The sequence below is a fragment of the Rhodococcus jostii NBRC 16295 genome (assembly GCF_001894825.1).
In the GTDB taxonomy this organism is placed as follows: Bacteria; Actinomycetota; Actinomycetes; order Mycobacteriales; family Mycobacteriaceae; genus Rhodococcus_F; species Rhodococcus_F jostii.
Map to the genome: position 1 here is coordinate 1 of NZ_BCWY01000025.1, position 115,343 is coordinate 115,343.

The following is a 115,343-nucleotide window of genomic DNA, read 5'->3' on the forward strand; positions in this document are numbered from 1 at the left end:
TCACCTGCGGTCGAGGATCTCGGCGATCACGACCGTCGCGGGTCCGGACGTGCCGACCGACCCCTGCTCGACGAGGAGGCAGTCGCCGGCGTCGACCGGTCCGAGGTCGGTCGTCAGTCGTCCGTCCAGGACCAGTACGAGGACGGCGACCCGACCGTCGGCGGCCACCTCGTGGACGGGCCCGAAGTCGACGACGTCCACCGAGGCGGCGGTCGTGGACCGGTGGACCATGACGTTGAACGCCTCGGTCGGCCCTGCCGCCGCACAGACGGGACCGCGTTCACCGGCGAACGGCGTCGGACGGAGGCGCCGAATCTCGGTCGGGGCACCGCCGAAGTCGAGGGACACCGGGTGGTCGCCGATCACCGTGAAGATGCGGTCCACCTCGGGGAACGGCGAGAACGTCGAACTCCCGTCGAGCGTCGCGACGCTGAACCGCCACCGGGACGCGGCACCGGTGGCGATCTCCGCGGTCGTCCCCGCACCGTTCGCCCACGGGGTGTTCCGGCGATCCGCGCGACGGATGATGCGGGCCTCGCGCACTGCGGTCACAGATTCTCCTCATCAAGATGGTCCACTGTCACGATACTTTGTTTATCAACGAACGGGTACATCAATCCTTTACGCATTCGTCACGCGGCGTACTATTTTCGCAATCTCCACTTTGGTTCACTGACGATAGACATTGATTCCCAACGGCGGACGCTACATGTGTCCTGCCATCCTCGATCAAGGTGGACGACTATGAACGAAGCAGTCGCTGCGGCCGATACCGCCTGGATTCTGGCGGCCTTCACGGCAGTGAGCCTCATGGTGCCGGGCCTGGCCATGTTCTACGGCGGGATGGTCAGCGTGCGCAACACGCTCAACATGGCCATGATGACGTTCGGCGCGTTCGCCGTCGTCGGCGTGCTGTGGATCGTGTTCGGCTACTCGGCCGTTCTCGGAAATTCCCTCGGCGGTCTCGGCATCCTGGGCGACCCGCTCGAATTCTTCGGCTCCAGCTCACTGCTGGAGGCGCCGGCCGAACCCGGACTCCCGCCCGCGCTGATCTCCGGATTCCAGCTCCTGTTCGCCGGCATCACCGTGGCACTCATCTCGGGAGCGCTGGCCGACCGGATGAAGTTCGGTGCGTGGATGCTGTTCGCCGGACTGTGGGCCACGTTCGTCTACTTCCCCGTCGCCCACTGGGTGTTCGCGTTCGACTCCGAGGACGGATCGGTGATCGGCGGATGGATCGCCAATACACTCGGCGCCGTCGACTTCGCCGGCGGCACGGCAGTGCACATCAACGCGGGCGTTGCCGCTCTCGCCGTCGTCCTGGTTCTCGGGGCCCGCAAGACGTTCCCCGTCTCGCCGCGCCCGCACAGCCTTCCCCTGACCATGCTCGGAGCCGGCATCCTGTTCTTCGGTTGGTTCGGGTTCAACGGCGGCTCGGCGCTGTCCGCCGGCAACAGCGCGTCCGTCGTCATCCTCAACACCGTCGCCGCGTCGTGCGCAGGCATCTGCGCGTGGCTGGTCGTCGAGAAGATGCGAGAAGGCCGGGCCACCTCACTCGGTGCCGCGTCCGGACTGATCGCCGCCCTGGTCGCCATCACGCCCGCCTGCGGCGCGGTCTCCCCCCTCGGCGCGTTGGTGGTCGGAGCCGCGGCCGGCGCCGTCTGCTGCTTCGCGGTCTCCTGGAAGTACCGACTCGGCTACGACGACGCACTCGACGTCGTCGGCGTGCACCTGGTCGGCGGCATCCTCGGCACCGTTCTGATCGGATTCCTCGCAGATCCGGCCGCCCCCAGCGGCGCAGCGGGACTCTTCTACGGCGGCGGATTCGACGTTCTGTGGCGCCAATGTGTCGCCGTGGCAGCCGTTCTCGTCTACAGCTTCGTGATCACGCTGGTGATCGCCCTGGCACTGAAGAAGTTCATGGGCATCCGGGCCGACCAGGAAAGCGAGTACGACGGCCTCGACGTGGCCGTTCACGGCGAGACCGCATACGTGCTCGACGCCGTCGGACTCACCGGCGCCTCGAAGCACGGCGCCGACGCGGTGCTCGGCGCAGAAGCGATCACCACCAGGGCGGTGGACCCGGCCAAGGCCTGATCCAGCGTCCGGCACAGACGGTGGCCCCACCCCGCAGCATTCCGCGGGGCAGGGCCACTGCCTGTGTTCCAGCTAGGTCAACCTCTGCGCCAGATTCCGAAGCCTCGCGCTGTAGTTGTTCGGCTGAGCGGAAAGGAACTGGCTCAGCACGATCAGGTCGAATTCCTCCATTGCGGCCGAATCGGCAGTAATGGAGGCATGATTCGCCACTTCGTGCTCCAGAAGTTCGACTGCCTCCCGCCACCCACGGACAGGGGGGCTTTCCAGTTCCATCTGAGTCTCGAACCGCAGGGGTTCGCTCAGTGGAGTCCCGAGAATCTCCTGCAAGTGCTCCTCGAGGTTTCGGCGCGCCAGTCGGATGATCAGCTGGGTCTGCCCTTCGTGCCACTGCATGGTTGCCGGGCGGCCCGGCTGCAGAATCGACGCGACCGACATCGTCGAATCGAACTCCTCTGCGCCAGAGGTGATTCGGGCCGTACCCGACAGAGGAATCTGAACGACGTAGAAATCGCCGGGATCGTTCGGGTTCATCCGCGCATCGGTCCCGTAGTCGAAATAGTAGAGGCCGATCGCGCCCGCGGTGGCCAGGTGAACCGGCTCGAGGCGGTCGAAGGGCAGCGCAGCCTTGCCGTCGGACGCTATCTGAACTGTCGTTATCACGGGAACCACGACCTTTCGAACCATCCGCCACTCTACGCGCCGGCGCGGGGGTGAAGAAAGGTCGAAATCCCGATTTTGCCGTCGTCAGTCCTCGTGATGGTCCGGGTACGCCGTGACCGCGAGGAACCGGATGGGCAACCGCACGAGGTCGTTGGGACCGTGCAGACCTTCGCCGTCGAGGAGCAGTGAATCACCCGGCCGCAGTGTGTACTCGGCTTCGCCGTGCCCGTAAACCATGACGCCCTCGAGCATGTAGAGCAGTTCGGTGCCTGCGTGCTGGAAGAGCGGAAACGTCTCGCTGGAGTCGGTGAGCGTGACCAGTACCGGTTCGAGTCGCTTGTGCTGCCCGCGCAGGGCGCCGAGAAGTTCGTAGTGATGCCCCACCCGGGTGCCCCGCCCGACGATGACCGCTCCGTGGCCTGCCTCGACGTACACGGCGTCGCGTGCAGTGTCGGCACCCCGGAACAGGGAGGTCACGGGCACGTCGAGCCCGGCCGCGAGACGCGCCAGCGTCGACAGGCTGCACGAGGTCTGTGAGTTCTCGATCTTCGACAGCATGGCCTTCGAGATACCGACCTTGGCCGCCATGTCGCCGACGGACAGTCCACTGGCCTTGCGGAGCGACCGGACCTGCCTGGCGATCACCTTCTCGAGATCGGGGCCGGTCGGCGTGTCGGACGGCACCTCTCGCTCGACGGGCGCTGGGTCTCCCGTGTCGCGGTGAATCCCGGTCTCTGGTCGAGTCGTCACTTCCGCATCGTAACAGCGCTGTTTACTGTCAGGAAACCGCGACTCACCGCCCGGGCGAAGAATCGGTGCGCATACGAGCAACAAGCGTGCGCGCTCGTGCAAGACGACGCCACGATCCCGCGCGCATCCTTGTGACAGCCATCACAACACCACCGGGAGAGTTGACGCCATGACCGCAGTACACGAGAACGTCAGTGCCACAGGACTTCCTGATGGAACCGCGACCGAGTTGTTCATCGGCGGGCAGTGGCGCGCGGCGTCGGGCGGCGGAACGTTCACGGATCTGAACCCGGCCACCGGTCGCCCCCTCGCCCAGATCGCGTCCGGCACCGCCCAGGACATCGACGACGCCGTCCGGGCCGCCCGCTCGCAACTGAACGGTGAATGGGGTTCACTGCCCGGCGCCGCCCGCGGACGAATCCTGAACAAGATCGCCGACCTGATCGAACGCGACGGCGAACTCCTCGCCCGGCTCGAGGCCCTCGACGTCGGCAAGCCCGTCGGCCAGCCCACCATGCTCGACATCCCGATGGCCGCGGGCACGTTCCGCCACTTCGCCGGCTGGGCCGACAAGATCACCGGCCAGTCCATCCCGACCGCCGGCTACTTCGGCCAGCCCACCCACTCGTACACCGTCCGCGAACCGGTCGGCGTGATCGGCGCGATCGTCCCGTGGAACACCCCGCTGATGATCTCGGCGTGGAAGATCGCCCCCGCGCTCGCCGCCGGGAACACCCTGGTGGTGAAGCCGCCGGAGGACGCACCGCTGTCGATCCTGCACCTCGCGAACCTCCTGGTGGAAGCCGGACTTCCCGCGGGCACCGTCAACATCGTGCCCGGACTGGGCGAGGTCGCCGGCGACGCGCTCGCGGCCCACCCCGGTATCGACAAGATCAGCTTCACCGGCAGCCCCCGCGTCGGCCGGATCATCGCCAAGCGCGCCGCCGACACGTTCAAGCGGACCACCCTCGAACTCGGCGGCAAGTCCCCACAGATCATCCTTCCCGACGCCGATCTCGAGGCTGCTCTGAACGGCACCGCGATGGGGCTGTTCTTCAACCAGGGCGAGGTCTGCGCCGCGGGCACCCGCATCCTGGTGCACCGGTCGCTGTACTCGCAGGTGGTCGACGGTCTCGCCGCCGCCGCGTCCGCCCAGGTCCTCGGCGACCCGTTCGATCCGGCCACCACCATGGGTGCCCTGGTCAACGCCAAGCAGCGCGACGCCGTCCTCGGTTACATCGAGGCCGGACGCAGCGAGGGCGCCCGCGTCGTCGCCGGCGGTGGCCGCCCCGACCTGGACGGGTTCTTCGTCCAGCCGACCATCTTCGCCGACGCGAACAACGACATGAAGATCGCGAAGGAAGAGATCTTCGGCCCCGTCGGCACCGTCATCCCGTTCGACACCACCGACGAGGCGATCGCGATCGCCAACGCCACCGACTACGGCCTGGCCGCGACCATCTGGACGCGCGACGTGTCGCACGCCCACACCCTCGCCGGCAAGGTCCGTGCCGGAGCGGTCGGGGTGAACGGGTGGGCTCCCATCGACCCCGCCCTGCCGTGGGGCGGCATGAAGACCAGCGGCACCGGCCGCGAACTCGGCTGGGCCGGAATCGAAGCCAACACCGAGGAGAAGGTTGTCACGATCGTCCTCTGAGCGCCCGCAGGATCGACGTCACCGGACAGGAGCAGACGCGATGAAGACTCAGGCCGCAGTGTTGTGGGAGCCCGGTCAGCCCTGGCAGATCGAAGAACTGGAACTCGACCCACCGAAGCACGGAGAGGTGCTGCTGCAGTTGGCGGCGTCGGGGATGTGTCATTCGGACGAGCATGTCCGGGACGGCAGCCTGCCACTCGAGTACTACCCGTTCATCGGCGGCCACGAGGGCGCCGGCGTCGTGCTCGAGGTCGGACCGGGCGTCACCAGCGTCGAGAAGGGCGATCACGTCGCTCTCGGATTCATCCCGGCGTGTGGCCGGTGCCGGCAGTGCGCGACGGGGCAGTCCAGCATCTGCGATCTGGGCGCCCACCTGCTCGAAGGGTGGCAGATCTCGGACGGCACGGCGCGGCATCACGTGCATGGGAAGGACGCCGCGATCCAGTGCCTGATCGGGACGTTCTCGCCGTACACGGTGGTCAACGAGGCGTCGTGCGTCAAGATCACCAAGGACATTCCGCTCGACAAAGCCGCCCTGGTCGGCTGCGGTGTCACCACCGGCTGGGGGTCGTCGGTGTATGCCGCCGGCGTCCAGGCCGGTGAGACGGTCGTGGTGATCGGCATGGGCGGCGTCGGGTGCGGGGCGGTTCAGGGCGCCGCGCTCGCCGGGGCCCGGCACGTCGTGGTCGTCGACCCGTCGGAGTTCAAGCGGGAGCAGGCCAAGATCTTCGGCGCGACCCATACGGCGGCGAGCATCGACGAGGCGCTGCCGCTCCTCCAGGATCTGACGTGGGGCCAACTGGCCGACAAGGTGCTCATCACCGTCGCGAACGCGAGTGGCCGCATCATCGCGCCGGCGATGAGCCTGGTGGCCAAGGGCGGCACCTGCGTCCACGTGTCGGTCGGCGACGTCACACAGAACGACGTCGATCTGAACCTGTTCGATCTGACGGCGATGCGCAAGACTCTCAAGGGCGCGTGGTTCGGCAACGCGAACATCCGGTTCGACATCCCTCATCTGCTACGCCTGTACATGGAGGGTCAGCTGAAGCTCGACGAGATGATCACGAGGACATACACACTCGATCACATCAACGACGGCTACGAGGCCATGCGGAGGGCCGAGAACGTCCGCGGCGTCATCATGTACTCGTAGATCGGCACAGTCGGGAGCGGTGGGGCGCTGCACGCTCCGCCGCTCCCGCCATGGTTCCCTGTCCCCATGCCGTACGTGTTCCTGCTTGCCGCGATCGCCGCCGAGGTCTTCGGAACGAGTCTGCTGAAGTCCACCGAGGGCTTCACCCGGCTCTGGCCGACGGTCGGGTGCCTCACCGGCTACATTGTCGCGTTCGTGTTCCTGTCGCAGGCGGTCAAGACGGTGCCGGTCGGGATCGCCTACGCCATGTGGTCGGGGCTCGGGACGGCGGCGATCGTCGCGATCGGCGCCGCATTCCTCGGTGAGCCGCTGACCGCGACGAAGATCTTCGGCCTGGGTCTCGTCGTCTCGGGAGTGGTCGTTCTCAATCTCGGCGGGGCTCATTGATACCGTGGTCGCATGATCGCTGGTGGGGCAGGTACGCGTCGTGCCTAAGCTCGTGGATCACGACGAACGTCGGCGAAGCATCACCGCCGCTGCCTGGCGGCTGATCGCCGCCCGCGGCATCGACGCGGCCAACATGCGTGACATCGCAACGGAGGCCGGGTACACCAACGGCGCCCTGAGCCATTATTTCGCCGGCAAGGACGAAATCCTCCGGACGTCGTACGAGCACATCTCGGAGGCCACCGATCGCCGGATCACGGAGGCGCTCGGCGACGCGACCGGGCTGGACGCCCTGCGCATCCTCTGCCGCGAAGTGATGCCGATCAACGAGGAGCAACTCCTCGAAGCCCGGATCGCCGCGTCGCTGTGGCCTCGGGCCATGTACGACGAGCAGATGGCCGCCACCAACCGCCGGACGATGGACAACTGGCGTGAGCAGATGGCCGTCTTCCTGGAGCAGGCACGCGCGGAGGGCACCGTCGGCGACATCGACGTCAGCATCGTGGTGGAGCAACTCCTGAACATGATGATGGGCATGCAGATTCTCGGTGTCCTCACACCGGGCGAGACGTCGGCGGCACGCCAGCTGGAGATGCTCGAGCAGTTCGTCGCCTCACTCTGAGGCGGCGGCTCCACCAAAATCGTTGTCCCGGAATCCGATAGAGTCCGATTTTTGACCGAACGGTCAGTATGTTCGGGGCGGAAACTCACTGTTTACACGAGGGCACCGCGGCTGTAACGTACGTCACTAAGCTTTTTATTCAACACCCGTAGAACCAAAGGATCGCGACATGCCCACCCTTTCCCCCGCGCGTATCGACCACCCGCTGTCGCTGCCGACCGTCGAAGAGATCGCATCCCTCCGCGAAATCCTCGAGGCCGCCGACGCGCTGACCGAGCAGACGCGATTCGTCTACGTCGGCCTCGAGGAACCGGACAAGTCCACGCTGTACACGGCCGAGGCACTCGAGACCGATCGGCGATTCCGCGTTCTGCTGCACGACATCTCGTCACCGAACGCGGTGGACGTCGTGGTGTCCGTGACGCAGCGGTCGGTGATCAGCTCGGTGGTGCTCGACGCCACCCGTGACGGTCAGATGCCGGTTCTGGACGAGGAGTTCGAACTCGTCGAGCAGGTCCTGTCCGGCGACGACCGCTGGCTGGCCGCGCTCGCCGCCCGCGGCCTCGACGTCGCCGACGTCCGGGTCGCTCCCCTCTCGGCCGGCGTGTTCGACTACGAGGGCGAAGAGGGCAAGCGGATCCTGCGCGGCCTCGCGTTCCGCCAGGACCACCCGAAGGACCATGCCTGGGCCCACCCGATCGACGGGCTCGTCGGATTCGTCGACGTCATGAACCGGACCGTCACCGACGTTCTGGACCTCGGCGCCGTCCCGATTCCCGAGGAGTCCGGCAACTTCGACGACCTCGCCGTCACCGGCCCGCTGCGCACCACGCAGAAGCCCATCGAGATCACCCAGCCCGAGGGCCCCAGCTTCGTCGTCGACGGCAACCGCGTCGACTGGGAGAAGTGGTCGTTCCGCGTCGGTTTCGACGCCCGCGAAGGCCTCGTCCTCCATCAGCTCGGATTCGCCGACGGCGACCGGGTCCGCCCGATCATCCACCGCGCGTCCATCGCCGAGATGGTGGTGCCCTACGGCGACCCCTCCCCGGTGCGGTCGTGGCAGAACTACTTCGACACCGGCGAATACATGGTGGGCCGCTACGCGAACGCCCTCGAACTCGGTTGCGACTGCGTCGGCGACATCACGTACTTCGACGCCGTCATCGCCGACGAGTTCGGCGGCCCCAAGACGCTGAAGAACGCGGTGTGCATGCACGAGGAGGACTTCGGTGTGCTGTGGAAGCACACCGACCTGTGGGCCGGCTCCGCCGAGACCCGCCGCCAGCGCCGTCTCGTCATCTCCTTCTTCACCACGATCGGCAACTACGACTACGGCTTCTTCTGGTACCTGTACCTCGACGGCACCATCGAGTTCGAGGTCAAGGCCACCGGCGTCGTCTTCACGTCGGGTCACCCGGGCGGCGACTACCCGTACGCCTCGGAGATCGCACCGGGCCTCGGCGCCCCGTACCACCAGCACCTGTTCAGCGCCCGCCTCGACATGATGATCGACGGCGACCGCAACTCCGTCGAGGAGGTGCAGACAAAGCGGGTGAAGATGGGTCCCGGCAACCTGCACGGGAACGCCTTCACCCTCGAGCGCACCCCGCTGACGAAGGAGTCGGAGGCGCAGCGCCTCGCGGACAACAGCGTCGGACGCGTGTGGCACATCAGCAACCCGAACAAGCTGAACCGGCTGGGCAAGCCGGTGGCGTACGCACTCCACCCGGAGGGCCAGCCGATCCTGCTGGCCGACGACGACTCGTCGATCGCGGCGCGGGCGACGTTCGCCACCAAGCACCTGTGGGTCACCCAGTTCGACGAGAAGGAGCGGTACGCGGCAGGCGATTTCGTGAACCAGCACGCGGGCGGCGCCGGTCTGCCGAGCTTCGTCGCCGGCGACCGCGAACTCGAGAACGAGGACGTCGTCGTGTGGCACACGTTCGGGCTCACCCACTTCCCGCGCCCGGAGGACTGGCCGATCATGCCCGTCGACTACACCGGATTCACGTTGAAGCCCAACGGCTTCTTCGACCGCAACCCCGCCCTCGACGTCCCCCGCACCGCGTCGAAGCACTGCTCGACCGGGGGCAGCAGCTGCCACTCCGACGGAGGATCCGATGTCTGACACCACCACCACGACCGGAGGGGCCGGCAAGTTACGCGGATCCATCGGCGTCGTCGGAATCGTCTTCCTCGTCATCGCAGCCGCCGCGCCGCTGACCGCGATCGGCGGCGCGCTGCCCGTCATGATCGCGATCGGCAACGGCGCGGGCGCCCCGAGCGCCTATCTCATCGCGGCGCTCGTCCTGCTCGTCTTCAGCGTCGGGTACGCGGCGATGAGCAGCCACATGGTCGACACCGGCGCCTTCTACGCCTACGTTGCCAAGGGCCTGGGCGAATCCTGCGGGCTCGGTGCCGCCGGCCTCGCCCTGCTGACCTACACGGCAATCCAGGCCGCCGTCTACGGGCTGGCCGCCGCCACCATCCAGGGCCTGGTCGTCCAGTACGGCGGACCCGACCTGCCGTGGTGGATGTGGGCGCTGGTTCTCATCGCCCTCGTGGCCGTGCTCGGCTACCGCAGCATCGACCTGGGCGCGAAGGTCCTCGGGGTTCTCCTCGTGCTCGAGATCGGCATCATCCTCGCGTTGTCGTTCGGCGTGCTGGTGAAGGGCGGTGCCGCCGGCATCGACTTCGCGTCGTTCACCCCGACGTCGTTCTTCAGCGGATCCCCCGGTGTCGCGTTGATGTTCGCGATCGCGTCGTTCATCGGTTTCGAGGCCACCGCGATCTACGGCGAGGAGGCGCGCAACCCGCGCCGCACCATTCCCATCGCCACGTACGCGGCCGTCATCGTCATCGGACTGGTCTACGCACTGGCGAGCTGGGCCGTGGTGCTCGCGTTCGGCAGCGACAACGTGGCCGCGGCCGCCGCCGACGACCCGGCCGGGCTGACGTTCGCCGCAGCCGCGCACTTCCTGGGCGGTCCCGCCGCCGATGTGATGGCGATCATGCTGGTCACGAGCCTTTTCGCCGCGCTCCTGGCCTTCCACAACGCCATCTCCCGGTACGTGTTCGCCCTGGCCCGCAAGGGCGCCGCTCCGCGGGCACTGTCGCGCACCCACGCCAAGCACGGTTCCCCGCACATCGGCTCGGTCGCCCAGACGATCTCCGCGACGGTGGTCGTGGGGGTGTTCGCCCTCGTCGGCGCGGACCCGGTGCTGGAACTGTTCACCTGGATGGCGGGTCTGGCCACCGTGAGCATCCTGGTGCTGATGGTCCTCACCAGCGTCGCGATCATCGCGTTCTTCGCCCGCACCCGGCTGGACACCCGGATCTGGCACACCCGCATCGCTCCCGTCCTAGGCTGCGGGGGTCTGGTGGCGGTCACCGGATTGGTGCTCGACAACTTCACCACGCTGATCGGCGGGTCGGCACTGCTCGCCGACATCCTGCTGGCCGTCATCGCACTGTTCTTCGTCGCCGGACTGGTCGTCGCCCGGGTCACCAGACAGAACCGGGCCGGCGTCGAGCGTGACCGCGAACTCACACCCACGATCTGAGTCCGACGATGTTCGAGATCCCGGCCGTGCACGCGGCGATGGTCGTCGGAGCCGTCGGCGCCGTAATGCCGATGTGGCGGGCGCACGGCCCGGACTGCAGGGTCCGGATCGCGCACGGCGCGATGGCGGTGTCCATGGTGGCCATGATGATTCCCGGTGCGCCGGCATGGATTCATCTGCTGGAGGGTGGTGTCCTCATCGCCCTCGCTCTGTTCGTCACCTGCGAGACGATGCACCGCCGGACCGCCGTCCCCTGCGCGGTGGACCTCACGGCCATGGGAGTGCTGTTACTGCTCGCTCCGACGGCGGCACCGATGCCGGCGGCGTCGGCATCGGTGCCGCCGGGCCACCATCACGGCGGCGCCGGAATCTCGACGGGCTGGCTGCCCGTGGCCGTACTCGTGTGCTGGGCCCTGTTGGCACTGCACCTCTTTCGATCCACCCCACCCCGCGAACGCCGGTCCGGCGTCAGGACCGCGGCGGCGGGATCCGCACTGATGATCCTCGGCATGGCGCCGATGGCCGTCTGACCGCTCTGCCCGACAGCAACCTGGAGGAACCGATGAGTTACGCCGATGCCGTCTACACCCACGGCAAGGTCTTCACCGTCGACGAGAACTTCACGATCACCACGGCCCTGGCGGTGCGTGACGGACTCGTCCAGGCGGTGGGCAGTGACACCGAGATCGAGGCGTTGATCGGGCCGGACACCGTGGTCACCGACCTGGGCGGGAAGACCGTCCTCCCGGGAATCAACGATTCACACCTGCACGCCATCGCGTACGGTCTGGACACACCGCCGCTCTCGCTCGACGTGTCGTTCCCGACGGTCCGGTCGATCGCCGACGTCCGCGAACTCGTGCGTGAGGCCGCCGCAGCGGCCGAGGACGGTGCGTGGATCATCGGAACCGGATGGGACGACGGCTATCTCGACGAGTGCCTCGCCGAATCCGGACGTACGCCGACCCGCTGGGACCTCGACGAGGTGTCCCCGAACAACCCGGTGTTCCTGCAGGACTTCTCCCGGCACACGTCGTGGGTGAACAGCGCGGCGCTCGTTCTCGCCGGCGTCGACGAGACGACCCCGCTGCCGCCCGGCAGCCTCATGCCGGTCGGTGCCGACGGACTGCTGACCGGCATCGTCATGGAGGGTGCGCAGGCCCTCGTGCAGCGAGTTCTTCCCACCCTCACCCGGGAGCGCCGCGAGGAGGCACTCCGCTCCGCGATCTCGATCCTGCAGAGCGAAGGCATCACCAGCTTCACCGATCCTGCGATCGGTCCCGGCGGCGAAGCCCTCGCCGGTGGCGCGATGGGGGCGGAGGGCCTCGAGGTGTACGCCGACCTGGCCCGCCGCGGAGAACTGGGTGCCCGCGTCAACCTGCTCCTCCTGCCCACCGGAATGTCGGGTTCTGCCGAGGATTTCGGGCAGAACCTCGTGGGGATCGGCGTTCCGGAGACCACCGATCCGCGGATGTTCCGGGTGCTCGGGGTGAAGGTGTTCGCCGACGGCATCCCGCCCAGCAAGACCGCGTGGATGCACGAGGAGTATGTCGGCGGCGGCTGCGGTTCGCTCTGCGTCGGCGGCGACACCGACGAACGTCAGGTGTACGAGGTGACCGAGATGATCCGCATCGGCCACGAGGCCGGCCATCAGATCGGTGTGCACGTCACCGGCGACCGCGCCATCGACACCGTCGCCGACGCGATCATCGCCGCGCAGAATGCGCACCCCCGCGAGGATGCCCGGCACTACCTCATTCACGGCGACTTCATCAGCGAGGCCACCCTGAAGCGTCTCGCCGAGAACGGCATCGGAGTCAACATGAATCCGACGATCAAGTGGACCATCGCCGACCTCGAGGTCGGGGTGGTCGGGGCCGAACGCGCCGCCTACGAATGGCCGTACCGCAGCGCCGTCGAATCCGGGGTCCACCTGATGAGCAGTTCGGATGCTCCTGTCACCCCGCCTGATTGGCGGCAGGGCATCTCGACGATGGTCCTGCGCGAGAGCAAGGCCAGCGGCGTGGTCAGCGGACCCGATCAGTGCATCGGACTCGCGGACGCCGTCCGCACCTACACCATCAACGCGGCCTGGCAGGACTTCGCCGAGGACTGGAAGGGGTCCCTCGAACCCGGCAAGGTGGCCGACCTGTGCATCCTCGACGGCGACCTCGAGACCGCCGACCCGCACGACATCCCGGAAATGCAGGTCGTCACCACCGTGCTGGGCGGGAAGGTCGTGTTCCAGCGCGTGCTCGAGAGCGTCCGGTAAGCTCTCTTCCAGTATTCGAAAGCCGGTCCGCCTCTTGTCGGCGGACCGGCTTTCGGCGTTCTATTCGATCCACCGGTTCACTGAGCCCACGCCGCCTCGGCGATCCAGTGTTCACTGCCGTCGGCGCTGATTCCGCGTTGCCAGTCGGTGGTCCGCCGCAGGTTCGGCTCCACGCGGGCAGTGGCCGCGTCGGCGCCGTCCGGTCCGTCTTCGCGGGTCTGCCAATGGACCCAGTTCACTTCGTTGCCGTCCTCGTCGTGCACGAAGAGGTCGACGTGGTGCCACCCGTACCGGTGCGTGTCGGCGTAACAGGTCAGGAATGTCCGATGATGATGTGAATAGTCCACGAGATACCTCCGGGGCCGCGGCGATCTTTCGCCCTACGCTAGAAGCGGTTCGAGCCCGGCGGAAGCCGAGAAACCTTTACCTGCGTGGGGGTCACCCGGTCAGTGGTTCGTGCCGGCCGGCAACGTGAACGTGAAGACGGCCCCGTGCGGATCGTTCTCCCGCGCACCGAGCGTGCCGCCCTGCCGGGTGATGATGCGATGGCTCAGCGCCAGCCCGATTCCGTGTCCCGTGGACTTCGACGTGAACGCGCCGTCGAAGATTCGCCCGTCCGGGATGTGGGAGAGGCCCTTGCCGTGGTCCTCGACGCTGACGACGCCCTCCGATTCCCTGACCTCGGTGCGGACCGTCACGACACGCTCGGCAGGCGGCCAGTCCGCCATTTCGTCGATCGCGTTGAAGCACAGGTTCAGGACGACCTGCCCGGTGAGCACGCGCTCGCACACGACGGACACGTCCGTGTTCGCACGGAGGTATTCGACGCGAACCCCCTTCTGCCGCGCCCGAATATCGATGAAGTACGCGCATTCGTCGACGATGTCGTTCAGATCGACGATCTGCTGCGACTCCTCGAGTTGCGTCACGTATTCGCGGAGGCTCCGCACGATCTGATTGGCCCGGTCGAGTTGTTTGCGCGCTTCCCGGAGGCCCCAACTCACCTCGTCGCGGCGGCTCTCACCGTCGTCGAGGCGGCTCTGGGTTCCCGCGATGAAGTTGGTGGCGGCCGCGAGAGGCTGGGCGAGCTCGTGAGCGATCGCCATCGCCATGTCGCCCATCGCGTTGTAGCGGGCGAGGTAGTTGAGGTACTGCGAATCCCGTTCGTGCTCTTGTTCGGTGTGGACGTGTTCGGTCACGTCGTGAAAGAGCAGCAGGTGGCCGCTCAGGTCGTTCTCGATGGCGATGTGCTGGCAGCTACCCGCATGCCAACGGCGCTGCGCGGACGGCAGTTCGACTTCGTAGCGCAGGCCTTGCGAGCCGCCGTCCGCGGTCGTCAGCTCGAGGGCGCGTCGCACACTCTCCCGCGACTGTCCGGCCCGGCAGAACTCCGTGAAACGCTCGCCGACAAGCGATGCCACCGGAACCTCGAGGAGCGACGACGCCGCCTCGCTCGCGTACGTGATCCGGCTGTCGTCGTCGAGCACCAGAATTCCCTCGGCCATGTTCCGCAGAAAGGCCGCCAGCCGGGCTTCGGTCCGGGTGAGATCCGCCTCGGTGCGGGTGAGGTCGCGGCGCATCGAGGCTTCCTGCTCGATGTCGCGGAACTGAACCATCACCACGGTCCTCGTGTTCAGTTCGACCCGCACCGCGATCGCTTCGGTCAGGACCTCTCTCCCGCTCTTCGCGCGATACGCCCACTCGGTGACAGCGACTCCCCGATCGACCGCCTCCTGAAGCCATCGTCGCCCCACCGATCGCCGGTAACGCTTCGCACGCGAACTCATGTCCGGCGCCTTGAGCGGTTTGAGCTCCTCGACCGTGAACTCGAGCAGTTCCGATGCGGCCCTGTTCGCCCAGAGGATGTCCTTCGTCGCCGCATCATGGACCAGGACGCAGTAACGGAGGGACTCGACGAGTCGTTCGTAGTCGGACGGCGCGAGATCGGACACTGCAGCCTCCTTCGGCTCGATTCGAGTCTACTGAGCGGACGGACGCCGAACGCGATAGGGAATTCCTTCAGTCCGGGGCGACATCTCTGCACGCACGCGGGGGGAAGCACCGATTGAGTGAGGCCGGCCGGCTCAATAGCGTGAATGTCACACGAACCACGCCACACCCCTTCTACTTCGCGTCGATCGGAGTATTCGATGACCAACGCACCGACCCTGGACATTACGGACACCACTGCGAGCACACGGCTGTCGTTCGAGGACGTCCTCGAACACGTCGCTGTGCGGCGGGAGGAGTTCGCTCGCCAGAAGTTCGTGCCCCGCGACATGATCGACGAGTTCAAGGAGATCGGCATCTATCGCGCGGCGACGCCCCGCCAGTTCGGTGGCGACGCACTACCGCCGAGCGAGTTTCTGCGGATGATCGAACGCATCTCCGCGGTGGATGCCTCCTCGGGCTGGGTCGCGAGCTTCGGCTCCGCCCTCGTCTATCTGGCGGCACTGCCACTCGCCACGCAGGCGGAGCTGTACAAGGACAGCCCGGACCTCGTCTTCGCAGGCGGATTGTTCCCGGTCCAGCCCGCCGAACAGGTGCCGGGCGGTGTGAAGATCACCGGGCAGTGGAAGTTCGCCAGCGGCTGCAAGGGCGCCGACATTCTCGGTGTCGGAATCCGCGGCGGAGAGTCCACCGCCGGAAAACCGCGCACCGCGCTGCTGTGGCCGAAGGACGTCGAGATCGTCGAGAACTGGGACGTCGTCGGTCTGTCCGGAACCGGGAGCCACGAACTGAAGGTCGACGGGGTCGTCGTGCCCGAGGATTGGACCTTCATCCGAGGCGGAACCCCGACCGTCGACGAACCCCTCTACCGCTATCCCTCCATCGCCTACGCCGCTCAGGTTCTCGCCGTCGTCAATCTCGGCGTGGGACGTGCGGCCCTCGACTATGCGATCAAGGTCGGTGCGGGACGAACGGGCATCACCGGGGCGCCCAAGCTCGCCGATCGGGCGTACTACCGCATCGACCTCGCGAAGGCCGAGGCAACGCTGCGGTCGGCTCGCGCCTTCTTCTACGAGGTCACCGACGAGGCGTACGCCACGGTTGTCGCCGGCGATCCGGTCCCGGACCGGCTTGCGGCGCTTCTCCGGCTGTCCTCGACACACGTGGCCAAGGCGGGAGCCTCCGCCGTCCACACCGCGTTCCAGTTGTCGGGCACGGGCGCGATCTACGACGGCAACGCGATGCAGCGCTACATGCGCGAGGCCCTGGTCCCACCGCAGCACGCGTTCCTCGGGGACGGCATCTACGACAGCGCCGGGGCAGTACTCATGGACATTCCGCCCTTCCCCGGCTTCATCTGAGCATCGACCGAACTCTCCCGCCACTCACCTCTTCAGGAGCACAGCCATGACCGCACCACTGCGAGTGTTGTTCTGCATCGGCATCAACCAGAACTTCTTCGACCTCCCGACCGGCCAAGGCGGGCTGGTGTGGAAGGCGTTCTCCGGAATGATGGACGCGGTGGCCGACACGCCCGGCGTTCGGGTGATCGGGGATATCGACGATGACAGCCACATGGTCGGGCCGTCGGACGGCTGGCCCTGGACCTGCTACATCCTCGCCGACGTCGACACCCAGGAGACGGTCAAGGCCGTCTGCAACCTCTTCCGCACCACCCAGGTGGGCGAGTACACGCTGTGGCGGTACGCGAAGATCGAGGCCCGCATCGGTCGTGCGCTCACCGTCCGTGAAGACGTCGATCTCGGCGTGTGATGGGAATGCAGTCGGCGGCCCTGACCGAGTGCATCGAGAGACGCGAGGCCGTTCACCGCGTGATGTGCCGCTACATGGAGTTGTGCGACGTTCCGTCCGTGAACTTTTCGCTCGACGAGCTCGCGTCGCTCTTCACTCACGACGCGGTCTGGGAGGGAATCGGCAGCGCCTACTCCGGCAAGTTCGGTAAGCGGGTGGGCCGCCGCGCCGTGATCGGGATGCTCGCCGAGTATCTGCCCCCGAGCACGCATTTCCGCAGAAACGTGCACCTCCTCGGAAGTGCGCAGATCGACGTCGACGGCACCCCGGCGCGGGGGCGGTGGATCATGCAACAGCTGTCCACCTACGAGGACGGATCGTCCGAACTGCTCGTCGCGCGTGTCACCGCCGAGTGTGAGGTTCAGGGCGGTACCGCCCGAATCAAGCACTTCACGACCGAGAAGCTGTTCGTGACTCGCCTCGACGAGCCGACACGACTGTTCGAATCGAATTGAGAGAGAACGTGATGACCACTTCACTGGATCCCACCGCCACCGGCACCCACTTCGCGGACCTCGCCGCCGACGACCGGGTTGCCGGGTCGCTGTACACCGACCCCGACATGTTCGAGGCCGAGTTGGAGAAGATCTTCTACCGCACCTGGGTGTGGGTTGCCCATGAGAGCGAGATCCCCGAGGCCGGTAGCTACAAGATGGCGACCATCGGCCGGCAACCGGTGATCGTCAACCGGGACCGCAAGGGAAACTTCAACGTCCTGCTGAACCGGTGCCGCCACCGCGGGGCGAGCGTGTGTGAGGTGCCCAAGGGCAAGGCCAACGGCTTCACCTGCCCGTACCACAGCTGGTCGTACGCCCTCGACGGCCGTCTCCGCGGGATCCCCTACCCCGACGGCTACGACGAGGACCTCGACAAGAAGGACCTGCCCCTGCAGAGCCTGCGGGTCGAGTCGTACGCCGGGATGATCTTCGCGAGCTTCAATCCCGACGTCGAACCCCTCGACGACTTCCTCGGTGACGCGAAGGTGTGGATCGACCTGTTCATGAAGCAGGGTGCCGGCTACCCGATCAAGACCCAGGGCGAGCACTGCTTCCGGTTCCGCGGGAACTGGAAGATCCAGCTGGAGAACACCACCGACGGCTACCACTTCCCGATCGTGCACCGCTCCTGGATGTCGTCCGTGGACGCCGAGACGGCGGACATGCTCTCCTTCATGACCGACGACAACGCCGTGACGCACGCGCTCGGAAACGGCCACAGCGTCGCGATCATGGTCCCCGAACACGTCGACCTGGACCACGACGACGGCAGCGAGAAGATTCAGGCGCGTTTCGACCACATCGTCGAGGAACTGTCGAAGACGATGCCCGCCGACAAGGTTCGCCGCATCGTCCGCTCGATGCACGGAGCCGGGTTCAATCTCAACATCTTCCCCAACGTCGCGATGTCGATGTCGTTCTTCCGCGTGCTGCGCCCCATTTCGGTCGACGAGACCGAGATCCGGCACATCGCCCTCGGCATGGACGGCGGACCGGAGATCGTCAACCGGGAACGTCTCCGGATCCACGAACACTTCCAGGGCCCGTTCGGCTTCGGCAGTCCCGACGATTCCGAGGCGTGGGACCGGGTTCAGCGCGGATCCCGCGGTGCCCCCGGAATGCCGATCATGGTGAACCGCGGCCTGGGTCGGGAGGGGCTCGACAGCAACGGACACCGCACCTCGCACGTCACCGACGAGACCGGAATGCGCGAGGCGTACGCAATGTGGAAGAAGATGATGAACGATGAGCACTGACCTCATGACCGCCCAGCTGTCCGACACCCGGGTGCTGCAGGCGATCGAACTCGTCTGGCACGAAGCGGCCCTCCTCGACGCCAAGGACTACCAGAGCTGGGACGCCCTCTGGACCGACAGCGGCCGGTACGTCATTCCCATCGACCCGGACACCGACGACTTCGACGGTTCGCTGAACATGGTCAACGACGACACCCGGATGCGGCGCATGCGCATCGAACGGTTGACGTCCGGCTACTCCATGTCCGCGCTGGCCGCAGCCCGGACGGTCCGCACGGTGTCCCGCTTCACGGTCGAGGAGCGAACCGACGACTCGATCACGCTGCGGTCCGCGCAGATCCTCGTCGGATTCAAGCGCGACGAACAGCAGACTCTCGCCGCCGACGTCACGCACCGCGTCCGCTACACCGACACCGGGCCGCGGCTGGACCTGAAGGTCATCCGGCTCGTCAACTCGCAGGCTGCGGTCAACGCGTCCGGCTACCTTCTCTGAGCTTCTCCCTCTTCCCAGCCGACAAGGAGTTCGACATGGATCATGTCGCAGTAGTCACGGGCGCCGGACACGGACTCGGCGCCGCCATCGCCCGTCAGCTGCACGACCGCGGATATCGGGTCATGGTCGCGGACATCGACGAGGCCGCAGCGAAAGAGACCGCGGCGGAACTGGATGCCTCCGGGAACAGCGCCGTCGCCGCGCCCCTCGACGTCCGGAAGAAGACCGACTTCGAGTCCCTGCGCGACCAGGTCGTCGACCTCTGGGGTGGGGCGGACGTGCTCGTCAACAATGCCGGCCGATCCCAGACCGGCTCGTTGATGGACATTGCGCCGGAGGAGTTCTCGGACATCGTCGAGATCAACCTCAATGGTGCGTTCCTCGGCTGCCAGGTGTTCGGACGTTACTTCGCGCAGCGCGGCTACGGGCGCATTGTCAACATCGCCTCCCTGGCCGGCCAGAACGGCGGCACGGCGACCGGGGCCCACTATGCAGCCGCGAAGGGCGGCGTCGGCACGCTGACCAAGGTCTTCGCCCGGGAGCTCGCGGCGTCGGGTGTCACCGTCAACGCGGTGTCCCCGGGACCGCTCGATCTCCCGGTGGTGCGCGAGACGGTGCCCGCGGACAAGCTGGCGGCCATTCTCACCACCATCCCGGTGGGCACACTGGGGTCGCCCGACTTCATCGCCGAGACGGTGGCCCTCCTCGCGTCTCCGGCGGCCGCGTCGGTCACCGGAGCGTGCTGGGACATCAACGGCGGCCTGTACATGCGGTAATCCGTCCGCGCGACGAGAAGGATCATCATGAGTTTGTTCACGGTCACAGTGGCGGAGATAGTCGAGGAAACGCCGGACATCAAGTCCTTCCGGCTCGTTCGGACGGACGGCTCCCCGTTCGACCCGTACCCTGCCGGCGCCCACATCGACATTCTCGGGCCCACGGAGGTCCTCACCCAGTACTCGCTGTGCAGCCCGCCGCACGAGTCCGACTCCTACGTCGTTGCGATCAAGCGGGAGAACGGACCGCGCGGCGGCTCGGCCGCACTGCACGATCGGGTGACGCTCGGCAGCGAGTTGCAGATCAGCCGGCCGCGCACTCTGCTCGCCGTGGCCGAGGAGGCCGATCGTCACATCCTCGTCGCCGCGGGCATCGGCCTCACCCCGATGCTGAGCCTGGCGTTCGCGTTGCATCGGCAGGGACAACCGTTCGACCTGCACTACTTCGCCCGGGCGAGAGGGCAGGCGGCCTTCGTCGAGTTGCTGGAGGCGTCGGAATTCCACCGGGACGTGCACCTGCATTTCGGCCTGACCAGGGACGACCAACTCTCGGCGCTCGAGAAGATCCTCGCGGACGCGTCAGCTGCCACGCACGTCTACACCTGCGGCCCCGAGGGTTTCATGACCCGGGTCCGCGAGTTGGCGGAACCGGCGGTCGGCGAGGACTCGGTTCACTTCGAGCATTTCGAGGCGGCCGCCCCGGTCTCGACCGGGGAGGACACGGCCTTCGAGCTGGAACTCGACACCGGCGAGGTATTCGAGGTTCCGGCCGGAAAGTCCATCGCCGAGGTGCTCGAGGAGAACGACATCGAGATCGACACGTCGTGCCGGGAGGGCATCTGCGGGACCTGCATCCTGGATGTGCTGGGGGGCGAGCCCGACCATCGGGACAACTGCCTGACCAAGAGCGAAAGGAAGGCGGGCGACAGAATCGCGGCGTGTGTGTCGCGCGCTCGATCGGGGCGACTCGTCGTCGAACTTCCGTGATGACTTCTCACCGTCGATGACGGCGAGAAGTCATCACGGAACGGCAATTCCGGCCTGCAGGATGTCGCGCACGAGAACCGCAATGCTCTCTGCTCCGGTCTTCTCCTTGATCCGGGTGCGATGCACGTCGACCGTCTTCACGCTGATACCCAACTCCTTGGCAATGTTCTTGCTCGGCAATCCTTCGAGCACGAGCGCGAGAATTTCTCGTTCCCGCGCCGTGAGCGCGTCGATCCGGGCCTGCAATTCGGCTCTCGTACGCCGCTCACCGAACCGTTGACGCGCCACCCGGAGCGCGTCCTGGATGACGTCGAGCATGTGCTGCGGATCGTAGGGCTTCTCGATGAACGTCAGCGCGCCCCGTTGGAGCGCCCGCACCGACATCTTGATGTCACCGTGCGCCGACACGAAGATGATCGGTATCGGCGATTCGTGCGCCAGCAGCACCTCCTGGAGCTGGAAGCCCCCGACCTCCGGCATCCGGACGTCCAGAACCAGGCAGGCCGGAAGGTCGCGCCGGTACCCCTCGAGGAACGACTGCACCGAGAAGTAGGACTCCGCCTTGATGTCGACCGAATCGAGAAGCCACGCAAGCGATGCGCACAACTCCTGATCGTCGTCGACGATGTACACGCGCGTTTCCTGCTGCTCCATTGAATCCTGCCTCGAGACGACTGCCTGCTTCACCGTCCAGTGAACACCGACGGTGTCGGAAGCGATAGCCAACTGAAGAAATCCCCTACTCGGATAGGCGACTTACTGCGAGAAAGTAGCGTCGCCGCCACTGTTCCAGCACATGACGTGCGTCATATTCTTCTCGAGGGAAGGCGGATGCACTGCGAATACACGACTTCCTGTTCCGACTCATGGAGGCTGAAATGCCCGAACTCACTACCATGCAATCGACCTTCCGTTCCGCGATGGCGAACCTGCCGGCCGCGGTCAACATCGTGACCACCGACGGCCCTGCCGGGCGCTGCGGAATGACGGTGACCGCCGTCTGCTCGGTCACCGACTCCCCGCCCACCGCGCTCGTGTGCGTTAATCAGAACAGCGCCATGCACAACGTGTTCCAGACCAACGGCCGAGTCGGTATCAACGTGCTCTCCGGCGACGACGAAGAACTCGCCATGCACTTCGCGGGGGCGACGAAAGTCGCGATGGCGGACCGCTTCCAGTGGGACATCTGGGAAGAAGACACCGCCGACGGTGTGCCGATCCTGCGCGCCGCCCATGTCGTTCTCGCCGGCCGGATCGCGGACAGCAAGACTGTCGGGTCGCATTCCGTGATGTTCGTCGAACTGGACCGCGTCCAGACTCGTGAGCAGGGCGACAGCCTCGTCTACTTCCAGCGTAAGTTCCATCGCCTGTCGGTCCCGGTCGAGTCGCCCGACTGGTTGTTCTACGACGAATGGTCCGATCCGATCACCGTGACGCCCGCCCTCGTTCCAGCCCATTCCGGAGGTAAGTAGACATGGCCACCTCGTCGCCACCCGACCGCATCGCGTCGGATTCCGACCTGCACGTGCTCGCCGATACCCGTGCCGCCCTGACGTTTCGGCTCAGCGCCCTGGTACTCGCTCTGTTCCTGCCCCTGCCGATCCTCGGTGGGTTCACCTCGGTTCTCGACGGCGTCGTCTTCAGCGGGGTGACCGTGGCGTGGCTCTACGCGGTCGCGCAGTTCGTGGTCGCCATCAACGTGGCCCGGTACTACATGACGCGGGCTGCCGAACTCGACTCGCGAATCACCGCTCGGGCGAAGGGATAACGCACCATGAACCTCGTCTCTGCGTCGCTCTTCGCAGCACTCGTCGCGGTCACCCTCATGATCACCGCGTGGGCATCGCGGCGAAACAAGTCCGCCGCCGATCACTACGTCGCGGGCGGCAGCCTCACCGGCAGGCAGAACGGTGTCGCTATCGCCGGCGACTTCATCTCTGCCGCCTCGTTTCTCGGAGTCACCGGCGCGATCGCCCTGACCGGTTTCAACGGTTTCTCTCTCGCGGTCTTCGTGCCCGTCGCGTTCGTCCTCGCGATGCTGCTGATCGCGGAACCCCTGCGCAACCTCGGCCGCTTCACACTGGCGGATGTCCTCGCCACCCGGTTCCCCGGCAAGGACGTGCGGTCGATGATGGCCGTCAGCACCGTCGTGATCAGCGTGGTCTATCTCGTGTCCCAGTTGGTCGGTGCCGCGCTTCTGGTGTCGTTGCTGTTCGACCTCGACTACGTGGTGGCCGTGTTGGTCATCGGAACACTCACCACCGCGTACACACTGGTGGGCGGGATGCTCGCCACCAGCTGGATCCAGATCATCAAGACCGGTCTCCTCATGGTCTGCGCCGTGGTGCTGTTCGTTCTCGTGCTGGTGCGGTTCGATTTCAACCCGTTCGGCCCGTTCAGCACGGCCCTCGCGGAGTTCGGGCAGTCGTTCGTCGCGCCGCAGCGCACGTCGGGCGCAGCGTCGTTCGACCAGCTGTCGCAGACCGTCGGGCTCGTCCTCGGCGTGCTCGGCCTGCCGCACGTCATGATCCGATTCCTCACCGTTCCGGACGCCAAACAGGCGAGAACGTCCGCCTACACGGCCATCTGGATCTTCTTCGCGTTCTACCTTCTGGTTCCCGTGCTCGGCTACGGCGCCGCCAAGCTGGTCGGTGTCGAGGTGATCAAATCCGAGAACCGGGGCGGCAACCTCGCGGTCGCGCAGCTCGCCGAGACGGTCGGCGGCGGCGTCCTGCTGGCGTTCGTGGCCGCGGTCGCGTTCGTCACCATTCTGGCCGCACTGTCCGGCCTGGTGATCGCCACGTCCGGTGCGATCGCACACGATCTGTACGGGCAGGTGATCCGGAACGGATCGGTGTCGGCGAAGGCTCAGCACCGCGCGGCCCGGGTCGCGACCGTCGCGACCTGTGTCATCGGCGTCGCCATCGCCTTCGCGGCGCAGAAGCAGAACGTCGCGTTCCTCGCGTCACTGGGCATGTCCATCGCAGCCTGCGCGAACCTGCCCGCATTGCTGCTCACCATGTACTGGAAGCGCATGACGGCACGGGCGGTCATCTCCGGCATCGTCGTCGGACTCGTCCTGTCGGTGACCGTCATCCTGCTCAGCCCGGTGGTGCAGGGACCGGACTCCGTTCTCGGATTCTCCAACCCGGCGCTCGCCGTGGCGCCCCTCTCGCTGGCGGTGTCCATCCTCGTCGCGCTGATGACCGCGCCCTCCGGAGAGACCAAGGACCGCGCGGACCGACTCTTCTCCGTGATGCGCACCCGAGCGCTCACCGGGCAGACCGAGCCCACCAACGACGAGAAGATTGCGGCGGTGCGATGAAGACGGATGTGCGGGCACACAGCCCACTGCTGGACCTGGTCGAGCAACTGGCGACGGGCAGAACGACGCCGATCGACGTGGCGGAAGCGGCACTCGCACGGATCGCGGATCTCGATCCGGAAATCCACGCATGGGCTCACCTCGATGCCGACGCGGTGCGGTCTGCGGCCGCCCGGATCCAGGACGGCAGCCCGCGCGGTGCCCTCTGGGGCGTTCCCGTCGGCGTCAAGGATCTGATCGACGTCGCCGGTCTGCCGACGCGCTGCGGTAGTGAGCTGACGGATGCAGAACCGGCGGCCGCCGACGCCGACTGCGTGGCACGTGTGCGCGCCCACGGCGCACTCCCCCTCGGCAAGACCGTGACCACCGAGTTCGGGTATTTCAGGCCCGGCCCGACCCGGAACCCCCGCGCCCTGGACCACACGCCCGGCGGGTCGTCGAGCGGCTCGGCGGCCGCGGTGGCCGCGGGAATGGTGCCGTTGGCGTTCGGCACGCAGACCGCGGGGTCGCTGACGAGGCCGGCATCGTTCTGCGGAGTCGCGGGTTTCGTCACGGCCCACGGCGATTTTCCGACCGACGGCATCACCGGGTTGAGTCCCAGTCTCGACTCGCTGGGCCTGCTGGCACGCACCGTATCCGATCTCCACTTCGCGTGGACGGCTCTGCGCGACGGCACGTGCGCGCCCGTTCTCGAGCCTTCCGCTCCGCGCCGGCTTCGCCTGTGGAGCGGGTTCGAACTCGGCGAGGTATCCAGCGAGATGACCGCAGCGCTCAGGAAGACCGTCGCCACCGCCGAGGCGGCAGGCGTCCGATGCTGGGAGGTCGACGCCGCCCCGAGGATCGTCGCGCTGACGGAACACCACCACACGGTGATGGCGTACGAGGCGGCCAGGGAGCGCGTGGCCGAGGCGGCCCGGCCGGACAAGATCAGCGCACCCCTCGCGGAACTGTTCCGCGCGGGCGCCGAGACCGCCGAACCGGATTACCGTGCTGCCCTTGCCGGAATACGCGAGACCCGGCAGCGGCTGCTGTCGGCGCTGGACGAGGACGAGGTAGTCCTCGGACCCGCCGCGCTCGGCGCCGCGCCGCACGGCCACGACGCGACGGGCACGCCCGTGCTGAGTCGACCGTGGCAGGCCATGGGACTGCCGGTCGTCACGATCCCCGGCAGACACGACAGCGCGGGTCTTCCTCTCGGATTGCAGCTGATCGGACGGCCCGGCGCCGAGCAGCGTCTCTTCGAGATCGCGGTGTGGCTGGAAGCCTCACTCTGACAACGACAAGAGGTCGTCAGTCGACGAAGATCGACGGTTGGCGATCCTTCCACGGCGCAGCCTGCTCCAACTGCTCGGCCACCTGCAGTAGCAGATCCTCTCTGCCGGTGGCCGCGACCAGTTGGATTCCGATGGGCAGGCCCTCGCGGCTCGACGCGAGCGGCAGGCTGATCGCGGGGTGACCGGACACATTGAACGGTGCGGTGAACGGCCCGAATTCGAAGATGCGGCGTAGCCACGAGCGAACGCTGTGCTGGGGGTCGTCGTAGTCGAGGGTGCCGTGCGGCACCGGAAGCCACGCGACGGTCGGGGTGACCAGCAGATCGAAGCGGGTGAAGAACATCCCGATGGATCGGGTCACCCGGTGCTGAGCGTCGAGCGCCGCCGCGACGTCGAGTGCGGTGAACGCCTGGGTCTCCTGGAGCACCGTTCGCGACACCGCTTCGAGCAGAGCGGGATCCGGCCTGCGCGGGGCCCGAAGGATCGCCGCACCGGTGGACACCGCGGTGAGCATCGACGCCTCGACGACGTCGTCCGCGTCGAAGTGCGGGCGGTCTTCGGTCACGGTGTGGCCGATCCATTCGAGAATCGCGCCCGCAGCGACCGCGGCCGCCGACACCTGCGGATCGACCGCACTGCCGCCCCACGGTTCGGTCGTCAGAGCCACCCGCAGACGCCCCGGATCGGCACGCATCGCATCGGCGTACCTGCCCGCAGGCGGTGGCGCCGCGTACTTTTCGCCGATCGGCGGTGCGGCTACGGCATCGAGCAGATGCGCCGTGTCGCGGACGGTCCTCGTCAGCGCGAATTCGTAGATGTGCCCGAACCCGGCCTCCCCGACCAGTGGGCCGCACGGGATTCGGCCGCGGCTCGGCTTCAGACCGACGAGTCCGCAGCACGACGCGGGCACCCGCAGGGACCCGGCGCCGTCGTTGCCGTGCGCCAGCGGAACCGCGCCCGCGGCCACCAGCGCCGCGGAGCCACCGCTCGACCCGCCGACGCCGCGACCCAGCGCCCACGGATTGCGCGTCGGCCCGTACCGCACCGGTTCCGTCGCGAAGTTCAGCCCGAATTCCGGCGCTGTCGTCTGCCCCAGGGCCACCAGGCCGGCCGACCGGAACCGGGACATCAGGTCGTGATCCACACCGGCGACGGCGCCGCGGATGCTGCGGCTACCGAGTGTGAACGGCACCCCCTTCGCGAACGGGCCACTGTCCTTGATCACGAACGGCACCCCCGACAGCGGACCGTCGGGTGAGTGATCGAGTGCCGGGTCGAACATCGGCAGGGTCAATGCGTCGAGGTCGGCGTCGACCTTCTCGATCGCCGCGCGCGCAACGGATTCGACCTCCGTCGCCGTCACCTCGCCCGCCCGGATCAGCTCACGCAGGCCGACGGCGTCGAGCCTGGCGTACTCGTACAGTTCCAGCGGTCCCACTCCTCAGGTCGCGATGCCCGCTCCAGTCTGACGGGGACCGGGACGCGGCGCGACCGAATTTCCGGGTCGCGGTCAGGCCGTGATCGACTCCGGTTCCTGTTCGCGGAAGGCGCGCGGCGACACCCCGTAGGTGTCCTTGAACAACCGCGAGAAATGCGACGAGTTGACGAGACCGTGACGGGCACAGATGGTTCCGATGCTGTCGCTGCGGAATCGGTCGTCCCGCAGGTCTCGGCGGCACAGTTCGAGCCTGCGGTGCCGAATCCAGCCGGCGACGGTGTGCCCGTCTGCCTCGAACACCTTCTGCAGGTGCCGCGTCGACACGTGGTGGTGGGACGCCACGGTGGTGGTGTCGAGGGCCGGATCGTGCAGGTGCGCGTCGATGAACGACTTCACGCGGAGCAGCAGCGTCGCGCCCGGCGCCGCGGCGTCGGCAGGCGCCTCCGATTGCACGGCCGCGCTGAGCAGGTCGACCACCGCGTCCTCGACGAGGGAGGTCGTCGGCATCGTGCCGGTCACGACGGAGTGGTGGAGGTTCTTCAGGAACGGCGAGACCAGCGCGCCCATGCCGGTGCTGCCGGGGATGCGGCGCGCCGACACGGTACCCAGTTCCCGTGAGGCGATGCGCAGCAGTTCGCGGGGAAACATCAGCACGAACATGCTGAAGTCTTCCGCGAAGTGCAGATCGTACGGTTTGCTGGTGTCGTAGACGGCGAAGTCGCCGGGCCCGAGGACGGCCTCTCGATCGTCCTGGACGATGACGCCGCGGCCCGACAGTTGCAGGCCCACCTTCACGAGCCCGGGGTCGGACCTTTTGATGGACATCCGCGTCCGCCGCACGTCCACCGCCCGTCCCCCGACCTCGCTGAGTTGCAACCCGCCGAGCGCGGTGGTGCGCAGGGTCCCGGTGAACCTCGCCGCTCCGTCCTCGGCCGTGGACACCACGGCGAGCGGGACGAATGCCGTGGAGACGGCCTGCCGCCAGTGCTCGAACTGCCCGTCGTCGTGACGCGCGTGTTCACCACCGAGACGCACCTTCGATCACCTCACAGAGCGGAGCGGTTGTCGATCAGTCGCCGTGCCTTGCCGATCGAACGCTCCAGTGCGCCGGGGGCCACCACATCCACCTTCACGCTCACTCCGATGCGGTTCTTGACCAGCTTCTGGAGTTCGGTGGCGGAACGCGGATGATCGGTGGCGGACGCATCGGGACGGGCCTCGACTCGTACGGTCAGTTCGTCCATCCTACCGGGGCGGTCGAGGATGCACTGGAACTGCGGGGCCAGCCCGGTCACGGTGAGGATCAGTTCCTCGATCTGGGTGGGGAACAGATTCACCCCGCGCAGAATGATCATGTCGTCGGTGCGCCCGGTGACCTTCTGCATCCGCCGCACCGACCGCGCCGTTCCCGGCAGCAACCGGGTGAGGTCGTGGGTGCGGTACCGGATGATCGGCATGGCCTCCTTGGTCAGCGAGGTGAAGACCAGTTCGCCCTCCTCACCATCGGGCAGCACCTCACCGGTGACCGGGTCGATGATCTCCGGGTAGAAGTGGTCTTCCCAGATGTGCAGGCCGTCCTTGGTCTCGACGCATTCCATCGCCACACCGGGGCCCATCACCTCGGACAGTCCGTAGATGTCCACGGCGTCCATGTTCAGCTGCTTCTCGAGTTCGGTGCGCATCTCCTCGGTCCACGGCTCCGCGCCGAACACACCGGTGCGCAGCGACGTCTTCGCCGGATCGATGCCCTTCTTGATCATCGCGTCGACGATCGTCAGCATGTACGACGGGGTCACCATGATCGCGTCGGGCTCGAAGTCCTCGATCAGCTGGATCTGACGGTCGGTCATGCCACCGGACATCGGGATCACCGTGCAGCCCAGCCGTTCCGCACCGTAGTGCGCGCCGAGACCACCGGTGAACAGGCCGTACCCGTACGCGACGTGCACCTTGTCCGACGGCTTCACACCACCGGCCCGCAGGCTCCGGGCGACCAGGTCGGCCCAGTTGTTCAGGTCGCCGGTGGTGTACCCGACGACCGTCGGGCGCCCGGTGGTCCCGGACGAGGCGTGGATGCGCGAGACCTTCTCCTGCGGCACCGCGAACATCCCGAACGGGTAGTTTGCCCGCAGGTCCGCCTTCGCGGTGAACGGGAACTTCGCCAGATCGGACAGGTCCTTCAGGTCACTCGGGTGCACGCCGGCGTCGTCGAACGCCTTCCGGTAATGCGGAACGTTGGTGTACGCGTGGAGAAGTGACCACTGCAGGCGTTCGAGTTGCAGCGATGAGATCCGGTCGCGCGTGGCGAACTCGATATCCTGCGAGGGGGTGGCGATACTGGTCATTCTAGTCTCCGGGGTGGGCGGGCTGGGTATGGTCAGGCGTCGAAATCGACGGTCACGGTGTCGCTGACCGGGAAGGTCTGGCACGTCAGCACGAAGCCGGAGTCGACCTCGTAGTCCTCGAGCGCGTAGTTGCGGCGCATGTCCACGTCACCGCAGGTGATCTTGGCGCGGCAGGTGCCGCAGACACCGCCCTTGCAGGCGAACGGAAGATCGGAGCGGTACTTCTCCGCGGCGTCGAGGATCGACTCGTCCCGTGGCAGCGTCGCGGTGGTCGAGCGGCCGTCGAGGACCAGGGTCACCTCGCTGCTCGGCCCGGTGATGCCGGGTTCGCGGTGGGTTTCCATGGGCGGGGGGACGTCGTCGACGAAGAACAGCTCGTGATGCACGCGCTTCTTGTCGATCTGCAGTTCGCCGAGGACGGTCTCGGCGTCGGTGACCATGCCGAACGGTCCGCACAGCCAGAAGTGGTCGATGTCGGCGATCGGAACGATGGCCGCGAAGATGGCCCGCAGCCGGTCGGCGTCGAGGCGGCCGGTGAACAACTCGACCTCGCGTGGCTCCCGGGACAGGACGTGGACGACATCGAAACGCGACCCGTACATGTCCTTGAGGTCGGCGATCTCCTCGGCGAACATCACCGACCGGGTGCGCCGGTTGCCGTACAGCAGAACGACTTCGGCCTCGGGGTTGGCGAGGACCGATGCGGCGATCGAGAGCATCGGCGTGATGCCCGACCCGGCGGCGATCAGCACGTGGCGTCCGCCCGCAGCTGGGTCGGCGACGAACGTTCCGCTCGGGCCCTGCACGTCGATCCGGTCGCCGGGGCGCACCTGATTCACCAGCCAGGTGGAGAACAGTCCGTCCGACACCTCGCGCACACCGACGCGCGGCGCGGAACCGGCCGGGGCGCAGATGGAGTAGGAGCGGCGGTGTTCGACGCCGTCGACGGTGCGCCGCAGGGTGAGCGACTGTCCGGGGCCGAAGGCGAACTCGTCGGCGAGCCCGGCGGGAACGTCGAAGGTGACCGCGACGGCGTCGTCACACAGGGATTCGACGTCGGCGACGGTGAGGGTGTGGAACGCCCTGTTGCGTGATGCCGCACCGGGTTTCGGGGAGACCGCTGTGGTCATGATCAGATTTCCTTCACGTGATCGAAGGGTTCGAGGCAGTCGAGGCACCGGTACAGCGCCTTGCAGAGTGTCGCCCCGAATTCCGAGTCGAGACGGGTGTTCGCCGAGTGGCACACCGGGCACGTGACGGGCCGCGGCTTGACGGTCAGCGTCAACGGGACGGGACCGGACGTGCGCAGCGGCGCGGGACCCGGCGTCGAGTAGCCGCTCTCGCGGAGCTTGCGCCGGCCGTTCTCGCTGATCCAGTCGGTGCTCCACGGCGGCGACAGGACGGTCTTGACCTCGACAGCCGTGTAGCCGGCGTCGGCGAGTGTGTGCTCGATGTCGTCCCGCATGGTGGCCATCGCGGGGCAACCGGAGTAGGTAGGGGTGATCGTCACGACCACCGATCCGTCGGCGAATTCCTCGACGTCCCGCAGCACACCCAGATCGGCGAGGGTGAGCATCGGCATCTCGGGGTCCAGGACGGCCTCGGCGAGGCGGCGGGCGTCGCTGCGCACTGCGGTGGTCATGTCACCACACTCCTTCCGGATGAGCCCGCGCGACGCTCTGCATCTCGGCGAGCAGCAGTCCGAGGGCCTCGGTGTGCAGCCCCTGGCGTCCGGCACGGCCACCGACGGTGCCGACGGTCCGGCCGGTCGGGGCGGTCAGCTCGGCGGCGTGCAGCACCTGATCGAGCACGGTGTCGAACTCCTCGCGCACGTCCCGCGGGTCGACGCCGACACCGACGGCGGCGAGTGCGAGTTCCTCGGTGGTCGGGACGAACAGCTCCTCGACGTACGGCCACACGCGGGTGAGGGCGTCGACCATGCGTGCCTTCGACTCCTCCGTTCCGCAGCCGAGGGTCACCGCCCAGCGTGCGGCGTAGTCGCGGTGGTAGGTGAGTTCCTTGACACCCTTCACCGCGACGGCCGCGAGCACGGGGTCACGGGAGGTGCGGAGACGGTCGAACAGCGCGAGCCGCCAGGTGGAGAACACCAGCAGCCGGGTGATCGTCTGCGCGAAGTCGCCGTTGCCGAGTTCGGCCAGCCGGGTGTTGCGGAACTGATTCTCGTCGCGGAAGAACGCGAGCGCGTCCTCGGCGGGAATCGGGCTGGTGTCCGAGACGTGGGGCACCACGGACGCGTCGGCGGCCGCGGCGCGGGCGAGCAGCAGTCGTGCCTGCCCGATCAGGTCGAGTCCGACGTTCGCGAGCGCGACCTCCTCCTCGAGTTCCGGTGCGCGCGTGCTCCACTCGGCGAGACGCTGCGAGCTGATCAGCGCGTCGTCGCCGAGCATCAGGCAGTAGGCGGCCAGGGCGACGAGGTCGACATCACCCGGAACCGTGGTGTCGACGCCGGCCAGCGGGTCGTCGAAGCTGGTGCCGAACGCCCACTGGCCGTGGCTGTCTTCGTCGACGAGGCCTTCGTAGGCATTGTCGTGGTCGGTCATCGGTACATCCTCGGAATTCTCGTCGGCCTGCGAAAAGGTCAGGGCCGGATCACATGTGGGGAACGTTGTCGGGGATCTCGTAGAACGTCGGGTGCCGGTACACCTTGTCGCCGCTGGGCGCGAAGAAGGGATCCTTCTCCGACGGGCTCGAGGCCACGATCGCACTCGACCGCACCACCCAGATGCTCACGCCCTCGTTGCGGCGGGTGTAGACGTCGCGGGCGTGCCGGACGGCCATCTCGTCGTCGGCGGCGTGCAGGGATCCGACGTGGACGTGGTTGAGTCCCCGCTTGCCCCGCAGGAACACCTCGTACAGGGGCCAGTCCGCGCGCACCGCGGTGTCGTCCGTGCTCATCGTGCGTTCTCCTTGTTGCTCTCGCGGCGGGCGAAGGCCGTCGCGGCCTCCCGCACCCACGCCCCGTTCTCGTGTGCCGCGCGCCGGTTGGCGACGCGCTCGACGCTCGACGCGCCGTTGCCCTTGATCACCTGCATGAACTCGCTCCAGTCGGGCTCACCGAAATCGTGAGCGCCGCGCTCGGCGTTCCACTTCAGGTCCGGATCCGGGAAGGTCACGCCCAGCACCTCGGCCTGCGGGATGGACATGTCGACGAACCGCTGACGGAGTTCGTCGTTGGTGTGCCGCTTGATGCCCCACTTCATGGACTGCTCGGAGTTGGGCGACTGATCGTCCGGCGGTCCGAACATCATCAGCGCCGGCCACCACCAGCGGTTCACCGATTCCTGCACCATCTCGCGCTGGGCGTCGGTGCCGCGCATCATCGTCATCAGCAGCTCGAACCCCTGACGCTGGTGGAAGGACTCCTCCTTGCACACCCGGATCATCGCCCGCGCGTACGGTCCGAAGGAGCTGCGGCACAGCGGCACCTGGTTGCAGATCGCGGCGCCGTCGACCAGCCAGCCGATGACCCCCACGTCGGCGTAGGTGAGGGTCGGGTAGTTGAAGATCGAGGAGTACTTCTGCCGGCCTTCGATCAGCTTCTCGGTGAGGTCGGCCCGGTCGGCTCCGAGCGTCTCGGCGGCCGAGTACAGGTACAGGCCGTGTCCGGCCTCGTCCTGCACCTTCGCCATGAGGATCGCCTTGCGGCGCAGCGACGGCGCACGGGTGAGCCAGTTTCCTTCCGGCTGCATGCCGATGATCTCCGAGTGCGCGTGCTGCGCGATCTGCCGGATCAGCGTCTTGCGGTAGCCGTCGGGCATCCAGTCCCGGGGCTCGACCCTCTGTTCGGCCGCGATGGTGTCATCGAATAGCGTTTGGAGGTCATCCGAAGCGTGTGACGTGGTCATATGTCCTACCTCTATTACCGAATGATCGGTTGGTCCAAGTATGCATGGTTGTGGCACGCGGCACAAGTGCGGAGGGCGGATCAGCGCCCTTCGAAGGTGGGCGTGCGCTTGGCCAGGAACGCGTCGACGGCGGCCCGGTGGTCCCGCGACTGCCCGAGCTGCTCCGCCGCCACCCGCTCCCGCTCCAGCGCGTCGGACAGCCCCGTGGACGCCGCCGACACCAACTTCTTGACCTGGGCATACGCCGCCGTGGGACCGTCCGCGAGCGTGCGCGCGAGAGCGACGGCCGCATCCCCGAGTTCGGCGTCGGGCACCACCCGGTGCACCAGCCCCCAGTCCAGCGCCTGCGCGGCCGTGAACCGGTCGCCGAGCATCATCAGTCCCGTCGCGCGGCTCGGGCCCAGCGCCTCGACCAGCGTGTGACTCAGCCCCGAGTCGCCGGCCAGGGCGATGCCGGTGAACGCGGTCGCGAACTTGGCGCCCTCGCCCGCGATCCGGATGTCGCCGGCCAGCGCGATGCCCAGCCCGGCGCCGACACAGGCCCCGCCCACTGCGACGACCACCGGCACGCGGATTCCGGCCAGCGCCCGCAGCAGCGGGTTGTAGTGCTCGGCGACGGTGTCCATCGCGTGCGCGGCGTCGGCCTCGAGACCGGCCACATGCTCGGCGAGATCCTGGCCGACGCAGAAGTTCTTCCCCTCCGCCCGCAGCAGCAGGGCCCGCACGTCGTCGTCGGCGGCCACCTTCTCCACCGCTGCCAGCAGCTGTTCCTTCACCGCGCGGTCGAGTGCGTTGGACGCGCCCGCACGGCGCAGGGTGATGGTGGCCAGTCCCGCGTCCACGGAAAGTCCGACCACGTCGTCAGTACTCATGAGAATGTGCCTCCTGCTGGTTGTGGTGTGTGGCCGCTCAGGACCAGGTGAAGAACCCTTGGCCGCTCTTACGGCCCAGTTCGCCGCGCGCGACCTTCTCCCGCAGCAGCGCGGGCGGCGCGAACCGGTCGCCGAGCGTCTTCGCGAGGTGTTCGGCGATGGCCAACCGGACGTCGAGGCCGACGAGGTCGGTGGACCGCAGCGGACCCATCGGGTGCCGGTAGCCGAGTTCCATGGCCCGGTCGATGGACTCGGCGTCGGCGACGCCTTCCTCCAGCATCCGGATGGCTTCGAGCCCGAGGCACACGCCGAGCCGGCTGGTCGCGAAACCCGGGGAGTCGTTGACCAGCACCTCGGTCTTGCCGAGCAGAGACACCCACTCGCGCACCCGGTCGACGACAGCCGCGTCGGTGGCGGGGGCGCGGACGATCTCGACGAGCGTCGACGCCGGAACCGGGTTGAAGAAGTGCATGCCGATCAGCCGGGCCGGGTCGGTGAGGACATTGCCGAGTTCGGCGATGGAGATCGAACTGGTGTTGCTGGCGATCACCGTGGACGGGTCGACCGTCTTCTCGACGACAGACAGCACGCCGAGCTTGAGGTCCACCAACTCCGGCACCGCCTCGACCACCAGATCCAGGGCCGGCGGAAGCGCGTCGGGGGCGGCAACCGTGGACACCCGTCCGAGGATCGTCGCGGGATCGACGTCGCCGAGCTTGCCACGTTCGTGCGCGCGGTCCAGTCCGTCGGACACCCGCTGCAGGGCCGCCTGCCGGTCGCCACTCTCGGCGATGGTGACGGTGGATCCGAGGGTGGCGAAGACCTGCGCGATACCCGCGCCCATCCGGCCGCCGCCGACCACGCCGACGTTCTTCGGTGCTGTGCTCGTCATTTTTTCTTCTCCAGAAACGCAGTCATGCGGTCGTGTTTGTCGCGGCTCTCGAACAGCACCGCCTGGGCGATGTCGTCGGCGAACGGGTGCGAACCCGGGGCGTCGACGATCATCTTCGTCAGCTTGAGCGCCAGCGGCGCCGACCGGCTGATGCGGTCGATGACCTTGTGCGCTGCGTCGATGTGCTCACCGGGGGCGACGACGCTCATGACGAGTCCGCTGCGCAGCGCGTCCTGCGCGTCGAGGTTCCGGCCGCCGAGGAGGACCTGCTTGGCGACGGACTTGCCGACCAGTTCGGGCAGCCGGTAGCTGGCGCCGGCCGCGGCCATGATGCCCAGCCCCGGCTCCGGGTTCCCGAAGACCGCGGTCTCGGTGGCGATGCGGATGTCGCAGGCGTAGGACAGTTCGGCGCCGCCGCCGAGCGCGTACCCGCTCACCGCGGCGACGGTGGGCAGCGGCAGCTTCGCGATGCGGTCGAACAGGTTGCGGTTGATGCCGGCGAACGCCTCGTCGCGGCCGCGTTCGCGTAGTTCCGCGATGTCGGCGCCGCCGGCGAAGTGGTCGCCCTCGCCGGTCAGCAGCATCGGCTTGGGCGTCGCCTCCAGAGTCGCGCACACCTCGTGCAGTTCGGAGATCATCTCCGCGTTGATGGCGTTGCGCTGCGCGGGGCGGTGCAGCGTGACCACCACGCGGTCGTCGCGGTCCTCGACCTTCAGTGTGTTCACGGCGCCTCGATCAGCATCGCGACACCCTGGCCGACACCCACGCACAGCGTGGCCAGCCCGCGGCGGGTGCCTTCGCGTTCCATCCGGCCGAGCAGCGTCAGCAGAATCCGCGCACCCGAGCAACCCAGCGGATGGCCGAGTGCGATGGCGCCGCCGTCGGCGTTGACGATGCTCTCGTCCAGCTTCAGCTGCCGGATCACTCCCAGCGACTGCGCCGCGAAGGCCTCGTTCAGTTCGGCGGCGCCGAGGTCGGACACGGACCAGTTGGCGCGGGCGAGCGCCTTCCTTGTGGCCGGGACGGGGCCCAGGCCCATGACGTTGGGGGCGATGCCCGCGCTCGCGCTGGTGACGATGCGGCCGCGGACGGTCAGTCCGTACTTCTCCACCGCCGCCTCGCCGGCGACGACCAGGGCCGCGGCGCCGTCCGAGAGGGACGAGGACGAGCCGGCGGTCACGATGCCGTCCTTGCGGAACACCGGCTTCAGCGTGCCCAGCTTCTCCAGAGTGGTGCCCCGTCGCGGCGTCTCGTCGGCGGTGAGTTCACCGTCGCGCAGCGGCACGGGAACGATCTCCCGCTCGAACCGGCCCGCGTCGACCGCCGCGATCGCGCGTTCCTGGCTGCGCAGCGCGAAGGCGTCGCTCTCGGCGCGGGTGATGCCCTCGAGCGCGGCGACCTCCTCGGCCGTCTCGCCCATCGACAGCGTCACCTTGCGCACGTCCGGTCCGGCGCCGGCCGGAACATCGCGGTCGGCGGCGGCGAACCGCGGGTTCGTGAAGCGCCAGCCGAGCGAGGTGTCGGCGACCTCGCCGGGACGCGCCCACGGGGTGCCCGGCTTGGCCATCACCCAGGGTGCGCGGGTCATCGACTCGACGCCGCCGGCGATCACGATGTCGGCCTCGCCGCTGCGGATGGTGTGCGCGGCCGACGCTACGGCGGTCAGCCCGCTCGCGCACAGCCGGTTCACCGTGTAGCCGGGCACGCTGTCGGGCAGACCCGCGAGCAGCACGGCCATCCGCGCGACGTCGCGGTTGTCCTCACCGGCCTGGTTGGCGGCACCGAGGATCACCTCGTCGACGGCCTCGCCCGGGATTCCGGCCCGGCGGGCGGCCTCGGCCACGACGAGACCGGCAAGGTCGTCGGGGCGCACTCCTGCGAGCGCTCCGCCGTACCGACCCTGCGGGGTACGGGCTCCGTCCACCAGAAACACTTCGGCCACAGTCTTCTCCTTCACGGGGGTGCCGTCTATTAATAACCGAATCTTCGGTCGGTACGCAAGGGGAGGTGGTGGCCGGGTTGTTGCAATCCGACCTTGACAACCAGCGGCTACTACAGCGATTCTGTTAACCGACCGAACGTACGGTGAAATGGAGTTGTCGTGAGCAAGTTACTGGAAAGCTACGCTGCCGGACGCTGGTACACCGCGCCCGACGAAGGAACGCCGCTGCTGAGCGCCGTCGACGGCTCCGAGGTGGCGCGCATCTCCGCGACCGGACTCGACCTCGGCGAGATGGTGACCTACGCCCGCGAAGTCGGCGGACCGGCGCTGGCGAAGCTGACCTTCCACGAGCGCGCCGCCGCCCTCAAGGCGCTCGCACTGACGCTCATGGCCGGAAAGGACGAGTTCTACGCCCTCTCCACCTCGACCGGCGCCACCACGCGCGATTCCGGTGTCGACATCGACGGCGGCTTCGGCACCCTCCTCAGCTACGCGAGCAAGGCCCGGCGCGAGCTCCCCAACGACACCGTCTACCTCGACGGCGCGGTCGAACAGCTGGGCAAGAAGGGCACGTTCCTCGGCCAGCACGTCTACACCTCCCGTCGCGGCGTCGCCGTCCAGATCAACGCCTTCAACTTCCCCGTGTGGGGTTTCCTCGAGAAGCTCGCACCCGCATTCATCGCCGGCGTCCCGTCGATCGTGAAGCCCGCGAGCCAGTCGGCGTACCTCACCGAACTGGTGTTCCGTCGCATCATCGAAACCGGGCTGCTGCCGGAGGGTTCGGTCCAGCTGCTGTCGGGGAGCGCCCGCGGGCTGCTCGACCACCTCGGCGGGCAGGACTCCGTGGCGTTCACCGGATCCGCCGACACCGCCGCCACCCTGCGCGCGCACCCGAACGTCGTCGGTGAGGGCGTGCACTTCAACGCCGAGGCCGATTCGCTCAACGCGTCCATCCTCGGCTCCGACGTCGAACCCGGCAGCGACGAATTCGACCTCTACGTCAAACAGCTCGTCACCGAGATGACGGTGAAGGCCGGCCAGAAGTGCACCGCCATCCGCCGCGCCTTCGTGCCGACCGCCCTGATGGACGACGTCATCGCCGCCGCCGAGGCCCGGCTGTCGCGCGTCGTCGTCGGCGACCCCGACGCCGACGGTGTCACGATGGGTGCGCTCGCCAGCCTCGAACAGCGCGACGAGGTCCTGAAATCGCTTCGCGGACTCACCAAGTCGGCGCAGATCGTTTTCGGCGACCCCGACAACTTCGACGTGGTGGGTGCCGACAAGGCGACGGGCGCGTTCCTGCCGCCGATCCTGCTGCGGTCCGACGACAAGGACGCCACCGAACCCCACGACATCGAGGCGTTCGGTCCCGTCAGCACCGTCATCGGCTACGACGGGACCGACGAGGTGATCGCACTCGCCGCCCGCGGCAAGGGCAGCCTCGTCGCCTCCCTCGTCACCCGCGATTCCGCACTCGCCCGCGACATCGTGCTGGGCCTCGCCCCGTTCCACGGCCGCGTCCTCGTCCTCAACCGCGACGACGCGAAGGAGTCCACCGGTCACGGTTCGCCGTTGCCCGTCCTCGTGCACGGCGGCCCCGGACGTGCAGGTGGCGGTGAGGAACTCGGCGGCATCCGCGGCATCCTGCACCACATGCAGCGCACCGCGGTCCAGGCCACCCCCGACATCCTGACCGCGGTCGGGAACCGCTGGGTCACCGGCTCGCAGCGCCACGACGACGGCGTGCACCCGTTCCGGAAGAACCTCGCGCAGTTGCGGATCGGCGACACCATCGTCGGCGGTCCCCGTCAGGTCACCCTCGCCGACATCGACCACTTCGCCGAATTCACCGGCGACACGTTCTACGCGCACACCGACCCCGAGGCGGCCGCCGCCAACCCGCTGTTCGGCGGCATCGTCGCCCACGGGTACCTGGTGGTCTCCCTCGCCGCCGGTCTGTTCGTCGACCCCGATCCCGGCCCGGTGCTCGCCAACTTCGGCGTCGACAACCTGCGCTTCCTCACCCCCGTCAAGGCCGACGACACTCTCACCGTCACCCTCACCGCCAAGCTCATCACCCCGCGCAGCAGCGCGGACTACGGTGAAGTGCGCTGGGACGCAGTCGTGGTCAACCAGGACGGCGATCCCGTCGCCACCTACGACGTTCTCACCCTCGTCGCCAAAGGAGAAAACGCATGAGTTTCAAGGTCGCCGTCTGCTACGGCCAACCCGATGACACCGAGGCGTTCGACGCCTACTACCGCGACACCCACATGCCGCTGGCCCGCAAGATCCCCGGACTGTCCGACTTCACCTGGGGCAAGTGCAGCGCTCTCGACGGCGGCCAGCCGCCGTACTACGCGATCGCCAGCCTCGTCTTCCCCGACGCCGACAGCATGAAGTCCGGGCTGCAGTCCGAGGAGATGAAGCAGGCCGGCAAGGACGTCCGCAACTTCGCCACCGGCGGCGTCACCATGTACGTCCAAGAAGAAGAATCCGTCTACAACCAGTAGGAGCACCATGACTGTCGACGCATCCACGGAGTGCCGAATCGCACGGGAGATGTTCGAGGCCGACACCGCATCACAGGCGCTGGGCATCCAGATCCTCGAACTGACCCCCGGCCACGCGGTCGCGTCGATGGTCGTGGGTGAGACCATGGTCAACGGCCACGGCATCACCCACGGCGGCTTCGTCTTCACCCTCGCCGACACCGCCTTCGCGATGGCCTGCAACGGATACGACCTGCCCGCCGTCGCCGCCCGCGCCGACATCCGGTTCCTGGCGGCCACCCGCCTCGGCGACACCCTCGTCGCCGACGCGGTCGAACGGGCACGCTACGGGCGCAACGGAATCTACGACGTCACCGTCCGGCGCGGCGACGACGTCATCGCCGAGTTCCGTGGCGACAGTCGTGCGCTCCCGCGCCCGTGAGCACTGTGCGCTTCGCGCCTGTGAGTACTTATTAACCGCGGGACGTTAACAAGTACTCACGGGGGCGAGCGCACAATGAGTTCGAAGATTCTGGAGTTCGCTGTCGCCGACGAGAGGTCGGGGCCGTATGCGATCACGGCCGGGCCCGACCAGGCCTTGTGGCTGACACTCGTCCACGCCGGTCGAATCGCGCGCCTCACCTTCGACGGCGACGTCGCGACGTATCCGCTCGACACCGCGGATTGCGGGCCCACCATCATCACGTCCGGTCCGGACGACGCCCTGTGGTTCACGCGGTTCCGCGACCACCGGATCGGACGGATGACGTCGAACGGCGTGACCGATTCCTTCAGGACCCCAACCCCTGACAGCGGCCCGTTCGGGATCGTCACAGGCCCGGACGGCGCATTGTGGTTCACCGAGACGAGTGCCGACCGGATCGGACGGATCACTACCGACGGGCAGATTACCGAGTTCCCGCTGCCCACGGACGGCGGGTTCCCTTCGGCGATCACGTCGGGACCGGACGACGCGCTGTGGTTCACCCTCAACCAGGCGAACGCGATCGGCCGTATCGACGTCGACGGCAACGTCGTGGTGCATTCTCTGCCCACGCCCACCGCCGGGCCGGTGGGAATCACCCGCGGGACCGACGACACGCTGTGGTTCGTCGAGATCGGCGCCGGGCAGATCGGCCGGATCTCCGTCCACGGCCGGATCGACGAGTTCGCACTCCCGGACAGCTCGGCCCGACCTCACGCCATCGTCGCCGACCCCGACGGCGGTTGCTGGTTCACCGAATGGGGCGCAAACCGCATCGGGCACGTCGGGTCGGGAGGCGACATCACCGAATACGACTTACCAACACCGTCTTCGGAGCCGCACGGGATCGCTGTGGGACCGGACGGTGCGGTCTGGGTGGCGCTGGAGATCGGACGAGTTGCTTGCCTACGCCCGTGAGTACTTATTAACCGCGGGACGTTAATAAGTACTCACGGGCGCGAAGCGCCTATGGGGGCGGCGTGCTTTCCGCGCTCGGACGCGGCGGCGGCATCGCGGGCCGCCCGTTCGGTGGCGGCGGCCTCGATGGCGAGCGCGTGGTCGACCGCGTGCGGTGCGATGCCCAGGTTGTCCAACGTGTCCCACAGGCTCGACAGCGCGGTCTTCGGGTCGAGGTAGTACTCCGACTCGCGGACCCGCCAGAACGTCCAGCCGCACCGCTTGAGTTCCTGCTCCCGTTCGAGGTCCGCGATCCGCTGCTCCGGGGTGGTCGAGAAGGCGTCGCCGTCGCATTCGACGGCGAGTCTCATCGTGCCGCCGGTGACGACGAGGTCGATGCGCCGATTGTTCACCTCGACTTGCGAATTGACGTGATAGCCGCGTTCTGCGATGTCGTTGAACACCCGCTGCTCGAGCAGGCTGTCGAACGGCGGAATCCGCACGTCGCGGTCGACGTCCTGCGGCATCGGGTCGGCGGGCGCCGGCGACGTCGACATCATGTAGCTGAGCAGGGAGTTGCGCAGGTCGGCGCGTTTCAGTTCGTCGACGGTGACGGAGTGGAACAGCCACAGCTGATCCTGCGCCCGTGACGCGGCGACGTTGAACCGCCTCTTGTACTGGTTGGCCGTCAGCGGTGCGAAGTTCTGTTCGGGCGCCACGACCATCGACAGGAAGACGACGCTCCGTTCGTCGCCCTGGAAGTCCGGCGGTGTCCCGACCCGCAGTCGCCGCTGCTCCCACTGCTCGATGCCGATGCGCTTGACGAGTTCGGTGCGGATGGCGTCGACCTGGGATTGTCCCTGCAGCACGACGATTCCGAATGTCTTGCCGTCGTAGCGGGGGTCGACGAGGCATTCGATGAGCTGGTCGACGAGGGCGGCGGCCTCGACGTGGTTGGTCAGGCTCGAATCCCGGCCCGACACGGCGGCGTCGGATACGTACGTATGTTTCAGCGGCGGAAGCCGATCCGCTCCGAACTGCCGCACCGGGACTAGCGGCAGCTCGCCGTAGAACTGGGTGCTCGACCAGTTGATGATCTCGGGCATCGAGCGGAAGTGCTCGCGGAGCCGGACCACCTGCCCGAAGCTGGTGCGCAGGATCGAGAACAGGCTCGACCGCGGCGTGAGCGTGGCCTGGACGTATTCGGGCAGGTCCGGCAGGTAGGCGTCGAGCCGGGTGAACACGTCGTCGAGGGTGCCGTTGGTGGGGATGTCGGCGGGTGCGCACTGCTTGTCGTCGCCGACGACGATCACCCGCGGTGCCAGCCACAGCAGGAACAGGTTGGTGATGTCGGCCTGGCTGGCCTCGTCGACGATGACGACGTCGAAGCTGCCCGGCACGGGCGGGATCGACGCGAGCACCTGCTGCAGCGGCATCACCCATGCGGGGACGGCGCCCTGCGCCTCACCCATCGCGGAACGTGCTGCGCTGCGGTACTTCTCGGCGTACTTGCCGGCGCCCGCGCCGATGCTCGAGATGTGTTCGCGGTACGTCTGCAGTGCCCGGACCTGATCTGCCGTCAGGTGTTCGAGGCAGTCGCGCCACGCGGTGGCCGCGGCGAGCCGTGCCGTCAGGTGCGCGAGATCCGCGTCGACGGCATTGAGTTCCGCTTCCAGTTCCTGCTCTCGACCGGCCCGGTGCTGCTCGGTGACCCATTGGCGGGCGCGGCGCCACGCCCAGGCCTCCGACATCTGCCAGCTCATCTCGTCCCACTCGGTGAGCGCCGCCGTCCGGCGCACCAACTCGTACAGGGCCGGGGCGACGGGTGAGAGTCGTTCGGACAGTTCGTCGAAGAGCCGCTGGTCCTGCTGCTCGACGCGCGCGATCGCGTAGCGGGTGAGGGCGTCCGAGAGGGCCGCGTTGTCGGCCTGGTCGAGCGCCGCCACCAGGGCAGTGCCTTCCGGCGACGGTCCCGCGTCGACCTCGGTGGACACGGCGGAGACGATGGTGTCGAGCGCGGCCCGCGCATCGTCCACATCGGCGCGCGTGGTGATGGCCTCCGCGGCCCCGGCCACCGCGGTGGCGTCGGCGAGGTTGCGGATCCGCGGCGCGTTCGGCGACAGCGCGAACAGTTCACGGGCGAGTGCGTCGCGGGCGACGAGGAGGGCGCGCACGCGGGCCACCCGGCCGACGATCATGTTGAGGCTGTCGACTTGGACGGCACGAGAACCGTTCATGTCCACCGGAATCCGGAGATCGGCCAGCAGTGTGGCGGCGGTCTTCGCTGCGTCGTGGGCGCGCAGGTGCTCGGTCACGAGCCGCACCGAGGCGGCGGTCGTGGCGGGCACACCGTCGACGACGGCGTCGATGCCGAGTTCTTCGACGGCCTTCTGCTCTTCGCTGCGCCGGAAGCGTGCCTTCCACTCGACGGCACCGGATTCCATCGCGACGGCGAACGCGCCCACCGCCTGCAGTGCGGGCCTGGTCATGACGGAGCACTGGACGTCGTGCGCGCCGATGTAGCGGTCGGCAGCCGCGGCCGCCTCGACGATCGCGGGCAGGGCGTCGAGGCGGCCCCACAGGTGGGTCGCGCGGCCGGAGAGCACCGTGTCGGCGAGGGTCTGGAACTGGCCGTCCAGGTCGAGGACGTCGTGGGCGCGCGCCTGCAGTTCCTTGCAGTGCCGGCGCACGGTGTACGCGGTCTCGGGGTCGACCCCACCGAGGACCTCCAGCAGATGCGCCGACTGCGGGGTGTCGATGGGGATGCTGGTCGACGCCCGCGAGCAGAGCCGTTCGAGTTCGGCGCGGTTGGGCAGCAGGGAGTCGAGCGTGGGAAGAGTCTGCCGGGAGCGCTGCGCACGATCGGGTGACGCCGTCACGCACAGCCGGCGCAGCGTCTCGACCTCGGTGCCAACGAGGGGCGGTTGTTCGCTCAGCAGCGGTCCGGGGAGCCACTCGTAGGCGTCGTGCAGGCCCATGACCTTGCGGACGATGGTGGCGGCTGTGCCCTCGTACCCGTCTGCGACGGTGTCGTGGTGATACGTCTCGGACTCGCGCAGCGCCTTCACCTGCTCGAGCACGACGGCCCGCTTCTGCACGGCCTCGTCCCGCTGGGCCCGCAGGTCGGCGATCTTCTGGCCCTCGCTGTGCGGATTGAACGACGACTTCCGCTCGGCGATCGTCGCCACGCTCCGGGTGAGCTCGTCCGAGCCGCCCCGGGACAGGTCTGTGATGGAGACGCACAGTTCCTGCATCTCGGGCGGGAGCTTGTCCCTCAGCACCCGGAGCGCTTGCGCCTTCTCGCTCGTGACGAGCACCCGCTGACCCCGCGCGAGCAGCGCCGACACCAGGTTGGCGATCGTGTGGGTCTTGCCCGTGCCGGGCGGGCCCTCGACCACCACTCCGCTGTCGCCTCCGAGCCGCTCGATGATCTGCGACTGCTCGGCGTTGGCCGGAAGCGGGAAGAGCGGGTCTTCGGCGAGCGTCGACGAGGTGGCGGCGCCGGTGCGCTCGAGCCACGCCAGCCGGTCGGCCGGTTCGATCGCCTCGACCAGCTGCGCGAGACCGAGCGGCACCGTCGCACCGTCGCGTTCGAGGTGGGAGATCATCTGCTCGTAGTACTCGACCAGGGCGAACGCACTGCGTTTGCGCAGGACCAGCGCCGGCGACAGCGTGAGGGTGCCGTCCGCGTCGGCGTCGGGCTGCCTGACGCCGTCCCGGATGGTGACAGGCGTCATCAGCGACTTCGGCGCCCACTCCGTGAGCAGGGTGCGGACGCCGTCGCTCAGGGGCGACGCGGCGGTGTCCTGCAGTTGCTTCTGCAACGGCATCGCGTGCGCACTGTCGTAGACGTCGAGTCCGGTGAACAACTGGGAGTCTTCGAGCCGGGGCTGGGAGCCGGCGATCAGCCGCACCAGCAGGTCGCCGGTGCGCGGATCGCGGTGGATACTCGCGGACTGCGTGACCAGGTGGGTCTGGACACCGTCGTCCGGTCCGGCGCCCGACAGGATCAGCAGACCGGAGGCGAGGACGAGTTCGATCGACTCGGGGCGCGCGTTCAGCTCCTGCAGCATCATCTGCAACGACTGGTACAGATCGGCGTGCGGGCGTCGCTCGCGGTCGGCCTTCGCCCACGCCTGCCAGCGCGGCATGTACGCGTCGAACGCCTGCCGGACGTCGTAGGCGCGGCGCACGTCGTATTCCTCGTCGGAATCCTCGGCGTAGGCGTCGGACGCGTTCAGTTCGAGGTCGGCGCGGGAGCTGTCGGCGCGGGCCGATGCGTCGACCCAGCCGGCGAGGACGGTCGGCAGATCCGGCGGATCGTCGACGCCGATGAGGGGCACCCGTAGCACGATGTCGCCCTGCGCGGCGTCGGGATCGAGTTGGATCGTCCGGCCGTCCTGGTGCAGCCATTCGACCTGTTCGTGCTGGTCGACGCGGAGAACCGGCTTCGTGCGAGCCCTGACGATCTCGCGCAGGAACTGCAGCAGGCGCTGGACGCGGCCTGCGAGCTCGGCGTCGGTTTCGGGACTCGACAATGTAAACCTCTGCGAATTCTCGGTGGTGAAGTGCGCTTGCCCCCGCCGTGCACACTATCGGGTCGAGGGGGTGAAGTTCGAGGCGTCGTCCCCTGGCAGAGGGACTGGACGGTCGCTCGAGGTACCGAACAGACCGCTGTTCGTACCGCCTGGTCTCTACTATTCAGCCTGACGCAATCGCGCATCACGAAGCCGGCGGCGGTGATCGCGACCGTCGCTCTGGCGGCGCTGGGAGGTGGCGCGGTGTCGACTGTCGCTCCGGCGCCGGACGTCGACGGCTGGCGAACGACGACCCCCCGGGGGGCTCCCCGCACGCTCATGAGCTTTCAGGAATGGATGCGCACCGCCGTCGACCGGCTCGAGGGTTCGTCCTCGCTCGCGGCGTGGGAACTCGTCGGGGAGCCGGCGACGAGCACGTGCACCGACGCCGAGTGCGCGTGGTGGACGCGCACGTGCGAGCCGGACGCGGCGCAGGTGCTGCGCGACTTCTTCGACACGGCGGGCGCCGAGGTGTGTGCCCGTGATCCGCGGACGCTGATCACGGCGGGATTCACCGGCGGCGGCCAGTGTGGAACGCAGGGCGACGAGTACCAATTCGTCTCGGCGTCACCATATGTCGACGTCGTGCAGTATCACGACTACGGCGCCGACGGCGTTCCGCTGCCCGGCGATCAGTGGAACGGTCTCGGTCGTCGCCTCGAACAGGCTGCGGCGCTGGGGAAACCGCTCCTGGTGGGTGAGATCGGCGAACTCGCCGGGTCATGCGCCACCACGGCGGACCGGGCGTCGCAGATCGGCGCCGAGATCCAGGGGCGGCGGGCGCGCTCCTGTGGGCGTTCGTGCCCGACCCCCGGCCCACCGAGTGCACGTATGGTCTCCGCCCGACGACAAGGGACGTGGTGGAGCAGTTCGGGAGCTGGGGTCCGGGCACCACCCCCGGCGGCACCTCGACTCCGATCATCAAGCCCAGGAGACGGATTCCGTAGGATCGAGCCTGGGGAGCCGATCGAACCAGGGGTTCTCGCCCGGGTGGCCGATGTTGACCACGAGGGTCGATCGCCAGCGACCGTCGGGGAAGAACTCGGCGTCGACGCCGTCGGCGTCGAATCCGGCCATCGGTCCGGCCGCGAGTCCGAGCGAGCGCACGGCGAGGATGAAGTAGCCGGCCTGGAGGGCCGCGTTGAAGTCCCCGGTGTGCTTGCGCATCGGTTCGTTCGCCTCGAACACGTCGCGAAGTTCGGGACGGAACGGCAGCAGCGCCGGGATGTGGTCGTGGAAACGCGGGTCGACGGCGAGGACGGCGACGGCGGGCGCCGACGCGGTCTTCTCCTTGTTCCCCTCGCTCATGTGCTCGACGAGGCGGGCCCGACCCTCGTCGGTGCGAACGAACAGCACCCGGAGCGGCTGGGTGTTCGCTGCCGTGGGCGCCCAGCGCGCGAGTTCCCAGATCTGCGCGAGTTCTTCGTCGCTCACCGGCGTCGGAGCGAAGCTGTTGGCGGTGCGGGCCTCGGTGTAGAGCAGCGCCCGGGCCGCGTCGTCGAGTCCTCTACCTGTAGCGATTGCGTGCGTCATCGACTCCCTTTCTGCTTGTTACTTCTAAAATACTAGTTGCAGGGCGAATGCTAGCACCATTGCTAGGGTGGAGGTGTGGCTGACGACGAAGTGACGCACGAACCCCGTGCCTGCGACGCGGCACTCGCACGCGCTTTCACATTTCTCGGCAAGCGCTGGAACGGCGTGATCCTCGGCGTGCTGATGGACGGACCGTCCACGTTCTCCGAGCTGCGCCGCGGCGTCGGCGGCATCAGCGACTCGGTGCTGTCCGACCGCCTCGCCGAACTGGCGACCGCCGGACTAGTCCTGCGCTCCGTCGAGGAGGGCCCGCCGGTCTCGGTCGCCTACGAACTCACGCCGGCCGGCCGGGCACTCCTGCCGTCACTGAACGCCCTGACCGCCTGGGCGCGCGAAAACCTTCCGGCGTAGCCGCTTTCGGGCGGCGGTCAGCGTCCGCCGCGGCGCAGCGTCACGCGATAGGTGTAGTGCTCGGGCAGGAAGTAACTGACCGCCAACTCGACGATCCGCCCCTCCGCGTCGGAATACAGGCGGTCCACCCGCAGCATCGAATGCCCCTCGGGGCAACCGAGTTCGCGGGCCACGTCCGCGGGGGCCGCCGCGACCGTGATCGACTGCGCGGCCTCGACGATCGGGCTCCGCAGGTGCGGCTCCAGCAGGCCGATGATCGTGTACGAGCTGACGGCGCCCTCGGCCATCTCGGGCGCCTCGGCGACGAGCCGGGCGATCTCGTCGGGGAGGTACACGGTGGTCAGCACGAACGGGGTGTCGTCGTGGCGTCGCCGGAACACGACCGTGTGGACGAGGTCGGTGTCGAGCCGGAGCCTGCTCGCGGCCTCGATGTCGACCCGCCGGCGCAGCGGTGAGACCACCTCCATGGTGGTGTCCGTGGACAGATTCATCAGATCCTCGATCGACCCCAGCTGACGCAGGTATCGGCCGTCGGACTCGGCGGCGAACGTTCCCCGGCCCGGCACCCGGTAGACGATGCCCTCGGCGACCAGGTCCTGGAACGCGCGGCGGACGGTCTGCCGGCTCACGCCGTGCTGCTCCGCGAGCTCGAACTCGGTGGGCAGCTTGATACCGCCGCGGTACTTGCCCGCCGCAATGTGCTCGCGGAGCTGCCTCGACACCAGCTGGTACGCCGGCTCCGTGTCTCGTTCTCGTTCCCTACCGTTCATCGCGCACCGATCCTACGTGCAGGTCGCTGGTCTACAGACCGCCTCGCGACACCAGCTGCGAGACGATGACGTTCCGCTGGATCTCGTTGGTGCCCTCGCCGACGATCATCAGCGGCGCGTCTCGGAAGTAACGCTCCACGTCGTACTCGGTGGAATAGCCGTAACCACCGTGGATGCGAACGGCGTTGAGGGCGATGTCCATCGCCACCTCCGACGCGTACAGCTTCGCCATACCCGCCTCCATGTCGCACCGGTCGCCGCTGTCGTACTGCTCCGCCGCGTGCCAGGTCAGCTGGCGGGCCGCCGTCAGCTTGGTCGCCATGTCGGCCAGGTAGTTGCCGATCGACTGGTGCTTCCAGATCGGCTGACCGAAGCTCTCCCGCTGCTGCGCGTACGCGAGGGAATCCTCCAGCGCCGCCGTCGCCACACCCAGCGCCCGGCACGCCACCTGGATGCGTCCGGTCTCGAGGCCCTTCATCATCTGGCCGAAGCCCTTGCCCGGGGTGCCGCCGAGGATCGCGGTCGCCGGGATGCGGTAGCCGTCGAACGACAGCTCACACGTCTCGACGCCCTTGTAGCCGAGCTTCGGCAGATCCCGCGACACCGTGAGACCGGGACCGTGCTCGACCAGAACGATCGAGATGCCCTTGTGCTTGGGGGTGGCCTGCGGGTCCGTCTTGCAGAGCAGTGCGATCAGGCCGGAGCGGCGGGCATTGGAGATCCACGTCTTCGATCCGGTGATCACCAGGTCGTCGCCGTCCGCCTTGGCGTTCGTCGACATGGCCTGCAGATCGGAACCGCCACCGGGCTCGGTCAACGCCATCGTCGCCCGGATCTCGCCGGTCGCCATCTTCGGCAGGTACTGCTGCTTCTGCTCCTCCGTGCCGTACAGCGACAGCAGCTTCGCGACGACGGTGTGCCCGCCCATCGCCCCGGCCAGACTCATCCACCCGCGGGCCAACTCCTGCGTCACCCGCGCGTAGCAGGGCATCGACACCGGCGATCCGCCGTACTCCTCCGGGACCGCCAGACCGTAGATCCCGATCTGCTTCATCTGCTCGATCCACTTCTCGGGGTACTCGTTGGCGTGTTCCACCGCCTGCACCGTCGGCTTCACGTCGCGGTCGATGAACGCGCGCACCGTCTCGACCAGATACGACTCTTCCTCGTTCAGCTTGGCCATGAATCCACCTCACACTCTCCACAACATTTGTACGGCCAGAATCCGACAATGTCTGCTTAAAGTCAAGGATCGGTCTTGACATGACCCCTGCGCCGCTGCCAGCATCAGCAGCGCAGCCCCATCAGGCTGGCCGTACATATCCAGCCCGACCCGGGCTCCCGGACCCTAGGAATGAAGCATCGTGCAGAACCTCACCCGCAGGCGCGCCGTTCTGGTGGCCCCCGGATCCGACGAGCACAAGGCCCTCAAGGCACTCCGGTCGACCGCCGACGAGGTGGTCCTGGACCTCGAGGACGCGGTCGCCGCGGCCAGAAAGGCCGACGCCCGCGACCTCGTCCGCCGCCTCGTGCAGGAGTCCGACGGCTCCCGCGCCGTCTCGGTCCGCATCAACGCGCTGAGCACGCCGTGGGCCGAGGACGACCTCGCCCTGTGCGTCTCCCTCGGCAGCGCGCTCACGTCCGTCGTGCTTCCCAAGACGGAGACGGCGCACGATCTCGCGCACGCCGATCAGGCTCTCGCCGGCACCGACATCGGGGTGCAGGCTCTCGTCGAGACCCCGGTCGGGGTGCAGAACATCGGCGACATCACCCGCGCCGTCACCCGGCTCGAGTCCGTCGTCATCGGCTACGCCGATCTCGGCGCGGCCCTCGGCCGTTCCCGCTCCGCCCTGCCCGAGCACTGGCTCGCGATCCAGGACGCCGTCCTCGTCGCCGCCCGCGCCGCCGGCATCCAGGCCGTCGACGGCCCGTTCCTCGGCATCGCCGACGACGACGCCTTCCGCCACTCGGCAGCCTGGACCAGCGCGCTCGGGTTCGACGGGAAATGGGTCATCCATCCCGCCCAGGTCGAGTCCGCCGCTTCGGCCTTCACTCCCACCGACACGGCGGTCGAGGATGCGCGACGCGTGATCGACGCGCTCGCCGCAGCCGAGGCCGCGGGCAACGGGGCCGCACAACTCGACGGACAGATGCTCGACGAGGCCGTGGCGGTGGCGGCCCGGCGGGTCCTGGCTCAGGTAGGTGCCGAGTGACGATCACACAGACGTACGTCGGCGGACCGTACTTCGACGAACTCGAGGTCGGCCAGGTTTTCGACACCGCGCCCGCCGTCACCCTCACGAGTGGCCTCGCCGCGACGCATCAGGCCATCCTCGGCGACCGCCTGCGGCTCCCCCTCGACGCGCACCTGTCCCGGGCGGTCACCGGATCCGAACAGGCCGTTGCGAACCCCGGTCTCGTCTGCGACGTCGCCATCGGACAGTCCACGCTGGCCACCCATCACGTGAAGGCCAACCTGTTCTACCGCGGCCTGCGGTTCCATCACTTCCCGCACCTCGGTGACACGCTTTACACGCGCACCGAAGTGGTGGGCCTGCGGGAGAATTCGGCGAAACCCGGACGCAAACCCACCGGTCTGGCGGCACTCCGGATGATGTCCACCGATCAGGACGGCCGCACCGTCCTCGACTTCTACCGGTGCGCGATGCTCCCGCTGAGCGAGAGCCCCGACGAGGACCGCGTCCGCAAGTCCGACGACCTGTCCGCGATCGGTCCGCAGTCCGAGCAGTCCTTCTCCGCGCCCGAGGGCTGGGATCTCGCCGTGTACCGCGACAAGGTTCCCGGACAGCACTTCTCGGAAGGCCTCGCCGGAACCGTCCTGCGGAGCAGCGGCGACGTGGTCTCCAGCGCCCCCGAACTGGCGCGCCTCACCCTCAACATCGCCGCCACCCACCACGACGAACGCGTCGGCGCCGACGGCCGGCTCGTCTACGGCGGGCACACCATCGGCATCGCGCTCGGTCAGGCCACCCGCGCCCTGCCCAACCTGGTCACCGTCCTGGGTTGGAAGTCCTGCGATCACACCGGCCCCGTCCACGAAGGCGACACCCTCACCAGCGAACTCGAGATCGAGAGCGCCGACGAGTTGCCGGGCGGCGGCGGAGTACTGCATCTGCGTTCACTCGTGTTCGCGCACAACGCCACCGCCACCGACGTGCCCGTCCTCGACTGGCGCTTCACCGCCCTCATGGCCTGACCTCCACCCCCAAGGAGCAACTCTCGTGACCGCCCACACTCCCCTTGCCGGACTTCGGATCGTCGAGGTCTCCAGCTTCGTCGCATCTCCCCTCTGCGGGCTGACGCTGTCCCAGCTGGGGGCCGAGGTCATCCGCGTCGATCCCATCGGCGGCGCCGCCTGCTACAAGCGCTGGCCGGTCACGAGTGACGGTGAGAGCATCTATTGGACCGGTCTCAACCGCGGCAAGCGGTCCGTGGCCGTCGACATGCGCAGCCCCGAGGGGCAGCAGCTCGTCCAGCAACTGGTCGCGGCCCCCGGCAAGGGTGGCGGAATTCTCGTCACCAACGCCGGCGGTCGTGACTGGCTCGCCCACGACGCGCTGACCGCCCTGCGCTCCGACGTCATCACCCTCGAAGTCCTCGGCGGCACCGACGGTTCCCCCGCCGTCGACTACACCGTCAATGCGGGGCTCGGCTTCCCGTCCATCACCGGTCCCACCGATCATGCCGGCGTCGTCAACCACGTCCTGCCCGCGTGGGACGTGGTGTGTGGGCTGTACGCCGCGCTGGCCGTCGCCGCCGCCGTCCGGCACCGCGACGCCACCGGAGAGGGCACCCACATCCGCCTGCCGCTCGAGGACGTCGCGCTCGCCACCGCCGGCACGCTCGGCTACCTCACCGAAGTCCAGATCAACGGCATCGGCAGGCCGGCGACCGGAAACTCCGTCTACGGCACGTACGGAACGGATTTCACCACCAGCGACGGTGCGCGATTCATGATCGTGACCCTCACCCCCCGCCACTTCCGCGACTTGGTCGCCGTCACCGGAACCACCGCCGCCGTGGAGGCACTCGCCACCGCACTCGACGTCGACTTCGCCCGCGACACCGATCGATTCACCCACCGAGACGTCCTCACCGCCCTGTTCGCCCGCTGGTTCCGCGAACATACCGCAACCGAAGTGGCCGAAGCACTCTCGAAGACGTCCGTGCTCGCCGAGCGCTACCGCACCTTCGAGGAAGTCGTGAAATCCGGGGAACTCGAAAAGAACCCGATGTTCACCCTCCTCGACCAGCCCCGCATCGGCACCTACCTCGCCTCCGGACACCCCGCCTCCTTCGACGGGCACCACGCCACCGTCGCCCCCGCCTCCGCCGTCGGCGACGACACCGGCAGCGTGCTCCGCGACCTCCTCGGCAGCTCCGACGACGACATCACCAAACTCCTCGACACCGGCATCGTCGGCGGGAGGTAGGTCGGGTAGGGCATCCCGGGATGCTCCGCGGCTGAGCGTCTCGCCCAATGTCACACCGGTGCAGTCAGACTGAACGGATGCCACGTTGGGCGGGGCGACAAGGGGCAGCGGAAGCTCGGTACGCCGAGTAGTCACCAACCTGATCGAGTAGGTTGCTCGGACGCCTACCACCGCACGGATGCGGCCCAGGCCCGGTTCGGCTCCGCTCCCTACTGCGAGGGGCTTCGGTTCTTCGCGTCCTCGACTGCGTTCCTCAGATCTGCGTTGTCGATCTCGAGCCGGCTGTTGGTCTCGCTGAGACGGGCGTTGTCGCTCACGAGTTCGGTGTTGAGGTGCTCGAGGGCGAGGACCCGGGAGATACCTGTGAGGTTGACCCCCTCCGCGATCAACTCGGCGATCCGCCGCAGTCGGACGAGGTCGTCGTCGCTGTAGCGGCGGGTTCCGCCACTGGTACGCGCCGGGGTGATCAAGCCGTGTTGCTCGTAGAAGCGCAGCGCCTGGACACCGAACCCGGAGAGTTCGGACGCCACGGCAATGCCGTAGACCCCCCGTTTCGCTCGCGACTCGTCGTCGGTCGCCATAGCGCGGCCTCCTCGGAAATAGAGTCCGCAGACCCCCTTGCGGCGTCTTACCGCGTTTGCTATAACGAATCTACAGCATTTGCTGAAGGTTACCTATCACGATTCGGGTTTCTGGAGGTGGAGACAATGTTGATGCGTACCGATCCGTTCCGCGACCTCGACCGGCTGACGCAGCAGATCCTCGGCACCACCGCGCGACCGGCAGCCATGCCGATGGACGCCTGGCGCGAAGGCGAACAGTTCGTGGTCGAGTTCGACCTACCTGGAGTGGACGCCGACGCGATCGAACTCGACGTCGAGCGCAATGTGCTGACCGTCCATGCCCAACGACCCACCCGCGCCGACAACCAGGAGATGCTGGCCTCGGAGCGGCCGAAGGGTGTCTTCAGTCGACAACTGTTCCTCGGCGACAACCTCGACACCGACCGCATCGCCGCGAGCTACGAATCGGGTGTGCTCCGGCTGACGATCCCGGTGGCCGAACGGGCCAAGGCTCGGAAGATCGAGATCGCCCACACCGAGGATCGGAAGGCTGTCAGCGCCTGATCCTGCGCCGATCGAAACGCATAGAGGGAGGGGTGAACGCAATGGTGCCCGTACTTACCGACCCCACGACCGTCGAACTGGAACTGCCACAGAGCACATGCGTCTGGAATGACCTCGAGTACCGGCTGCTGGAAGCCGAGGTGAACCGTATCTTCGCGGACGCTCCCACGCCTGGCCACAGGCGGTCGGTGCCTACTGTGGCCACCCGGGTTCACAGCCAGAATACCCGGCCTCCACTTCACTCGGTGCTGCGCACACCGACGCGGAGTCCGAACACGGAAGTATCTGCCACTCAGCGTTCTCCGCCAATCTGGTGAAGCCGGAGGTACCGACGCGGACACAGGAAGGCAGGTGATGACTCACGCGTGACCACATTCGAGGGGTTGCTGCGCCGTCCCAGACGACGCAGTAATACTGATTTCACTGTCTAGCAAGCCCATCCGCGACCCCGACCAACCCTTCTCGCGCTGGGCAGGTCGGGGTTGCGGCTTGGGGCAGGTCTTCGGAATTTGGCATGGATTGCCTGAAGGATTGGAGGGGAGAGTCGTGTCCAGGTGCGGCGGTGCCGACCACGGTATCGAGGCGGTCGAACGGGCACTCGACGCATTGCATCGGCTACTCGAAGGCGAAGCGCCCAGAGATGCTCTGCTGGAAAGACTCTGCAAGTGGGCAGTCGAGACATTCGCCAACGCCGAGATTGCCGGAGTAGTTCTTTGCACTGATGCGATGGGCAACGACGCGATCGCGTGCACAAACCCTCGCGTCCCCGCGATCGAGAGCGCTCAAATGCAGACACGCCAAGGCCCGGGCCGGCTTGCTGCCGATACGCACACGGTGCTCAGAGGCGACTTCGGGGACGATACCGCTCGCTGGTGGCCTGCGTTCGCGGCCGCAGCCGAAGCGGCGGTGTTCGAGACAGGTAGCTTTCTGTGCGCTCCACTGACGATCGGCGACGCGGCGGGCTCGCTGACTCTGTACAGTCCGGTTGCCCAAGCCTTTTCGGAATTCGACGCCGTCCTGCTCCGGCTGTACACGAACCTGATCACGCCGACCATCCAGCTGGCACAAGGCGGCCGAGAAGCCCGAGCCGAGATCGCCGGACTGACCAAAGCCATGCAGTCGCGCAGCGTCATCGAGCAGGCCAAGGGGATCGTCATGGCCACCGGAGGGGTGTCCGCGGACGACGCCTTCGACTTCCTCGTCACCCACTCACAGCAAAGAAACATCAAGCTCCACCGGCTCGCGCAGGAGCTCGTCGACCTCACCACAGGACCAGCCGAAAGCGGCACACACAGTACGGAGCCGCAGGTCTTGTGACGCCGATCCTGGGTGCTGTGCGCAAGTCGCGCTGACCCCCAGCGTCACCCAATGTCGCACCGGCGAATTCAGACTGAACAGATGTCACATCCGGCGAGGCGATAGGTGGCAGCGAACGTCGAGGGCGCGTGGGCGAGCACAGGGTCCGCCATTTCGCACGAGCGACCTCACGACTCGGCTTCCGTGTCCGAACCATCCTCCGGCGGCGGCCCCGCCGAGGGAAGGGGCAACGGTCATGGGTTGGGCCGCCCTGGCGAAGCACGCACCGAACGCGATCCCGCCTACGGTGGTACGGCAACGAGTGCGAACAGACGGGGCCCGCATGTAAAGTCGCCGATCTCAGCGGACACTGATCACACGCAGGGCGCGCGGATCGCGAGGGAGGACATATTCGTATGCGACGCGTCGTACGGGCGTTCTGGGGGCCGCGACCGGAGCCGGTCGAAACGCTGGCCGGACGGTGGCGGCAGACGTTGGAGGGAGTCACGGAGCTGCTACCGAGTGCTGTGTCACCGGTGCGAGGCGGGTGGCGGCAGGTTCACTCGTCGGGACCGGATACGGCGTGTACCCCGGAGGACTTGACGGCAGTTCTACTGGTCGCTCAGGGCGCGGAAGCGTGGTCGGATCTGACGGGGACCGGGTTACGGCTGACATGTACCGGGGACGGTGGGTGGGCGGTCGAGCTCTCCGGCGTGGCTGGTGGTACCCCGCAGTTTCTGCTGCAGTCACTGGTGATGACGATAGAGGCGCCCGACGGCGCCGTCGTCCCCGAATCCGAACTGCTCGCGGTGCTGGCGTCGGTGTGGGAACCGGACTTCGGTGACGTCAGCGACGACGGCATTCTCGATGCGCTCGAGGACGACGCCGGATTTACCGTCGGCGATCCTGTCGTCGGCCGGTTCGGCTATCTGTGTGCAGCCCGCGCAGTCCTGGTACCCACCGGCCTGGGGACGGTCCGTCAGGATTTGCCGGACGGAGGTGCGCTTCTGCACATCGCAGCGTCGGGGGAGATCGACACGGTGGTTCGCGTGTACGAGCGGCTGCGGGACGCCGGTGCACTCGTACCGCTGCCGCGTCCGCTGAACCGGCCAACGCTCTGAGGTCCTGCGCCCGCTCTGTCGGTGACGTGACGCCACACGGCTCAGCGTTTCGAGGCCGGGTCATCGTGAAATCTGGACAGTCTGGTGACGAATCCCCGCGTGTCCAGCAGGCGACCGACGTGGACTGCTTGCCGGATGACGACGGCGCGATCGGCGATGCGGGCGCCGGCCAGTACCTTCTCCAGTAGGACTTCGAATCGGTTGACGTCGGCGAGGTCTCGAACCCACAGGGTCATGACGAGGTTGTAGCGGCTCGCAGTGGTGACCGCGAGCCGGACTTCCGCGAGCCGCGACAGCGTCGACCGCAGCCGATCGATGGACGACGCAGGCACTTGCACGAAGTACCAGGCGTTGATCGGCCACCCGGTGTAGCTGCGGGCGACATCCGTTCGTAGAACGAGGTCGCCTGAGTAGCGAAGTGTAGCAATGGCATCGGCGACTCGCTGGTTGCTGACGCCCGCCTTCGCGGCGATGTCACCGGCAGGGGTGCGTCCGTCCCGGTACAACTCACGGAAGATGACCGCCTGCAGGTCGGCGGGAACCTGCCGTGCCGCGCGTGGCCGGGGTGGTTTGGCCCGGGGAACACGCTGCGCCTCCTCCTCGGAAAGGGCGTTCAGCCGCCACGCGCTGCCCTCCACGAGAACCTCGGTGACCAGGTGTGTGCGAGCGTGGGTGATCAGACGCTGATCGCCCAGGCGGTCGATCACGAATGCCGACAGCGACTCGAGATCGGATGCCGCGACCACGGCGACGAGATCGCGGCCACCGGATGTGTGATCGATGGTGCGCACGATTTCTTCGTCGGCGAGCAGAAATGCGGTCTCGGCAGCTTTCCCCTGCGCGCATTCGATCTCGACGACGGCCACGGCGGGAAAGTGCCGTCGTTGCCCGCTGATCCACGCGAGACCCTCGTCGGTGATCCTGGCCCATCGCCGGGCCAGCGCGACAGGATCGGTGGCCAGAGCCCGGCCCAGCTCGGACCACGAGGCCCGCGGTTCGAGTTGCAGAGCGTGAATCAGCCGTAGATCGGAGTCTCTACGCAGAGAATCCGGATTCGATGAAGTCATTTTGCATTGTTCCCTGACATTTTACTTATCGGATTTCAATCGGACTGAGGATACGGCCACCACACGTTTTCGGCTGGAGGAACATATGAGCACTACGCCGCACACCGGCACGAGGCGGGCCACCGGATCCTCCGCGGCCGTCGGCTTCCTGATCGTCATGGAGTTCGGAAGCGGTCTGCTGCAGGGGTGGTATCCACCTCTGCTCACGACCATCGGGCAAGAGCATGCCGCCTCGGCGGCAGCACTGAACTGGGTGAATGCGATATTTCTCCTCGCATCGGTGGCCTGCGTGCCGATCATCGCCAAGCTCGGTGACATGTACGGGCACCGCAGGATGCTGGTGGCGTCCGCCGCTGCGGTCGCCGTGGGATCCTTCGTCGTCGCCTTTGCTCCGTCGTTCGCTGTCCTGCTCGTCGGGCGTGCCCTGCAGGCGCCGTTGATCGCGTTCCTGCCGTTGGAATTCGCGATCGTCCGTCATCGGGATCCCGAGCGGGCGGGTCGCAATATCGGCCGTCTGATCGGGGCACTCACCGGCGGCGTGATCGTCGGCGGTTTCCTCGCCGGGTGGTTCATCTCGAGCATCGAGAACCTGACGGTGGTGCTGCTGGTGCCCGGGATCATGCTGGCGCTCTGCGTTCCCGTGGCGCACTTCCTCGTTCAGGAGACGACCGTACGCAAAGCAGGGAGTATCGACTGGGCAGGAGCAGCGCTCCTCTCCACCGGGATGCTGATGCTCCTGGGCGGTGTGTCCAACGGAAACGCGATCGGGTGGACGAGCCCGCTGATCGTCGCGCTCGTCGCAGGAGGCGTCGTCGCGTTGGCCTCGTTCGTGATCGTCGAGAATCGAGCGGCTAACCCGCTGATCGACTTCCGTGTGATGCGTCGTGGCCGCCTCGTCCTTCCGGTGCTCATCGCCGCGCTGCTCGGCGCGCAGTCGTTCGGTTCGCAGGCGCCCATCTCGTTGTTTTCGAGGACAGATCCGACGACATACGGGTACGGCTTGGGGGTGACGGCCACCGTCGCGGGCCTTCTCCTGTCGATCACTGCCACCGGAGCGTTCATCGCCTCCACGATCAGCGACCGGATTGCGCGCACGTTCACACCCCGCTACGCAGTCGTGTTCGGTGCACTGACCAGCGCCGCCGCGTACATCGCCATGATCCTCGTACACGACGATGTACTCGCCTTTTCGATTTGGCTGTTCCTGCTGGGCGTCGGCGTGGGAACGCTCGCCGGGGTCGTGCCGTCCATCATTGTCAACCGCGCACCCGAAGACGCCGTCGGAATCGCCTCCGGCATCTACAACAGCTCCCGAACCGGTGCGGGGTCGATCGCCGGCGCGATGTTCGCTCTCATCATGTCATCGCTGGTCACCACGATGACCGTGGGCGAGAAGACGACTTCGATCTCGTCGTTCACCGCCTACGCCGCCGTCTGGGCGATCTGCGCAACTCTGTGCATCGTCATCGCCGCGGCGGCCCCGTTCCTCGACCCACGCCGCCCGCGGAGTGCATGCGCGATCGCCGTCTTGCCTGCCGGTGAAAACGAGCCGGCACCCGCCTGATCCCGTCACCTTCATCATGTCGACCGAGAGGAATCTACCCATGACCGACCAGACAGTTGCCTGCCACTCGATGAGCGTTGCCGAACTGAACGAGGCATTCAGCAGCGGATCGCTCACGCCACTCGAGGCCCTGGAATCGACCCTCGCGCGGATCGCGGCGAAGGACGACACCCACCGCGCGATCTATGTGATCGACACCGACGAGGCGCGTGCATCCGCACAGCGCAGCGGCGAGAGGTGGCGCAGCGGCACCGCGCTCGGCCCGCTGGACGGGGTTCCGGTGACCATCAAGGAGAACACCGCGAAAGTCGGTCTGCCACAGTCGTATGGCACCGCCGCACGCGAACCGGTGATCGCAACCGAGAACTCGCCCGTCGTCGACCGACTGCTGGAGGCCGGTGCGGTCGTCGTCGCCAGTACCAGCATGCCCGACTTCAGCGGGATCGGCTCCGGGGTGTCTTCGCGTCACGGCATCACGCGCAACGCCTGGAATCCCGCCTGGAACACGGGCGGCTCGTCGTCCGGTTCGGCGGTCGCGGCCGCCCTCGGGTACGCGCCGGTCAACATCGGGACCGACATCGGCGGGTCGATCCGCGTGCCCGCAGCAATGAACGCTGCCTTCGGGTTCAAGCCGTCCTACGGTCGCGTGCCGATCCAGGACACCTACCTCGGTCGCTGCGCCGGCCCCATCACCCGCACCGTGCGCGACGCAGCCCACACGATGGCGTTCCTGTCCCGCCACGACGCGCGCGACTACAGCGCGCTGCCTGCCGAACCGATCGACTGGACCGACCTCGACATCGATATTCGTGGGCTCCGCATCGGCATCAATTTCGCCCCCGTAGAAGGCAAGAGCGTCGACCCCGAGATCATCGCCGCCGTTCAGCAGGCGGCCGCTGTGTTCGAATCCGGCGGCGCACACGTGGAAGCCCTCGACCCGTACCTTTCCCAGGACTACCTCTCCACTGCATTCCTGCCCTTCTTCACCGCGCACCTGTGGGCTCAAATGAACGACAAGACCATCGTCGACGATCTCACCAAAGCGAACCAGGAGATGGTGACGGCGGTGTCGAGCATCGACTCACTCTCCTCCCTCGAACTCATGCGGGCATACGACTCGATCGGTCCGTTCGTCCAGGAGACCGCGGACATGCTCGGACGCTACGACGCCGTCCTGTCCCCCACCACCGGCATCCTGACCGGGCCCGCCGAGAGCCCGATGATCAGCGAATTCGCCGGGGCGGCCAACTTCACCTCCGCGTTCAACGCCGCAGGCACCCCTGCAGCATCGATCAACTGTGGATTCTCGAACGACGGAAAGCCGATCGGACTGCAGGTCGCCGCGGATCGTCGGCAGGACCTGACCGTGCTGCAGGTCGCCGCCTGGTACGAGGCACACCGCGGCCCGGAGGCGACCCCGGACTGGAGCACTCTCGACTGAACACGCGAATCTGCGTCCGGCAGAGCGCAACCGCTGTCCCTCCAAACTGATAGGTCAAGACATGAGTACCACGACAAGTAGCACCCACGACCTCGCACGACTGATCGACCACCTGGCACCCCGATTCACCGCACTTTGCGACGCGATCTGGGACAACCCCGAATTGCGCTGGGAGGAAACCGGCTCGGCTGACGCTCACATCGAACTGGCACGCGCGGAGGGATTCCGGATCACCCCCGCCGTCGGCGGTGTGCCGACCGCGTTCAGCGCCGAGGCCGGTTCCGGAGAACCCGTCATCGCCATCCTGGGTGAATACGACGCGCTCGCCGGACTGAGCCAAGAGTCCGGAAATCCCGAGCGCACCCCCGACCCGTCCAACGACTCGGGCAACGGCCAAGGGTGCGGCCACCACCTCCTCGGCGCAGGGTCGCTGCTCGCCGCCACCGCCGTCAAACGCCACCTCGAGGAGAACGGGTTGCCCGGCACCGTCCGCTACTACGGGTGCCCCGCCGAGGAAGCCGCGGCGGGCAAAACCTTCATGGTCAAGGCGGGAGCCTTCGACGACGTCGACGCCTCGATCTGCTGGCATCCCGGCGACAGCACCTTGGTGCAACGTGACCACAGTCTCGCGTACATGCAGTCCTACGTGCGTTTCACCGGCGTCGCCTCACACGCCGGAGCCTCACCGGAACTCGGCCGCAGCGCATTGGACGCACTCGAACTGATGAACGTCGGCGTCAACTTCCTCCGCGAACATATGCACTCCGACTGCCGGATCCACTACGCGATCCTCGACGGCGGCGGGCGCTCGGCGAACGTCGTCCAACCGTATGCCGAGGCCTACTACGTCGTCCGGGCCCGCAACGTCCGAGAGATGCGTGCACTGTTCGACCGTGTCCGCAAAATCGCCGGAGGCGCAGCCGAGATGACCGAGACGACAGTCGAGATCGAGATCGACGGTGGCTCCTCGAACCTCCTGGGCAACACGGTCCTCGAGGTATCGATGCAGGACACACTCCGCGAACTCGGGCCGGTACCGTTCGACGAGGATGACCTCGCAACCGCCCGGAAGTTTGTCACGGACAAGCCGCTCGACATGTTCGGCACCACGATCGAAGAGGGCGACAGTCCCCTCCACGACGGCGTGATCACCTTCGACGCCGGTGCGCCCCGGCGTGTGCTGACGGGATCGACCGACGTCGGCGACGTCAGCTGGGTCACTCCCACCGTGCAGTGCACCACCGCCTGCGTCTCCCGCGGCACGCCTGCGCACTCGTGGCAACTCGTCGCGCAGGGAAAGCTCCCCGCTGCTCACAAGGGCATGATCCACGCGGGCAAGGTCATGGCGGGCACCGCCATGAACCTCCTCACCGATCCCGCGCTTCTGAAACTCGCAACAGAAGAGTTCGTCGAACGAACCACCAAGCAGCCCTACGACTCCCCGATCCCCGATGGAGTCATCGCACCACCACTGCGGTAGATGACCGGACGGGCACTCACATGGGTGCCCGTCCGGCCGCCGCGTACTCGAGGGCAAGGGCGGTACTTCAGCCGAAAGCCTCACCCAATGTCGCACCGGCGCAGTCAGACTGAACGGATGTCACATTGGGCGAGGCGAAATATTCTCTCCTCTTTCGGCATTGGACGGTCTCCTCACCGCTGTCGTGACCTTCGGTGACCCCAGGCCTCGGGGATGTCCCTGCCGTACGTTTCGAGGGTGATGTTGTCCGGTTCCGGTCCGCCGCGCACTCCGGTGTCGAGCCCGTCGATCGCAGCGAGCTGCTCGGTGGTGAGCTCGAAGTCGAAGACGTCGAAGTTCTCGGCGATGCGGTCGGGCTTCGTCGACTTCGGGATCACGGACCGTCCCTGCTGCAGATGCCAGCGCAGCATCACCTGCGCGGCCGACTTGCCGTGTCGCTCCGCGATGTCGAGCAGCGTCGGGTCCTCGAACGTGCTCTTCTCGGCGGAGCCGTAGGAGGTGATGCCGCCGATGGGTGACCACGCCTGGGTCACGATGCCGTGCTCGGCATTCATTCGCTGCAGGTCGGTTTGCTGAAAGTAGGGGTGCACCTCGATCTGGTTCACGGCAGGCACGACAGAGGTCTCGTTCAGGAGGCGGTCGAGGTGTTCGGGCATGAAGTTACTCACGCCGATGGCGCGCACCTTGCCGTCGGCGAGCAGTGTCTCGAGCGCCCGGTAGGCGTCGAGGGTGAGATCGAAGCGGCTCGACAGGGGCTGATGCAGGAGCAGCAGGTCGACCTGGTCGACGCCGAGCTTGCCCGCGCTCTTGTCGAACGCGTGCAGTGTGGCGTCGTAGCCGTAGTCGCTGATCCAGACCTTCGTCTCGATGAAGACGTCGTCGCGTGCGATCCCGGAGCGGCCGATCCCTGCACCGACCTCGCGCTCGTTGGCATACGCGGCGGCGGTGTCGATGTGGCGGTAGCCGACCCGGAGGGCCTCCTCGACCGCGGCGGTCGTCACGTCGGGCGGAGTCTGGAAGACTCCGAGGCCGATTGCCGGCATCTCCAGGTGGTTGTTCAGTGTGATGGTGTTCTCGGGCATGCCTTCACGGTAGGTACGGTCGTGGACGGGTGGCAGGCACTGTCGTTATCCCCCAGAGGCGCCCGCTGGGGGGAACTCACAGACACTCCCACACGGCGACCGGGCGGGTTACCGTCGATTGCATGGACCTCCGCGACGACGTGCAGCAGTTCCTCACCGGAATGCGGGCACGCCTCACTCCCGAGGCGGCCGGTGTGACGGTCTTCGGCGGCGAGCGCCGGGTCCCCGGACTGCGCCGCGAGGAGGTCGCGCAACTCGCCGGAGTGAGCACGGCGTACTACACCCGGATGGAACGCGGGAACCTCCGCGGAGTGTCCGAGAGCGTGCTGCGATCACTGGCCAGTTCATTGCACATGAACGACGCGGAGACTCAGCACCTGTTCGACCTCGCACGGTCCTGCACCGAACGCGTGAGGCAGTTTCGCGCCAAGCCTCAGTCGCGACTACCGCAGCGGGCGGCGCAACTCCTCGACACGATGCCCGACGTTCCGACCGTGGCGCTCGGGCGACTCGGCGACCTCGTCGGAGCCAACGCTCTCGGTCGAGCGCTGTTCCCCCACGTGTTCCCCGACAACGGCGAACCGCTCAACCACACGCGCTACCTCTTCCTCGACGACCGCTCTCGCGACTTCTACGTCGACTGGGAACGCAATGCCCGCCAGGTCGTGTCATCGCTACGCCTCCTCGCCGGCCGTGACCCCTCCGACCGTGCCCTCATGGCTCTCGTCGGCGAACTCGCCACCCACAGCCCCGAGTTCCGCACCTGGTGGGCAGGACACACGGTCACCATCCACACCAGTGGAACCAAATCGATCCGCCACCCCGTGGTCGGCGAACTCACCGTCGCGTTCGAGACCCTCACCCTTGCTTCGACTCCCGACGTTCGGATCGTCGCCTATCTCGCAGATCCCGGATCCTCATCTGCCGACGCCCTCGATCTGCTCCGTAGCTGGGTCGCGACCTCACGCACGTCCGATGAGCGCGAGAACTCGGGACACGAGGAAACCGGAAGGGTTACTTGAAGATCGACCGTTCGATGACGCGGAAGTCGTGGCTGGGGATGACTTCGCAATCGAGGGCCTCGATCTTTCGCAGGCTCTCGTCATAGGCCACGAGATCGCAGAAGACCGCCAATGGCAGACCACACCCGCGGGACGATCCGGTTCGTTGCGTTTGGCAGCTCCGCGCTCAGGCTGCCGGAAATAGGGGTCGTCTTCGACATGGTCCACCGTCGGAACGTCGGTTGCAAGGTCGGGAAGACGCGCAAGGTGATACTTAACGAGCCTCCAACAATTCCAAGATATGCGCGACGTGCTCGGCGTTCATCGGTGTCGCGTCGAGTCTCTCCGCGCCGGGCCGCAGTCCCGCGATCATCACCGCCAGGATTCTCCGCCAGCCGGTATCGGTAACGCCGCGTGTGGTTCCGACGACGCCACGTAGGGACCAGAAGATCAGATCCAGGTCGGCGTCGGTGGCGTCCTCACGGATGCGGCCGTGCCGCTTGGCTTGCGCCAGCAACTCGAAAAGGATTCGTCGATACTCATTCCTCAGCGATGTGGTCTCGTCGTCGTTCCACATGCGAGACAAACATCCGCGGTTCGACGCCAGGATGGCACCGCTCCCGTAGAGCACCTGCTCCAGCCCCTCGCCCGCCGGCGCGGACGCGGCATCACGGGCCAGGGCGAGGAAGTCTTCGAGCACCTGGCGCACGAGCTCACTGATCAGCGCATCCTTGGTGGGGAACCGGCGGTAGAGGGTTCCGATCCCGACGCCGGCAACCCGGGCGATCTCGTCGACACCCACATCCAGACCGCGCGCACTGAACACGGTCGCCGCAGCGTCGAGCAATCGCTGTCGGTTCTCCGCGGCGTCGCGACGCAGAACCTTGCCGCCTACCTGATCGCTCACGTTGGACCTCATTCGGATTTGTCGCCCGCCAGCGTACCGCCGGCGACCAGCGCGAGTTCCGGATGCCGGAGCTCGGCCGTCTCCTCGAGATGCGTGGCCTTGTCCCGCTTCAACGCCGGGATGAACAGGGCCGCAACGGCGCCGAGACCAACTGCCACACCCAGCATGAGGAATCCGTTGACGTAACCGGATTCCTGCGGGACTCCCGACGGGGACGCACCGGCGGTGACGATGCTGGCCATGAAGGCAGCACCCAGCGAACCACCGATCGTGCGGATGTTCGCGTTCATGCCACTCGCGACACCGGTTTGCTCCGACGGCACCGCCGCGACGACCACGTTCGACATCGCCGAGAACGCCAGGCCGAAACCGATTCCTGCCAAGGATGTTGCGAGGTAGATGTCCATCTCGGTCTCATGCAGAAACGCCACCACGAAGTAGCCGATCGCACTGACGATCGACCCGGCCACCACCAGGTTTCTCGAACCCAATCGACTCGCCAGGCGGCCGGACGCAAGCCCGAGCAGGAACATTCCCACACTCAACGGCAGCAGCATCAGACCCGACTCGGTGACCGAAGCACCGAAGCCGAATCCGGCCGACGACGGCGTCTGCAGAAACTGCGGCAGGAAGCCGAACGCGGCGTACATGCCGATACCCATCAGCAAGGCCACCAGATTGGCGGCCCAGACGCTTCGGATCCGCATCATCGACATGTCGATCAACGGGTTGCCGGATCGCGATTCGACGACCACCCAGGTCAGCGCGACCACCGCGGCAGCCACCAGCAGCCCGACGACGATCGGAGAACCCCAACCCCAGTTGGGCGCCTGACTCACACCGAGCAACAACGCGACGAGCCATCCGGACAGCAGCAGTGCGGTGAGCCAGTTGATCTTCCCTGCGGTGCGAACACGCGACTCCGGTACCAGGATCTGGGCGGCCAACCCCGCCAACACGACCATGATCAGCGGAATCCAGAACAGCCAGTGAAATCCCAGCACGGACACGATCGGTCCGGCCAGGACGATGCCCAGACCGGCGCCGACAGCGGTGAGCGCGGCGATGATGCCGACCGCTCCCACCACCTTCTCCTCGGGGAACTCGTCGCGGATGATCCCGAACGCCAGGGGCAGCACACCGCCCCCGATTCCCTGGATCACCCGCGCGGCGATCATCACCGACAGCGAGGTGGCCAGGGCCGCGAGCAGCGACCCTGCAGCCAGTGCGACGAGCGCGACCACGAACACACGCTTCTTGCCGTGCATGTCACCGAGGCGTCCCATGACCGGGGTGAAGATCGACGCCGACAACAGGTAGGCAGTCAACACCCAGGTGACATTGGTCTGCGTGGTACTCAACTCGGACTCGAGGGTCGGCAATACCGGCATCACCAGCGACTGCAGCAGGGCGTAGGCGCCGACGCCCACGGTGAGAACGGCAAACGTCAACTGATGGTGCGCCCGCCGGGAAGCGGTTTTCATGGATTCTCCCAACAAAGCGGAGCGTTCGCTCCGCATCGTGAAAACTTAGCATCCCTAACAGGAAATTGCCTGATCCGCGATCCGGATCACGGTCACACAGCGACGTCACTGCACTGCAACCCCGGGGAGACCCTGTTGCCAGTACCTGTGTCAGCAGTTGACACACAGGCGTAACCGGGCGATCGTGTGGCGGTTTTCAGCCAGGCGTCGGCCGAACCCGTTGCACACCGTCGTGCGGCCCGGAGATGATGGCACGGTGATCATCGAACGCAGTTCCGTCGTCGCCGCGCCGATCGAACGGGTGTGGGCCAGGGTCGTCGACCCCGACGGGATCAACGACGAGATGCGTCCGTGGATGACGATGAGCATTCCGCGGGGCGCGGAGTCGATCACCATCGACTCCGTCCCGGTCGGGCAACCGCTCGGGCGGGCGTGGCTGCGACTGTTCGGGGTCGTCCCGTTCGACTACGACGATCTGACCATCACCGAACTCGAACCGGTCCGGCGGTTCCACGAGAAGTCGACGATGCTCAGCATGCGCCGGTGGGAGCACGAGCGCACCCTCACCCCGTTCGACGACGGGAGCACCGGCGTCCACGACCGGATCACGTTCGAGCCGAGACTCCCGCTGGTGCCGCTGACACCGGTGCTCGCACGTGTGCTGGGTGGGTTCTTCGGGCACCGGCATCGGCGGCTGGCGCGGCACTTCGACTGACAGACTCGCCCAATGTCACACCGGCGCAGTCTAACTGAACCAATGTGACATTGGGCGAGCAGAACAATCAGTGCGCCGTGTACCCGCCGTCGACGACGAGTTCGGTGCCGGTGGTGAAGCCGGACTCGTCCGAGGCGAGATAGAGCACCCCGTACGCGATCTCGTCGGGTTCACCCTGCCGCGGGAGGGGGTTTCCCGACACGAGTTGGCGGTAGTACTCCTCCGGTCCGAGCGCGCTGCCCTCGGCCGATCGCCGGCTCATCTCCGTGCGCATCGACCCGGGGTGGATCGAGTTGACGCGGATTCCGTCGGGCCCGTAGGTGACGGCGTCCGACTTGCTCAGCAGTCGCACAGCACCTTTCGACGCGTGGTACAGCGGGACGTTGGAGCCTCCGGTCAGCCCGTGGATCGACGAGAAGTTCACGATGCTGCCCTTCTTCCGGGCGATCATGTGCGGCACCACGTGTTTGGTCATCAGCCACACACCCTTGACGTTGACGTCGAAGATCTGGTCGAACTCGGCGACCGACGCCTTGTGGGACGGCGCGGGCCTGCCGATGATGCCCGCACAGTTGACCAGAATGTCGGGAACGCCCACGGTGTCCACCACTGCTGCAACGGCCTCGGCGACGCCGGCCTCATCGGTCACGTCGACGGCGAACGACGTGACCGACTCCGAATCCCACGAGGCGCCCGGCGGTGTGAGGTCGAGCGCGGCGACCCTCGCGCCCTCTCGTGCGAGCATCCGCGTGGTCGCACCGCCCAGGTCGCCGTTGGCACCCGTGACGACGGCGACCTTGCCTGCCACTCGACCTGTCATGACCTACCTCCCACTGCTGCGACGGCCCACGGGCCGATCATCGGAATCCACTCGGTGACGTCGTACGAGGCGACGTGCCCGTGCAGGCGGAACGGGTCACCCTCGACGACGTCGACGACGTCCCGTCTGCCCGCAGCCTCGTAGATCATGGCCGCGCCGGGAACTTCGCCCGCCGCGAACGGTCCGGACCCGAGGATCAGTCCACGATCGGCGGCAGCTTGCAGGTGGCGTTTGTGTTCGGGACGGTGCTCGTCCCGGCCGGCCGTGTCGCCGGTGTATGCGTAGCGGACGAGGAAGAACGGCATCTCAGACCTCTTCCAGCACGGTCGGTGTGGCGGGTTCGCCGCGCAGCGACGCGAGGATCTCGGCGTCCCGGCCGATGGTGTACCCGAAGACGAGGGCCGGCCCGATGTTGGCGCCGTAGCCCGGGTAGCCGCCGCCGAAGATGCTGACGGCCGCGGAACCGGCTGCGAAAAGACCCGGGATCGGCTGCTTGTCGTCGTCGAGCACCTGGCTGTGCCGGTCGACGGCCAGTCCGGAGTAGGCGCCGAGGTCGCCCATCTGGATCTTCGCGGCGTAGTAGGGCCCCTTGTCGAGCGGCTCGAGGTTCGGGTTGGGCTGGTGCTCCATGTCGCCCTTGAAGTGGTGGAACCAGTTGGACCCGCGGTTGAACTTCGGGTCCTCACCCTTGGCCGCTCCGGTGTTGAACTCGGCCAGGGTCTGCTTCAGTCCGGCGGCGTCGATACCGATCGTGCGTGCGAGTTCCTCGACCGTGTCGGCCTTGTGGAGGAATCCGGTCTTCGTGAAATAGCCCTGCGGGATCGGCCACGGCTTCGCGTATCCGATGCCGTATTTCTTCATGGCCTTCGAGTCGGCGATGATGTAGCCGAAAGTCTCATCCGCGCCGGCGTTCTCCTCGATCATCGCCATGCCGAAGTCGTGGTAGGAGCTCGACTCGTTGGCGAAACGTTCGCCCTTGCGGTTCACCGCGATGAGGCCCGGGAGCCCGAATGCCCGCAGGTGCGGGAAGATGCGTTGCTGTCCGCGTAGTCCGGTGAACACGGTGACCGGCGCCCACGCGGCGGGCTCGTGGACGTCGGTGTCGACGTGCCCGCCGAGCGGTGCGGCCAGGCGCACGTTGTCGCCGTCGTGGCCGACCGTGGGCGTGAAGTGGTTGTCGCCGTGCGGATCATGCCCCCAGCACTCGGCGCGCAGGGTCGCGTCGGAGGAGTATCCGCCGGCCGCGATGACGACGCCGAGCCGCGCCTCCACCGTTCCCGCGTGCACGCCCCCGAGGACTGCCCCGGTGACGACGCCGTTCTCCGACTGCAGAATCTTCGTGACGGGAGTCTCCGTCCACATGCGAATGCCGAGCTTCGCGGCGGACGACACCATCCGCACCATCAGCGAGTTGCCGTTGGTCCGGTCGAACGACCGGCGGCACAGCACGGTCTCGACCCACGTCTTGAGGAGCTTCTTCGACACGTAGGCAAACGATTTCCACGACTGGTTGGCGTGGAGGAACTGCGCGATGTCGGGTCCGACCTCGGGCATGTAGCCGAACACGGTGTAGGTGTCGAGGTAGGGGCGCAACCGCAACCGGTTCTCGCCGAGGGTGCGCGCGTCGACCACCTTGCCCGAGATCGCGCGACCCGACGGCTTCGCACCCGGCGCGTCCATCTGGTAATCGGGAGCCATTTCCGGATAGACGAATTCGACGTCGGTGTCGCGCTCGAGCCAGTCGATCGCCTCCGGGACCTCGTCGAGGAAGGTGTCGACCATCTCGGCCTTGTAGGAGTCCTTCGCGAGGGCGCGGATGTAGGTTTCGATCTCCTGACGGGTGTCGCCCTGCGCGACGCCCTGCTTGTTGCCCGGTACCCACGCCCAGCCCCCGGAGATGGCGGTGGTGCCGCCGAGCCACTGCGACTTCTCGGCGACGATGACACTGTGGCCCTCACTCGCCGCCTTGAGTGCCGCGGCCATGCCGGCGGCCCCGGATCCGATGACCAACAGGTCGCATTTGACAGTTTTCGAGCTCATTCGTGGACCTTCCCTGGAGTCGGCACGCGATCAGAATGTGCGAAAGGTCTGGTGTGCAGTCGCTTTCGATTCGACCTTCGTGACCGGTGACGTCGTGTTCGTGGCACCTACTCTGGCCGAACCGAGACCCGAGTCACAGCGCGACTCCAATGGATGGAAAGGGTTCTTCAGTGCCGCGATCCGCGCGACATCGCCCGGGTGATGCCGCGCGACGCCGTCGTCAGCGCCGCGACCACCGACTGCGGGTTCGCCTGATCGTGTGGGATGACGACGGACAGTGCGGCAATGACCCGGCCTCCGTCGCTGTCCCGCACGGGCACAGCGACTCCCGTCGCGCCCGGGGTGATCAGACCGACGGCCACCGCGAAGTGCTGGTGCCGCACCTCGGCGAGGAGACGTCGCATCTGCTCGGGATCGGTGACGGTGGCGTCGGTGTAGCGTTCCAGCGGCCGCGACAGGAGTTCGTCCTGCACGTCGCGGGAGGCGCTGGCCATCAGGACCAGACCGGACGAGCAGGCGTGCACGGGCAGGCGTCCGGCGATCTTGGTGACGTTGACGACGGATCCGCGCGTCGAGAGCCGTTCGACGAACAGCACCTCGCTGCCGTCGAGGATGCCCAGCTGGGTGTGCTGCTTGATCGCGGCGTTCACGTCCTCCATGAACGGCATCGCGGCCTCGCGCAGACTGAGGGTGTGCGAGCCGCGGGAGCCCAGTTCCCACATCCGCACGCCGATGCTGATGCGGGTGTCGTTGCGTTCGAGGAGGCGGTACTTCACGAGTTCGCCGACGATGCGGTGCGCCGTCGCGACGGGGAGGTCGGACCGGCGCGCGATGTCGGACACCGACAGGGACGGTGTGTCCGCGTCGAAGGAGGACAAGATCCTCACGACGCGGGCAGTAACCGATTCTCCTGTCGGTGTCCGTGACATCGCCCTATTGTCCTCCGGCTACTCCTACGGGGTAGACGGACGCCCGAGTTCGGCCAACGGCACCTGGTACGTTTCGCGGGCGGTGAAGGCGGCCACGGACGAGACCAGCATGCAGAGCGCCGTGAACGCCGCGACGGGCACCCACGCGTTCACCCCGGTGCCCAGCAGCGCCCAGCCGATCGCCGGGGCGAAGCCTGCGATGAGGAACCCGATCTGCGTGCCGACCGCGAAACCGGAATAGCGCACCGGCGCCGCGAACATCTCGGTGAAGAAGCTCGGCCACAGACCGTTCACCATCGAGTAGAACAGCGTCATCGTCAGCAGCGCCGCACCGAAGATCAGCGGAACGGAACCGACCGAGATGGCCCAGAAGTACGCGAAGATCGTCACCGCGCACCCGAGGGTGCCGGTGATCCAGACGGGGCGTCGTCCGATGCGGTCCGACAGCTTGGCGAGCAGCGGTATCGCGACAATGGAACCCGCGATCGACACCGACGACGTCCACAGCATCGTGGTGCGGTCGATGCCGACGTCGGGTCCGGTGGCGTAGGCCAGCCCGAAGACGGTGAACACCGTCTGGCCGACGGCGAACAGCGAGCACAGCGCGATGCGCAGGACGTCCCGCCACTGCGTCGTCACGACCGTCACGACGGGCAGCTTCTGCACCTCCGCGCGATCGCGGGACTCCTCGAACACCGGGGTCTCGTCGAGCTTGGTACGGACGAAGTAGGCCACCACGAGCATGACGGCGCTGCACCAGAACGGGATTCGCCACCCCCAGCTGTCGAGTTGCTCCTTCGGCAGCGCGGCCACGGGGATGAACACGAGGGTGGCGAGCACCATGCCGGCGGCGTACCCCGTCATGGTGAAGCTGGTGAAGAACGCGCGTCGCCCCTCCGGCGAATGCTCGAGCGTCAGCGTGCTGGCGCCGGCCGCCTCACCGCCCGCGGAGAAACCCTGCGCGAGGCGGCACAGCACGAGAAGGATCGGGGCGGCGATGCCGATCTGCTCGTAGGTGGGCAGGAATCCGATGGCCAGACTCGACAGTCCCATGATGAGCAGCGTCAGCAACAGAATCTTCTTGCGGCCCAGCTTGTCACCGAAGTGGCCCAGCACGATTCCGCCGACCGGCCGGGCCACGTAGCCCACACCGAACGTCGCGAGCGCGGCCACGGTGCCGATAGCGTCGTTGCCGGCCGGGAAGAACGTGTGCCCGAAGACGAGGGCGGCGGCGGATCCGTAGATGAAGAAGTCGTAATACTCGAGCGCGCTGCCGAGGAACGACGCGAGCGCCGCCTTCTTCGGCGTCTTCGCGGCCTCGGTGGGTTTCGCGGTGGTCGGGCTGTCGTGTGTGACGGCGGAAACGTTCATCGACTCTCCTGCGATCGGGCCTGGCGTGGTGTGACACAACGTGCCAACCGCGCCTACCCGTGCGCAACGTCACATCCATCCATTGGAAAGTCGGCACCGGCTACGGCTGCGCCGGGGACAGCTCCCAGCCGGTGCTCATGTCGCGGGCGAGGTCGGGCACCCGCCGCAGCACCCGCTGACTCTCGACGAAGTCGCGAAACGGGATGGCGAGCAGAGCCCGCAGTTCTCCCGGCCGGCCCTCGGCGAGTCGCTGGTAGGACGACGCGATGTCGCTGACGATGTACTGCCAGCGCGGTTCCCGATCGGCCCAGTTGAAAGCGGGCAGCGGTGTGCGGAGACGGTAGTGCGAGCCGTTGGCGTCGCCGGTGACCGACATCGGCGCAACCTTCCCCGGTGCACGCGAGCCGGGAACCGAGGGCTGCGCCGCCAGAGTGGTGGCATAGGTGAGTGCCCGGCCGACACCGTCCCGGGCCGCGGCGGTGACGTCCCACTGATCGGCGATGATCTGATTCTGTTCCCGCGACGCCATCCGGAACAGGGCGTCGACGTTCCCCGCCGGCGTCCCCGAAAAGATGCCGTTCCAGGCGATCTCGGCGTTCTCGTCCAGCAGCCCGGAGGCGGCCATCTCCTCGACGGCGGCCCTGCCCTCGTTCAGATACGCCTCGTGCATGGGCACCATGTCGAAATAGATGTGCTTCTGCATCATCAGCAGACGTTTCTGATACCAGTCCATGTCCTCGGCGGTCATCGCCGGACCGACGGTGGCGAGCGTTCTCGGGTCCGGGGGCAGCAGCGTCATGGCCTCGCCGGGCAACCCGCCGACCGTGGACGCGACGGCGTTGCCGAGCGCATGGACGGCGTCCACGCCGAGCACGGTCCGGCCGAGGTCGAGGTCCCAGAAGCCCGCGGCGAACGACCCTCCCGCCAAACCCGCCATGCCGGACCAGTAGAGCTCGGCGCGCTGGAGTTGGTACCGGCCGTAGTTCTCGTAGACGCGGTCGACTACGGCGGCGTTGGCGAGCAGACCGGCATTCGGATCCCACGCGGCCAGGTCGATTCCCGACGCTTCGCTTCCCCGCGCGAGCCAATACTGTTGCAGCAGAGCCGCATACCGTGTCGCGGCAACTCCGTCGGCGCGAGCCGACGCCAGCGCGGCACCGAGCGCGGCGGAGTCGGTGGGCAGCCGAGGGTCGAGGCCGCCGATCGACTCGGCCGCCGCGTTTGCCGGCGTGATGTCGAGGAGGCTCTCGTAACCGGTGGCGTGTGCGACGGCTGGCATCGGCGCCGCGAGTACGACGACGCCGAGCAGCGCGACGAGCACCGAGCGGATCGTCGTGGTGCGGACCCACGGTGATTGGCAGTGCACAGCACCGGGCATGTCAGGTATTTAACAACATATATGTGATGGTGTCCGGTATTTGCCCGAATTCCCCCTGGCACACGTAATTCCAGGTCACCCCATGTGAGTGGCAATGTGTGCGCCGGCACGCATTGCCACTCACATGGGGTGGGGGCCGAGCCTGCCCAGGACGGCCGAGAGAATGGTGTGCGAGCTGTCGATGACGGACTCGATCGGCTGCGGGTTCTCGGCCAGCACCCACTGCTGGGCGATCATCAGCACCGCGCCCACCAGGCCGGTCGCGAGCGTGCGCAGGTGGGGGTCGGGGAACGCGGCCTGGTCGACGGCCGGCCCGATGACGACGAGAACGGCATCCACGAAGGACCGGGTGACGCGGCGGTAAGCGATGTCGACCTCCGGCCCGACACCCAGGACCTCCTGGAACGCGATCCGCGGGATGCGCGGGTCTTCGGCGACGGACTCGAAGAACGCGGTCAGCGCGCCGCGCACCCGGGCGTCCAGATCGGCACCGCCTTCCCCCGCGCCGCGCAGGACGCTGTCGCGCAGACTGTCGGTGACACTCGCATACGCCGCCAGCAGTAGGGCCTCGCTGTCGTCGAAGGACTCGTAGAAGTAGCGCTTGGTCAACCCCGCCGTGGTGCAGATCTTCTCGACCGTCGCGGTCCGGTATCCGCTGGTCCCGAACACCTCGACGGCAGCGTCGACGAGGCGCACGCGGCGATCTTCCTGCCGCTGCCGGGGGCCCGCACCGCGGTAGGTGCGGCCCGTCTCGTCGAGCCTGGGCGAACTCACGCCCCCCATATTGACACCGCACAGTTCCAGATACAAACTGACACCGAACGGTGCCAGATCACACGCCAGGAGATCGCATGCCCACGCTCAGGAACAAAGTCGCACTCGTCACCGGCGCCGCGCGTGGCATCGGAGCCGAGACCTCCCGCGCCCTCGCCCGCAAGGGCGTCAAACTCGTTCTGATCGATCTGGACGCCGAGCCGCTGAAGGCCCTCGCCGCCGAACTCGGTGACGACGTCGCGCTCGCCGTGGCCGCGGACGTCTGCGATCTGGCCGCCGTGCAGAAGGCCGTCGACGCCGGTGTCGCGAAGTTCGGCGGCATCGACCTCGTTCTCGCGAACGCCGGAATCGCCAGCTTCGGCTCGGTGATGCAGGTCGATCCGGCCACGTTCAAACGGGTCATCGACATCAACATTCTCGGCGTCTTCTACACCGTCCGGGCTGCGCTTCCGTCCGTGATCGAGCGCAAGGGCTACATCCTGGTCGTCTCGTCACTCGCCGCGTTCGCGCCCGCAGCCGGTCTGACGGCGTACAACGCCAGCAAGGCAGGCGTCGAACATTTCGCCAACGCCCTCCGTCTCGAGGTCGCCCACCGCGGCGTCACCGTCGGCTCGGCCCACATGTCGTGGATCGACACCCCGCTCGTCCAGGACGCGAAAGCCGACCTCACCGCCTTCAACCAATTTCTCGCCGCTTTACCCGGACCGCTCGGCAAGACGACGTCGGTGGATTCCTGCGTCGACGCGTTCGTGGACGGCCTGGCCAAGCGGAAACGTCGCGTGTATGTGCCACGGTGGGTCGGACTGTTCGGCTGGCTGAAAGCGGTGGTGACGTCGCGCGTCGGGGATCGCACCTTGCTGCGCCCCGTTCCCCGAATCCTTCCACTGATGGACGAGGAGGCCGCGAAGCTCGGCCGGTCCACCAGCGCACGTAATGTCGCTCTCGACGACGTCGCCGTCGACCCGAAGTAGCCACCCTTCCCCGCCAGCGAGAGAGTGTTCATGTCACACACCGATACCGCCGCCGACACCACCGGCGCGAAAGCGCCCGTCGAACATCTCGACGTGCTGATCATCGGCGCCGGACTGTCCGGGATCGGTGCCGCATACCACCTGCAGGACAACTTCCCCCGCCGCACCTACGCGATCCTGGAGAGCCGGGAGTCGATCGGTGGAACGTGGGACCTGTTCCGCTACCCCGGCATTCGTTCCGACTCCGACATGTACACGCTCGGCTACCGATTCAAGCCGTGGGAGAACGACAAGTCGATCGCCGACGGGCCGTCGATCCTCGAGTACGTCAAGGGCACGGCGGCCGAGCACGGCATCGACCGGAACATCCGGTTGCGGCATCGGGTGGTCCGCGCCGAGTGGTCCACCGCCGACGCGCAGTGGACGGTCGACGCGGAGCGCACCGACACCGGTGAGAAGGTCCGGTTCACCGCCGGCTTCCTGATGTCCTGCAGCGGCTATTACCGCTACGACGAGGGCTACACCCCCGAGTTCCCGGGCATCGACCGGTTCGCGGGGCAGGTCGTGCACCCGCAGAAGTGGCCCGAGGACCTCGACTACGCGGGCAAGCGCGTCGTCATCATCGGCAGCGGGGCCACCGCGGTGACGCTGGCACCGTCGATGGCCGCCGAGGCCGCACACGTGACCATGCTGCAACGGTCGCCGACTTACATCATCTCGATGCCGGCGAAGGACAAACTGGCCAACAAGCTCCGACGGCACCTGCCCGCCCGGCTCGCGTACGCGCTCACGCGGCTGAAGAACGCGTCGGTCGCGACGGCGATCTACCAACTGTGCCAGCGCTATCCACAGTTCATGAAGGGGCGCATCCGGCAGATGCAGGAGAAATGGCTGCCGAAGGGGTACGACATCGACACCCACTTCACGCCCCGGTACAACCCGTGGGACCAGCGACTGTGCCTCGTGCCCAACGGAGATCTATTCCGTTCCATCCGGAACGACGAGGTGTCGATCGTGACCGATCACATCGACACCTTCACCGAATCCGGTATCACGCTGAAGTCCGGTGAGGTGTTGCATGCCGACATCGTCATCACGGCAACGGGTTTGAACCTGCTCGCGTTCGGCGGGATGACGCTCGCCGTCGACGGCCGCGACATCGACCTCACCGAGACCATGGCGTACAAGGGGATGATGCTCAGCGGGGTGCCCAACTTCGCGTTCGTCATCGGCTACACCAACGCGTCCTGGACGCTCAAGGCCGACCTGGTGTGCGAGTACGTCTGCCGTCTCCTCGCGCACATGGACGACAACGGATTCGCGCAGTGCGCCCCGGAGCGGGACAGTGCGGTCGACGAGGAACCGTTCCTCGACTTCGCCGCCGGTTACGTGCTGCGGTCGGTGGAGTCGTTCCCGAAGCAGGGGTCGAAGGCACCGTGGCGGCTGCGGATGAACTACTTCCGCGACCTGGTGACCCTGCGGCACGGCAAGGTCGTCGACGACGCGATGGTCTTTGCGGCTCCGCCGCCCGTGAGTACTTCTTAACCACGGGCGGTTAACAAGTACTCACAGGTGCATTCCGACATTCGGAAGTGAAGTTGGAAACGAGTGATCTGTCCGCCACGGTAAGTGGGTCGTGAGCCACATCACAGCCCACCTCCGAGGAAGAGCAGGTCCCGCACATGCAATTCGACCTACGCGAACGCATCGACAACAGTCCGATGACGCGTTACCAATGGGGCGCCATCGCCATCTGCGGTCTACTCAACGTGCTCGACGGTTTCGACGTCCTCGTCATGGCGTTCACCGCGCAGTCGGTGTCGCAGGAATGGGACCTGTCGGGCTCGGTCGTCGGCCTGCTGCTCAGCGCCGGACTGTTCGGCATGGCCGCTGGGTCGCTGTTCCTGGCACCGTGGGCGGACACCATCGGTCGCCGCGCCATGATCCTGCTGTGCCTGGCGCTCGCGTCGACGGGCATGCTGCTGTCGGCGGTCAGCCAGAACGCGATCCAACTCGGCCTGCTCCGCGCCCTCACCGGCGTCGGTATCGGCGGAATCCTCGCCAGCAGCAACGTCATTGCCAGTGAGTACGCGTCGAACCGCTGGCGCGGGCTGGCCGTGAGCCTCAACTCCACCGGCTACGCCGTCGGCGCGACGGTCGGCGGAATCATCGCCGTCGTGCTGCAGAATTCGCTCGGCTGGCGCACGGTGTTCCTGTTCGGCGGGCTGTGCACGGCCGCGATCATTCCCGTCGTCTATGCGCGGCTACCCGAATCGATCGACTTCCTGCTCGTCCGGCGACCGGCCAACGCCCTCGACCGCATCAACGCCTTCGCCGTGCGGGTCGGTCAACCACGCCTCGACGACCTGCCCACCCTCCGTGCCACTGCCACCGCGGACGCCGGTTTCGCGGTGCGCGTCCTCCTGTCGCCCGAGCGGCGCCGCAGCACGCTGCTGGTGTGGTTCGCGTTCTTCATGGCGATGTTCGGCTTCTACTTCGTCACCAGCTGGACCCCGAAACTGCTGGTCGAGGCGGGCATGTCCGCGAACCAGGGCGTCACCGGCGGAGTGCTCCTCAACCTCGGCGGCATCTTCGGCGCCACCCTCCTCGGCGCACTGTCCGCGCGGTTCGCCCTGAAGCGCGTGCTCATCGCCTACATGGCGACCGCCGGTCTGCTCCTGGTCGTCTTCGTCCCCGCCACCGCGTCCATCGTCATCGCGTTCGGGCTGGGCGCCCTGATCGGCGTCTTCGCCAACGGGTGCATCGCCGGGCTGTACGCGATCACGCCGTCGGTCTACTCGCCGTCCGTCCGCGCCACCGGCGTCGGCTGGGGCATCGGCATCGGCCGCGTCGGCGCCATCGCGTCACCGATCGTCGCCGGCGCTCTCCTCGACCGCGACTGGTCGCCCACCCAGCTGTACATCCTCGTCGCCGCGTCCTTCGTCCTCGCCGGACTCGCGGTCTCGCGGTTGCGGTTCGAGAAGACCGGCACGGACGCCGGCGCCACCACCGCTGCTCCGCTGGGCGCTTCGCGCCCGTGAGTGGTTGACGAGTGCAGAGACTCGCTAACCACTCACGGGCCCGGAGGGCCTAGATCCCGACCTTCGACAGGATGGCGGTCATCGCCGCCTGGACGCCGGTGGAGAGGGTGGGTTCCGCGACGGGGGCGAAGAACGGTGAGTGGTTCACCGGCACCGGCTTTCCGCTGTCGAGGGTCTCCGCGGTGTGGCCGCCGAACATCCAGAAGACCGACGGCACCCCGATCGCCTCGGCGAGGAGACCGAAGTCCTCCGAACCCATCATCGGCGACGACGCGATGACGTTGTTCTCGCCCAGCACCTTCCGCAGCTCGGCGACGAGTTCGGCGGTGGCGTCGGGATCGTTGTAGTTGCGCGGGAACGTGTACAGCTCCTCGATCAGCGGCGTCGGCGCCCCGGACGCGTCGGCCTCGGCGTAGATGATGCGGCGCAGCGCGGCGTTGACCTGTTCGCGCACCTCGGGATCGAGGGTGCGCACGTTGATCGTGAACTCGGCGCGGTCCGCGATGATGTTCTCCTTCAGTCCCGCGTGGAACGTCGCGACCGTCACCACCGCCGACTTCAGCGGGGAAACCTCGCGGGACACGATGGTCTGGATGCGGTTGATCATGTTGACGCCCTGAATGATCGGGTCGATCGAATCCTGCGGCTGGGAACCGTGCGAGCCCTGCCCGTAGACGGTGACCTTCAGGGAGTCGGCCATGGCCATCGCGGCGCCACTGGTCACGTGCACGGTTCCGGCGAGCATCGGACCGACGTGCTGCCCGAAGACGATCTCCGGCTTCGGCGCCCGATCCCACAGTCCGTCCTCGACCATCGCCTTCGCTCCGGCTGCGGTTTCCTCGCCCGGCTGGAACAGGAACACGATCGTGCCGGCCCACGCCTCCCGTGCTCCGGCGAGCAGTTCGGCGACGGTGAGCAGGGTGGCGACGTGCGTGTCGTGGCCGCAGCCGTGCATCACGGGCACCTCGGTGCCGTCGTCGAGGTGTCCGGTCGCGACGCTGGCGTAGTCGACGCCGGTGTCCTCGGCGATCGGCAGTCCGTCCGAATCGGCACGGAACGCGACGGTGGGGCCGTCGCCGTTGGTCAGGACACCCACCACACCGGTGCCGCCGCAGACGAAGGTGTCGATTCCCAGGGCGACGAGGGAACTCTGGATCAGTTCGGCGGTCTTGTGTTCCTGCATCGACAGTTCGGGATTCGCGTGCAGGTGCCGATAGAGGTCGTGCATCTTCGTCCGCAGCTCGTCGGTGAGCGCGATCGGCATGTCGGTCATGGAGCCTTCTTTCGAATCAGGTGTAGGTGACGCGTATCGATTCTTACTCGATGGTCGCGAGCTCGGCGGGGCCCTGGTCGTTCTTGTTCCGGAGGAACCAGGCGAGGACGGCCGTCACGATCACCGCGATGGCGGTGGACGACAGGGCGAGGCTCGGCATCGCCGGGACGACGACGAACGTGATGATCGCGGCCACCAGCAGCGCGATCACGGTGGCCCGGGGCTGCTTCATCGAGACGATCGCCTGCACGAGGACCGCACCCAGGACCGAGGGCAGGATGTACGAGCGGGTGACGCTCACGATGTCGGCGGGTATCACGCTGATCAGCCAGGTGCCCAGCACACCGACGAACACCGCCAGCGACACGAGGTGCACCATCGCGGCGCCGCAGATCGCGAGGACCGCAGCAAGTTCGGCCCGCTTGGTTCCCGGCTTGGCGCCGATGTTCGTCTGCGCGATGAGCGCGGCCGGCAGCAGCTTGTTCGCGATGTTGCCGATCATGAACGCCTGATACATCGCGGCCGGGCCGAGGATCGGAAAGTAGGTCAGCGGCTCGACCAGCCAGATGATGAAGAACGTCCCGGCCACCGCGGCGAACGCCGTCCACAACTGAGCGGCGGTGACGTCTACGTCACCCGAGAAGACCAGGTACAGAGGCGCACCGATCGACAGGAGCAACCCGAGGATCATCGTGATGCGACCCCAGCGGGACGTCGTCTTGTCGAACTCGGCGAGCGCACGTTCTCCGGTGGCCACTGCCACCGCGTCATCCGTAGTCATCGGGGAACCTTTCGCAGTGGTCATGTCAGGACGTGGCCAGGTAGGTGACCGTGAGCGCGACGAGGATCGAAATGCCCAGTCCCCATTCGCGAAGCCAGCTCTTGCCGAAACGCTGGGCCACGAAGAGGCAGGTGCCCATCGCGACGGCGGACGCGGCGAACGCCACGATGTGATAACTGGACTTCGTCAGTTCCTGAAAGCCCAGCGACGCGAACGCGCCGATCAGCGCCGCGGACGGAACCACGGCCATCAACGCCGGATTCACCGTGCGGATCTTCGCGTCTCCGCGTTTGAGCAGCGGCGTGAGGATCAGCGCCGACAGCATCCACATCACACCACCGATGCTCATGGCGAAGAACGCGACGACGAACACGTTCTGGGTATAGCTGTCGGCGCCGAGTTTCGCACCCATGGAGTCCGCGGCGATACTGGCCGCGGACACGTCGTAGGCGGCGGAACCGATCAGTCCGATGCGTGCCAGGACCGCGGGTGTGCCGAAGAGCGCGAGCAGTGCGATCGCCACGAGGCACACGGCGAGGGACGGTCCGATCGCCGACACGGCGCCGGAGCGGAACGACACTTTCATGTCTTCCGGTGACATGTCCGCAACCGGTGCGACCTTGCGGACCGCGGTCATGTAGATCGCCGACTGCACGACGATGATGACGAAGATGCCGACCACCGCCACCCAGAGCACGGGTGCATTGGCGATGGCCATGATGTTCGTGGATGCCCCACTAGCAGACACGTTCATGGATCTCCCGGGGAAGGTGAGCAACCGGGTACCGGTTGCCGAGCGTGGGAAGGCGATCCGGTGGATCACCTCGGTTGACACCCGCTCTGTTCCGTGACCTGAGAGTTTGGAGACACACTCGTGGGAGTGGTCATCGTGCCCCGTCGGTGAGTGTGCCGAAACCGTCGACACACTGCTCTCCAGAGTTCCCGACCCTGACTGTCCTGGTGCCTGAGAGTGTGTGGGTACTTGCTCCTTCGGCGCCCGGGACTCGGTCCCGGAACTCTCCAGCCAGGTTCATTGGGAGGAACCACCGAGATGGTTCCGAGTCGAACCGACTCGAGACGTACTGTTTCGCAGACGTATTACGGCAGCATGACTGCACCGTTCCATCGTGTTAAATGGGGCTCCTTTGCGGAAATCACCAGGGCGCGTTCGCATACCGAACATCCCATGTGAGTGGCAATGCGTGCGCCAGCACACATTGCCACTCACATGGGGGTCAGGCGTGGACATGGAGAGGCTTGCCGGCCACTGCCAGCAGGGCCTCACCGAGTGCCTCGCCCTGCGTGGGATGGGCGTGCACGAACTTCGCCGCCCGGGCCGCCTCGACCTGGAAGTTGTACATCAGCTGCGCCTCACCGATCAGCTCGCCGACCCGGTCGCCGACCATGTGCACGCCGACCACCACACCGTTCGGCGCCACCACGAGTTTGACCGCCCCCGACGTCTTCAGGATCTGACTCTTGCCGTTGCCGGCGAGGTCGTAGGTGACGGTCTCGATGCCGTCACCGAACTTCTCCCGCGCCGCGGTCTCGGTCAGCCCGACCGACGCCACCTCGGGGTGGGAATAGGTGACCCGCGGGATCCCGGTCTCGTCGATGACGTCCGGACGGAGCCCGGCGATCTCCTCCGCCACGAAGATGCCCTGCTGGAAACCGCGGTGCGCGAGCTGCAGCCCGGGGACGATGTCGCCGACCGCGTAGACGTTCGGCACCGTGGTGCGCAGTCGGTCGCTGGTCACCACGAATCCCCCGTCGAGGACCACACCGGTCTCCTCGTACCCCATCGAGGCGGTGTTCGGACCGCGGCCCACCGCGACCAGCACGACGTCGGCGTCGAGCACGTCACCGGAGTCGAGGGTGACGGACACCGCGTCGTCGTCCTGCGTCACCCCGGTCACCCGGACGCCGGTCTTCGCGGCGATCTTGCGACGACGGAACGCCCGCTCGAGATACTTGGACACCGTCTCGTCCTCGTTCGGCACCAGCCTCGGCATCGCCTCGACGATCGTGACCGACGCCCCGAACGACGCCCACACACTGGCGAATTCGACGCCGATCACGCCACCGCCGAGGATGATCGCCTTCCTCGGGACCGACGGCAGCACGAGTGCCTGGTCACTGGTGACGACCCTGCCACCGACGGCGATGCCCGGCACCGTCTTCGGGGACGAACCCGTCGCCAAAATTACGGCGGCACCGGTGATCAGCTCGCCGTCGACCTCGACACCGTTGGGCCCGACCAACCGTCCGCGGCCGTTGACGACGGTGATGCCGTACGAGTCGACGAGGCCCTGCAGGCCCTTGTGCAACCGGGTGACGATCGTGTTCTTGTAGCTCAGCACCTTCTCGAGGTCGACACCCTCGAACGTGGCATCGACCCCGAACTGTGCAGCGGTGCGGGCACTGTCGGCGACCTCGGCGGCGTGCAGCAGCGCCTTGGTCGGGATGCAGCCCTGATGCAGGCAGGTGCCACCGAGTTCGTTCTCTTCGATCAGAATCACCGAGCGGCCCAGTTCGGCCGAACGGATGGCGGCAGCGTAACCGCCGGAACCACCGCCGAGGATGACGACATCTGCAGATCGGTTGGACATGAGAAACTCCTAGCTGGACGAGACGGGGGATGAGTTCAGAGGGTCGAGGTGGCGGCGACGGCGTCCGCGTGCAGGCGGCCGGCCCGGTACGACGACCGGACGAGCGGACCGGACAGGACGCCGAGGAATCCGATCTCGCGGGCGGTCTCGTCGAGCATGACGAACTCCTCGGGTTTCGCCCACCGGTCCACCGGATGGTGCCGGGCCGACGGCCGCAGATACTGGGTGATCGTGATCAGCTGACAGCCGGCCGCATGCAGGTCCCGGAGGGCCTGGATCACCTCGTCCGTGGTCTCCCCCAGCCCGAGGATCAGGTTCGACTTGGTGATCAGACCGTCCTCCCGCGCGCGGGTGATCACGTCGAGGGACCGCTCGTAGGTGAAGGCGGGCCGGATGCGACGGAAGACGCGGGGAACGGTCTCCACATTGTGCGCCAGCACTTCCGGGCGAGTGTCGAACACCTCGCGGAGCTGCGCCGGGTCGGCGTCGAAGTCGGGGATCAGCAGTTCGACGCCAGTTCCCGGGCACAGCTCGTGAATCTGCCGGACCGTCTCGGCGTACAGCCAGGCACCGCCGTCGGACAGATCGTCGCGGGCGACCCCGGTGACGGTGGCGTAACGAAGTCCCATGGACTGCACCGATTCCGCGACGCGCCTCGGCTCACCCCGATCCAGGTCTGCCGGCTTGCCGGTGTCGATCTGGCAGAAGTCGCACCGCCGGGTGCACTGGCTGCCGCCGATGAGGAACGTCGCCTCCCTGTCCTCCCAGCATTCGAAGATGTTGGGGCATCCCGCTTCCTGACACACCGTGTGGAGGTTTTCGCGTTCGACGAGCGCGGCGAGCTTCCGGTACTCGGGCCCGGTCCGCACCTGCACCTTCATCCACGGAGGTTTGCGTTCGACCGGGGTTTGGGCGTTGCGGATCTCGAGGCGGAGCAAGCGCCTGCCGGCCGGGGCGAGCGGAGTGACGGGGGATGGCGCTGGGGAGGTGGTCATGGAGGAGCTCCTTCGATCGGCCGAGACCGATCGGTATGGAATGTCGGACGGCGCGCGGGCGGCGCCACTCGACGGGAAGTGTGAAGGGAAGGCGAGCACACGACGACAACCGTTGCAATTGTGGCTGTCTGGGCTCTCATCGCTGTGCGTGTGCGGTCACGTCCGAGCGAGGATCAGTCGAGGATGCCAAATGACGAGGCGTTTTGGCAACACCGTCGGCGTCTGGCGGCCGCGGGGGAATCCGGGGGAGACAAACCTGTGGAGCCTGTGTACTGTTTGGCCAACCACAACTGAAGACGCCGTTGACGCGCAGCGGGAGAACCTCCTTTTCGGAGGCGCCGTAGGAGCAACTTCCTCCCCGGGAATCTCTCAGGCCCCAGTACCGCAGCGCAGAGGCAACTCTGGAGAAAGAATCGGCCGCACGGCCGGAACTTACCGAAGGTGAAGAGCACGCCGCGCACGCGGTACGCCCAAACTCTCAGGTTTCAGGACAGAGCGGGGAGGTGCCCCCTTGTCGATGTCCGGTGCGGTCCGGACTCAACGAAACCGGAGTCACCTCGTGTCAGTAGAATCCCGTATCGCGCCGCTCGGCGCGCCCCTCACCAGCGATTTTCCGTCACGCCACATCGGCCCCGACGCTTCCGCGACCCAGCGCATGCTCGGCGCCCTCGGGTACGACACGCTCGATCAGCTCATCGACGCGGCGGTGCCCGACCAGATCCGCAGTTCGGAGCCCATGGACCTGCCCGCGGCGCGGTCCGAGCAGCAGGTGCTCTCCGATCTTCGGACGCTGTCGGAGCGCAACGAGACCCGCGTGCAGATGATCGGCCTCGGCTACTCCGACACCATCACCCCCGCTGTGTTGCGCCGGAACATGCTCGAGTCGCCGGCCTGGTACACGGCGTACACCCCGTATCAGCCGGAAATCTCCCAGGGCAGACTCGAGGCGCTGCTCACGTTCCAGACCGTCATCGAAGACCTGACGGCCCTCCCCCTCGCCGGCGCATCACTGCTGGACGAGGCCACCGCGGTGATGGAGGCGGTGCTGCTGATGCGGCGCGCGAACAAGGCGAAGTCCGGCACGAACCGGGTCGTCGTCGACGCCGACTGCCTGCCGCAGACCCTCGCGGTGGTGCGCGGCCGGGCCAAGTCGGTGGGCATCGACGTCGAGGTGACCGACTTCGCCGGCGGACTCCCGGACGGTGACCTGTTCGGTGTCGTGTTCCAGGCGCCCGGCGCGAGCGGACACGTGCGCGACCTGGCCCCGCTCATCGCCAGCGCCAAGGAGCGTGGTGCGCTCACCACGGTCGCGGCCGATCTGCTGTCGCTGACGCTCCTCACCCCGCCCGGTGAGCAGGGCGCCGACATCGCGGTGGGATCCGCCCAGCGTTTCGGTGTTCCCCTGTTCTTCGGTGGCCCGCACGCGGGCTACATGGCGGTGCGCAGCGGGCTCGAGCGGATGCTCCCCGGCCGGCTCGTCGGGGTGTCCGTCGACGTCGACGGCAAGCCCGCGTACCGGCTGGCGCTGCAGACCCGCGAACAGCACATCCGGCGTGACAAGGCGACCAGCAACATCTGCACGGCGCAGGCGCTCCTCGCCAACGTCGCCGCCATGTACGCCGCCTACCACGGGCCGGAAGGACTGCGCGCCATAGCGACTCGGGCGCACGGACACGCTGCCGCCGTCGCGGGCGGCCTCCGCGCGGCCGGACAGTCGGTGGTCCACGACAGCTTCTTCGACACCGTGCTGGTGCGCGTTCCGGCCGGGGCGCGGGAGGTCGTCGACCGCGCCGACCGCGACGGCATCAACCTGAGACTGGTCGACGCGGACCACGTGGCGATCGCCTGCGACGAGTGCACCACCGACGAGATCGTGGGCCGTGTGCTGTCCGCGTTCGGCGCCGGAGTCCAGGCGGGCACGCCCTCACAACTGCCGCAGTCGCTGCTGCGGACGTCGGATTACCTGCGGCACCCCGTGTTCCACGAGCACCGGTCCGAAACGGCGATGCTGCGCTTCCTGCGTGCGCTGTCCGACAAGGACCTCGCCCTCGACCGCACCATGATCCCGCTGGGCTCCTGCACGATGAAACTCAACTCCGCCGTGGAGATGGAGCCGATCAGCTGGCCCGGGTTCGCGTCCATCCACCCGTTCGCCCCGGTCGAGCAGACCAGCGGCTACCTGCAGCTCATCCGCGGGCTCGAGCGGTGGCTGAGCGAGATCACCGGATACGACCGGGTGTCGTTGCAGCCCAACGCCGGATCGCAGGGTGAGCTCGCCGGACTGCTGGCCATCAACGGCTACCACGACAGCCTCGGAGAACCCGACCGGGACATCTGCCTCATCCCGCAGTCCGCGCACGGCACCAACGCCGCGTCCGCGGTGCTGGCCGGCATGCGGGTGGTGGTGGTCGCGACGGCGTCGAACGGCAACATCGACTTGGACGATCTGCGCGCGAAGATCGCTGCGCACGAAGGCAAGATCGCCGCGATCATGCTGACCTACCCGTCCACGCACGGTGTGTACGAGAACGACGTGCGGACGGTGTGCGATCTCGTGCACGAGGCCGGCGGCCAGGTGTACGTCGACGGCGCCAACCTCAACGCTCTCGTCGGTCTGGCCCAGCCCGGGAAGTTCGGCGGCGACGTGTCGCACCTGAACCTGCACAAGACGTTCTGCATCCCGCACGGCGGCGGTGGCCCCGGCGTCGGGCCGGTCGCGGTGCGCAAGCACCTGGCGCCGTTCCTGCCCGGCAACCCGCTCGGCGGCGATCAGCTCGGCACCCCGGTGTCGGCGGCGAACTACGGGTCCGCCGGGATCCTGCCGATCACCTGGGCGTACATCGCGCTGATGGGCCCGGAGGGGCTGACGGAGGCCACCAAGACCGCGGTGCTGGCCGCCAACTACGTCGCGAAGGCGCTCGACGCGCACTTCCCCGTCCTCTACACCGGGCCCTCCGGTCTGGTGGCGCACGAGTGCATCCTGGACCTGCGCCCGGTCACGAAGGCGACCGGTGTGACCGCCGAGGATGTGGCAAAGCGGTTGATCGACTACGGTTTTCACGCCCCCACCCTGTCTTTTCCCGTCAACGGCACGCTGATGGTGGAGCCGACCGAATCCGAGGATCTGGCCGAGCTCGACCGGTTCATCGAGGCGATGATCTCGATCCGCCGCGAAATCGATCTGGTCGGCGACGGCGTCTGGCCGCTCGAGCGCAGCCCGCTGCGTCAGGCCCCGCACACCGCGGAACAGGTCACCGCCGACACCTGGGATCTGCCCTACCCGCGCCACCTCGCCGCCTTCCCGGTCGCGTCGCTTCGCGGCGGCAAGTACTGGCCTCCGGTGCGCCGCATCGACGGCGTGCACGGCGACCGCAACCTCGTGTGCTCGTGCCCCGCGCCCGCGGCCTTCGAGAACACCACCGACATCGATTCTCCGGCCATCGCCGAGACCCCCGAGGAGGCCTTCGCATGACCCTCACCACCACCCCCGCGTCCCCGCTCCTGAGCGAGCACGGCGCGCTCGGCGCCCACTTCACCGACTTCGCCGGCTGGCAGATGCCGCTGAAGTACGACAGCGAACTCGCCGAACACCATGCCGTCCGCAAGACCGCCGGACTGTTCGACCTCTCGCACATGGGTGAGATCGCCGTCACCGGACCCGAATCCGGTGCACTTCTGGATCACGCACTCGCCGGCGAGCTGTCCAAGATCGGCGTCGGCCGCGCCAAGTACTCGCTGCTCTGCAACGCGGACGGCGGCGTGATCGACGACCTCGTCGTCTACCGTCTCGCCAACGAGCATTTCCTCGTGGTCGCCAACGCCGCGAACGCTCCGGCGGTGTCCCGCGAACTGGTGGCCCGCGCCGAGGGGTTCTCGGCAACGGTCGACGACCAGTCGGCGGAGACCGCGCTGATCGCCGTGCAGGGACCGGCCGCCCAGGAGATCGTGCAGTCCCTCGTCCCCGACCGGCAGGTCGAGGCCGTCGCGGTCCTGAAGTACTACGCGGTGACCCGCGCGGTCGTCGCCGGCATCGACGTCCTCCTCGCCCGCACCGGCTACACCGGCGAGGACGGATTCGAGCTCTACGTCCCGAACGACCAGGCCGTGCAGTTGTGGCGCGCGCTTCTCGACGCCACCGCGGCCCGTGACGGCGTGCCCGCGGGGCTCGCCTGCCGCGACACCCTGCGGCTCGAGGCCGGCATGGCGCTCTACGGGCACGAGCTGACCCTCGACACGAACCCGTACGAGGCCGGTCTCGGCAAGGTGGTCCGGCTGAACAAGGAGTTCGTCGGCCGGGATGCCCTGCAGACGTTGTCGGAGCAGGCGCCGCAGCGGGTGCTCGTCGGCCTTGCGGGCACCGGTCGCCGGGCCGCCCGCGCCGAGTACACCGTCCATGACGCGTCCGGCGGAACCGCGATCGGGACGATCACGTCCGGCGCCCTGTCGCCGACGCTCGGACATCCGATCGCGCTGGCGTTCGTCGACATCGCGCTCCGCGAGCCCGGCACCGAACTGACCGTCGACATCCGTGGCAAGAAGGAACCGTTCGTGGTCACCCCGTCGCCGTTCTATCGCCGTTCCTGAACCGTCCCCACATCCTTCAGCCCTGAAAAAGGACAACCATGTCTTCAGCAGCCTTCCCCGACGACCGCAGCTACACCGACGACCACGAGTGGGTCCTGATCACGCCGGGCGCCGCTCTCCCCGACGAGCCCGTCCGGGTCGGGATCACCTCCGTCGCCGTCAACTCACTCGGTGAACTCGTCTTCGTCGATCTGCCCGAGGTCGGTGCCACCATCGTCGCCGGCGAGGCGTGCGGTGAGGTCGAGTCGACCAAGACCGTCTCCGAGCTGTACCCGCCGGTCAGCGGTCGGGTGACCCTGATCAACTCCGCCGCCGTCGACGACCCCGGTCTGGTCACCGCGGACCCGTACGGGGAGGGCTGGCTGTTCGCCGTCCAGCCGTCCGACGCCGGAGAACTCCTCACCGCCGCCGAGTACGCCGAGAAGAACGGAGTGCAGGCATGAGCGTCCTGAACCACGATCTCGCCGATTTCGATCCGGATGTGGCCGCACTGATCGGCAAGGAACTCGAGCGTCAGCGCACCGGCCTCGAGATGATCGCGTCGGAGAACCACGCGCCGCTCGCGGTCATGCAGGCGCAGGGTTCCGTGCTCACCAACAAGTACGCCGAGGGGTACCCCGGACGCCGCTACTACGGCGGGTGCGAGCACGTCGACTCCATCGAGCAGCTCGCCATCGACCGCGTCAAGGCCCTCTTCGCCGCCCAATACGCCAACGTGCAACCGCATTCCGGCGCCACCGCGAACGCGTCGGTGATGCACGCGCTGATCAAGCCGGGCGACACGATCCTCGGTCTCTCGCTCGCCGACGGAGGCCACCTCACTCACGGCATGCGCCTGAACTTCTCCGGCAAGCTCTACAACGTGGCGGCGTACGGGGTGTCCGAGAAGGACTACCTGATCGACATGGACGAGGTTGCGAAGGCGGCCCGCGAACACCGTCCGCAGCTGATCATCGCCGGCTGGTCGGCCTACCCGCGCCAGTTGGACTTTGCTCGATTCCGGGAGATCGCGGACGAGGTCGGCGCCTACCTGATGGTCGACATGGCCCATTTCGCCGGACTCGTGGCCACCGGATTCCACCCGTCTCCCGTGCCGCACGCGCACGTCGTGACGTCGACGACGCACAAGACCCTCGGCGGGCCCCGTGGCGGGATCATCCTGACCAATGATGCGGCCATCGCGAAGAAGATCAACTCCGCCGTCTTCCCCGGCCAGCAGGGCGGACCCCTCGAGCACGTGATCGCCGGTAAGGCAACGGCATTCAAGATGGCCGCCGAACCCGCGTTCGCGGAACGCCAGGAGCGCTGCCTCGACGGGGCGAAGGTACTCGCCGAGCGACTCAGCCGCCCCGACGTCAAGGAAGCCGGAATCAGCGTCCTCACCGGCGGAACGGACGTGCACCTCGTCCTCGTCGACCTCCGCGACGCCGACATCGACGGACAGCAGGCCGAGGACAGGCTGGACGCGATCGGAATCACCGTCAACCGCAATGCCGTTCCGTTCGACCCGCGGCCGCCGATGGTGACGTCCGGCCTGCGGATCGGCACACCGGCACTCGCGACGCGCGGTTTCGTCCGGGACGATTTCGTGAAGGTCGCCGACCTGATCGCCCAGGCCCTCGTCGCCCCCGCCGACGCGGACACGACCACACTCGCCGCCGAAGTGCGGGCGCTGGCCGACAAGTACCCGCTCTACCCGGGTCTGTAAGTCGTGACCATCAGTGTGTTCGACCTGTTCTCCGTCGGAATCGGTCCGTCCAGCTCGCACACGGTCGGGCCGATGCGGGCGGCGGGCACGTTCGTCGACGACCTCGACACACTCGCACTTCTCGGGGACGTCGCCGGTGTCCGCGTCGATCTGTACGGATCGCTCGCGGCCACCGGCGCCGGCCACGGCACCATGTCCGCGATTCTCCTCGGACTCGAGGGGTACCGCCCGGAGACCATCGCCACCGAGGAGATGGAAACGCGGCTGGACGCGGTGCGGGCGAGCCGGCGGATCCGACTCGCCGGTGTGGTGGACATCCCGCTCGCGGAAGACGAGATGGTGCTGCACCCGTTGACGGTCCTCGACTTCCACCCCAACGCCATGACCCTCACCGCGACGGGGGCGAACGGCCGTGAACTGCATGCGCAGACGTACTATTCGATCGGCGGCGGGTTCGTCGTCACGGGCGACGAACCTGAGCTGTCCATCGACGCCGTCGCGAACACGCTGTCGTTCGGGTCGGCGCGCGAGTTGCTCGACCTCACCGAGCACTACGGGCTCACGATCAGCGAGGTCATGCTCGAACACGAACGGGCTCTCCGTCCCGAGTCGGAGGTCCGGGCGCGGCTTCTCCACATCCGCGACGTGATGGTCGAGTGCCAGCGACGCGGCATCGGCCGGGACGGGTACCTGCCCGGCAGTCTGCGGGTGCGCCGCCGCGCCCGCGGCTGGTACGAGCGGCTGAACGTCGAAGACCCCGAACGTGATCCCGCGTTCGCGGAGGACTGGGTGAACCTGGTGGCCCTCGCCGTCAACGAGGAGAACGCCTCCGGCGGCAGGATCGTCACCGCACCCACCAACGGTGCCGCCGGCATCATCCCGGCGGTGCTGCACTACGCGGTGCACTACACCCCCGCCGGAAAGTCCGATCCGGACGACACGGCGGTGCGGTTTCTACTGGCGGCGGGGGCGGTCGGATCCCTGTACAAGGAGCGGGCCTCGATCTCCGGTGCCGAGGTGGGCTGCCAGGGTGAGGTGGGGTCCGCCGCATCCATGGCCGCCGCCGGTCTCGCCGAGATCCTCGGCGGCAGCCCGGAACAGGTGGAGAACTCGGCGGAGATCGCGATGGAACACAGTCTGGGTCTGACGTGCGATCCAATCGGGGGTCTGGTGCAGATCCCCTGCATCGAGCGCAACGCCATCTCGGCGGGCAAGGCGATCAACGCCGCCCGGATGGCACTGCGCGGCGACGGCACCCACCGGGTCAGCCTGGATCAGGTGATCGAGACGATGCGGGCCACCGGCGCCGACATGAGCTCGAAGTACAAGGAAACCTCCACCGGCGGCCTCGCCGTCAACGTGTCGGTGAACCTCGTCGAGTGCTGACGCACATCCTTTGAGACAAAGGGGCATTCACGGTGCCGGGATCCGATCGGGATCCCGGCACCGTGGTCATGCAGGTGCGGGCTGCAACAGACCGATCCGGTCGAATCGCTCCGCACGTTCGGAGAGTCGCTGCGTGGTGTCGGCCGCGTCGAGGCGCGACAGCTCGCGGTGGAGGACCGCACCCACCCGGGTGCAGAAGGCCGCGGATTCCTCGGCGGCGTCCGGGAATTCGGGGATCACCTCGTCCACGATGCCGCTCGCAAGGAGGTCGGACGACCGGATGCCCTGCCGTGCGGCCATGTCCGGGGCATGCTCCACGTCGTGGTGCAGAATCGCGCTCGCACCCTCGGGCGGCAGGGGCGAGAGCCAGCCGTGCTGGGCGGCCAGCACCCGGTCCGCCGGAATCAGGGCGAGCGCGCCTCCGCCGGTGCCCTGCCCGAGCAGCAGGGAGATGGTGGGAACGTCGAGTGAGACCATGTCCGCGATGCAGCGCGCGATCTCACCGGCGAGGCCGCCTTCCTCCGCTTCCTTCGACAGCGCCGCGCCCGCGGTGTCGATGACCGTCACCAGCGGCAGGTTCAATTCGGCCGCCAGCCGCATGCCGCGCCGTGCCTCCCGCAGTGCGCCGGGGCCGAGCGGCGACCGCGTGGTCTGACCGCGGCGATCCTGCCCGAGCAGGACGCAGGGCACGTCACCGAATCGGACGAGGGCGAGGATGAGGCCCGGATCGTTCTCACCCTGGCCGGTTCCGTTGAGCGGCAGAACATCCGACGCGGAATGGAACATCACCTCACGGACCCCGGGTCGATCGTCTCGGCGTGAGGCGACCACCGACTCCCATGCGGGGACCTCCGGCAGAGTGTCGTGCACGGGCACGTCGGCGAGCGACGCGCGGCCCCCGCGACTCGAGGTGATGATGCGCAGGGCGCGGTCGACGATCTCGGCGAGTTGGTCCGGCGGGCGCACCGCGTCGATGAGTCCGTGCGCGTGGAGATTCTCGGCGGTCTGGACACCGGCCGGGAAGGGTGAATCGTACAGCGCCTCGTACACCCGCGGTCCGAGGAACCCGACGAGCGCCCCCGGTTCCGCGATCGTGACGTGGCCGAGGGATCCCCAGGACGCGAATACTCCACCGGTCGTGGGGCTCCGGAGGTAGACGAGGTAGGGCAGGTGTGCTTCCTTGTGTTTGATCACCGCCGCCGTGATCTTGACCATCTGCAGGAACGCGGTCGTCCCCTCCTGCATTCGCGTGCCACCGGACGTGGGCAGGGCGAGCAGCGGAAGGCGCTCCTGGGTGGCGCGCCGGATCCCGGCGACCAGACGCTCGCCTGCGGCAACGCCGATGGAGCCGCCCAGAAAGCCGAATTCGCAGACGAGGATTGCCGTTCGGCGGCCGCGGATGGTGGCCACCCCTGTCAGCACCGCCTCGTCGAGGCCGGTCTTTTCCTGTGCGCGAAGCAGTTCGTCGGCGTACTCGGAATCCGCCGCGACCGGGATCGGGGGCGTGTCCCACGATTCCCAGGTGCCGGCATCGACCACGAGGTCGAGCAGTTCGGGAGCGGTCAGGCGTGCCATCAGCTGCATTCCTTCAGCCACGACATCACGGTGTCGGTGTCGGCGCCGAGGACCGGGGGTGCGGTGTGCCGGGTCTCGGTGACCTCGGTGCCGTCCGGTTCGAAGAATCGGAGGGGCGGGCCGGGCAGGGTGATGTTGCCGAGAGTGCGGTGGTCGACGTCGACGAGCAGCCCCTGTGACTTGGTCTGCTCCCATTCGTAGACCTCGGAGATCGTCCGGACCCGTCCCGCCGGCACCCCGATGCGGTCGAGTTCGATGAGCAGTTCGTCGCTGGTGTACGCGCCGAACGCATCCTCGACCAGTTCCAGAACCTGCTTGTGGTTCTCGACGCGTTCGGGGTTGGTGGCCATTCCGGGGGCGTCGGGGTCGAGGTGGAAGCCGGCGCAGAACCGCTTCCACAGGCCTTCGCTGCCGACCGAGATCTGCACCGCGCCGTCGGCGGTGCGGAACAGTCCGTACGGGGAGATCGACGGATGGTGGTTGCCCTGCGCCTCGCCGACCTCGCCGGCGACGGTCCACTTCGTCCCCTGGAAGGCGTGCACGCCGACGACGCTGGCCAGCAACGACGTTCGCACGACGCGGCCCCGGCCCGTGCGTTCGCGTTCCTGCAGGGCCGCGACGACGCCGAATGCCCCGTACATGCCGGCGAGCAGATCCGCGATGGGAACGCCGACGCGTTGGACCTCGTCCGGATTCGGTCCCGTCAGCGACATCAGCCCGGCCTCACCCTGCGCGATCTGGTCGTAGCCGGCGCGTCCCCCTTCGGGCCCGTCGTGACCGAAACCGCTGATGGACAGGACGACCAGGCGCGGGTTCAGCTCGGCGAGCCGTTCGGTGGTGAATCCCAGCCGGTCGAGGACACCGGTGCGGAAGTTCTCCATGAGGACGTCGGCGCGCCGGACGAGGGCTTCGAGGGTGGCGCGTCCGTCGTCCGCCTTCAGGTCGAGGGTGATCGACTTCTTGTTCCGGTTCGCGGACAGGAAGTACGTGGATTCACGCTCGGCGTCGGCCGGCTCCACGAAGGGCGGCCCCCACCCGCGGGTGTCGTCGCCACCGCGCGGGGTTTCGACCTTGATGACCTCCGCGCCGAGATCGCCGAGCATCATCGCCGCGTGCGGGCCTGCGAGTGCGCGGGTCAGATCGACGACGACCACGCCTTGCAGCGGACCGGTTCGCTCCATCGTTTTCGAGGACATGTGAAACCACCGTTACTTCCTGGCGAGAGCCGCGATATCTGGATTGTTGGATCAGTGACCTAGTGGACTAGCCAATTAAATGAAACATCTGATCCGACCGATGTCAAGGACGAAAATTCGACGTGCCCGGCGAGGGGCCCGGCGGATCTACCCGACGACGGTCAGAGCCAGCCGGGCACCACGAAAATCGCCCAGGCCACGAGAGGCCCGATCGCGACGACGAGCGCGCTGTATTTCAGGATCTGCTTGTAGAAGCGATCCCGATCGACGTTCTGCGCGTTGGCGAGGACCAGCGCACCGTTGGTCGAGAACGGGCTGACGTCCACGATGGTCGAAGAGATGGCGAGCGCGACGATGACTCCCACCGCACCGACTTCACCGGCGAGCAGGAACGGGACCGCGAGCGGAATGGTCGCTCCCAGGATCGCCGTCGACGAGGCGAAGGCGGACACGATGGCCCCGATGTAGCAGAGGAGAAGGGCGACGAGGAGCGGCATTCCCAGGCTGGCCACCGCATTTCCGACGTACTCGACAGTGCCCGCCTCCTGCAGCACTCCCACGAAGGTGAGGACGCCGCCGATGAGCAGAACCGTCGACCAGCTGATCTGGGCGATCGCGCCCTTCTGCGCCTTCGGGGAGGCCAGCGCCAGGACGACGGCCACCGTCATCGAGATGAAGCCGACGTCCAGGTCGAGGATCAGCGAGAACACGGCGAGAGCGGCGAGACCGACGAGGGTGAGGACCTGATCGAACGTGACACGAGTGCGCGCCGGTGAGTCCGTGACGGTCGGCGTCGGGCGCACCTTGGTCGCGGTGGCTCCTCCCGAACCCGAGTTGCCTCCGGTCGCGGGCACTCCTCCACCCGAGGCGCCGCCGGTTTCTGCCGTTTCCTCCGGGCCGTCGTCGTGCACGCTGCGGCCGATCAGGTCCCGTCCGCCGAGGAAGACGAAGAGGAGCACCCCGATCGCGGCGTTGAACAGGAGGCTTCCGAGGAAGAGGGTGAGCGGGCTGTTGGTCAATCCCGCCTTGGACGCGATGTCGTTGACCGTGACGCCGTAGATGCTGATCGGCGAGAAGCCGCCGGCCTGGGCTCCGTGCACGACCATCATGCCCATCAGGAGGGCGTTGATCTTGTAGCGGGCGGCGAATCCGAGCGCGATCGGCGCGACGATCGCCACCGCGGCGGGTCCGAGCGCACCGATCGCGGTGAGCACCGCGGTGATCCCGAACATCACCCAGGGGATCAGGGCGACTCGACCGCGGACCAGCCGGACCGCCCCGCGGACCATGAGGTCGACTGTTCCGTTGTTCTGGGCGATCGCGAAGAGGTAGGTGATGCCGACCAGCGTCAGGAACAGGCTGCTGGGGAATCCGGCGATGATGTCGTCGCTGCTCATGTGCAGCGACAGGGTTCCGACGAAGAAGGCGGCAACGAAGCCGAGTGCGCCCATGTTCACGGGCAGCACGGTCGCCGCCAGGAACATGACGGCGAGCGCAAGTATGGGGATCAACTCGGTCGACATGAAAGTCTCCGGTTCTGTGGCAGTGGCAACTGGTCTCGACCGCCGCCTGCGAGCAAATTGACTCAGTGGCAGATTGGCCTAGCCACTTCATAAAAGCAGTGTTGTGGATCACTGTCAACAGGAACTGTGGGTGCGGTTACATGCGTATGCGAGATACCGTGGAGTAGTTTCAGTGGAATGGAGAGTGGGTGGCCCAGTGGCTGAGCAACTGCGTCCGGTAGCGCGTCCGCGGCTGTACGAGGTGATCGTCGAACAGCTGTGCGCCCATATCGCCGACCACGAGATGACGCCCGGCGACCGCCTCCCCGCCGAGCGCGAACTCGCAGCTCAGCTGGGTGTGAGCCGCGCGTCCCTGAGTCAGGCGCTCGTCGCCCTCGAGGTGCAGGGTGTGGTGTCGGTGCGGCACGGCGACGGCGCCGTGCTCGTCCGCCGCCCCATCGAGGAACGAGCCGTCAAGGCGCTGCGGGAGCACGCCGACCGTCTCCCCGAGGTCATCGAGGCCCGCGAGGCACTCGAGGTCAAACTCGCCGGGCTCGCCGCCGAGCGCCGCACCGACGCGGAAATGGCCGCGATCGATTCGGCGCTGGCCACGATGGAGTCGGAGATCGCCGCGGGCGATCGCGGCGTCGTCGGCGACGAGCAGTTCCACGAGGCCATCACCGTCGCCGCGCACTCGTCGCTGCTGGCCAAACTGATGCACGAGATCTCCGGGCTGATCCGGGAGACCCGCATCGAGTCGCTCTCCCAAGCAGAACGCCCGCGGGCCTCGCTCGAAGGGCACCGGCGCATTGCGACGGCGATTCGAGACCAGGACTCCGCGGGCGCCTCCCGGGCGATGGCCGATCACATCCGGATGGTGTCCGACGTCGCGCTGCTGCGCGAAGGCAGCTGACCAGCTCTCACACCACCGCCTGCGGCCGGTGAACCCCCAGGACGGCGTCGGTATCGGCGCCCAGTACCGGCGGCGCCGACGTCAGATGCGGGCGCTCGCCTGCGAAACTGACCGGGAACGCGATCTGCTGCAGGCTGCCCAACGTCGGGTGGTCGACCGTGCCGATCATGCCGAGTGCCGCGGTGTGCGGGTCGGCGTAGATCTCGTCGAGGTGCCGGATCGGTGACACCGGCACGGCGTGCGCGGCCAGGGTGTCGCACCACTGCTCGACGGTGCCGGACGCGAACGCCGCGGACAATTCCCGCTCGAGATCAGCGCGATTCGCCACACGGTCCCGGTTGCGGACGAACCGCGGGTCCGTCGTCAACTCTTCCCGAGCGATCGCCGAGCACAGGCTCCCCCACTGGCTGTCGTTGCCCACCGCGACGACGAAGTACCCGTCGCTCGCAGGAAACGCTTGATAGGGAGCCAGATTCGGATGTCCGGACCCGAGCGGCCCGGGACGTTTCCCGGTGGCGAAGTAGTTGGTCGCCCAGTTCACGTGCAGGGCGAGCTGGCACTCGAACAGCGACGTCGTCACGTACTGCCCTCGGCCGGTGCGCGACCGTTCCACGAGGGCGGCGAGCACGCCGACCAGTCCGAAGAGCGCCGCTCCCAGATCGCCCATCGCAAATCCGGCCTTCATCGGCGCCGCGCCCGGCTCACCGGTGAGCGACATCAGTCCGCCGGCGGCCTGCGCGATCATGTCGTAGCCCGGTTCGTCGCGCAGCGGACCCTCCTCGCCGAACGCGGAGATGTGCAGCACGACCAGGTGCGGGTACCGCTCGGAGAGCGTCCGGTAGTCGAAGATGCGCTGCAATCCGCTGCCGGGCTTGAAGTTCTCGACGACGACGTCGGTCTCCTCCAGAATCCGATGGATGACGTCCTGTCCCTCTTCCGACTTGAGGTCGACGGTCACCGACTTCTTGCCCCGGTTGATGGCGAGGTAGTACGTGGCGTCGGCGCCGACGAACGGCGGCCCCCACGACCGGGTCGGGTCGCCGCCGTCGGGGTGTTCGATCTTGGTGACGTCGGCGCCGAGGTCCGCGAGCGACATGGTGGCGTACGGTCCGGCGAGGATCTTGGACAGGTCCAGCACCCGCACACCCGCGAGGGGCGCCGGTCCGGTGTGGGTCGTGTTCACAGCAGTACTCCTGTCGGCGAATCGGTTCGGGGTGCGGCGGCTCGCGCAGAGTGGGCGTCGACGTCGGTGCCGTCGACGACGGCGGCCAGTTCGCGGAGGGCCGCGGCCGGGACGTGGCCGGAGTCGCCGGCGAGGTAGGCGTTCGCCACGAGCAGCGATCGGTGGCCGCCCCCCGTGGTGATCCCGAAATCGGCGAGGTCGTAGAGCAGGGTCGCCATCGCCGCGCGGGCCAGTTCGTTCGCGTAGCGCGCGCACCCGGCCTGGGCGGTGCCCTCGTCACCGGCGACCAGCAGGTCGCCCTCCGCGATCAGGTCGTCCCACCGCCGGGTGAGCACCTCGGCACCGGCGGCGCAGTCGGGTCCGAGCCCGGCGAGGACGCCGCGCATCGTGTCCGCGAGGTGCCGGTGTGCACCGAATTTGCGCATGCACCGCAGCACGTCGAGGGCAATGACGTTGCTCGATCCCTCCCAGATCGAGCCCAGGTGGGCGTCGCGGACCAGGCGGGCGTGGGCCCATTCCTCGATGTAGCCGTTGCCGCCGCGGACCTCCATGGCCTCGCCGGTGACGACGCGGGCCCGTTTGCAGACGTAGTGCTTCGCGAGCGGGGTGAGAACCCGGATCAGCCCGCGCGCGGATTCGTCTCCGGCGTCGGCCGCCTGCAGACACTGCGCGCTGTACGCCACGAGGGCGAGCGCCGCCTCGGCGTCGAGGGCGAGGGGTAGCAGGGTGGCGCGCATGAGGGGTTGATCGAACAGCTTCTTGCCGAACACTTCTCGCTGCCGGGTGTGCTCGACGGCGTCCCGCACCGCCCGGCGCATCAGGGCGCTCGACCGCATCGCGTTGGAGAGCCGCGACGTGTTCACCATCTCGGCCATCTGCCGGAACCCGCGGTCGAGTTCCCCCACCTGCAGGGCATATGCGCCGGTCAGCGACACCTCGCCACTGGGCATCGAGCGGGTGCCGAGCTTGTCCTTCAGCCTGTCGATCGTGTAACTGTTGCGCTCGCCGTTCGCCAGAACCTTGGGCACCATGAACATTCCGACGCCGCGCGTCGTGTGGTCGCCGCCGCCGGGGAACCGGGCCAGGGTGATGACGACGTCGGCGTCGGGATTGGACGCGAACCACTTCTTCCCGGTCAGCCGCCACGCGTCGCCGTCCCGTTCCGCCCGCGTCTCCGTCCGGGCGATGTCGGTGCCGGCCTGCGGTTCGGTCATGAACATCGCGCCGGTCATCGCCTGCTGCGGGTCGGTGGACGTCAGTCCGTCGATCCAGGTGCCGAACACGTCGGGGTCGCCGAACATGCGCAGCGTGCGGGCGGCGGCGTCAGTCATCGACACCGGGCACGCGAGCCCGAACTCGGCCTGCACGAACACGTACGACGCGAGGTACTTCACCAGGTGCGGCGGCACGGCGTCCCAGCCGTGCAGGCCGCCACGGTGCGACAGCGCGGACAGTCCGTATTCGCTGTAGGCGGCGCGGCACAGTTCCTGGTAGGCCGGGTGGTACGAAATCCGGTCGATGCGGTCACCGTCCCGGTCGAACTGCTCGAGCACGGGCGGATTCTTGTCGGCGGTGGCAGCGAGAACGTCGAGCCGGCCGGCGACGTCGGCACCGAGCCGGTCGAGCAGCGAGTCCAACTTGTCGCGGTCCGACGGCGCGGTCCAGCGGGCGACGACGGCGCGGAGCGCGGGGTCGGTGTGAGCGAAATTCATGAGTGGGCAGCATCTTTCCGGGTCGAGGAGTGGGCAGGAAGGGGCTCGGCGTCTCGGCTCTTCCGGGCTTCGCCCCGGCGGAGCAGCAGGGTCATGCACGCGAGGGACAGCACGACGTAGCCGAGCCCGAGGGCGACCACCGGCCAGATCGAGTCGGTGTGGGTGAGCAGGAACTGGCAGAGCATGGGGGCGGTTCCGGCGAAGATCGCCGTCGACAACTGGTACGACAGCGAGATACCGGTGTACCGCACGGTGGTGGGAAACACCTGGGCGAGGATGCCGGCGAGCGCCGCGTAGTACATCGCGTGCGGCGCGGTGGCCAGCACCATGCCGAGCATGGCCAGCGGCATCGACCCGGTCTGCACGAAAAGGAACATCAGCGGCAGCAGGACCAACTCCGGGAGCAGCATCCACCGCACCGCGCGGGACGGGTCGATCCGTGTGGCCAGCACCGCGCCGAAGGGCTGGACGAGCACCTGCGCGACGAGCGCGACCGTGATCACCAGCAGGAAGTCGCCGCGGTCGAACCCGAGATCGGCCGTCGCCCAGGCGAGTGCAAACGTGGTCTTGACGTAGGTGATGGCGACGCCCGCGACCACCGCGCCGACGCCGAGGACGAGTTCGACGGGGTGCGAGCGCAACACCTCGACGAGCGGCATCCGGGTGCGTTCCTGCGCGACGACGGCCTTCTTCATCTCCGGGGTCTCCGAGATGCGCAGCCGGATGTACAGCGCGACGACGACGAGGCCGGCGGACGCGAGGAACGGCAGACGCCAGCCCCAGGACTCGAACACGCTGTCCGACATCAGTGTCAGCGCGAGAAACGCCAGGGTAGCGAGCAGGTTGCCGACGGGCGAACCCTGCTGTGCGAACGCGCCGTACAGCACCTTCTTGTTCGGGGGCGCGAACTCGGTGGCGATGAGCACGGCGCCGCCCCATTCGCCGCCCATCGCTATGCCCTGCACCACGCGAAGCGCGACGAGGAGGATGGGCGCCCAGATGCCGATCTGCGCGTAGGTGGGGAGACACCCGACTCCGACCGTTCCGAACCCCATGAGCGCCAGCGTGATGATCACGGCGTTCTTGCGTCCGAACTTGTCACCGAAATGACCGAATACGATTCCGCCGAGCGGGCGTGCCACGAATCCGATCGCGAATGTCGCGAACGCGGCGAGGGTGCCCACCGCGGGCGAGGCGTCGGGGAAGAACAGTCGGCCCAGCACGAGCGCGGACGCGGTGCCGTAGATGTAGAAGTCGAACCATTCGATGGTCGTGCCGACGAAGGCGGTGACTCCCGCCTTACGGGCCTGCCGGGTGCTGTATTCGGGTGGTGCCGCGTCGCGGCCGGGATTCGGGTTCACGGTTCTCCCTGACTTTCATGCTCGGGCGTCACACCGATGTGGAGGTGGTGTGCATCACTATGGTCGGAATTCCGTGTAGAGTCCAAGACTTAATTCAGCTTGTTTAGGTGCTCCAGACACATAGTCCGAGGAGGGGTCGTGGAACTCCGTCACCTGCACGCCTTCCTCGCGGTGGCCGAAGAACTGCACTTCGGGCGGGCCGCCGAGCGTCTCCATGTCGCGCAGTCGCCGCTCAGCCAGACCGTGCGGGCGCTCGAACGCGAGCTGGGCACCGACCTGTTCGTCCGCACCACCCGCTCGGTGCGGCTCACGGCCGCGGGCGAGGCGCTGGTGGCCCCCGCGCGGGTCATCGAGGCGCAGATCGGGATCGTGCGCGGCATCGCGCAGGCGGCGTCCGCCGGGGAGACCGGGCGCGTGACCGTCGGCTTCGGCGGCGCCGGCGGCTACACGGTGCTCTCCGTCCTCGCCCGGTCCCTCGCCGACACCTACCCCGGAATCGAACTGGACCTCCGCCCGCAGATGTACTCCGGGGAGGTGCTCGACGCCCTCGCGCGCGGAACCCTGGACATGGGCATCGTGGGGCTGCCGGTCCCCCGGGGCTTCGCCACCCACACCGTCCGCGAGGAGGCACTGATGGTCGCCGTCCCGGCCGGGCACCGTCTCGTGGACGCCGGCCCGGTCGCGCCGCAGGAGCTGGCGGGCGAACGGTTCGTCATCTATCCCGCCGAACACGGCTCCGTGGTCCGCGACGCGACGCTCGCGCTCTGTGCGGCAGCAGGATTCGCCCCCGTCGTCGCGCACGAGGCACCCGACCCGTACAGCCTGCTCGCGATGGTCGGCGCGGGAGTCGGGGTGGCCGTGGTGGTCGATTCGACGGCGCACCTCACGATGGACGGTGTCGAATACCTGCCCATCGCGGGCGACGTGCCCACCCTCCCCATCGCGATGGCCTGGCACGATTCCAATCCGTCGCCGGCGGTGCAGACGGTCACCCGCGTACTGCGTGACGTGATCGGGAACGTCGGTCGGGTGGGGGCTCGACGTCGGTAACGAGCGCGCGACCTGTGTGCAACCGCTCGATGACGCCGCGGTGAACCGTCGCTACGCTCCGTCGGCGCCGGCGCGGGAGTCGCTACCCTGACGGACCTGACACCGCCGGAGTCCGCCGGCGTGGGGACGAACAGGACAGTAGCCGAGATGTCGCATTCTTCCGCCGACCCGTGGCGTTCGAGCGCCACCCTCGCGCGGTTGCGCGCCGGTCTGGCCACTCTGGGCCCCGGTGAGCAGCGGGTCGCGCGAGCCGTACTCGCCGAGCCGGCGGCGGTGGTCGAACTGTCGACGGCCGAACTGGCGGCGGCGTCGGGCACGTCCCCGGCAACGGTGGTGCGGGCCTGCCAGCGACTGGGATTCCGAGGGTTCCAGCATCTTCGACTCGAACTGGCTCGCGTCACACCGGATCCCGAGTGCGCGGCGGCCACCCCGGTGGACGCCGCGTTCGGGGCGGCCGCCGAGGCGCTCACCGCGACCCGCGCGACGATCGACCCCGTCGGGTTCGCCGCCGTCGTGGACCTGATCGTCCGGGCCCGACGGATCCTGTTGGTGGGTAACGGCTTCTCCTCCCCACCGATCCAGGATGCCGCGTTACGGTTCACCACCGCGGGCCGCAGTGTGGAAGCGCCGCTCGACATTCTCGGGCAGCAGTTCTCCGCGCGGCTGCTCACCGCGCAGGACATGTGTCTCGCGGTCAGCTACTCCGGTGCGAACACCCACACGTTGCGGGCGTGCGCGGCGGCGCGGGAACGGGGTACGCCGGTGGTGGCGATCACGAGTTATTCCACTACGCCACTGACCCGCATCTCCGACCACGTCCTGTGGGCCGGTGCAGGTGTGCACGAGAACGAGGCGGATTCGTTCTCGGCGCGAATCAGCCAGTCCACGATCCTGTATGCCCTGCAACGCGCGGTGCTCGGCCATCCCGAGCGGGAAGCGGTGGACACCGGCGCGCGCGACGTCGTCGCAGACGCGCTCAGCGATTCACTGCCCGACGAACCGGGCTATCCGAACGAGTGCGACACCCGGAACCCGTCCGACTGTTAGCGTTCCCGCCACCGATTGTTGGGCGACGCGGTCCCACCCGTTCAATCCCGCCCCACACGATGTCACCGACGGAACGCCGTTCCGGAACGAATGGAACGTTGAGTGCTGGAGGGTGGATCGTGGAGTCGATGGAGGTAGCCGGCACCTTCAATGTGCGGGCGGTCGCGGGGCCCGGCCTCTCACCGGGCGTACTGTTCCGCTCTGCAACGCTCGATCACCTCCGCACCGAAGGTCGGAACAGTCTGCGCGCGTCCCGCATCCGCACGGTGATCGACCTGCGCGACGCCACCGAACGTGCCACGGCGAATGCGACGCGCGACTGGGCGGTGGCGCACCATCCGCTGTACGACCCGCGCACGGGTCCGCCGCAGATCGGGGACATCGCCGTCGTCTACCGGGCTCTGCTCGACGAACGTGGCGGCGCGCTCACGGAGGCGCTGCGCGCCCTCGCCTACTCCCCCGCCCCGGTCTTGGTCCACTGCACCGCGGGTAAGGACCGCACCGGACTGGTCGTCGGTCTGGCGCTCGCGGCAGTGGGTGTGCCGGACGCGGTGATCCTCGACGACTACGCCCGCTCGGGACCGCAGGTACGGCCCCATCGTGAGGGACCGGTGAGGCGACTGCTGACGGGGCTGTCACTCGACCCCGCCGACTACGCCCGGGCACTCGAATTGCACCTGGATTCGCCGCCGTCGGCGCTGGCCACCGCCCTCGGTCATATCCGCGGCCGGTACGAAACCGTCACGAATTACCTTCGTGTCCACGGGTTCACGGCGACGGACTTCGAGGCGCTGCGCGTGCGATTGCTCGACTCCACCGAACTCACGGTGCTGCATCTGAGCGACGTGCACGCCACCGCCACCGCACCGCTCTACACACAGGTCGACGGCACCGCCCGAGTGCGGCAGGTCGCCGAGCACGTGGAATCGTCGATGCTGCGTCCCGACGTCGTGGTGGTCACCGGAGATCTGTCGCACCACGGCGAATCCTCGGCCTACCAGGCCCTCGCGGCGGCGTTCGACGAGTTGCGCGAACGGCTCGGGTGCCCGGTGGTCGTCGTCCCCGGAAATCACGACGAACCGGTCAGCTTCGCAACGACTTTCGGGCGGCACCCCGTCGAAAATGTGCACGGTTTCCGGGTGATCGGGCTCGACACCGCGACAGGATCGGTGTCGCGAGAGGATCTGGACCGGCTGCGTACCGAACTGCGCTCACCCGCACCGAACGGCACACTCCTGGCACTGCACCACCCACCGGTACCGTCACCCGCGGCCACGCTGGCCGGACGTGAACTGGCCGCCCCGGAGGAACTGGCTGCGGCGCTCGACGGCTCCGACGTGGTGGCGATTCTCGCCGGCCATTTCCACCACCCGATGAGTGGGCTGTTCGCCGGTATCCCGCTGTGGGTGGGCGGTTCGCTCGCCTACCTGCAGGACACCGGGACGCCGGCCGACACCGTCGTCGGGTTCGACGCCCCGACGTACTCGATAGTCCGCTGCTCACGAAACGGAGTGAGCGCGTTTCCAATTCCACTGAACACCCCTGACGTGCTGTTCCGGTCGAGCCCCACGCTCACCGTCTCCGCACCCTGACCCGATCTCGTCATTCCGCCTCGACACCCACCCCTTCGACCAGGAGAAGTCGTGAAATCCCTGTCCCGCCTCGTGTCGGCCGCCGCTCTCGGCACGGTCGCCGCGCTCACCCTCGCCGCGTGCTCCGAGCCCGCCGCATCCGAAACCGAACAGACCGGCACCGCCGCGAGCGGCAGCCAGACGTTGACGGTGTACACCTCCGAACCGCAGGCCAAGATCGATGCGCTCGTCGCCGCGTTCACCGAGGAGACGGGCATCGACGTCGACGTGTTCCGCGCGGGCACCGGCGACCTCACCGCCCGCATCGAGGCCGAACGCACCACCGGCACGATCGGCGCCGACGTGCTGCTCGCGGCCGACGCCCCCACCTTCGAGAGCTACAAGGCCGACGGTCTGCTGCAGCAGTACACCCCCGCGGACGTGGAGGCACTGAACCCCGACGTCGTCGATCCCGACGGCTACTACGTGGGCACCCGCATCATCCCGACGGTGATCGCCTACAACACCGCGGCAGTCGACTCGCCTCCCACCGCGTGGAAGGATCTGGCCGACCCGAAGTACCTCGGCAAGATCACGCTGCCGAACCCCGATGTGTCCGGTGCCGCCGCATTCAACACCGCGGTGTGGCTCAGCACCCCCGAACTCGGCGAGAACTGGCTCGCGGCGCTCGCGGCCAACGAACCGGTGGTCGCCGAGAGCAACGGACCGGTCGGGCAGGCCGTCGCGGCCGGAACGCAGCCGGTGGGCATCGTCGTCGACTACCTGGTGCGGGAACTGGCGGCGAAGGGATCTCCGATCGCGCTGACCTATCCCACGGACGGCGTTCCGTACATCTCGCAGCCGGCGGGCATCTTCACCGACTCGGACAGCACCGAGGCAGCCCGCAAGTTCGTCGACTTCCTCGTGAGCAAGCAGGGCCAGGAACTCGCGGTCGAGCAGCAGTACCTGCCGGTGCGCGGCGACGTCGGCACCCCGGACGGCGCGCCGGCACTGTCCGAGCTCGCGCTACTCACCCCCGATCTGCAGGAGATCACCCGGATCCAGGACGAGGCGGTCCGGAAGTTCAATGGCCTCGTCGGTTGACACCCTTGCGCCTCCCGCCGTCCGGGCCCTGCCCGGGCGGCGGTTCGATTCCGTCGGCGCCGTGCGGGTGGCGCTGTGGTTGTTCGTCGCCGCGGTGGTCGTCGCGCCGCTCGCCACCGTCGTGTCACTCGGCCTCGGCGGCAACCACGTCGAGCAACTGATCGACGACGACATCGCCGGTGCCGCAACGCACAGCGTGGTGTCGTCCGGTCTGTCGGCGGTGTTCGCGGTGATCCTCGCGACCGTGATGGCGTTGCTGCTCGACCGCACCGATCTGCCCGGCCGCGGCATTTTGCGCCTGGTTCTGTTGTCACCGTTGCTGATCCCCCCGTTCGTCGGAGCGATCGCGTGGACCGGCCTGCTCGGCCCGAGCGGCATGGTGAACCGGTTCTGGACCGAGACGTTCGGTGCTCCGCTGTGGAACATCTACGGCGGCGACGGCGTCGTGTTCTTGCTGACGGTGCACTCGTACCCGATGGCGTACCTGATCATCGCGGCGGCGATGCGAAGGGTGCCCGGTGATCTCGAACAGATCGCCCGGATCGGCGGCGCCTCCCCGTGGCACGCGATGCGCACCGTGACGCTGCCGCTGCTGCGGCCCGCACTGCTCGCCGCGTTCACTCTCACCGCGGTGTCGAATCTGGCCGACTTCGGGATTCCGGCCCTGATCGGTCTGCCGGAGCGGTACGTGACGTTGTCGACGATGGTGTACCGGTACATCCAGTCCGGCACGGTGGACCGTCCGCTCGAGGTGGTCTCCACCATCGGGATCGTGCTGCTGCTACTCGCCGTGCTCGCGGTGTTCGTCGATCGGCGGCTGTCTCGGCGGACCCGGCAACTCGACGGCCCGGTCACCGCCCCGCAACCGCTACCTCTCGGCGGCACCCGGATCCTCTCCGGGGCACTCGCCTGGACCGTGGGTCTCGCCCTGACAGCACTGCCGATCCTCGCCCTCGCCACCCAGGCGCTGCTCCCCGCCCCAGGTGTGCCGCTGACCTGGGGCAATCTGACACTAGACAGCATCGAGGCCGCCGTGACCGCGCCGGGAACCATTGTCGGCGTAAAGAATTCGTTGATGCTCGCCGTCGGCGCGGGAATCGTCTGCGCGGTAGCCGGACTGGTGATCGGTGTGCTCACGACCCGCACCCGTTCGCGGGACAACACGAGCCTGGACCTGCTCTCGATGCTGCCGCAGGCCGTGCCCGGGCTGGTCATCGCGGTGGGCTGGCTGATCGTCGGCCGCTACACGGGATTGTTCGATACCCGGTGGGTGATCCTGTGCGCGTATGTCACTGCGTTCCTGGCGATCGTCGTGCAGGCGGTGCGTGCGCCGTTGTCCACCACGCCCACGTCTCTGGAGGAGGCGGCCCGCGCGTCCGGTGCGTCCCGCCTGCGGTCGCTGCGGGACGTGCCGTGGGCGATGACGGTGCCGGCCGCCGCAACCGGCGGCATGCTGGTGGCGTTGACCGCGGTGCGTGAGCTGACCATGTCGGTGCTGCTGGTGGCACCCGGCACCCAGACTCTCGGAGTGTCCATCTTCAACCTGCAGCAGGCCGGCGACTACAACGCCGCGTCCGCACTGTCCCTGCTCGTCGCGCTCGTCGGCATCGCCGGTATCGGCTTGCTCGCCGGCACCCGCGCCGGGCGCTGACCCACTCCACAGATCGGAAGTCGTCTTCATGTCCGCGATCACCCTCACCGGTGTCGACCTCCACTACCCCGACGGCACCGCGGGACTGTCCGGTATCGACCTGGATGTGCGCGACGGCGAATTCGTCGCACTCGTCGGACCGTCGGGTTCGGGTAAGACCACCCTGCTGCGCACCGTCGCCGGATTCCTCGCCCCCACCGCGGGGCTCGTGCGCCTGGGCGACGAAGTCGTCGCCGACGGCACACGCACCGTTCCCCCCGAGAAGCGCGGCCTGGGGATGGTCTTCCAGCAGCACGCGATCTGGCCGCACCGCAGCGTCGGGCGCAACGTCGCGTACCCGCTCGAAGTCACCAAGGTGCCGCGCGCGCAGCGTGCCGAGCGGGTGGCCGAGGTGCTCGAACTGGTGGGGCTCCCCGGGTTGGCGAAGCGCGATCCGGCGACCCTGTCCGGTGGGCAGCGTCAGCGCGTCGCGCTCGCCCGGGCACTGGTGGCACAGCCGCGGGCGTTGCTGCTGGACGAGGCGCTGTCCGCGTTGGACGAACCGCTGCGCGATCGGCTGCGTCTGGAACTGCGTACGCTCACCCGTGCACAGGACCTGACGGTCGTGCACGTCACGCACGATCGCGCCGAGGCCCTCGCCCTCGCCGACCGGGTCGTCGTGCTCGACAGCGGGCAGATCCAACAGATCGGCACACCGGAGGAACTCCTGCAGCGGCCACGATCGGCTTTCGTCGCGAAGTTCCTCTCGGACGCGAACCTGTTGCCCGGCACCGTCTCCGACCATGGATTCTCGAGCGCCGACGGCGCGATGCACGTGGGGCGGGATCGGCTGGCGGACAGATCGACCGGCGCCGGCACCCTCGCCGTGCTGCCCACCGACATCACGGTGACATCGGTGGAGAACGCGGGCACCACCCAGGGAATCGTGATGTCGTCGCTGTTCGGACGCGACGCGAGCGACGTCGTCGTATCCTGCCGCGGTGCGGAATTCCGGTGTGCGGTACGCGGAACCCGGCCGGTGGTCGGCGACCACGTCGGGCTGACGATCACTCGAGCCCTGTTCTACCCGGACCCGACGACGGACGACGTGCCCGCTCTCCACGCGGCCGAGCTGGCCGGCACACCGCGATGAGCAAGACCACCCGACTGGCGCTCGTCCGCCACGGACGCACCGACTGGAACCGGCGGGGGCTGCTGCAGGGCCACACCGACGTGCCACTCGACGATGTCGGCCGCGCGCAGGCCCGCGATACCGCGCAGATGCTCGAAGCCGGTATGTGGGACACGGTGGTCACTTCCCCGTTGTCACGCGCGGTCGACACCGGCCGGATCATCGCCGCACAACTCGGGACCAGTGTCACGGGAACATATTCCGACCTGATCGAACGAGGCTACGGCGCCGCCGAAGGGCTCACCCGCGCGGACGCCGAGCATCGATGGCCGGAGCGCGACTTCCCCGATATCGAGCCGCTCGAAGCGGTCTCGGCACGCGGCCGCCGGGCACTCGACGCGATCGTCGAGACGCACCCCGGATGCCGGGTCGTGGTGATCACGCACGGCGCTCTCATCCGTTCGGTGCTCGGCGACCTGTCCGCCGCTGCGGTGCCGCGCATTGTCAACTGCGCTGTCAGCGAGGTCGAATGGAGAGGCGTGTGGCGGGTACGGTCGGTCAACCTCACGCCCCGAGCAACAACATCCCGGTCACCAGCAGCGCAACGACCTTGACCACCTCCAGGCCGATGTAGGCGTAGTGCGCGTGCGAACGGGGAACCTCCTCACCGGCGAGGACGCGGTCGGATCGACGTGTCAGCCGGGGCCGAACACCCACCAGTTGCACCACGAGTACCGCGACCGCCGTCGCTCCTGCTACCAGCACCCCGGCAGGCAGCCCGCCGACGAGGAGCCCGGCAACGAGCAGTGCCGCCCAGACCACCTCGGTGACATTCAGGGCACGGAACACGAGCCGGCCGATCCCCAACCCGAGCCGCACCGTCACCCCGGGTGCGCGGAACTTCAGCGGCGCCTCGAGAAACGAGATCGCGACCACCATCCCCAGCCAGACGAAGGTCACCGCGATCGAGACGGCATGCGCTGCGGTCATCTGTCGTCCCCTCTTCTCCTGTGCCCGATCAGCTCGCTACGTATTGTCCCCCGCCTCACGCGTCGTGAACGGGAGGACCAGACGGGACGGGTGCGCCGAATCGCGGTTCTACGCGTGCGGGGCCGCGTCTTCGGGACGGCCGGGCCAGACACGTTCTGCAAGGGAGAGGACCGGAGGCAGAGCCGGGTTGTCCGAGGCCGGGCGCCACGCCATGCGCAGGTGGATCGGCAGGGTCTCGTCGAGCACCCGTAGGAAGTGCACATGCGGGTCCGTCACGTTCTCCGCCACGGACGACACCGTCAGGGAGCATCCGACTTCGGCTCCCACCAGTGCCATGGCGGTCCACGAATCGGGTGCCCGTTGCACGATGTCGGGATCGAACCCCGCCCCCAGGCTCAGCCTGCGCAGCCGGTCACCCAGTACCGAGCCCTCGTGTGGAGGCAGGGCCACGAACGGCTCTCCGGCAAGCTCCGCCATGTACACCTCCTGTTTCGAGGCGAGCGGGTGCGATGCCGGGACGGCCACGACGAGGTGTTCCTCGACGAGGATGCGGGATTTGACGCCGGCGGGCACGAAATCCCACCGGCCGAGGCTGACGTCGACCTCGCCCCGGAGAACCCGGGCGAGGGCCGGGAGTGCGAAATCCTGACTGTAGAGCCGAAATTCAATCCCCGGGTGAGCCTTCCTGACCTCCCGGGCGAGCACTCCCACGAGTACGTGGGTCGACGCACCGGCGTAGGCGAACGTGACCGTCCCGGCCTCCCCACGATCGGCGGCCAGCACGGTGGCGCGGGCCCGTCGCTCGGCGGCGAGCATCTCCTGGGCGGGCGCCACCAGCGCCGTTCCTGACGCGGTCAACCGGACGCTGCGGGTGCTCCGGATGAAGAGGTCGGTTCCGAGGTCGCGCTCGAGTTGTCGCACGATCCGGCTGACCGGCGGCTGCGCGAGGTGGAGCCGCTCGGCGGCCCGCGCGAAATGCAGTTCCTCGGCCACGGCGAGGAACACCCGCAGTTGTTGGAAATCCATAACCGAATTATTTCATGAATTGAAATAATTGTGCCACCAGTAAGTATTGGACGCCGCGTAATGGCGGTGGGATGGTTGAGGGGATTTCCCACATGGAAGAAGACTCATGACACTGCAGAGCAACGACACCGCCTTCGCCCCGGAGGCGACCGAGGATCGGCAACCGGGACGACCGCATCAGGATGCCTTCGGCCGCACCGCAAGCGGGCCGTTGGCCGGAATCGTTGTCGCCGACTTCAGCCGGGTCCTTGCCGGGCCGTACTGCACCATGCTTCTGGCAGACATGGGCGCCACCGTCATCAAGGTGGAGGGCCCGTCCGGTGATGAAACACGTGCGTGGAAACCGCCGGTCTTCGACGGCCAGTCCACGTATTACCTGTCGATCAACCGGAACAAGAGGTCGATCGCGTTGGACTTCGGCGACCCCGACGATCTCGAGACGGCCCGCGGGATTGCCGAGAGCGCCGACGTCGTCGTCGAGAACTTCAAGCCCGGCGGACTGGACCGCTTCGGCCTGGATCATGCGTCCATCGCGGAACGCAATCCCGCTGTCGTGTATGCGTCGATCACCGGATTCGGCTCGGCCGGAGGAGCCGCCCTGCCTGGATACGACCTGCTCGTCCAGGCGATGTCCGGACTGATGAGCCTCACCGGAGATCCGGAGTTCCCCGCCTACCGCTCCGGCGTCGCGGTCTTCGACGTCATCACCGGACTCCATGCGGCCATCGGCGTCCTCTCCGCGCTGCACGAGCGCGACCGGAGTGGCCGCGGCCAGCGCATCGAAGTGAACCTCATGTCCTCGGCGTTGTCGGGCATGGTCAATCAGACCGCCGGGTTCCTGCTCAGCGGAAATGTGCCGACCCGCATGGGCAATGAGCATCCCAGCATCTACCCCTACGAGCCGCTGCCCACCGCGGACGGCGACATCGTCCTGGCCATCGGAAACGATCGGCAGTTCCGGACATTGTGCGATGTCATCGGCGCCCACGACTTGGCCACGGACCCCCGGTTTGCGACACCGCCGGACCGCAGCCACAATCGTTCGGAACTGCGCCCCATCCTGCAGGAACTGTTGGCCGCCAAGCCCGCGTCCGAATGGTTCGACATCTTCACCGAGGCACGGTTGCCGTGCGCACCGATCAACGACGTCCGCGGCGGAATCGAATTCGCGCAGCGCCTCGGGCTGGAACCGGTCGTGGCGGTCGGAGACGGTGACGACGCGCTTCCCGGGGTCCGCAACCCGATCACATTCTCGGCGACGCCGGCCAGCTACGACCTCGTGCCGCCCGGCATCGACGCCGACCGGGGTGACATCCTCGAGTGGCTGTGCTCGGCGGAACCACGAACATAGAGCATGTCTGCCAATTGCGGACGCTGTGATGGATGACGGGCGCCGCCAGGGATATGCCGCAGAGGTAAGTGGTGGCGTACTTGTCGTAGTGAATAGCGACTGCGCGCCATTGCTCGAGACGCCCGAAGCCACGCTCGATGGTGTTGCGTTCGCGATAGCGAGCCTTGTCGAAAGCGGGTGGTCGACCTACAAGACGGGCTCGATCACAGCCCACAGGTCTTTGGAGATCTCATCTGCACGAAACACTCACACACGATCCCGCACTCGAGCCCGGTCATTCAGCACACCTGCTCTACGGGACAGGGAAGGTGGCGAGCCCCGGGTTGACCAGTATCTGGTACCCGTCGACAGGGGGGTATGCGCCGACGTCGGCAACCGCGGCGATCGTGCCGCTGCCGGTGACGACCGTCGCGGGGGCGTATCGGCACCGATCCTCCGGTGCGGTGGGCCGACTGTGGTCGGTCTCCACGAGTCGGAGGGCGGTGGTGCCGGCGACGCCGGTGGTCAGATTCCGCCAGTTCACCGACACGGCGACGCAGTAGGTCGAGTTCGTCGCTGAACGCTCCGCCGCAAAGGTCACCATCCTGCGACGAACCGCACCGGGACCTGGAACGCCGTGGTCGTCGCAGCCGGGACCGTCGGCGTGTTCGCCATCGCGGTGGCGGACGAGCAGAGCGGGACCGCGAGGACCGCCACGGATGCCGCGGCCCAGGCTACGAACGAACGACGAATTGCTGCACGACGCACGGCGTCAGCCTCTCGTGTTGGATCTATCCCGACCCTGGTGCAGTGTCAGGCTACTCGCCTGGAGGCAGTGCGGACCTGACAACAGCGAGCGGGACAGGCCCCCGGGCACCTGCTACGCGGCGCTCGTCATCCATCATCTCGTCGGCACAAGCAGACACGCTCTCATCGGCGCCGAGCAGCGCACGCGCCTGAAGGATCGCCTGTTCGACGTCGTCGTCAAGATTTGCGGCGGGCAGTGACCCGAGTTCGCCGCGGAGCAGTCCGACGTCCTTGAGCAGCAGGTCGTACTGGACGTCGACGAGGTTGTCACTCATCCAGCTCTGGCCGGTCGACACGCCGATCACCTCGAAAAGGTCCTTGGCCGGTACCCCGTGTTCGGCTGAGAGGTTGAGCATCCGTGCGGTGGCGGCCAGGTTGTAGGTGGCCAGCGCATTGTTGAGGAGCTTCACCAGGGCCGGCTGGCCGTAGGACTCCATCCGGAAGACGCGGCCGGAGATGTCGGCCAGCAGCCGGTCCTCCGCAGGGACGGTGGCGGGTCCGGCGAGGAAGATGGTCATCGAGCCTTGGCGGGCACCCTGGGGGCCACCCGAGACAGGGGCCTCGAAGACGCGCCAGTTGCCCCGGGCCGAGGACATGATCTTCCGGGCGTCCGCGGGCGCGAGCGTGGTGTGGACGAAGACGGTCAGCGGCCGCGCGGTGTGGTCCTGGAGCGCCGTGAACACGGACGAGACCTGGTCCGCCAGCCGCACCGCGACGTGGACGCTGTCGACGGACGGCCAATCGAGTGTCGCCAGGTCGCTGCCGGCCGGCGACGCGGTCTCCTCCGACCACTCGCGGACGCGCTCGGTGTTGAAGTCGTAGCCGTACACCTCCTGCCCCAGCTGGGCGAGATGTGCGCCGATGTTTCCGCCGATGGGTCCGAGTCCGATTACCACATGCAAGAGCGTTCCTCGAGTGTGAGAGAGAAAGTTGTGAGAGAAGATGCCGGACCGGCATAGCAAGTCATCGAGCTGTCGGCGGGTTCGGCGGGCGTCATGAGGACGCCGTGGTGGGGCGAAATCGGCTCAGTCCGTGGGGAACTCCGCATCGAGACCACGCTCTGCCATGACCTGCTTGACGAGGGTCAGGCCGTTGAGCACGCGCGGGAACCCGACGTAGGGGATGCACTGGATCAAGGCCCCGACGATCTTCTCTTTGGTCAGGCCCACATTGAAGCCGGTGTTGATGTGCAACTTCAACTGGGGTTCGGTGCCCAGAGCGACCAGCGTGGAGATGGTCACCATCGTCTGCTCTTGCTGGGTCAGGCTGGTTCGGGAATAGATGTCTCCGAAGGCGAAGGAGACGATGTAGTCGGACAGGTCCGCGTCCAGGCTCTTGTAGGACTCCACAAGCTTGACGTGGTCGAAGGTGTTCGTGTGCTCGGGGGAAACGAGCTCCATCATGCGGTCGAGGCCGCGCTGGTAGCGATCTGTGGTCATGCGGGTATTCCTTTCTTTCCCTGCGGATTTCGAATCAACTTCTTGTTGGCGAATTCGTTGAAGCCGAACTTGGCGAGCTCGCGGCCGAACCCCGACCCCTTGACACCGCCGAACGGCAGATCGGGCGAACTCTTGCTGGTGCCGTTGATCCAGACCATGCCGGTCTCGAGTTCCTCGGCCACGCGGTCGGCCTTGTCCGGGTCCGAGGTGAACACGCTGGATGAGAGGCCGAACGGGGAGTCGTTGGCCAGGTCGATCGCCTCGTCCATCGAACCGACACAGTGCACGACCGCTACCGGGCCGAACAGTTCCTCGCTGAAGGCGCGCATGTCGCGGGTGACGCCCGCCAGGACGGTAGGCGGGTAGTAGGCTCCGGCCCCCTCCGGCCGGTTGCCGCCCAACAGCACCTCGGCCCCGCGGGAGATCGCGTCCTGGACAAGCTCGTCCAGTTCCTCAACCCCCGCGTTCGATGCCAGCGGTCCGAGCTTCGTGTCGGGGCTGGTCGGGTCGCCGGGCTGCCAGCCGGCCATCCCGTCGACGAATTTACCGACGAACTCCTCGTACACGCGTTCATCCACGAGGAACCGCTTCGACGCGGTGCACGCCTGCCCGCCGTTACCGAGCCGACCGACGACGGCAGCGGCCGCCGCCGCATCGACATCGGCGTCGTCGAGCACCAGGAACGGATCCGAGCCACCGAGTTCGAGCACGCACTTCTTCATGTGTCGTCCGGCGACCTCGCCGACGGCGGACCCGGCCTTCTCGGATCCGGTGAGCGACACACCCTGGACACGAGGATCAGCAACGGTATTCGCGACGTGCGCCGAGGAGATGAAGGCATTGAGGTACACACCCGCGGGCAACCCGGCCTCGGCCAGGACCCGTTCGATCGCGAGAGCGGACTGCGGGCAATTCCGCGCATGCTTGAGGATGATCGTGTTGCCCAAAGCGATGTTCGGGGCCGCGAAACGGGCCACCTGGTAGTAGGGGAAGTTCCACGGCATGACCCCGACCAGCGGGCCGATCGGCTCCGTACGCACGACGGCCGTCCCGGACCCTGTGATGTCGAGGGGCTCGTCGGCGATGTACTCCTCCACATGGTCGGCGTAGAACTGGTAGATCGAGGCGACCAGCGCCACCTCCCCCTTGGCCTGCGCGATCGGCTTGCCCATTTCCAAGGTGAGGATCTTCGCCAGCTCGTCGGCCTGCTCCCGGTGGATCTCGGCGGCCCGGGTCAGGACGGTGCGGCGCTGCTCCAAGGGCGTGGTGCGCCAGGAGCGGTAGGCGGCCGTGCTACGTCCGATGAGATCGTCCAGCTCCGCA

General features: G+C 67.5%; 105 protein-coding genes, 1 pseudogene and 3 riboswitches (1 of these 109 running past the window's edge). Of the genes and pseudogenes, 54 read left to right on the forward strand and 52 right to left on the reverse strand.

Annotated elements, in window-relative coordinates; genetic code table 11:
• Complete coding sequence (locus RJ1_RS17565) at positions 1-552, reverse strand: HutD/Ves family protein (protein ID WP_073362001.1); 552 nt, start codon at positions 550-552, stop codon at positions 1-3.
• Between the two features lie 192 nt (positions 553-744).
• Between RJ1_RS17565 and RJ1_RS17570 the strand changes: the two genes are divergently transcribed.
• The gene (locus RJ1_RS17570) at positions 745-2,097 is read left to right on the forward strand and encodes an ammonium transporter (RefSeq protein WP_073362003.1); all 1,353 of its coding nucleotides are present in this window, start codon (positions 745-747) and stop codon (positions 2,095-2,097) included.
• A 72-nt stretch (positions 2,098-2,169) separates the two neighbouring features.
• Here RJ1_RS17570 and RJ1_RS17575 read toward each other — a convergent pair whose 3' ends face one another.
• A complete protein-coding gene (locus tag RJ1_RS17575; protein WP_073362005.1) occupies positions 2,170-2,781 on the reverse strand; it encodes a cupin domain-containing protein in 612 nt (203 codons plus the stop codon).
• Positions 2,782-2,841: 60 nt separating this feature from the next.
• Complete coding sequence (locus RJ1_RS17580) at positions 2,842-3,507, reverse strand: helix-turn-helix domain-containing protein (protein WP_073362007.1); 666 nt, start codon at positions 3,505-3,507, stop codon at positions 2,842-2,844.
• Between the two features lie 169 nt (positions 3,508-3,676).
• Here RJ1_RS17580 and styD point away from each other — a divergent pair, with 169 nt between their 5' ends.
• From styD to RJ1_RS17620, 8 genes are all read left to right on the forward strand, one after another.
• Positions 3,677-5,164, forward strand: coding sequence for a phenylacetaldehyde dehydrogenase StyD (gene styD / locus RJ1_RS17585; RefSeq protein WP_073362009.1), 1,488 nt, complete (start codon positions 3,677-3,679; stop codon positions 5,162-5,164).
• A 40-nt stretch (positions 5,165-5,204) separates the two neighbouring features.
• On the forward strand, positions 5,205-6,320 hold the full coding sequence (locus RJ1_RS17590) for an NDMA-dependent alcohol dehydrogenase (RefSeq protein ID WP_073362011.1): 1,116 nt from the start codon (positions 5,205-5,207) through the stop codon (positions 6,318-6,320).
• A gap of 66 nt (positions 6,321-6,386) precedes the next feature.
• The gene (locus tag RJ1_RS17595) at positions 6,387-6,707 is read left to right on the forward strand and encodes a DMT family transporter (protein ID WP_073362013.1); all 321 of its coding nucleotides are present in this window, start codon (positions 6,387-6,389) and stop codon (positions 6,705-6,707) included.
• 52 nt (positions 6,708-6,759) lie between these two features.
• Positions 6,760-7,329, forward strand: coding sequence for a TetR/AcrR family transcriptional regulator (locus RJ1_RS17600; protein WP_073362015.1), 570 nt, complete (start codon positions 6,760-6,762; stop codon positions 7,327-7,329).
• Between the two features lie 169 nt (positions 7,330-7,498).
• Entirely contained in the window at positions 7,499-9,457 is a 1,959-nt protein-coding gene (locus tag RJ1_RS17605; RefSeq protein WP_073362017.1) for a primary-amine oxidase, read from the forward strand.
• Positions 9,450-10,892 carry an APC family permease gene (locus RJ1_RS17610; RefSeq protein WP_073362019.1) on the forward strand — a complete coding sequence of 481 codons (1,443 nt, stop codon included), beginning with the start codon at positions 9,450-9,452 and terminating at the stop codon, positions 10,890-10,892. The genes RJ1_RS17605 and RJ1_RS17610 overlap by 8 nt, the downstream gene beginning before the upstream one ends.
• Before the next feature lie 8 nt (positions 10,893-10,900).
• Positions 10,901-11,422, forward strand: a complete 522-nt coding sequence (locus tag RJ1_RS17615) for a DUF5134 domain-containing protein (RefSeq protein WP_073362021.1) — start codon at positions 10,901-10,903, stop codon at positions 11,420-11,422.
• A 32-nt stretch (positions 11,423-11,454) separates the two neighbouring features.
• Entirely contained in the window at positions 11,455-13,164 is a 1,710-nt protein-coding gene (locus tag RJ1_RS17620) for an amidohydrolase (RefSeq protein ID WP_073362023.1), read from the forward strand.
• Between the two features lie 77 nt (positions 13,165-13,241).
• On the opposite strand, the gene RJ1_RS17625 is transcribed toward RJ1_RS17620, so the two are convergent.
• Positions 13,242-13,511 (reverse strand): hypothetical protein, encoded by a 270-nt coding sequence (locus RJ1_RS17625; RefSeq protein WP_073362025.1) that lies wholly within the window; start codon positions 13,509-13,511, stop codon positions 13,242-13,244.
• A gap of 99 nt (positions 13,512-13,610) precedes the next feature.
• Positions 13,611-15,116, reverse strand: a complete 1,506-nt coding sequence (locus RJ1_RS17630; RefSeq protein WP_073362027.1) for a sensor histidine kinase — start codon at positions 15,114-15,116, stop codon at positions 13,611-13,613.
• 198 nt (positions 15,117-15,314) lie between these two features.
• On the opposite strand from RJ1_RS17630, the gene RJ1_RS17635 reads away from it, so the two are divergent.
• From RJ1_RS17635 to RJ1_RS17665, 7 genes are read left to right on the forward strand one after another with little or no spacing between them, the layout of a single operon-like run.
• Positions 15,315-16,475, forward strand: a complete 1,161-nt coding sequence (locus RJ1_RS17635) for an acyl-CoA dehydrogenase family protein (RefSeq protein WP_073362029.1) — start codon at positions 15,315-15,317, stop codon at positions 16,473-16,475.
• A gap of 46 nt (positions 16,476-16,521) precedes the next feature.
• A complete protein-coding gene (locus tag RJ1_RS17640; protein ID WP_073362031.1) occupies positions 16,522-16,887 on the forward strand; it encodes a hypothetical protein in 366 nt (121 codons plus the stop codon).
• Positions 16,887-17,381: a nuclear transport factor 2 family protein gene (locus RJ1_RS17645; protein ID WP_240319899.1), complete on the forward strand. Its 495-nt coding sequence runs from the start codon at positions 16,887-16,889 to the stop codon at positions 17,379-17,381. The genes RJ1_RS17640 and RJ1_RS17645 overlap by 1 nt, the downstream gene beginning before the upstream one ends.
• Before the next feature lie 11 nt (positions 17,382-17,392).
• Positions 17,393-18,679, forward strand: coding sequence for an aromatic ring-hydroxylating oxygenase subunit alpha (locus RJ1_RS17650; protein WP_073362033.1), 1,287 nt, complete (start codon positions 17,393-17,395; stop codon positions 18,677-18,679).
• Positions 18,669-19,172: an aromatic-ring-hydroxylating dioxygenase subunit beta gene (locus RJ1_RS17655; RefSeq protein WP_073362035.1), complete on the forward strand. Its 504-nt coding sequence runs from the start codon at positions 18,669-18,671 to the stop codon at positions 19,170-19,172. The genes RJ1_RS17650 and RJ1_RS17655 overlap by 11 nt, the downstream gene beginning before the upstream one ends.
• 35 nt (positions 19,173-19,207) lie before the next feature.
• Entirely contained in the window at positions 19,208-19,948 is a 741-nt protein-coding gene (locus RJ1_RS17660; protein ID WP_073362037.1) for an SDR family NAD(P)-dependent oxidoreductase, read from the forward strand.
• A gap of 27 nt (positions 19,949-19,975) precedes the next feature.
• Positions 19,976-20,935, forward strand: a complete 960-nt coding sequence (locus RJ1_RS17665) for a PDR/VanB family oxidoreductase (protein WP_073362038.1) — start codon at positions 19,976-19,978, stop codon at positions 20,933-20,935.
• 33 nt (positions 20,936-20,968) lie between these two features.
• Here RJ1_RS17665 and RJ1_RS17670 read toward each other — a convergent pair whose 3' ends face one another.
• Positions 20,969-21,589 (reverse strand): response regulator transcription factor, encoded by a 621-nt coding sequence (locus RJ1_RS17670; RefSeq protein ID WP_073362040.1) that lies wholly within the window; start codon positions 21,587-21,589, stop codon positions 20,969-20,971.
• A 224-nt stretch (positions 21,590-21,813) separates the two neighbouring features.
• Between RJ1_RS17670 and hpaC the strand changes: the two genes are divergently transcribed.
• The 4 genes from hpaC to RJ1_RS17690 are packed head-to-tail and all read left to right on the forward strand — an operon-like array spanning position 21,814 to position 25,534.
• Positions 21,814-22,407, forward strand: coding sequence for a 4-hydroxyphenylacetate 3-monooxygenase, reductase component (hpaC, locus tag RJ1_RS17675; protein ID WP_073362042.1), 594 nt, complete (start codon positions 21,814-21,816; stop codon positions 22,405-22,407).
• Between the two features lie 2 nt (positions 22,408-22,409).
• Positions 22,410-22,703, forward strand: a complete 294-nt coding sequence (locus RJ1_RS17680; protein ID WP_073362044.1) for a DUF485 domain-containing protein — start codon at positions 22,410-22,412, stop codon at positions 22,701-22,703.
• A 6-nt stretch (positions 22,704-22,709) separates the two neighbouring features.
• Positions 22,710-24,260 carry a solute symporter family protein gene (locus tag RJ1_RS17685; protein ID WP_073362046.1) on the forward strand — a complete coding sequence of 517 codons (1,551 nt, stop codon included), beginning with the start codon at positions 22,710-22,712 and terminating at the stop codon, positions 24,258-24,260.
• Positions 24,257-25,534 carry an amidase gene (locus RJ1_RS17690; RefSeq protein WP_073362048.1) on the forward strand — a complete coding sequence of 426 codons (1,278 nt, stop codon included), beginning with the start codon at positions 24,257-24,259 and terminating at the stop codon, positions 25,532-25,534. Before RJ1_RS17685 ends, RJ1_RS17690 begins: the two co-directional genes overlap by 4 nt.
• A 16-nt stretch (positions 25,535-25,550) precedes the next feature.
• On the opposite strand, the gene RJ1_RS17695 is transcribed toward RJ1_RS17690, so the two are convergent.
• From RJ1_RS17695 to RJ1_RS17750, 12 genes are all read right to left on the reverse strand, one after another.
• Positions 25,551-26,972 (reverse strand): amidase, encoded by a 1,422-nt coding sequence (locus RJ1_RS17695; RefSeq protein ID WP_083400629.1) that lies wholly within the window; start codon positions 26,970-26,972, stop codon positions 25,551-25,553.
• A gap of 72 nt (positions 26,973-27,044) precedes the next feature.
• Positions 27,045-28,007, reverse strand: a complete 963-nt coding sequence (locus RJ1_RS17700; protein ID WP_073362050.1) for an AraC-like ligand-binding domain-containing protein — start codon at positions 28,005-28,007, stop codon at positions 27,045-27,047.
• A gap of 11 nt (positions 28,008-28,018) precedes the next feature.
• Positions 28,019-29,317: a phenylacetate--CoA ligase PaaK gene (gene paaK / locus RJ1_RS17705; RefSeq protein WP_073362052.1), complete on the reverse strand. Its 1,299-nt coding sequence runs from the start codon at positions 29,315-29,317 to the stop codon at positions 28,019-28,021.
• A 32-nt stretch (positions 29,318-29,349) separates the two neighbouring features.
• Positions 29,350-30,447, reverse strand: a complete 1,098-nt coding sequence (gene paaE / locus RJ1_RS17710; protein WP_073362054.1) for a 1,2-phenylacetyl-CoA epoxidase subunit PaaE — start codon at positions 30,445-30,447, stop codon at positions 29,350-29,352.
• A gap of 2 nt (positions 30,448-30,449) precedes the next feature.
• Positions 30,450-30,959 carry a 1,2-phenylacetyl-CoA epoxidase subunit PaaD gene (gene paaD, locus RJ1_RS17715; RefSeq protein WP_073362056.1) on the reverse strand — a complete coding sequence of 170 codons (510 nt, stop codon included), beginning with the start codon at positions 30,957-30,959 and terminating at the stop codon, positions 30,450-30,452.
• Position 30,960: 1 nt separating this feature from the next.
• Complete coding sequence (paaC, locus tag RJ1_RS17720) at positions 30,961-31,878, reverse strand: 1,2-phenylacetyl-CoA epoxidase subunit PaaC (protein WP_073362058.1); 918 nt, start codon at positions 31,876-31,878, stop codon at positions 30,961-30,963.
• A 49-nt stretch (positions 31,879-31,927) separates the two neighbouring features.
• Positions 31,928-32,233 carry a 1,2-phenylacetyl-CoA epoxidase subunit PaaB gene (paaB, locus tag RJ1_RS17725; protein WP_073362060.1) on the reverse strand — a complete coding sequence of 102 codons (306 nt, stop codon included), beginning with the start codon at positions 32,231-32,233 and terminating at the stop codon, positions 31,928-31,930.
• Complete coding sequence (gene paaA, locus RJ1_RS17730; protein WP_073362062.1) at positions 32,230-33,183, reverse strand: 1,2-phenylacetyl-CoA epoxidase subunit PaaA; 954 nt, start codon at positions 33,181-33,183, stop codon at positions 32,230-32,232. The genes paaB and paaA overlap by 4 nt, the downstream gene beginning before the upstream one ends.
• An 80-nt stretch (positions 33,184-33,263) precedes the next feature.
• On the reverse strand, positions 33,264-34,055 hold the full coding sequence (locus RJ1_RS17735; protein ID WP_073362064.1) for an enoyl-CoA hydratase-related protein: 792 nt from the start codon (positions 34,053-34,055) through the stop codon (positions 33,264-33,266).
• Positions 34,056-34,092: 37 nt separating this feature from the next.
• Positions 34,093-34,947, reverse strand: coding sequence for a 3-hydroxyacyl-CoA dehydrogenase family protein (locus RJ1_RS17740; protein ID WP_073362065.1), 855 nt, complete (start codon positions 34,945-34,947; stop codon positions 34,093-34,095).
• On the reverse strand, positions 34,944-35,672 hold the full coding sequence (locus RJ1_RS17745; RefSeq protein WP_073362067.1) for an enoyl-CoA hydratase/isomerase family protein: 729 nt from the start codon (positions 35,670-35,672) through the stop codon (positions 34,944-34,946). The genes RJ1_RS17740 and RJ1_RS17745 overlap by 4 nt, the downstream gene beginning before the upstream one ends.
• The gene (locus RJ1_RS17750; protein ID WP_073362188.1) at positions 35,669-36,889 is read right to left on the reverse strand and encodes a thiolase family protein; all 1,221 of its coding nucleotides are present in this window, start codon (positions 36,887-36,889) and stop codon (positions 35,669-35,671) included. Before RJ1_RS17750 ends, RJ1_RS17745 begins: the two co-directional genes overlap by 4 nt.
• Positions 36,890-37,048: 159 nt before the next feature.
• On the opposite strand from RJ1_RS17750, the gene paaZ reads away from it, so the two are divergent.
• The 4 genes from paaZ to RJ1_RS17770 all read left to right on the forward strand — a co-directional run bounded on the left by paaZ (position 37,049) and on the right by RJ1_RS17770 (position 40,783).
• Complete coding sequence (gene paaZ / locus RJ1_RS17755) at positions 37,049-39,088, forward strand: phenylacetic acid degradation bifunctional protein PaaZ (protein ID WP_073362069.1); 2,040 nt, start codon at positions 37,049-37,051, stop codon at positions 39,086-39,088.
• Positions 39,085-39,402: an EthD family reductase gene (locus RJ1_RS17760; protein ID WP_073362070.1), complete on the forward strand. Its 318-nt coding sequence runs from the start codon at positions 39,085-39,087 to the stop codon at positions 39,400-39,402. Before paaZ ends, RJ1_RS17760 begins: the two co-directional genes overlap by 4 nt.
• Positions 39,403-39,409: 7 nt before the next feature.
• Positions 39,410-39,823 carry a hydroxyphenylacetyl-CoA thioesterase PaaI gene (paaI, locus tag RJ1_RS17765; protein ID WP_073362072.1) on the forward strand — a complete coding sequence of 138 codons (414 nt, stop codon included), beginning with the start codon at positions 39,410-39,412 and terminating at the stop codon, positions 39,821-39,823.
• A gap of 75 nt (positions 39,824-39,898) precedes the next feature.
• Entirely contained in the window at positions 39,899-40,783 is an 885-nt protein-coding gene (locus RJ1_RS17770; protein ID WP_073362074.1) for a Vgb family protein, read from the forward strand.
• Positions 40,784-40,815: 32 nt separating this feature from the next.
• Here RJ1_RS17770 and RJ1_RS17775 read toward each other — a convergent pair whose 3' ends face one another.
• A complete protein-coding gene (locus RJ1_RS17775) occupies positions 40,816-45,300 on the reverse strand; it encodes a PDDEXK-like endonuclease domain-containing protein (RefSeq protein ID WP_073362076.1) in 4,485 nt (1,494 codons plus the stop codon).
• A 270-nt stretch (positions 45,301-45,570) separates the two neighbouring features.
• Between RJ1_RS17775 and RJ1_RS47760 the strand changes: the two are divergent.
• Positions 45,571-46,286 (forward strand): annotated as a pseudogene (locus RJ1_RS47760) (beta-mannosidase); the annotation flags it as partial.
• Here RJ1_RS47760 and RJ1_RS17785 read toward each other — a convergent pair.
• Positions 46,261-46,872, reverse strand: coding sequence for a malonic semialdehyde reductase (locus RJ1_RS17785; RefSeq protein ID WP_073362078.1), 612 nt, complete (start codon positions 46,870-46,872; stop codon positions 46,261-46,263). The pseudogene RJ1_RS47760 and the gene RJ1_RS17785 sit on opposite strands and share 26 nt — an antisense overlap.
• Before the next feature lie 75 nt (positions 46,873-46,947).
• Here RJ1_RS17785 and RJ1_RS17790 point away from each other — a divergent pair, with 75 nt between their 5' ends.
• Positions 46,948-47,283 (forward strand): winged helix-turn-helix transcriptional regulator, encoded by a 336-nt coding sequence (locus RJ1_RS17790; protein ID WP_073362079.1) that lies wholly within the window; start codon positions 46,948-46,950, stop codon positions 47,281-47,283.
• Positions 47,284-47,300: 17 nt separating this feature from the next.
• Here RJ1_RS17790 and RJ1_RS17795 read toward each other — a convergent pair whose 3' ends face one another.
• The gene (locus RJ1_RS17795) at positions 47,301-48,053 is read right to left on the reverse strand and encodes a GntR family transcriptional regulator (RefSeq protein ID WP_073362081.1); all 753 of its coding nucleotides are present in this window, start codon (positions 48,051-48,053) and stop codon (positions 47,301-47,303) included.
• Positions 48,054-48,084: 31 nt separating this feature from the next.
• Complete coding sequence (locus tag RJ1_RS17800; protein WP_073362083.1) at positions 48,085-49,236, reverse strand: acyl-CoA dehydrogenase family protein; 1,152 nt, start codon at positions 49,234-49,236, stop codon at positions 48,085-48,087.
• Between the two features lie 181 nt (positions 49,237-49,417).
• On the opposite strand from RJ1_RS17800, the gene RJ1_RS17805 reads away from it, so the two are divergent.
• The 3 genes from RJ1_RS17805 to RJ1_RS17815 are packed head-to-tail and all read left to right on the forward strand — an operon-like array spanning position 49,418 to position 52,507.
• Positions 49,418-50,266, forward strand: a complete 849-nt coding sequence (locus RJ1_RS17805) for an HpcH/HpaI aldolase/citrate lyase family protein (protein ID WP_073362085.1) — start codon at positions 49,418-49,420, stop codon at positions 50,264-50,266.
• A complete protein-coding gene (locus tag RJ1_RS17810; RefSeq protein WP_073362087.1) occupies positions 50,263-51,270 on the forward strand; it encodes a MaoC family dehydratase in 1,008 nt (335 codons plus the stop codon). The genes RJ1_RS17805 and RJ1_RS17810 overlap by 4 nt, the downstream gene beginning before the upstream one ends.
• A gap of 25 nt (positions 51,271-51,295) precedes the next feature.
• Complete coding sequence (locus RJ1_RS17815; protein ID WP_073362089.1) at positions 51,296-52,507, forward strand: CoA transferase; 1,212 nt, start codon at positions 51,296-51,298, stop codon at positions 52,505-52,507.
• A 209-nt stretch (positions 52,508-52,716) separates the two neighbouring features.
• Here RJ1_RS17815 and RJ1_RS17820 read toward each other — a convergent pair whose 3' ends face one another.
• Entirely contained in the window at positions 52,717-53,088 is a 372-nt protein-coding gene (locus RJ1_RS17820; protein ID WP_073362091.1) for a MerR family transcriptional regulator, read from the reverse strand.
• Positions 53,089-53,214: 126 nt separating this feature from the next.
• Here RJ1_RS17820 and RJ1_RS17825 point away from each other — a divergent pair, with 126 nt between their 5' ends.
• The 3 genes from RJ1_RS17825 to RJ1_RS17840 all read left to right on the forward strand — a co-directional run bounded on the left by RJ1_RS17825 (position 53,215) and on the right by RJ1_RS17840 (position 56,051).
• Positions 53,215-53,634, forward strand: coding sequence for an Hsp20/alpha crystallin family protein (locus RJ1_RS17825; protein ID WP_073362093.1), 420 nt, complete (start codon positions 53,215-53,217; stop codon positions 53,632-53,634).
• A 726-nt stretch (positions 53,635-54,360) separates the two neighbouring features.
• The gene (locus tag RJ1_RS17835) at positions 54,361-54,951 is read left to right on the forward strand and encodes an ANTAR domain-containing protein (RefSeq protein WP_240319898.1); all 591 of its coding nucleotides are present in this window, start codon (positions 54,361-54,363) and stop codon (positions 54,949-54,951) included.
• A gap of 395 nt (positions 54,952-55,346) precedes the next feature.
• A complete protein-coding gene (locus tag RJ1_RS17840; protein WP_073362097.1) occupies positions 55,347-56,051 on the forward strand; it encodes a hypothetical protein in 705 nt (234 codons plus the stop codon).
• 41 nt (positions 56,052-56,092) lie between these two features.
• Here RJ1_RS17840 and RJ1_RS17845 read toward each other — a convergent pair whose 3' ends face one another.
• Entirely contained in the window at positions 56,093-57,118 is a 1,026-nt protein-coding gene (locus tag RJ1_RS17845) for an Lrp/AsnC family transcriptional regulator (protein WP_073362099.1), read from the reverse strand.
• 85 nt (positions 57,119-57,203) lie between these two features.
• Here RJ1_RS17845 and RJ1_RS17850 point away from each other — a divergent pair, with 85 nt between their 5' ends.
• The 3 genes from RJ1_RS17850 to RJ1_RS17860 all read left to right on the forward strand — a co-directional run bounded on the left by RJ1_RS17850 (position 57,204) and on the right by RJ1_RS17860 (position 61,603).
• Positions 57,204-58,682, forward strand: coding sequence for an MFS transporter (locus RJ1_RS17850; RefSeq protein ID WP_073362101.1), 1,479 nt, complete (start codon positions 57,204-57,206; stop codon positions 58,680-58,682).
• A gap of 40 nt (positions 58,683-58,722) precedes the next feature.
• Positions 58,723-60,123, forward strand: coding sequence for an amidase (locus tag RJ1_RS17855; protein WP_073362103.1), 1,401 nt, complete (start codon positions 58,723-58,725; stop codon positions 60,121-60,123).
• 61 nt (positions 60,124-60,184) lie between these two features.
• Positions 60,185-61,603 carry a M20 family metallopeptidase gene (locus tag RJ1_RS17860; protein ID WP_073362105.1) on the forward strand — a complete coding sequence of 473 codons (1,419 nt, stop codon included), beginning with the start codon at positions 60,185-60,187 and terminating at the stop codon, positions 61,601-61,603.
• A 173-nt stretch (positions 61,604-61,776) separates the two neighbouring features.
• Here the strand turns inward: RJ1_RS17860 and RJ1_RS17865 are convergent, their stop codons facing one another.
• The gene (locus tag RJ1_RS17865) at positions 61,777-62,685 is read right to left on the reverse strand and encodes an aldo/keto reductase (protein WP_073362107.1); all 909 of its coding nucleotides are present in this window, start codon (positions 62,683-62,685) and stop codon (positions 61,777-61,779) included.
• Between the two features lie 122 nt (positions 62,686-62,807).
• Between RJ1_RS17865 and RJ1_RS17870 the strand changes: the two genes are divergently transcribed.
• Positions 62,808-63,707 carry a helix-turn-helix transcriptional regulator gene (locus RJ1_RS17870; protein WP_073362109.1) on the forward strand — a complete coding sequence of 300 codons (900 nt, stop codon included), beginning with the start codon at positions 62,808-62,810 and terminating at the stop codon, positions 63,705-63,707.
• 253 nt (positions 63,708-63,960) lie between these two features.
• Here the strand turns inward: RJ1_RS17870 and RJ1_RS17875 are convergent, their stop codons facing one another.
• Both RJ1_RS17875 and RJ1_RS17880 read right to left on the reverse strand, forming a co-directional pair.
• On the reverse strand, positions 63,961-64,605 hold the full coding sequence (locus tag RJ1_RS17875) for a TetR/AcrR family transcriptional regulator (protein WP_073362111.1): 645 nt from the start codon (positions 64,603-64,605) through the stop codon (positions 63,961-63,963).
• Complete coding sequence (locus RJ1_RS17880; protein WP_073362113.1) at positions 64,602-66,077, reverse strand: MFS transporter; 1,476 nt, start codon at positions 66,075-66,077, stop codon at positions 64,602-64,604. Before RJ1_RS17880 ends, RJ1_RS17875 begins: the two co-directional genes overlap by 4 nt.
• Before the next feature lie 256 nt (positions 66,078-66,333).
• On the opposite strand from RJ1_RS17880, the gene RJ1_RS17885 reads away from it, so the two are divergent.
• The gene (locus RJ1_RS17885; protein ID WP_073362190.1) at positions 66,334-66,792 is read left to right on the forward strand and encodes an Rv1443c family protein; all 459 of its coding nucleotides are present in this window, start codon (positions 66,334-66,336) and stop codon (positions 66,790-66,792) included.
• A gap of 67 nt (positions 66,793-66,859) precedes the next feature.
• Here the strand turns inward: RJ1_RS17885 and RJ1_RS17890 are convergent, their stop codons facing one another.
• The 7 genes from RJ1_RS17890 to RJ1_RS17920 form a co-directional block, all read right to left on the reverse strand.
• Positions 66,860-67,612 (reverse strand): SDR family NAD(P)-dependent oxidoreductase, encoded by a 753-nt coding sequence (locus RJ1_RS17890; protein WP_073362115.1) that lies wholly within the window; start codon positions 67,610-67,612, stop codon positions 66,860-66,862.
• Positions 67,609-67,917 (reverse strand): YciI family protein, encoded by a 309-nt coding sequence (locus tag RJ1_RS17895; protein WP_073362117.1) that lies wholly within the window; start codon positions 67,915-67,917, stop codon positions 67,609-67,611. Before RJ1_RS17895 ends, RJ1_RS17890 begins: the two co-directional genes overlap by 4 nt.
• A 1-nt stretch (position 67,918) precedes the next feature.
• On the reverse strand, positions 67,919-69,652 hold the full coding sequence (gene chcC2 / locus RJ1_RS17900) for a 4-oxocyclohex-2-ene-1-carboxylate 5-dehydrogenase (protein ID WP_073362119.1): 1,734 nt from the start codon (positions 69,650-69,652) through the stop codon (positions 67,919-67,921).
• Positions 69,653-69,819: 167 nt separating this feature from the next.
• Positions 69,820-70,581 (reverse strand): IclR family transcriptional regulator, encoded by a 762-nt coding sequence (locus RJ1_RS17905; protein WP_073362121.1) that lies wholly within the window; start codon positions 70,579-70,581, stop codon positions 69,820-69,822.
• 24 nt (positions 70,582-70,605) lie between these two features.
• On the reverse strand, positions 70,606-71,952 hold the full coding sequence (locus tag RJ1_RS17910; RefSeq protein ID WP_073362123.1) for an MFS transporter: 1,347 nt from the start codon (positions 71,950-71,952) through the stop codon (positions 70,606-70,608).
• Between the two features lie 100 nt (positions 71,953-72,052).
• The gene (locus tag RJ1_RS17915) at positions 72,053-73,330 is read right to left on the reverse strand and encodes a hypothetical protein (protein ID WP_073362125.1); all 1,278 of its coding nucleotides are present in this window, start codon (positions 73,328-73,330) and stop codon (positions 72,053-72,055) included.
• A gap of 120 nt (positions 73,331-73,450) precedes the next feature.
• A complete protein-coding gene (locus RJ1_RS17920) occupies positions 73,451-74,104 on the reverse strand; it encodes a TetR/AcrR family transcriptional regulator (RefSeq protein ID WP_073362192.1) in 654 nt (217 codons plus the stop codon).
• 77 nt (positions 74,105-74,181) lie between these two features.
• On the opposite strand from RJ1_RS17920, the gene RJ1_RS17925 reads away from it, so the two are divergent.
• The 3 genes from RJ1_RS17925 (at position 74,182) to RJ1_RS17935 (ending at position 78,116) form a co-directional block, all read left to right on the forward strand.
• The gene (locus RJ1_RS17925) at positions 74,182-75,075 is read left to right on the forward strand and encodes an SDR family oxidoreductase (RefSeq protein WP_073362127.1); all 894 of its coding nucleotides are present in this window, start codon (positions 74,182-74,184) and stop codon (positions 75,073-75,075) included.
• A gap of 30 nt (positions 75,076-75,105) precedes the next feature.
• Entirely contained in the window at positions 75,106-76,620 is a 1,515-nt protein-coding gene (locus tag RJ1_RS17930; protein ID WP_073362194.1) for a flavin-containing monooxygenase, read from the forward strand.
• A 137-nt stretch (positions 76,621-76,757) separates the two neighbouring features.
• A complete protein-coding gene (locus RJ1_RS17935; protein WP_073362129.1) occupies positions 76,758-78,116 on the forward strand; it encodes an MFS transporter in 1,359 nt (452 codons plus the stop codon).
• Positions 78,117-78,165: 49 nt separating this feature from the next.
• On the opposite strand, the gene RJ1_RS17940 is transcribed toward RJ1_RS17935, so the two are convergent.
• From RJ1_RS17940 to lipA, 5 genes are all read right to left on the reverse strand, one after another.
• Positions 78,166-79,389 carry an amidohydrolase gene (locus RJ1_RS17940; RefSeq protein WP_073362131.1) on the reverse strand — a complete coding sequence of 408 codons (1,224 nt, stop codon included), beginning with the start codon at positions 79,387-79,389 and terminating at the stop codon, positions 78,166-78,168.
• A 43-nt stretch (positions 79,390-79,432) separates the two neighbouring features.
• Positions 79,433-80,170: a hypothetical protein gene (locus RJ1_RS17945; RefSeq protein WP_073362196.1), complete on the reverse strand. Its 738-nt coding sequence runs from the start codon at positions 80,168-80,170 to the stop codon at positions 79,433-79,435.
• Between the two features lie 25 nt (positions 80,171-80,195).
• Entirely contained in the window at positions 80,196-80,924 is a 729-nt protein-coding gene (locus tag RJ1_RS17950; RefSeq protein WP_073362198.1) for a DUF5058 family protein, read from the reverse strand.
• 84 nt (positions 80,925-81,008) lie between these two features.
• Positions 81,009-81,109, reverse strand: a riboswitch (glycine riboswitch).
• Positions 81,110-81,112: 3 nt separating this feature from the next.
• Positions 81,113-81,204, reverse strand: a riboswitch (glycine riboswitch).
• A gap of 201 nt (positions 81,205-81,405) precedes the next feature.
• Complete coding sequence (gene lpdA, locus RJ1_RS17955) at positions 81,406-82,779, reverse strand: dihydrolipoyl dehydrogenase (RefSeq protein WP_073362133.1); 1,374 nt, start codon at positions 82,777-82,779, stop codon at positions 81,406-81,408.
• 35 nt (positions 82,780-82,814) lie between these two features.
• Complete coding sequence (gene lipA / locus RJ1_RS17960) at positions 82,815-83,774, reverse strand: lipoyl synthase (RefSeq protein ID WP_073362135.1); 960 nt, start codon at positions 83,772-83,774, stop codon at positions 82,815-82,817.
• A 303-nt stretch (positions 83,775-84,077) separates the two neighbouring features.
• Positions 84,078-84,169: riboswitch (glycine riboswitch) on the forward strand.
• Between the two features lie 122 nt (positions 84,170-84,291).
• On the opposite strand from lipA, the gene gcvP reads away from it, so the two are divergent.
• The 5 genes from gcvP to RJ1_RS17985 are packed head-to-tail and all read left to right on the forward strand — an operon-like array spanning position 84,292 to position 91,452.
• On the forward strand, positions 84,292-87,246 hold the full coding sequence (gcvP, locus tag RJ1_RS17965) for an aminomethyl-transferring glycine dehydrogenase (protein ID WP_073362138.1): 2,955 nt from the start codon (positions 84,292-84,294) through the stop codon (positions 87,244-87,246).
• Entirely contained in the window at positions 87,243-88,358 is a 1,116-nt protein-coding gene (gene gcvT, locus RJ1_RS17970; protein ID WP_073362140.1) for a glycine cleavage system aminomethyltransferase GcvT, read from the forward strand. The genes gcvP and gcvT overlap by 4 nt, the downstream gene beginning before the upstream one ends.
• A gap of 38 nt (positions 88,359-88,396) precedes the next feature.
• Positions 88,397-88,801 (forward strand): glycine cleavage system protein GcvH, encoded by a 405-nt coding sequence (gene gcvH / locus RJ1_RS17975; protein ID WP_073362142.1) that lies wholly within the window; start codon positions 88,397-88,399, stop codon positions 88,799-88,801.
• Positions 88,798-90,066 carry a serine hydroxymethyltransferase gene (gene glyA, locus RJ1_RS17980; RefSeq protein WP_073362144.1) on the forward strand — a complete coding sequence of 423 codons (1,269 nt, stop codon included), beginning with the start codon at positions 88,798-88,800 and terminating at the stop codon, positions 90,064-90,066. The genes gcvH and glyA overlap by 4 nt, the downstream gene beginning before the upstream one ends.
• A 3-nt stretch (positions 90,067-90,069) precedes the next feature.
• The gene (locus tag RJ1_RS17985; protein WP_073362146.1) at positions 90,070-91,452 is read left to right on the forward strand and encodes an L-serine ammonia-lyase; all 1,383 of its coding nucleotides are present in this window, start codon (positions 90,070-90,072) and stop codon (positions 91,450-91,452) included.
• 66 nt (positions 91,453-91,518) lie between these two features.
• Here the strand turns inward: RJ1_RS17985 and RJ1_RS17990 are convergent, their stop codons facing one another.
• The 3 genes from RJ1_RS17990 to RJ1_RS18000 form a co-directional block, all read right to left on the reverse strand.
• Entirely contained in the window at positions 91,519-93,027 is a 1,509-nt protein-coding gene (locus RJ1_RS17990) for a carboxyl transferase domain-containing protein (protein ID WP_073362148.1), read from the reverse strand.
• Positions 93,027-94,223 (reverse strand): CaiB/BaiF CoA transferase family protein, encoded by a 1,197-nt coding sequence (locus RJ1_RS17995; protein WP_073362150.1) that lies wholly within the window; start codon positions 94,221-94,223, stop codon positions 93,027-93,029. Before RJ1_RS17995 ends, RJ1_RS17990 begins: the two co-directional genes overlap by 1 nt.
• Positions 94,224-94,384: 161 nt before the next feature.
• On the reverse strand, positions 94,385-95,746 hold the full coding sequence (locus tag RJ1_RS18000) for an SLC13 family permease (RefSeq protein ID WP_073362152.1): 1,362 nt from the start codon (positions 95,744-95,746) through the stop codon (positions 94,385-94,387).
• 196 nt (positions 95,747-95,942) lie between these two features.
• On the opposite strand from RJ1_RS18000, the gene RJ1_RS18005 reads away from it, so the two are divergent.
• Positions 95,943-96,638 carry a FadR/GntR family transcriptional regulator gene (locus RJ1_RS18005; protein WP_073362153.1) on the forward strand — a complete coding sequence of 232 codons (696 nt, stop codon included), beginning with the start codon at positions 95,943-95,945 and terminating at the stop codon, positions 96,636-96,638.
• A 7-nt stretch (positions 96,639-96,645) separates the two neighbouring features.
• Here RJ1_RS18005 and RJ1_RS18010 read toward each other — a convergent pair whose 3' ends face one another.
• The 3 genes from RJ1_RS18010 to RJ1_RS18020 are packed head-to-tail and all read right to left on the reverse strand — an operon-like array spanning position 96,646 to position 100,894.
• On the reverse strand, positions 96,646-97,821 hold the full coding sequence (locus tag RJ1_RS18010) for a CaiB/BaiF CoA transferase family protein (protein WP_073362155.1): 1,176 nt from the start codon (positions 97,819-97,821) through the stop codon (positions 96,646-96,648).
• Positions 97,818-99,533, reverse strand: coding sequence for an acyl-CoA dehydrogenase family protein (locus RJ1_RS18015; protein WP_073362157.1), 1,716 nt, complete (start codon positions 99,531-99,533; stop codon positions 97,818-97,820). The genes RJ1_RS18010 and RJ1_RS18015 overlap by 4 nt, the downstream gene beginning before the upstream one ends.
• A complete protein-coding gene (locus RJ1_RS18020) occupies positions 99,530-100,894 on the reverse strand; it encodes an MFS transporter (RefSeq protein ID WP_073362160.1) in 1,365 nt (454 codons plus the stop codon). The genes RJ1_RS18015 and RJ1_RS18020 overlap by 4 nt, the downstream gene beginning before the upstream one ends.
• Positions 100,895-101,032: 138 nt before the next feature.
• On the opposite strand from RJ1_RS18020, the gene RJ1_RS18025 reads away from it, so the two are divergent.
• From RJ1_RS18025 to RJ1_RS18060, 7 genes are all read left to right on the forward strand, one after another.
• Positions 101,033-101,944 carry a LysR substrate-binding domain-containing protein gene (locus tag RJ1_RS18025; RefSeq protein WP_073362161.1) on the forward strand — a complete coding sequence of 304 codons (912 nt, stop codon included), beginning with the start codon at positions 101,033-101,035 and terminating at the stop codon, positions 101,942-101,944.
• A gap of 147 nt (positions 101,945-102,091) precedes the next feature.
• Positions 102,092-102,991, forward strand: coding sequence for a MurR/RpiR family transcriptional regulator (locus tag RJ1_RS18030; protein ID WP_073362163.1), 900 nt, complete (start codon positions 102,092-102,094; stop codon positions 102,989-102,991).
• 128 nt (positions 102,992-103,119) lie between these two features.
• Positions 103,120-104,583 (forward strand): tyrosine-protein phosphatase, encoded by a 1,464-nt coding sequence (locus RJ1_RS48675; RefSeq protein ID WP_162850362.1) that lies wholly within the window; start codon positions 103,120-103,122, stop codon positions 104,581-104,583.
• Positions 104,584-104,643: 60 nt separating this feature from the next.
• Positions 104,644-105,666: an ABC transporter substrate-binding protein gene (locus RJ1_RS18045; RefSeq protein WP_501193852.1), complete on the forward strand. Its 1,023-nt coding sequence runs from the start codon at positions 104,644-104,646 to the stop codon at positions 105,664-105,666.
• Positions 105,650-107,317, forward strand: coding sequence for an ABC transporter permease (locus RJ1_RS18050; RefSeq protein WP_174694999.1), 1,668 nt, complete (start codon positions 105,650-105,652; stop codon positions 107,315-107,317). The genes RJ1_RS18045 and RJ1_RS18050 overlap by 17 nt, the downstream gene beginning before the upstream one ends.
• 28 nt (positions 107,318-107,345) lie before the next feature.
• The gene (locus RJ1_RS18055; protein WP_073362167.1) at positions 107,346-108,449 is read left to right on the forward strand and encodes an ABC transporter ATP-binding protein; all 1,104 of its coding nucleotides are present in this window, start codon (positions 107,346-107,348) and stop codon (positions 108,447-108,449) included.
• Positions 108,446-109,042: a histidine phosphatase family protein gene (locus RJ1_RS18060; RefSeq protein ID WP_073362169.1), complete on the forward strand. Its 597-nt coding sequence runs from the start codon at positions 108,446-108,448 to the stop codon at positions 109,040-109,042. The genes RJ1_RS18055 and RJ1_RS18060 overlap by 4 nt, the downstream gene beginning before the upstream one ends.
• On the opposite strand, the gene RJ1_RS18065 is transcribed toward RJ1_RS18060, so the two are convergent.
• Positions 108,993-109,418: a hypothetical protein gene (locus RJ1_RS18065; protein WP_073362171.1), complete on the reverse strand. Its 426-nt coding sequence runs from the start codon at positions 109,416-109,418 to the stop codon at positions 108,993-108,995. The two genes, RJ1_RS18060 and RJ1_RS18065, sit on opposite strands and share 50 nt — an antisense overlap.
• Positions 109,419-109,526: 108 nt before the next feature.
• Positions 109,527-110,444: a LysR substrate-binding domain-containing protein gene (locus RJ1_RS18070; RefSeq protein ID WP_073362173.1), complete on the reverse strand. Its 918-nt coding sequence runs from the start codon at positions 110,442-110,444 to the stop codon at positions 109,527-109,529.
• A 106-nt stretch (positions 110,445-110,550) separates the two neighbouring features.
• On the opposite strand from RJ1_RS18070, the gene RJ1_RS18075 reads away from it, so the two are divergent.
• Positions 110,551-111,795, forward strand: coding sequence for a CaiB/BaiF CoA transferase family protein (locus RJ1_RS18075; protein ID WP_083400627.1), 1,245 nt, complete (start codon positions 110,551-110,553; stop codon positions 111,793-111,795).
• Positions 111,796-112,087: 292 nt separating this feature from the next.
• Here RJ1_RS18075 and RJ1_RS47780 read toward each other — a convergent pair whose 3' ends face one another.
• From RJ1_RS47780 to RJ1_RS18100, 5 genes are all read right to left on the reverse strand, one after another.
• On the reverse strand, positions 112,088-112,378 hold the full coding sequence (locus RJ1_RS47780) for a hypothetical protein (protein ID WP_240319897.1): 291 nt from the start codon (positions 112,376-112,378) through the stop codon (positions 112,088-112,090).
• Positions 112,372-112,542: a hypothetical protein gene (locus RJ1_RS47785; protein WP_240319896.1), complete on the reverse strand. Its 171-nt coding sequence runs from the start codon at positions 112,540-112,542 to the stop codon at positions 112,372-112,374. The genes RJ1_RS47780 and RJ1_RS47785 overlap by 7 nt, the downstream gene beginning before the upstream one ends.
• A 50-nt stretch (positions 112,543-112,592) precedes the next feature.
• Positions 112,593-113,477: an NAD(P)-dependent oxidoreductase gene (locus tag RJ1_RS18090; protein WP_073362175.1), complete on the reverse strand. Its 885-nt coding sequence runs from the start codon at positions 113,475-113,477 to the stop codon at positions 112,593-112,595.
• 129 nt (positions 113,478-113,606) lie between these two features.
• On the reverse strand, positions 113,607-114,020 hold the full coding sequence (locus RJ1_RS18095; protein ID WP_073362177.1) for a carboxymuconolactone decarboxylase family protein: 414 nt from the start codon (positions 114,018-114,020) through the stop codon (positions 113,607-113,609).
• On the reverse strand, positions 114,017-115,343 hold the 3' portion of the coding sequence (locus RJ1_RS18100; protein WP_073362178.1) for an NAD-dependent succinate-semialdehyde dehydrogenase. The gene runs 68 nt beyond the window's last position; 1,327 of the gene's 1,395 nt are visible here — the last part of the coding sequence; its start codon lies beyond the right edge, outside the window; its stop codon occupies positions 114,017-114,019. Before RJ1_RS18100 ends, RJ1_RS18095 begins: the two co-directional genes overlap by 4 nt.

Bases quoted from the DNA above. Each gene is read 5' to 3' on its own strand.
- RJ1_RS17570 (WP_073362003.1), top strand. From the start codon at position 745: ATGAACGAAGCAGTCGCTGCGGCCGATACCGCCTGGATTCTGGCGGCC.
- RJ1_RS17575 (WP_073362005.1), bottom strand. From the start codon at position 2,781: ATGGTTCGAAAGGTCGTGGTTCCCGTGATAACGACAGTTCAGATAGCG.
- styD (WP_073362009.1), top strand. From the start codon at position 3,677: ATGACCGCAGTACACGAGAACGTCAGTGCCACAGGACTTCCTGATGGA.
- RJ1_RS17590 (WP_073362011.1), top strand. From the start codon at position 5,205: ATGAAGACTCAGGCCGCAGTGTTGTGGGAGCCCGGTCAGCCCTGGCAG.
- RJ1_RS17595 (WP_073362013.1), top strand. From the start codon at position 6,387: ATGCCGTACGTGTTCCTGCTTGCCGCGATCGCCGCCGAGGTCTTCGGA.
- RJ1_RS17605 (WP_073362017.1), top strand. From the start codon at position 7,499: ATGCCCACCCTTTCCCCCGCGCGTATCGACCACCCGCTGTCGCTGCCG.
- RJ1_RS17610 (WP_073362019.1), top strand. From the start codon at position 9,450: ATGTCTGACACCACCACCACGACCGGAGGGGCCGGCAAGTTACGCGGA.
- RJ1_RS17615 (WP_073362021.1), top strand. From the start codon at position 10,901: ATGTTCGAGATCCCGGCCGTGCACGCGGCGATGGTCGTCGGAGCCGTC.
- RJ1_RS17620 (WP_073362023.1), top strand. From the start codon at position 11,455: ATGAGTTACGCCGATGCCGTCTACACCCACGGCAAGGTCTTCACCGTC.
- RJ1_RS17635 (WP_073362029.1), top strand. From the start codon at position 15,315: ATGACCAACGCACCGACCCTGGACATTACGGACACCACTGCGAGCACA.
- RJ1_RS17640 (WP_073362031.1), top strand. From the start codon at position 16,522: ATGACCGCACCACTGCGAGTGTTGTTCTGCATCGGCATCAACCAGAAC.
- RJ1_RS17645 (WP_240319899.1), top strand. From the start codon at position 16,887: ATGGGAATGCAGTCGGCGGCCCTGACCGAGTGCATCGAGAGACGCGAG.
- RJ1_RS17650 (WP_073362033.1), top strand. From the start codon at position 17,393: ATGACCACTTCACTGGATCCCACCGCCACCGGCACCCACTTCGCGGAC.
- RJ1_RS17655 (WP_073362035.1), top strand. From the start codon at position 18,669: ATGAGCACTGACCTCATGACCGCCCAGCTGTCCGACACCCGGGTGCTG.
- RJ1_RS17660 (WP_073362037.1), top strand. From the start codon at position 19,208: ATGGATCATGTCGCAGTAGTCACGGGCGCCGGACACGGACTCGGCGCC.
- RJ1_RS17665 (WP_073362038.1), top strand. From the start codon at position 19,976: ATGAGTTTGTTCACGGTCACAGTGGCGGAGATAGTCGAGGAAACGCCG.
- RJ1_RS17670 (WP_073362040.1), bottom strand. From the start codon at position 21,589: ATGGAGCAGCAGGAAACGCGCGTGTACATCGTCGACGACGATCAGGAG.
- hpaC (WP_073362042.1), top strand. From the start codon at position 21,814: ATGCCCGAACTCACTACCATGCAATCGACCTTCCGTTCCGCGATGGCG.
- RJ1_RS17680 (WP_073362044.1), top strand. From the start codon at position 22,410: ATGGCCACCTCGTCGCCACCCGACCGCATCGCGTCGGATTCCGACCTG.
- RJ1_RS17685 (WP_073362046.1), top strand. From the start codon at position 22,710: ATGAACCTCGTCTCTGCGTCGCTCTTCGCAGCACTCGTCGCGGTCACC.
- RJ1_RS17690 (WP_073362048.1), top strand. From the start codon at position 24,257: ATGAAGACGGATGTGCGGGCACACAGCCCACTGCTGGACCTGGTCGAG.
- paaK (WP_073362052.1), bottom strand. From the start codon at position 29,317: ATGACCAGTATCGCCACCCCCTCGCAGGATATCGAGTTCGCCACGCGC.
- paaE (WP_073362054.1), bottom strand. From the start codon at position 30,447: ATGACCACAGCGGTCTCCCCGAAACCCGGTGCGGCATCACGCAACAGG.
- paaD (WP_073362056.1), bottom strand. From the start codon at position 30,959: ATGACCACCGCAGTGCGCAGCGACGCCCGCCGCCTCGCCGAGGCCGTC.
- paaC (WP_073362058.1), bottom strand. From the start codon at position 31,878: ATGACCGACCACGACAATGCCTACGAAGGCCTCGTCGACGAAGACAGC.
- paaB (WP_073362060.1), bottom strand. From the start codon at position 32,233: ATGAGCACGGACGACACCGCGGTGCGCGCGGACTGGCCCCTGTACGAG.
- paaA (WP_073362062.1), bottom strand. From the start codon at position 33,183: ATGACCACGTCACACGCTTCGGATGACCTCCAAACGCTATTCGATGAC.
- RJ1_RS17735 (WP_073362064.1), bottom strand. From the start codon at position 34,055: ATGAGTACTGACGACGTGGTCGGACTTTCCGTGGACGCGGGACTGGCC.
- RJ1_RS17740 (WP_073362065.1), bottom strand. From the start codon at position 34,947: ATGACGAGCACAGCACCGAAGAACGTCGGCGTGGTCGGCGGCGGCCGG.
- RJ1_RS17760 (WP_073362070.1), top strand. From the start codon at position 39,085: ATGAGTTTCAAGGTCGCCGTCTGCTACGGCCAACCCGATGACACCGAG.
- paaI (WP_073362072.1), top strand. From the start codon at position 39,410: ATGACTGTCGACGCATCCACGGAGTGCCGAATCGCACGGGAGATGTTC.
- RJ1_RS17770 (WP_073362074.1), top strand. From the start codon at position 39,899: ATGAGTTCGAAGATTCTGGAGTTCGCTGTCGCCGACGAGAGGTCGGGG.
- RJ1_RS17785 (WP_073362078.1), bottom strand. From the start codon at position 46,872: ATGACGCACGCAATCGCTACAGGTAGAGGACTCGACGACGCGGCCCGG.
- RJ1_RS17795 (WP_073362081.1), bottom strand. From the start codon at position 48,053: ATGAACGGTAGGGAACGAGAACGAGACACGGAGCCGGCGTACCAGCTG.
- RJ1_RS17800 (WP_073362083.1), bottom strand. From the start codon at position 49,236: ATGGCCAAGCTGAACGAGGAAGAGTCGTATCTGGTCGAGACGGTGCGC.
- RJ1_RS17820 (WP_073362091.1), bottom strand. From the start codon at position 53,088: ATGGCGACCGACGACGAGTCGCGAGCGAAACGGGGGGTCTACGGCATT.
- RJ1_RS17825 (WP_073362093.1), top strand. From the start codon at position 53,215: ATGTTGATGCGTACCGATCCGTTCCGCGACCTCGACCGGCTGACGCAG.
- RJ1_RS17835 (WP_240319898.1), top strand. From the start codon at position 54,361: ATGGGCAACGACGCGATCGCGTGCACAAACCCTCGCGTCCCCGCGATC.
- RJ1_RS17840 (WP_073362097.1), top strand. From the start codon at position 55,347: ATGCGACGCGTCGTACGGGCGTTCTGGGGGCCGCGACCGGAGCCGGTC.
- RJ1_RS17845 (WP_073362099.1), bottom strand. From the start codon at position 57,118: ATGACTTCATCGAATCCGGATTCTCTGCGTAGAGACTCCGATCTACGG.
- RJ1_RS17850 (WP_073362101.1), top strand. From the start codon at position 57,204: ATGAGCACTACGCCGCACACCGGCACGAGGCGGGCCACCGGATCCTCC.
- RJ1_RS17855 (WP_073362103.1), top strand. From the start codon at position 58,723: ATGACCGACCAGACAGTTGCCTGCCACTCGATGAGCGTTGCCGAACTG.
- RJ1_RS17860 (WP_073362105.1), top strand. From the start codon at position 60,185: ATGAGTACCACGACAAGTAGCACCCACGACCTCGCACGACTGATCGAC.
- RJ1_RS17865 (WP_073362107.1), bottom strand. From the start codon at position 62,685: ATGCCCGAGAACACCATCACACTGAACAACCACCTGGAGATGCCGGCA.
- RJ1_RS17870 (WP_073362109.1), top strand. From the start codon at position 62,808: ATGGACCTCCGCGACGACGTGCAGCAGTTCCTCACCGGAATGCGGGCA.
- RJ1_RS17875 (WP_073362111.1), bottom strand. From the start codon at position 64,605: ATGAGGTCCAACGTGAGCGATCAGGTAGGCGGCAAGGTTCTGCGTCGC.
- RJ1_RS17880 (WP_073362113.1), bottom strand. From the start codon at position 66,077: ATGAAAACCGCTTCCCGGCGGGCGCACCATCAGTTGACGTTTGCCGTT.
- RJ1_RS17890 (WP_073362115.1), bottom strand. From the start codon at position 67,612: ATGACAGGTCGAGTGGCAGGCAAGGTCGCCGTCGTCACGGGTGCCAAC.
- RJ1_RS17895 (WP_073362117.1), bottom strand. From the start codon at position 67,917: ATGCCGTTCTTCCTCGTCCGCTACGCATACACCGGCGACACGGCCGGC.
- chcC2 (WP_073362119.1), bottom strand. From the start codon at position 69,652: ATGAGCTCGAAAACTGTCAAATGCGACCTGTTGGTCATCGGATCCGGG.
- RJ1_RS17905 (WP_073362121.1), bottom strand. From the start codon at position 70,581: ATGTCACGGACACCGACAGGAGAATCGGTTACTGCCCGCGTCGTGAGG.
- RJ1_RS17910 (WP_073362123.1), bottom strand. From the start codon at position 71,952: ATGAACGTTTCCGCCGTCACACACGACAGCCCGACCACCGCGAAACCC.
- RJ1_RS17915 (WP_073362125.1), bottom strand. From the start codon at position 73,330: ATGCCCGGTGCTGTGCACTGCCAATCACCGTGGGTCCGCACCACGACG.
- RJ1_RS17925 (WP_073362127.1), top strand. From the start codon at position 74,182: ATGCCCACGCTCAGGAACAAAGTCGCACTCGTCACCGGCGCCGCGCGT.
- RJ1_RS17930 (WP_073362194.1), top strand. From the start codon at position 75,106: ATGTCACACACCGATACCGCCGCCGACACCACCGGCGCGAAAGCGCCC.
- RJ1_RS17935 (WP_073362129.1), top strand. From the start codon at position 76,758: ATGCAATTCGACCTACGCGAACGCATCGACAACAGTCCGATGACGCGT.
- RJ1_RS17940 (WP_073362131.1), bottom strand. From the start codon at position 79,389: ATGACCGACATGCCGATCGCGCTCACCGACGAGCTGCGGACGAAGATG.
- RJ1_RS17945 (WP_073362196.1), bottom strand. From the start codon at position 80,170: ATGACTACGGATGACGCGGTGGCAGTGGCCACCGGAGAACGTGCGCTC.
- RJ1_RS17950 (WP_073362198.1), bottom strand. From the start codon at position 80,924: ATGAACGTGTCTGCTAGTGGGGCATCCACGAACATCATGGCCATCGCC.
- lpdA (WP_073362133.1), bottom strand. From the start codon at position 82,779: ATGTCCAACCGATCTGCAGATGTCGTCATCCTCGGCGGTGGTTCCGGC.
- lipA (WP_073362135.1), bottom strand. From the start codon at position 83,774: ATGACCACCTCCCCAGCGCCATCCCCCGTCACTCCGCTCGCCCCGGCC.
- gcvP (WP_073362138.1), top strand. From the start codon at position 84,292: ATGTCCGGTGCGGTCCGGACTCAACGAAACCGGAGTCACCTCGTGTCA.
- gcvT (WP_073362140.1), top strand. From the start codon at position 87,243: ATGACCCTCACCACCACCCCCGCGTCCCCGCTCCTGAGCGAGCACGGC.
- gcvH (WP_073362142.1), top strand. From the start codon at position 88,397: ATGTCTTCAGCAGCCTTCCCCGACGACCGCAGCTACACCGACGACCAC.
- glyA (WP_073362144.1), top strand. From the start codon at position 88,798: ATGAGCGTCCTGAACCACGATCTCGCCGATTTCGATCCGGATGTGGCC.
- RJ1_RS17990 (WP_073362148.1), bottom strand. From the start codon at position 93,027: ATGGCACGCCTGACCGCTCCCGAACTGCTCGACCTCGTGGTCGATGCC.
- RJ1_RS17995 (WP_073362150.1), bottom strand. From the start codon at position 94,223: ATGTCCTCGAAAACGATGGAGCGAACCGGTCCGCTGCAAGGCGTGGTC.
- RJ1_RS18000 (WP_073362152.1), bottom strand. From the start codon at position 95,746: ATGTCGACCGAGTTGATCCCCATACTTGCGCTCGCCGTCATGTTCCTG.
- RJ1_RS18015 (WP_073362157.1), bottom strand. From the start codon at position 99,533: ATGAATTTCGCTCACACCGACCCCGCGCTCCGCGCCGTCGTCGCCCGC.
- RJ1_RS18030 (WP_073362163.1), top strand. From the start codon at position 102,092: ATGTCGCATTCTTCCGCCGACCCGTGGCGTTCGAGCGCCACCCTCGCG.
- RJ1_RS48675 (WP_162850362.1), top strand. From the start codon at position 103,120: ATGGAGGTAGCCGGCACCTTCAATGTGCGGGCGGTCGCGGGGCCCGGC.
- RJ1_RS18050 (WP_174694999.1), top strand. From the start codon at position 105,650: ATGGCCTCGTCGGTTGACACCCTTGCGCCTCCCGCCGTCCGGGCCCTG.
- RJ1_RS18055 (WP_073362167.1), top strand. From the start codon at position 107,346: ATGTCCGCGATCACCCTCACCGGTGTCGACCTCCACTACCCCGACGGC.
- RJ1_RS18060 (WP_073362169.1), top strand. From the start codon at position 108,446: ATGAGCAAGACCACCCGACTGGCGCTCGTCCGCCACGGACGCACCGAC.
- RJ1_RS18065 (WP_073362171.1), bottom strand. From the start codon at position 109,418: ATGACCGCAGCGCATGCCGTCTCGATCGCGGTGACCTTCGTCTGGCTG.
- RJ1_RS18070 (WP_073362173.1), bottom strand. From the start codon at position 110,444: ATGGATTTCCAACAACTGCGGGTGTTCCTCGCCGTGGCCGAGGAACTG.
- RJ1_RS18075 (WP_083400627.1), top strand. From the start codon at position 110,551: ATGACACTGCAGAGCAACGACACCGCCTTCGCCCCGGAGGCGACCGAG.
- RJ1_RS47780 (WP_240319897.1), bottom strand. From the start codon at position 112,378: ATGGTGACCTTTGCGGCGGAGCGTTCAGCGACGAACTCGACCTACTGC.
- RJ1_RS18095 (WP_073362177.1), bottom strand. From the start codon at position 114,020: ATGACCACAGATCGCTACCAGCGCGGCCTCGACCGCATGATGGAGCTC.